At 70.7% G+C, this 110,834-nt stretch carries 102 protein-coding genes, 2 tRNA genes and 1 riboswitch (1 of these 105 cut by a window edge); of the genes, 57 read left to right on the top strand and 47 right to left on the bottom strand.

Annotated features, from left to right (window positions below; translation table 11 throughout):
• From IEY91_RS41485 to IEY91_RS01275, 3 genes are all read left to right on the top strand, one after another.
• The coding region (locus IEY91_RS41485; RefSeq protein WP_229696616.1) for an AIM24 family protein at positions 1-991 on the top strand (991 nt) is incomplete at its 5' end.
• Between the two features lie 11 nt (positions 992-1,002).
• A complete protein-coding gene (locus IEY91_RS01280; RefSeq protein ID WP_164320889.1) occupies positions 1,003-1,683 on the top strand; it encodes an AIM24 family protein in 681 nt (226 codons plus the stop codon).
• A gap of 16 nt (positions 1,684-1,699) precedes the next feature.
• Positions 1,700-2,455, top strand: coding sequence for an AIM24 family protein (locus IEY91_RS01275; RefSeq protein WP_164320887.1), 756 nt, complete (start codon positions 1,700-1,702; stop codon positions 2,453-2,455).
• Positions 2,456-2,568: 113 nt separating this feature from the next.
• On the opposite strand, the gene IEY91_RS01270 is transcribed toward IEY91_RS01275, so the two are convergent.
• Positions 2,569-3,105, bottom strand: coding sequence for an NUDIX hydrolase (locus tag IEY91_RS01270; protein ID WP_189172493.1), 537 nt, complete (start codon positions 3,103-3,105; stop codon positions 2,569-2,571).
• Positions 3,102-4,574: a zinc-dependent metalloprotease gene (locus tag IEY91_RS01265; protein WP_189172492.1), complete on the bottom strand. Its 1,473-nt coding sequence runs from the start codon at positions 4,572-4,574 to the stop codon at positions 3,102-3,104. The genes IEY91_RS01270 and IEY91_RS01265 overlap by 4 nt, the downstream gene beginning before the upstream one ends.
• A 194-nt stretch (positions 4,575-4,768) precedes the next feature.
• Between IEY91_RS01265 and IEY91_RS01260 the strand changes: the two genes are divergently transcribed.
• The 4 genes from IEY91_RS01260 (at position 4,769) to IEY91_RS01245 (ending at position 8,106) form a co-directional block, all read left to right on the top strand.
• Positions 4,769-5,971: an SDR family oxidoreductase gene (locus tag IEY91_RS01260; protein ID WP_164320881.1), complete on the top strand. Its 1,203-nt coding sequence runs from the start codon at positions 4,769-4,771 to the stop codon at positions 5,969-5,971.
• A 108-nt stretch (positions 5,972-6,079) separates the two neighbouring features.
• Positions 6,080-6,541: a molybdenum cofactor biosynthesis protein MoaE gene (locus IEY91_RS01255; RefSeq protein ID WP_189172491.1), complete on the top strand. Its 462-nt coding sequence runs from the start codon at positions 6,080-6,082 to the stop codon at positions 6,539-6,541.
• Positions 6,542-6,726: 185 nt separating this feature from the next.
• Entirely contained in the window at positions 6,727-6,909 is a 183-nt protein-coding gene (locus tag IEY91_RS01250; protein ID WP_164320879.1) for a hypothetical protein, read from the top strand.
• Between the two features lie 105 nt (positions 6,910-7,014).
• Positions 7,015-8,106, top strand: coding sequence for a YlbL family protein (locus IEY91_RS01245; protein WP_164320877.1), 1,092 nt, complete (start codon positions 7,015-7,017; stop codon positions 8,104-8,106).
• 104 nt (positions 8,107-8,210) lie between these two features.
• Here IEY91_RS01245 and IEY91_RS01240 read toward each other — a convergent pair whose 3' ends face one another.
• Positions 8,211-8,768, bottom strand: a complete 558-nt coding sequence (locus IEY91_RS01240) for a PPA1309 family protein (RefSeq protein WP_239589996.1) — start codon at positions 8,766-8,768, stop codon at positions 8,211-8,213.
• Between the two features lie 166 nt (positions 8,769-8,934).
• On the opposite strand from IEY91_RS01240, the gene IEY91_RS01235 reads away from it, so the two are divergent.
• The 4 genes from IEY91_RS01235 to IEY91_RS01220 all read left to right on the top strand — a co-directional run bounded on the left by IEY91_RS01235 (position 8,935) and on the right by IEY91_RS01220 (position 14,452).
• Positions 8,935-11,844 (top strand): UPF0182 family membrane protein, encoded by a 2,910-nt coding sequence (locus IEY91_RS01235; RefSeq protein ID WP_164328195.1) that lies wholly within the window; start codon positions 8,935-8,937, stop codon positions 11,842-11,844.
• Between the two features lie 78 nt (positions 11,845-11,922).
• Positions 11,923-11,996, top strand: a tRNA-Met gene (locus IEY91_RS01230).
• Positions 11,997-12,243: 247 nt separating this feature from the next.
• Positions 12,244-14,295 carry a tetratricopeptide repeat protein gene (locus tag IEY91_RS01225; protein WP_189172490.1) on the top strand — a complete coding sequence of 684 codons (2,052 nt, stop codon included), beginning with the start codon at positions 12,244-12,246 and terminating at the stop codon, positions 14,293-14,295.
• A gap of 83 nt (positions 14,296-14,378) precedes the next feature.
• Positions 14,379-14,452, top strand: a tRNA-Met gene (locus IEY91_RS01220).
• A gap of 158 nt (positions 14,453-14,610) precedes the next feature.
• Here IEY91_RS01220 and IEY91_RS01215 read toward each other — a convergent pair.
• On the bottom strand, positions 14,611-15,030 hold the full coding sequence (locus tag IEY91_RS01215; RefSeq protein ID WP_164320871.1) for a Fur family transcriptional regulator: 420 nt from the start codon (positions 15,028-15,030) through the stop codon (positions 14,611-14,613).
• Between the two features lie 144 nt (positions 15,031-15,174).
• Here IEY91_RS01215 and IEY91_RS01210 point away from each other — a divergent pair, with 144 nt between their 5' ends.
• Entirely contained in the window at positions 15,175-16,626 is a 1,452-nt protein-coding gene (locus IEY91_RS01210; protein WP_229696615.1) for a catalase, read from the top strand.
• An 86-nt stretch (positions 16,627-16,712) separates the two neighbouring features.
• On the opposite strand, the gene IEY91_RS01205 is transcribed toward IEY91_RS01210, so the two are convergent.
• Positions 16,713-17,111: a CBS domain-containing protein gene (locus tag IEY91_RS01205; protein ID WP_164320867.1), complete on the bottom strand. Its 399-nt coding sequence runs from the start codon at positions 17,109-17,111 to the stop codon at positions 16,713-16,715.
• 238 nt (positions 17,112-17,349) lie between these two features.
• Complete coding sequence (hisN, locus tag IEY91_RS01200; RefSeq protein ID WP_189172489.1) at positions 17,350-18,150, bottom strand: histidinol-phosphatase; 801 nt, start codon at positions 18,148-18,150, stop codon at positions 17,350-17,352.
• 147 nt (positions 18,151-18,297) lie between these two features.
• Here hisN and IEY91_RS01195 point away from each other — a divergent pair, with 147 nt between their 5' ends.
• Positions 18,298-18,903: a TetR/AcrR family transcriptional regulator gene (locus IEY91_RS01195; RefSeq protein WP_164320863.1), complete on the top strand. Its 606-nt coding sequence runs from the start codon at positions 18,298-18,300 to the stop codon at positions 18,901-18,903.
• A gap of 39 nt (positions 18,904-18,942) precedes the next feature.
• Here the strand turns inward: IEY91_RS01195 and IEY91_RS01190 are convergent, their stop codons facing one another.
• The 4 genes from IEY91_RS01190 to IEY91_RS01175 form a co-directional block, all read right to left on the bottom strand.
• On the bottom strand, positions 18,943-19,266 hold the full coding sequence (locus tag IEY91_RS01190) for a DMT family transporter (RefSeq protein ID WP_016645400.1): 324 nt from the start codon (positions 19,264-19,266) through the stop codon (positions 18,943-18,945).
• A 157-nt stretch (positions 19,267-19,423) separates the two neighbouring features.
• Positions 19,424-20,434, bottom strand: coding sequence for a ribosome small subunit-dependent GTPase A (gene rsgA, locus IEY91_RS01185; protein ID WP_164320860.1), 1,011 nt, complete (start codon positions 20,432-20,434; stop codon positions 19,424-19,426).
• A 15-nt stretch (positions 20,435-20,449) separates the two neighbouring features.
• Positions 20,450-21,793, bottom strand: a complete 1,344-nt coding sequence (gene aroA / locus IEY91_RS01180) for a 3-phosphoshikimate 1-carboxyvinyltransferase (RefSeq protein WP_189172488.1) — start codon at positions 21,791-21,793, stop codon at positions 20,450-20,452.
• 238 nt (positions 21,794-22,031) lie between these two features.
• Positions 22,032-22,754 carry a M50 family metallopeptidase gene (locus IEY91_RS01175; RefSeq protein ID WP_189172487.1) on the bottom strand — a complete coding sequence of 241 codons (723 nt, stop codon included), beginning with the start codon at positions 22,752-22,754 and terminating at the stop codon, positions 22,032-22,034.
• Between the two features lie 49 nt (positions 22,755-22,803).
• Here IEY91_RS01175 and IEY91_RS01170 point away from each other — a divergent pair, with 49 nt between their 5' ends.
• The 10 genes from IEY91_RS01170 (at position 22,804) to IEY91_RS01125 (ending at position 33,414) form a co-directional block, all read left to right on the top strand.
• A complete protein-coding gene (locus IEY91_RS01170; RefSeq protein WP_189172486.1) occupies positions 22,804-23,619 on the top strand; it encodes an SOS response-associated peptidase in 816 nt (271 codons plus the stop codon).
• A gap of 1 nt (position 23,620) precedes the next feature.
• Positions 23,621-24,271: an alpha/beta hydrolase family protein gene (locus tag IEY91_RS01165; protein ID WP_189172485.1), complete on the top strand. Its 651-nt coding sequence runs from the start codon at positions 23,621-23,623 to the stop codon at positions 24,269-24,271.
• Between the two features lie 251 nt (positions 24,272-24,522).
• Entirely contained in the window at positions 24,523-25,209 is a 687-nt protein-coding gene (locus IEY91_RS01160; RefSeq protein ID WP_189172484.1) for a sigma-70 family RNA polymerase sigma factor, read from the top strand.
• Entirely contained in the window at positions 25,206-25,532 is a 327-nt protein-coding gene (gene rsrA / locus IEY91_RS01155; RefSeq protein ID WP_164320848.1) for a mycothiol system anti-sigma-R factor, read from the top strand. Before IEY91_RS01160 ends, rsrA begins: the two co-directional genes overlap by 4 nt.
• A gap of 191 nt (positions 25,533-25,723) precedes the next feature.
• On the top strand, positions 25,724-27,118 hold the full coding sequence (locus tag IEY91_RS01150) for an HD-GYP domain-containing protein (RefSeq protein WP_373287863.1): 1,395 nt from the start codon (positions 25,724-25,726) through the stop codon (positions 27,116-27,118).
• Between the two features lie 38 nt (positions 27,119-27,156).
• Positions 27,157-28,584, top strand: coding sequence for an HD-GYP domain-containing protein (locus tag IEY91_RS01145; RefSeq protein WP_229696613.1), 1,428 nt, complete (start codon positions 27,157-27,159; stop codon positions 28,582-28,584).
• 164 nt (positions 28,585-28,748) lie between these two features.
• On the top strand, positions 28,749-29,729 hold the full coding sequence (locus IEY91_RS01140; protein WP_164320846.1) for a tetratricopeptide repeat protein: 981 nt from the start codon (positions 28,749-28,751) through the stop codon (positions 29,727-29,729).
• Between the two features lie 114 nt (positions 29,730-29,843).
• Complete coding sequence (gene def / locus IEY91_RS01135; RefSeq protein WP_164320844.1) at positions 29,844-30,494, top strand: peptide deformylase; 651 nt, start codon at positions 29,844-29,846, stop codon at positions 30,492-30,494.
• 428 nt (positions 30,495-30,922) lie between these two features.
• Entirely contained in the window at positions 30,923-32,038 is a 1,116-nt protein-coding gene (locus tag IEY91_RS01130) for a terpene synthase family protein (RefSeq protein WP_189172483.1), read from the top strand.
• Positions 32,035-33,414 (top strand): bifunctional albaflavenone monooxygenase/terpene synthase, encoded by a 1,380-nt coding sequence (locus tag IEY91_RS01125; protein ID WP_189172482.1) that lies wholly within the window; start codon positions 32,035-32,037, stop codon positions 33,412-33,414. The genes IEY91_RS01130 and IEY91_RS01125 overlap by 4 nt, the downstream gene beginning before the upstream one ends.
• Positions 33,415-33,445: 31 nt before the next feature.
• On the opposite strand, the gene IEY91_RS01120 is transcribed toward IEY91_RS01125, so the two are convergent.
• Positions 33,446-34,417 carry a helix-turn-helix domain-containing protein gene (locus tag IEY91_RS01120; protein ID WP_164320838.1) on the bottom strand — a complete coding sequence of 324 codons (972 nt, stop codon included), beginning with the start codon at positions 34,415-34,417 and terminating at the stop codon, positions 33,446-33,448.
• A 93-nt stretch (positions 34,418-34,510) separates the two neighbouring features.
• Here IEY91_RS01120 and IEY91_RS01115 point away from each other — a divergent pair, with 93 nt between their 5' ends.
• Positions 34,511-34,777 (top strand): hypothetical protein, encoded by a 267-nt coding sequence (locus tag IEY91_RS01115; protein WP_189172481.1) that lies wholly within the window; start codon positions 34,511-34,513, stop codon positions 34,775-34,777.
• On the opposite strand, the gene IEY91_RS01110 is transcribed toward IEY91_RS01115, so the two are convergent.
• From IEY91_RS01110 to IEY91_RS01080, 7 genes are all read right to left on the bottom strand, one after another.
• Complete coding sequence (locus IEY91_RS01110; protein ID WP_164320834.1) at positions 34,690-35,697, bottom strand: ribonucleotide-diphosphate reductase subunit beta; 1,008 nt, start codon at positions 35,695-35,697, stop codon at positions 34,690-34,692. The two genes, IEY91_RS01115 and IEY91_RS01110, sit on opposite strands and share 88 nt — an antisense overlap.
• A gap of 2 nt (positions 35,698-35,699) precedes the next feature.
• Positions 35,700-38,141, bottom strand: a complete 2,442-nt coding sequence (locus IEY91_RS01105; protein WP_189172480.1) for a ribonucleoside-diphosphate reductase subunit alpha — start codon at positions 38,139-38,141, stop codon at positions 35,700-35,702.
• Between the two features lie 129 nt (positions 38,142-38,270).
• Positions 38,271-38,411: riboswitch (cobalamin riboswitch) on the bottom strand.
• A gap of 170 nt (positions 38,412-38,581) precedes the next feature.
• Positions 38,582-40,210, bottom strand: coding sequence for a monocarboxylate uptake permease MctP (gene mctP / locus IEY91_RS01100; RefSeq protein ID WP_189172479.1), 1,629 nt, complete (start codon positions 40,208-40,210; stop codon positions 38,582-38,584).
• The gene (locus tag IEY91_RS01095; RefSeq protein ID WP_164320828.1) at positions 40,207-40,500 is read right to left on the bottom strand and encodes a DUF3311 domain-containing protein; all 294 of its coding nucleotides are present in this window, start codon (positions 40,498-40,500) and stop codon (positions 40,207-40,209) included. The genes mctP and IEY91_RS01095 overlap by 4 nt, the downstream gene beginning before the upstream one ends.
• 137 nt (positions 40,501-40,637) lie before the next feature.
• Positions 40,638-40,838, bottom strand: coding sequence for a CstA-like transporter-associated (seleno)protein (locus IEY91_RS01090; RefSeq protein ID WP_164320826.1), 201 nt, complete (start codon positions 40,836-40,838; stop codon positions 40,638-40,640).
• Positions 40,835-42,985: a carbon starvation CstA family protein gene (locus tag IEY91_RS01085; protein WP_189172478.1), complete on the bottom strand. Its 2,151-nt coding sequence runs from the start codon at positions 42,983-42,985 to the stop codon at positions 40,835-40,837. Before IEY91_RS01085 ends, IEY91_RS01090 begins: the two co-directional genes overlap by 4 nt.
• 143 nt (positions 42,986-43,128) lie before the next feature.
• A complete protein-coding gene (locus tag IEY91_RS01080) occupies positions 43,129-43,956 on the bottom strand; it encodes a GntR family transcriptional regulator (protein WP_164320821.1) in 828 nt (275 codons plus the stop codon).
• Between the two features lie 373 nt (positions 43,957-44,329).
• Between IEY91_RS01080 and IEY91_RS01075 the strand changes: the two genes are divergently transcribed.
• The 4 genes from IEY91_RS01075 to IEY91_RS01060 all read left to right on the top strand — a co-directional run bounded on the left by IEY91_RS01075 (position 44,330) and on the right by IEY91_RS01060 (position 49,106).
• A complete protein-coding gene (locus tag IEY91_RS01075) occupies positions 44,330-45,604 on the top strand; it encodes an extracellular solute-binding protein (protein WP_189172477.1) in 1,275 nt (424 codons plus the stop codon).
• 170 nt (positions 45,605-45,774) lie between these two features.
• Positions 45,775-46,764 carry a carbohydrate ABC transporter permease gene (locus IEY91_RS01070; protein ID WP_189172476.1) on the top strand — a complete coding sequence of 330 codons (990 nt, stop codon included), beginning with the start codon at positions 45,775-45,777 and terminating at the stop codon, positions 46,762-46,764.
• Entirely contained in the window at positions 46,761-47,591 is an 831-nt protein-coding gene (locus IEY91_RS01065) for a carbohydrate ABC transporter permease (RefSeq protein WP_164320815.1), read from the top strand. The genes IEY91_RS01070 and IEY91_RS01065 overlap by 4 nt, the downstream gene beginning before the upstream one ends.
• A 6-nt stretch (positions 47,592-47,597) precedes the next feature.
• The gene (locus IEY91_RS01060; protein WP_189172475.1) at positions 47,598-49,106 is read left to right on the top strand and encodes a glycoside hydrolase family 3 protein; all 1,509 of its coding nucleotides are present in this window, start codon (positions 47,598-47,600) and stop codon (positions 49,104-49,106) included.
• Between the two features lie 130 nt (positions 49,107-49,236).
• Here IEY91_RS01060 and nagB read toward each other — a convergent pair whose 3' ends face one another.
• The gene (gene nagB / locus IEY91_RS01055; RefSeq protein WP_189172474.1) at positions 49,237-50,022 is read right to left on the bottom strand and encodes a glucosamine-6-phosphate deaminase; all 786 of its coding nucleotides are present in this window, start codon (positions 50,020-50,022) and stop codon (positions 49,237-49,239) included.
• A 338-nt stretch (positions 50,023-50,360) separates the two neighbouring features.
• On the opposite strand from nagB, the gene IEY91_RS01050 reads away from it, so the two are divergent.
• Positions 50,361-51,431: an SIS domain-containing protein gene (locus tag IEY91_RS01050; protein ID WP_164320809.1), complete on the top strand. Its 1,071-nt coding sequence runs from the start codon at positions 50,361-50,363 to the stop codon at positions 51,429-51,431.
• A 179-nt stretch (positions 51,432-51,610) separates the two neighbouring features.
• Here IEY91_RS01050 and IEY91_RS01045 read toward each other — a convergent pair whose 3' ends face one another.
• Complete coding sequence (locus IEY91_RS01045) at positions 51,611-52,435, bottom strand: SDR family oxidoreductase (protein ID WP_164320807.1); 825 nt, start codon at positions 52,433-52,435, stop codon at positions 51,611-51,613.
• Between the two features lie 95 nt (positions 52,436-52,530).
• Here IEY91_RS01045 and IEY91_RS01040 point away from each other — a divergent pair, with 95 nt between their 5' ends.
• Entirely contained in the window at positions 52,531-53,163 is a 633-nt protein-coding gene (locus IEY91_RS01040) for a TetR/AcrR family transcriptional regulator (protein WP_189172473.1), read from the top strand.
• Positions 53,164-53,531: 368 nt separating this feature from the next.
• A complete protein-coding gene (locus tag IEY91_RS01035) occupies positions 53,532-54,998 on the top strand; it encodes a PAS domain-containing sensor histidine kinase (protein ID WP_164328193.1) in 1,467 nt (488 codons plus the stop codon).
• A 234-nt stretch (positions 54,999-55,232) separates the two neighbouring features.
• Here the strand turns inward: IEY91_RS01035 and IEY91_RS01030 are convergent, their stop codons facing one another.
• Together IEY91_RS01030 and IEY91_RS01025 are read right to left on the bottom strand one after the other, a co-directional pair.
• On the bottom strand, positions 55,233-55,490 hold the full coding sequence (locus tag IEY91_RS01030; RefSeq protein ID WP_016639615.1) for a WhiB family transcriptional regulator: 258 nt from the start codon (positions 55,488-55,490) through the stop codon (positions 55,233-55,235).
• A gap of 317 nt (positions 55,491-55,807) precedes the next feature.
• Complete coding sequence (locus tag IEY91_RS01025) at positions 55,808-56,776, bottom strand: diacylglycerol/lipid kinase family protein (protein WP_164320803.1); 969 nt, start codon at positions 56,774-56,776, stop codon at positions 55,808-55,810.
• A 148-nt stretch (positions 56,777-56,924) separates the two neighbouring features.
• Between IEY91_RS01025 and IEY91_RS01020 the strand changes: the two genes are divergently transcribed.
• The gene (locus IEY91_RS01020; RefSeq protein WP_189172472.1) at positions 56,925-57,377 is read left to right on the top strand and encodes a hypothetical protein; all 453 of its coding nucleotides are present in this window, start codon (positions 56,925-56,927) and stop codon (positions 57,375-57,377) included.
• Positions 57,378-57,488: 111 nt separating this feature from the next.
• Here the strand turns inward: IEY91_RS01020 and IEY91_RS01015 are convergent, their stop codons facing one another.
• The 3 genes from IEY91_RS01015 to IEY91_RS01005 form a co-directional block, all read right to left on the bottom strand.
• The gene (locus tag IEY91_RS01015) at positions 57,489-58,652 is read right to left on the bottom strand and encodes an RNA polymerase sigma factor SigF (RefSeq protein WP_164320799.1); all 1,164 of its coding nucleotides are present in this window, start codon (positions 58,650-58,652) and stop codon (positions 57,489-57,491) included.
• Entirely contained in the window at positions 58,649-59,062 is a 414-nt protein-coding gene (locus IEY91_RS01010; protein WP_164320797.1) for an ATP-binding protein, read from the bottom strand. Before IEY91_RS01010 ends, IEY91_RS01015 begins: the two co-directional genes overlap by 4 nt.
• Before the next feature lie 245 nt (positions 59,063-59,307).
• Positions 59,308-59,568: a UBP-type zinc finger domain-containing protein gene (locus IEY91_RS01005; protein ID WP_016639609.1), complete on the bottom strand. Its 261-nt coding sequence runs from the start codon at positions 59,566-59,568 to the stop codon at positions 59,308-59,310.
• Positions 59,569-59,613: 45 nt separating this feature from the next.
• On the opposite strand from IEY91_RS01005, the gene IEY91_RS01000 reads away from it, so the two are divergent.
• Positions 59,614-61,212, top strand: a complete 1,599-nt coding sequence (locus IEY91_RS01000; protein WP_189172471.1) for a Na+/H+ antiporter — start codon at positions 59,614-59,616, stop codon at positions 61,210-61,212.
• 28 nt (positions 61,213-61,240) lie between these two features.
• Here IEY91_RS01000 and IEY91_RS00995 read toward each other — a convergent pair whose 3' ends face one another.
• The 3 genes from IEY91_RS00995 to IEY91_RS00985 all read right to left on the bottom strand — a co-directional run bounded on the left by IEY91_RS00995 (position 61,241) and on the right by IEY91_RS00985 (position 63,183).
• Positions 61,241-62,152, bottom strand: coding sequence for a 1-aminocyclopropane-1-carboxylate deaminase/D-cysteine desulfhydrase (locus tag IEY91_RS00995; RefSeq protein WP_189172470.1), 912 nt, complete (start codon positions 62,150-62,152; stop codon positions 61,241-61,243).
• 39 nt (positions 62,153-62,191) lie between these two features.
• Positions 62,192-62,782: an N-acetylmuramoyl-L-alanine amidase gene (locus IEY91_RS00990; protein ID WP_189172469.1), complete on the bottom strand. Its 591-nt coding sequence runs from the start codon at positions 62,780-62,782 to the stop codon at positions 62,192-62,194.
• Positions 62,783-62,949: 167 nt separating this feature from the next.
• Positions 62,950-63,183 carry a hypothetical protein gene (locus IEY91_RS00985; RefSeq protein ID WP_164320789.1) on the bottom strand — a complete coding sequence of 78 codons (234 nt, stop codon included), beginning with the start codon at positions 63,181-63,183 and terminating at the stop codon, positions 62,950-62,952.
• 370 nt (positions 63,184-63,553) lie between these two features.
• Between IEY91_RS00985 and IEY91_RS00980 the strand changes: the two genes are divergently transcribed.
• The 8 genes from IEY91_RS00980 (at position 63,554) to IEY91_RS00945 (ending at position 71,298) form a co-directional block, all read left to right on the top strand.
• Positions 63,554-64,960 (top strand): family 2B encapsulin nanocompartment shell protein, encoded by a 1,407-nt coding sequence (locus IEY91_RS00980; RefSeq protein WP_164320787.1) that lies wholly within the window; start codon positions 63,554-63,556, stop codon positions 64,958-64,960.
• A gap of 130 nt (positions 64,961-65,090) precedes the next feature.
• Positions 65,091-66,200, top strand: coding sequence for a family 2 encapsulin nanocompartment cargo protein polyprenyl transferase (locus IEY91_RS00975; RefSeq protein WP_189172468.1), 1,110 nt, complete (start codon positions 65,091-65,093; stop codon positions 66,198-66,200).
• Between the two features lie 325 nt (positions 66,201-66,525).
• Entirely contained in the window at positions 66,526-67,125 is a 600-nt protein-coding gene (locus IEY91_RS00970) for a GNAT family N-acetyltransferase (RefSeq protein WP_164320782.1), read from the top strand.
• Between the two features lie 234 nt (positions 67,126-67,359).
• Positions 67,360-67,959, top strand: coding sequence for a dihydrofolate reductase family protein (locus tag IEY91_RS00965; protein ID WP_189172467.1), 600 nt, complete (start codon positions 67,360-67,362; stop codon positions 67,957-67,959).
• A 44-nt stretch (positions 67,960-68,003) separates the two neighbouring features.
• On the top strand, positions 68,004-68,405 hold the full coding sequence (locus IEY91_RS00960) for a hypothetical protein (RefSeq protein WP_189172466.1): 402 nt from the start codon (positions 68,004-68,006) through the stop codon (positions 68,403-68,405).
• 78 nt (positions 68,406-68,483) lie between these two features.
• Positions 68,484-69,440, top strand: coding sequence for a hypothetical protein (locus IEY91_RS00955; RefSeq protein WP_189172465.1), 957 nt, complete (start codon positions 68,484-68,486; stop codon positions 69,438-69,440).
• A complete protein-coding gene (locus tag IEY91_RS00950; protein ID WP_229696612.1) occupies positions 69,437-70,093 on the top strand; it encodes an HAD-IA family hydrolase in 657 nt (218 codons plus the stop codon). Before IEY91_RS00955 ends, IEY91_RS00950 begins: the two co-directional genes overlap by 4 nt.
• 260 nt (positions 70,094-70,353) lie before the next feature.
• Positions 70,354-71,298 (top strand): sigma-70 family RNA polymerase sigma factor, encoded by a 945-nt coding sequence (locus tag IEY91_RS00945; RefSeq protein WP_164320776.1) that lies wholly within the window; start codon positions 70,354-70,356, stop codon positions 71,296-71,298.
• Between the two features lie 78 nt (positions 71,299-71,376).
• Here IEY91_RS00945 and IEY91_RS00940 read toward each other — a convergent pair whose 3' ends face one another.
• Together IEY91_RS00940 and sodN are read right to left on the bottom strand one after the other, a co-directional pair.
• A complete protein-coding gene (locus IEY91_RS00940; RefSeq protein WP_189172464.1) occupies positions 71,377-73,437 on the bottom strand; it encodes an elongation factor G in 2,061 nt (686 codons plus the stop codon).
• A 222-nt stretch (positions 73,438-73,659) separates the two neighbouring features.
• The gene (sodN, locus tag IEY91_RS00935; RefSeq protein WP_164320772.1) at positions 73,660-74,055 is read right to left on the bottom strand and encodes a superoxide dismutase, Ni; all 396 of its coding nucleotides are present in this window, start codon (positions 74,053-74,055) and stop codon (positions 73,660-73,662) included.
• Between the two features lie 167 nt (positions 74,056-74,222).
• Between sodN and sodX the strand changes: the two genes are divergently transcribed.
• Positions 74,223-74,684 carry a nickel-type superoxide dismutase maturation protease gene (gene sodX, locus IEY91_RS00930; RefSeq protein WP_164320770.1) on the top strand — a complete coding sequence of 154 codons (462 nt, stop codon included), beginning with the start codon at positions 74,223-74,225 and terminating at the stop codon, positions 74,682-74,684.
• Here the strand turns inward: sodX and IEY91_RS00925 are convergent.
• Positions 74,588-75,217: a CGNR zinc finger domain-containing protein gene (locus IEY91_RS00925; protein WP_164320768.1), complete on the bottom strand. Its 630-nt coding sequence runs from the start codon at positions 75,215-75,217 to the stop codon at positions 74,588-74,590. The genes sodX and IEY91_RS00925 overlap by 97 nt on opposite strands.
• A gap of 117 nt (positions 75,218-75,334) precedes the next feature.
• On the opposite strand from IEY91_RS00925, the gene IEY91_RS00920 reads away from it, so the two are divergent.
• Positions 75,335-76,108 carry a class I SAM-dependent methyltransferase gene (locus tag IEY91_RS00920; protein ID WP_189172463.1) on the top strand — a complete coding sequence of 258 codons (774 nt, stop codon included), beginning with the start codon at positions 75,335-75,337 and terminating at the stop codon, positions 76,106-76,108.
• A gap of 144 nt (positions 76,109-76,252) precedes the next feature.
• Here IEY91_RS00920 and IEY91_RS00915 read toward each other — a convergent pair whose 3' ends face one another.
• The 3 genes from IEY91_RS00915 to IEY91_RS00905 are packed head-to-tail and all read right to left on the bottom strand — an operon-like array spanning position 76,253 to position 78,961.
• Entirely contained in the window at positions 76,253-77,014 is a 762-nt protein-coding gene (locus IEY91_RS00915) for an amino acid ABC transporter ATP-binding protein (protein WP_164320764.1), read from the bottom strand.
• Positions 77,014-77,958 carry an amino acid ABC transporter permease gene (locus tag IEY91_RS00910; RefSeq protein ID WP_189172462.1) on the bottom strand — a complete coding sequence of 315 codons (945 nt, stop codon included), beginning with the start codon at positions 77,956-77,958 and terminating at the stop codon, positions 77,014-77,016. Before IEY91_RS00910 ends, IEY91_RS00915 begins: the two co-directional genes overlap by 1 nt.
• A gap of 37 nt (positions 77,959-77,995) precedes the next feature.
• A complete protein-coding gene (locus tag IEY91_RS00905; RefSeq protein ID WP_164320760.1) occupies positions 77,996-78,961 on the bottom strand; it encodes an ABC transporter substrate-binding protein in 966 nt (321 codons plus the stop codon).
• Positions 78,962-79,525: 564 nt separating this feature from the next.
• Here IEY91_RS00905 and IEY91_RS00900 point away from each other — a divergent pair.
• The 4 genes from IEY91_RS00900 to IEY91_RS00885 all read left to right on the top strand — a co-directional run bounded on the left by IEY91_RS00900 (position 79,526) and on the right by IEY91_RS00885 (position 82,733).
• On the top strand, positions 79,526-80,764 hold the full coding sequence (locus IEY91_RS00900; protein WP_164320758.1) for an NAD(P)-dependent malic enzyme: 1,239 nt from the start codon (positions 79,526-79,528) through the stop codon (positions 80,762-80,764).
• 147 nt (positions 80,765-80,911) lie between these two features.
• The gene (locus IEY91_RS00895) at positions 80,912-81,874 is read left to right on the top strand and encodes a zinc-binding dehydrogenase (protein WP_189172461.1); all 963 of its coding nucleotides are present in this window, start codon (positions 80,912-80,914) and stop codon (positions 81,872-81,874) included.
• Positions 81,875-81,963: 89 nt separating this feature from the next.
• A complete protein-coding gene (locus IEY91_RS00890; RefSeq protein WP_164320753.1) occupies positions 81,964-82,173 on the top strand; it encodes a helix-turn-helix domain-containing protein in 210 nt (69 codons plus the stop codon).
• Entirely contained in the window at positions 82,173-82,733 is a 561-nt protein-coding gene (locus IEY91_RS00885) for a Clp protease N-terminal domain-containing protein (protein ID WP_189172460.1), read from the top strand. The genes IEY91_RS00890 and IEY91_RS00885 overlap by 1 nt, the downstream gene beginning before the upstream one ends.
• Positions 82,734-83,032: 299 nt before the next feature.
• Here the strand turns inward: IEY91_RS00885 and IEY91_RS00880 are convergent, their stop codons facing one another.
• Together IEY91_RS00880 and IEY91_RS00875 are read right to left on the bottom strand one after the other, a co-directional pair.
• The gene (locus tag IEY91_RS00880; RefSeq protein WP_189172459.1) at positions 83,033-84,163 is read right to left on the bottom strand and encodes a PadR family transcriptional regulator; all 1,131 of its coding nucleotides are present in this window, start codon (positions 84,161-84,163) and stop codon (positions 83,033-83,035) included.
• A 1-nt stretch (position 84,164) separates the two neighbouring features.
• Positions 84,165-85,148 (bottom strand): DUF4097 family beta strand repeat-containing protein, encoded by a 984-nt coding sequence (locus IEY91_RS00875; protein ID WP_189172458.1) that lies wholly within the window; start codon positions 85,146-85,148, stop codon positions 84,165-84,167.
• Positions 85,149-85,309: 161 nt separating this feature from the next.
• Here IEY91_RS00875 and IEY91_RS00870 point away from each other — a divergent pair, with 161 nt between their 5' ends.
• A complete protein-coding gene (locus IEY91_RS00870; protein WP_229696611.1) occupies positions 85,310-86,191 on the top strand; it encodes a hypothetical protein in 882 nt (293 codons plus the stop codon).
• Positions 86,192-86,312: 121 nt separating this feature from the next.
• On the opposite strand, the gene IEY91_RS00865 is transcribed toward IEY91_RS00870, so the two are convergent.
• Positions 86,313-86,942 carry a TetR/AcrR family transcriptional regulator gene (locus IEY91_RS00865; RefSeq protein WP_189172457.1) on the bottom strand — a complete coding sequence of 210 codons (630 nt, stop codon included), beginning with the start codon at positions 86,940-86,942 and terminating at the stop codon, positions 86,313-86,315.
• 140 nt (positions 86,943-87,082) lie between these two features.
• Between IEY91_RS00865 and IEY91_RS00860 the strand changes: the two genes are divergently transcribed.
• Positions 87,083-87,997 (top strand): TIGR03620 family F420-dependent LLM class oxidoreductase, encoded by a 915-nt coding sequence (locus IEY91_RS00860; protein ID WP_189172456.1) that lies wholly within the window; start codon positions 87,083-87,085, stop codon positions 87,995-87,997.
• Between the two features lie 25 nt (positions 87,998-88,022).
• On the opposite strand, the gene erm is transcribed toward IEY91_RS00860, so the two are convergent.
• The 6 genes from erm to IEY91_RS00830 all read right to left on the bottom strand — a co-directional run bounded on the left by erm (position 88,023) and on the right by IEY91_RS00830 (position 96,299).
• A complete protein-coding gene (gene erm / locus IEY91_RS00855; RefSeq protein WP_189172455.1) occupies positions 88,023-88,805 on the bottom strand; it encodes a 23S ribosomal RNA methyltransferase Erm in 783 nt (260 codons plus the stop codon).
• Positions 88,806-89,132: 327 nt separating this feature from the next.
• Complete coding sequence (locus IEY91_RS00850; protein WP_003961784.1) at positions 89,133-89,315, bottom strand: DUF6104 family protein; 183 nt, start codon at positions 89,313-89,315, stop codon at positions 89,133-89,135.
• 160 nt (positions 89,316-89,475) lie between these two features.
• Complete coding sequence (locus tag IEY91_RS00845; protein WP_189172454.1) at positions 89,476-93,261, bottom strand: multifunctional oxoglutarate decarboxylase/oxoglutarate dehydrogenase thiamine pyrophosphate-binding subunit/dihydrolipoyllysine-residue succinyltransferase subunit; 3,786 nt, start codon at positions 93,259-93,261, stop codon at positions 89,476-89,478.
• A gap of 309 nt (positions 93,262-93,570) precedes the next feature.
• Positions 93,571-94,791, bottom strand: coding sequence for a HAMP domain-containing sensor histidine kinase (locus IEY91_RS00840; protein ID WP_229696610.1), 1,221 nt, complete (start codon positions 94,789-94,791; stop codon positions 93,571-93,573).
• Positions 94,788-95,528: a response regulator transcription factor gene (locus IEY91_RS00835; protein WP_016641312.1), complete on the bottom strand. Its 741-nt coding sequence runs from the start codon at positions 95,526-95,528 to the stop codon at positions 94,788-94,790. Before IEY91_RS00835 ends, IEY91_RS00840 begins: the two co-directional genes overlap by 4 nt.
• Positions 95,529-95,594: 66 nt before the next feature.
• Positions 95,595-96,299 carry a spermidine synthase family protein gene (locus IEY91_RS00830; RefSeq protein ID WP_189172453.1) on the bottom strand — a complete coding sequence of 235 codons (705 nt, stop codon included), beginning with the start codon at positions 96,297-96,299 and terminating at the stop codon, positions 95,595-95,597.
• A gap of 342 nt (positions 96,300-96,641) precedes the next feature.
• On the opposite strand from IEY91_RS00830, the gene IEY91_RS00825 reads away from it, so the two are divergent.
• From IEY91_RS00825 to IEY91_RS00815, 3 genes are all read left to right on the top strand, one after another.
• The gene (locus IEY91_RS00825; RefSeq protein WP_306309845.1) at positions 96,642-97,577 is read left to right on the top strand and encodes a rhomboid-like protein; all 936 of its coding nucleotides are present in this window, start codon (positions 96,642-96,644) and stop codon (positions 97,575-97,577) included.
• Positions 97,578-97,751: 174 nt separating this feature from the next.
• Positions 97,752-98,156, top strand: coding sequence for a PadR family transcriptional regulator (locus IEY91_RS00820; RefSeq protein WP_229696609.1), 405 nt, complete (start codon positions 97,752-97,754; stop codon positions 98,154-98,156).
• A 35-nt stretch (positions 98,157-98,191) separates the two neighbouring features.
• On the top strand, positions 98,192-98,884 hold the full coding sequence (locus IEY91_RS00815) for a hypothetical protein (RefSeq protein ID WP_189172452.1): 693 nt from the start codon (positions 98,192-98,194) through the stop codon (positions 98,882-98,884).
• 367 nt (positions 98,885-99,251) lie between these two features.
• Here IEY91_RS00815 and IEY91_RS00810 read toward each other — a convergent pair whose 3' ends face one another.
• A complete protein-coding gene (locus tag IEY91_RS00810) occupies positions 99,252-99,965 on the bottom strand; it encodes a GNAT family N-acetyltransferase (RefSeq protein ID WP_189172451.1) in 714 nt (237 codons plus the stop codon).
• Between the two features lie 185 nt (positions 99,966-100,150).
• Between IEY91_RS00810 and lon the strand changes: the two genes are divergently transcribed.
• Positions 100,151-102,595, top strand: coding sequence for an endopeptidase La (gene lon, locus IEY91_RS00805; protein WP_189172450.1), 2,445 nt, complete (start codon positions 100,151-100,153; stop codon positions 102,593-102,595).
• 104 nt (positions 102,596-102,699) lie between these two features.
• Here the strand turns inward: lon and IEY91_RS00800 are convergent, their stop codons facing one another.
• Complete coding sequence (locus IEY91_RS00800) at positions 102,700-103,545, bottom strand: lysozyme (RefSeq protein ID WP_164320728.1); 846 nt, start codon at positions 103,543-103,545, stop codon at positions 102,700-102,702.
• A 300-nt stretch (positions 103,546-103,845) separates the two neighbouring features.
• Between IEY91_RS00800 and IEY91_RS00795 the strand changes: the two genes are divergently transcribed.
• Positions 103,846-104,340, top strand: a complete 495-nt coding sequence (locus IEY91_RS00795) for a MarR family winged helix-turn-helix transcriptional regulator (RefSeq protein ID WP_164328188.1) — start codon at positions 103,846-103,848, stop codon at positions 104,338-104,340.
• Positions 104,341-104,355: 15 nt separating this feature from the next.
• Here IEY91_RS00795 and IEY91_RS00790 read toward each other — a convergent pair whose 3' ends face one another.
• Positions 104,356-105,708, bottom strand: a complete 1,353-nt coding sequence (locus tag IEY91_RS00790) for a YncE family protein (protein WP_189172449.1) — start codon at positions 105,706-105,708, stop codon at positions 104,356-104,358.
• Between the two features lie 240 nt (positions 105,709-105,948).
• Positions 105,949-106,818 carry a hypothetical protein gene (locus tag IEY91_RS00785; RefSeq protein WP_189172448.1) on the bottom strand — a complete coding sequence of 290 codons (870 nt, stop codon included), beginning with the start codon at positions 106,816-106,818 and terminating at the stop codon, positions 105,949-105,951.
• Between the two features lie 386 nt (positions 106,819-107,204).
• Here IEY91_RS00785 and IEY91_RS00780 point away from each other — a divergent pair, with 386 nt between their 5' ends.
• The 3 genes in view from IEY91_RS00780 to IEY91_RS00770 are tightly spaced (at most 8 nt apart) and all read left to right on the top strand, a layout consistent with a single transcriptional unit that may run on beyond the window.
• Positions 107,205-110,246 carry a sensor histidine kinase gene (locus IEY91_RS00780; protein WP_189172765.1) on the top strand — a complete coding sequence of 1,014 codons (3,042 nt, stop codon included), beginning with the start codon at positions 107,205-107,207 and terminating at the stop codon, positions 110,244-110,246.
• Between the two features lie 8 nt (positions 110,247-110,254).
• Positions 110,255-110,806 (top strand): roadblock/LC7 domain-containing protein, encoded by a 552-nt coding sequence (locus tag IEY91_RS00775; RefSeq protein WP_189172447.1) that lies wholly within the window; start codon positions 110,255-110,257, stop codon positions 110,804-110,806.
• On the top strand, positions 110,806-110,834 hold the 5' end (the start) of the coding sequence (locus IEY91_RS00770; RefSeq protein WP_189172446.1) for a DUF742 domain-containing protein. Its footprint extends 424 nt past the window's final position; only the first 29 of its 453 coding nucleotides appear in the window; the start codon lies at positions 110,806-110,808; its stop codon lies off the right edge, out of view. Before IEY91_RS00775 ends, IEY91_RS00770 begins: the two co-directional genes overlap by 1 nt.

Raw genomic sequence — 110,834 nt, 5'->3', positions numbered from 1 at the left:
GCCACCCGCCCCGGCCCCCGCCGACCCCGCGGTGCACGCCGCGCAGACCATCGTCGCGCCGCTCAACCAGCCGGGCCAGCAGCCCCCGCAGCAGCCGCAGTTCGGCCAGCCGTCCGCGCCGCCCCCGCCGGGCTACGGGCAGCCGTCCGCGCCCCCGCCGCCCGGTTACGGCCAGCCTTCAGCGCCGCCTCCGCCCGGCTACGGCCAGCCCTCCGCACCGCCCCCGCCCGGCTACGGCCAGCAGTCCCAGGCCCCCGCCCCCGGGCAGATCCCGGGCCAGGCGCCCGCCCCGTTCGCCGCGGGCGGCGCCGCGCAGGCCGCCCCGCAGGGCGCCGGTGTCGCCGCTGCGCTCCAGAAGTACCGCGAGGCGGCCACGGGCCAGCGCTGGACGCAGCAGAACGAGAAGCTGGTCCGCGTCGACCTGGGTGTCGGCGGCCAGCCGGTGCTCGCCCGGCAGGGCAGCATGGTGCTCTACCAGGGCAAGGTCGAGTTCGGCTACAAGGGCGCGGGCTTCCAGGGCCGCATCGTGGGCAACGCCACCGGCCAGGAGATGCAGCTCATGCGCTGCTCCGGCCGCGGCCAGGTCTTCCTCGCGGAGGAAGGCACGCATCTGCACCCCATCGAGCTCCAGGGAGACGCGATCTGCGTCTCCGCCGAGAACGTCCTCGCCTTCGACGAGACGCTCCAGCACGAGGTGCGGCGCATCGAGGGTCACGGGATTCCCGGTGGCGCGCTGTTCGTCATGCAGTTCCAGGGGACCGGCACGGTCGTGGTGAAGACGCACGGCATGCCCGTCGTGCTGCCGGTCACGCCGACGACCTTCGCCGACTGCCACGCCGTGGTGGCGTGGTCGGCGGCCGCGCAGGCGATCGTCTCCAGCCAGGTCAGGCTGCGCGGCAACGCCTACGGCGGCTCCACCGGGGAGAGCGTGAACCTTCAGTTCCGCGGCGCGCCCGGCAATTTCATCGTCGTCCAGCCGTTCGAGGTCTGAGGGAGCCCGTCATGAACCAGCAGCTCGCGGGCTATGCCCCGGCACCCGTCGCCGCCCGCATGGAGAACCACGGCCACCACATGGTCAAGGTCGCCATGCAGACCGGCAACGACCTCCTCGCGCGCGTGGGGTCGATGGTCGCCTACGAAGGCTTCGTGCAGTACGAGCCGAACCCGCCCGCCGTCCGCCAGATCGCACGCGACTGGATCACCGGCGAGGGCGCGCCCCTGATGAAGTGCTCCGGAGACGGCCTGCTCTACCTCGCCGACTACGGAGCCGACGTCGTCATCATCAACCTGGCGGGCGACTCGCTCTCCGTGAACGGCACCAACCTGCTCGCCTTCGACGCGAGCCTCCAGTGGGGCGTCGAGCGGGTCAAGGGCCTCGCGAAGTTCGCCGGGCAGGGCCTGTGGAACATCAAGGTCTCCGGTCAGGGCTGGGTGGCACTGACCTCGCGCGGGACGCCGATCGTCGTCGACTGCGGCCGCGGCGAGGACGAGACGTACGTGGACCCGGACGCCCTGATCGCCTGGTCGCCGAACCTGAAGGTCAAGGGCAAGCGCAGCTTCAGGGCCGGTTCCCTGATCGGGCGCGGCAGCGGCGAGGCCTACCAGATGGGCTTCTCCGGCGAGGGCATCGTCGTCGTACAGCCCAGTGAGGACAGCACCGACCGCCTCCGGATCCGGAGCTGAGGGGGAACAGGACACCATGCAGAGCCCGCTTTTCGCGCACACCGAGCAACAGGCCCAGGAGCGCTACACCGTCCAGAACCCGCAGCTCCTGCGGGTCGCCCTCGAAGGCCACGACGACGTGCTCGCCCGCAAGGGCGCCATGGTCGCCTACCAGGGGCTCGTCGAGTTCGACGCCGAGTTCCAGAGCCGCGGCCAGCAGCGCGCCCGCGCGCACACCGGCGAGGGCCTCGACCTGATGCGCTGCCACGGCCAGGGCACCGTCTACTTCGCGAACCTCGCGCAGTACATCCACCTGGTGGACGTGGACCAGGACGGCCTGACGGTGGACAGTTCATACGTTCTCGCCATGGACTCGTCCCTGTCCCACCAGGTCATCGCGGTGGACAGTCAGTACGGCATCTCCGGCTCCGGCAAGTACCAGCTCAACATCACCGGGCGCGGCAAGGTCGCCCTGATGACGTCGGGCCAGCCGCTGATGCTCCAGGTCACCCCGGACCGGTACGTCAACGCCGACGCGGACGCGATCGTCGCCTGGTCCAACGGGCTGCGGGTGCAGATGCAGGCCCAGACGCACTCCTCGGGCGTGTGGCGGCGCCGCGGTAACACCGGCGAGGGCTGGGAGCTCAGCTTCATGGGACAGGGCTACGCCCTCGTCCAGCCGAGCGAGATGCTGCCGCCGCAGCACGCCAACGTAGGCCAGGGCGCGCGCGCCCAGTTCGGCATGGGCCAGCAGGGGGCCCGGGGGCAGAACCAGGGCAACGTCTGGAACTAGCACGTGCGCAGGTAAGGGGCGGCCGCTATTGCGGCCGCCCCTTACGCGTTGTCCGTTGCCGCCCGTTGTCCCCCGTCGTCCAGCGGGATTCGGCGGGATTCAGCGCCCCGCGGTCACAGCCTCGCGCGCGTCGCCTCGACGAGCCGGACGACGGACTCGTCCGCGACGCCGGCCACCTCGTCGTACGCGAACCAGCGCAGGTCCAACGATTCTTCGCTGATCGACTCGACCGCGTCGGCGGGCGCGAGCGCCGCGTACTGCACGTCGAGGTGCTGGGTGCACGGGCCCGGGATCGGGTGCCGGTCGAGCCGGATCGGGCCGCCGGGCAGCAGCGACAGGCCCGGGACGCCCGACTCCTCGGTGGCCTCGCGCAGCGCGGCGGCGGCCAGGGAGGCGTCGCCCGGCTCGCAGTGGCCGCCCATCTGGAGCCACATCCGCAGCTTCTTGTGGAGCGTGAGCAGCACGCGCCCGCGCGACGGGTCGACGACCAGGGCACTGGCGGTCACATGCCCGTCCGTGCAGGCCTTCCACATGCCGTCCTCGGAGTGCGCGGACAGGTGGTCCAGGTAGTACTGGCGCAGCTCTTCCTGGTTCTCGTGCTGATTCTCGAATGCCTTCAGTACGAGAACGGCGTCATCGTGCAGGCTCACTTACCGTCGTCGTCCTTGCCGTCGTCGGAGGCGCCGTCGGCCTTGGAGTCGCCCGCGGAGTCGCCCTTGGACAGGTCCGGCTTGCCCGCCGCACCACTGCCCGCCGCCTCGCCGAGCATCTTGTCCAGCTCGGAGAAGTCGAGCTGCTCGCGGTGCACGAAGCCGTCCGGGTCGTCCAGGTCGGACGCCGTCGGGAGCATGTCCGGGTGGGCCCAAAGCCCGTCGCGGCCGTCCACGCCGCGCGCGTCCGTGAGCGAGGCCCACAGGCGCGAGGCGTCCCGCAGCCGGCGCGGGCGCAGCTCCAGGCCGATCAGGGTCGCGAACGTCTGCTCGGCGGGGCCGCCGGTGGCGCGGCGCCTGCGCAGCGTCTCTCGCAGCGCGTCGGCGGACGACAGGCGCGGCTTGGCGGCCGCGTGCACGACCGCGTCCACCCAGCCCTCCACGAGGGCGAGAGCGGTCTCCAGGCGGGCGAGGGCGGCCTTCTGCTCGGCGGTGTCCTCGGGCTGGAACATGCCCTGCTGGAGCGCTTCCTGAAGCTGCTCCGGGTTCTGCGGGTCGAACTGGCCGACGACGTCCTCCAGCTTGGAGGTGTCGACCTTGATCCCGCGTGCGTACCCCTCGACGGCGCCGAACAGGTGCGAGCGCAGCCACGGCACGTGGGCGAAGAGCCGCTGGTGGGCGGCCTCGCGCAGCGCCAGATACAGGCGCACCTCCTCCATGGGGACGCTCAGGTCCTTGCCGAAGGCCTCTACGTTCACCGGCAGCAGCGCCGCCTTGCCGGCCGGGCCCAGCGGCAGGCCGATGTCGGTGGAACCGACGACCTCGCCCGCGAGGACGCCGACGGCCTGGCCGATCTGCTGGCCGAACATCGCGCCGCCCATGGAGCGCATCATGCCGATCAGCGGGCCCGCCATGGCCTGCATCTCCTCGGGCAGGACGTCACCCATGGCCAGGCCGACGCGCTCGGCGACCGGGTCGACCAGCTCCTTCCAGGCCGGCAGTGTCGCCTCGACCCACTCAGCGCGGCTCCAGGCGACCGCGCTGCCGGAACCGGACGGCAGCGACGTCGCGTCGTCCAGCCACAGGTCCGCCAGGCGCACGGCCTCCTCGACCGCGGTCCGCTCGGCGGGGCCGACGCTCGCGTCCTTGGTGCCGTCCGCCGTGCCCTGGGAGACGGTCTGGCGGGCGATGTCCTTGGCCATGTCCCAGTTCACCGGGCCGCCCTCGTAGGACAGCATCTGGCCGAGCTGCTGGAAGGCGGCGCCCAGGTCGTTCGGGTTCATGGAACCGAACATCGCGGCGAAGGGATTGTCGCCGCCCGGGCCGCCCGGTCCCAGGGGCCCGAAACCGAACGGGTTGGCAGGGCCACCGGAACCCTGTCCCCCTCCGGGGGTGTCCTTCTTCTTGCCCTCGTCGCCGTTCTCCGGCTCCTCCGGCGGAAGGCCGAATCCGAATGGGGTGTCACTCACGGGATTCCTCGGCTCGTTAGGCCACCGGATCTTGGGTCCGGTGGCGATTGCCCGACAACACCACCCAGCGTAGACACCGCGGCGGGTTCGGGCCTCGGTGCTTCGCCGCCTCGGGGGCTGCGGCAGGATGGATGCCACCTGGTACGTACGCGTCAGTTCGCGCATCTACTGAAGACAACCGCTGGAGACGCCCGGTGAGTTCCCCAGATCCACAGGTTCGCGCAGCGCGAAACCCCTCAGACCCGAAGCCGGCGGACCCCGCCGGAGAGCCGGACTCCGTCCGAGCGGGGGAGACGCCGCCCTCGGTGGCGCCCCTGCGGGACGCCCCGTCGTCCGCAGGCCTGCGCGGCCCCGTCGTCGCCGTCACCGGTGCCGCGGCGGGCGTGGGCGCGCAGCTCACCGAGCGCCTGGCCGCGTCGGAGGCGATCAAGCAGGTCGTCGCCATCGACGAACGCCGCGGCGACTGCGCGCAGGCGCAGTGGCACATCCTGGACGTCCGGGACCCGGCGATCGCGGAGAAGCTGCGCGGCGTGGACGTCGTGGTGCACCTCGCGCTCGACCTCGACCTGGAGACCGACGCCGCGGCCCGTACGGCGTACAACGTACGCGGCACCCAGACTGTCCTGACGGCGGCCGCCGCCGCGGGCGTGCACCGCGTCGTGCTGTGCACGTCGGCGATGGTCTACGGAGCGCTGTCCGACAACGAACTGCCCCTCTCCGAAGACGCCGAATTGCGGGCGACGGCGGAGGCGACGGGCGTCGGTGACCTCCTGGAGATCGAGCGGCTGGCCCGCCGCGCCCCACGCGCGCACCCCGGTCTGAACGTCACCGTGGTGCGGCCCGCCATCCTCGTCGGCGGCACCGACACCGCGCTGACCAGGTACTTCGAGTCTCCGCGGCTCCTTGTTGTCGCCGGGTCGAGGCCCGTGTGGCAGTTCTGCCATGTCGACGATCTGTGCAGCGCTCTTGAGTACGCGGTCGTGGAGAAGGTCGACGGGGAACTGGCCGTCGGCTGCGACGGGTGGCTGGAGCAGGAGGAGGTCGAGGAACTGAGCGGGATCCGGCGCATGGAGCTGCCGTCCACGGTCGCCCTCGGCGCTGCGGCCCGGCTCCACCGCATCGGGCTCACGCCGTCCCCTGCGGGCGACCTCGCGTACACGATGTACCCCTGGGTCGTCAGCGTCAGCCGGCTGCACGACGCGGGGTGGCGGCCGCAGTGGACCAACGAGGAGGTGCTCGCGGAGCTCCTCGAGGAGGTCGCGGGGCGGCGGACCGTCGCCGGGCGCCGGCTCGGGCGCAAGGACGCGACGGCGGCGGGTGCCGCGGGCGCGACGGTGGCTCTGCTCGGTACGGCTGCCTTGGTACGGCGGGCGCGGAAGGCCCGCCGCAGGCTGTGAGGCAGGTCCTCGCGGCCGCGGCGGCTGTAGAGAGGTCCAAGGCCGCGCCGTGTGCGCCGGGGGAAATGGCTATTCCTGGATGTCAGTGGTGTGCGGCACGATGGCCGCATGGCACGTAATCCGATGGACCACCCCGGTGAGCAGGCCGCTGCCGAGCCGATCCGGCTGCTTGCGATCCGTGACACCCCGCTCTCGCTCGACGAGGTCTTCCAGGCCGTCGGCGACGACTCCGCGGGGGGCACGGCGCTGTTCGTCGGGACGGTGCGCGACCACGACGGCGGCGCGGACGTCCACGAGCTCGGGTATTCGAGCCACCCCAGCGCCGAGGGCGAGCTGCGGCGCGTGGCGGAGAAGGTCGTCGCCGAGTTCCCGGTGCGTGCCCTCGCCGCGGTGCACCGGGTCGGTGACCTCTCCGTGGGCGACCTCGCGGTCGTCGTCGCGGTGTCCTGCCCGCACCGGGCCGAGGCCTTCGCGGCCTGCCGCAAGCTGATCGACGACCTCAAGCACGAGGTCCCGATCTGGAAGCATCAGAAGTTCTCCGACGGCCAGGAAGAGTGGGTCGGCGCGTAGCGCCGTCGTTGAGGGGCGGTGGTCGGGCGACGGGAGGGCGGGTCGGCGCGTAGCTGCGTCACAGAGGCCCGTTGCTCCACAGGGCTCCGGTTGCGTAACCCGACCCCTGCCGTGAGCGTTGACCGAGCAGCGGGTTAATCTGCTGATCAGTCAGTTGTGGTCGCTCATGGGGTCGGGAGGTCGACATGGCGTCACTCGCCTGGTTGCTGATTCCGCTTCTGGCGGCGGTCGGTGCGGGTCTGTGGGCAGGCTGGGCCAACCGGAACCGCAAGAGCGGCAGGACCGGTGACAACACCGAGCTGCATGGCTACGCCGCGTTCCGCGAGGCCATGGAGAAGTCCCACTCGGGCTCCGACACCCCCGCCTGATCCCGTACCGGGTCTCCGTACGAAGTCCACGTACGGAACCCCGTGCAAGGGCCCGTACGGACGCCCCAGGGGTGCACCCACAGGACCGTCCCGTACTGTCGTTCCATGCCACGCCGCACTGCGACGATGCTCGCCTCCACCCTGATGCTGATCGCGCTGCTCTGCGCCGGAGTGCTCATCAAAGTGCCGTATTCGGAGATGTCCCCGGGGCCGACGGTGAACACCCTGGGCGACCACGACGGCGAGCCGGTGCTGCAGATCTCGGGCCGCAAGACGTACGACACGAGCGGCCACCTGAACATGACGACGGTCAGGGTGACCAGCGCCGACTACAAGATGAACCTCGCGGAGGCCGTGTACGGCTGGATGGCGCACGACAACATCGTCGTGCCGCACGACACCCTGTACCCGAACGGCAAGACCGAGCAGCAGTCCACGCAGGAGAACGCCGAGGAGTTCAGCCAGTCCCAGGAGAGCGCGAAGGTCGCCGCCCTCAAGGAACTGAAGATCCCGGTGAAGTCCCAGGTGGTCGTCGCCACCGTCTTCAAGGACAGCCCCGCCGAGGGCAAGCTGCACGCGGGCGACGTCATCAAGAGCGTCGACGGCAAAGCCGTGAAGGAGTTCACGGACGTCGCCAAGCTGGTCACGAAGCACAAGGCGGGGGAGCCGGTCGAGTTCGGCATCGTGCCCGTCAAGGAGGCGGCGGCCGCCGAGAAGGCGGGCAAGGAAGCGACCGCGTCCGAGAACGTGAAGATGACCACGGAGAAGGCCGAGGACGACGGCCGCGCGGTCGTCGGCATCAAGGCCGGCACCGACCACACCTATCCGTTCACCATCGACATCAAGCTCGCCGACGTGGGCGGGCCCAGCGCGGGCCTGATGTTCGCCCTCGGCATCGTCGACAAGCTCACGCCCGGCGACCTCACCGGCGGCAAGTTCGTGGCCGGCACCGGCACCATCGAGGACAACGGCAAGGTCGGCGCGATCGGCGGCATCGAGATGAAGACCGTCGGCGCGCGCGACAAGGGCGCCGAGTACTTCCTGACGCCCAAGGACAACTGCGCGTCCGCCGCGAGCGACGTCCCCGACGGGCTCACGCTGGTCAAGGTCGACACCATCGCCGACGCCGTGAAGTCCCTCAAGGCCATCAGCAAGGGCGACACCGCCGACCTGCCGAAGTGCACCACCAAGGGCTGACGGAACGGCGACGGCCGGGGCAGGAACGGCGGTGGCCGGGGCGGCGGACGACGCCGGCCCCGGCCACGTAGGACACACATCAGGAAGCGGAATCTGCTCCGCGCCTACTCCGCAAAGGTCGCCGCCAGCGCCTCCGCGAGGCCCGGCACCAGGTCCGAGCCGGTGAGGACGTCCGTCGCGGCGTCCTTCTCGCGCAGCCGCAGCGCCGAGTCACGGGCGCCGTCGCGCAGCACCGCGACGGTCATGCGGACCTCCTGGCGCTCCGGGTGCTTGGCCACCCACTTCGCGAGCTGCTTCTCGCTCATGCCCTGCGGAACGGAGGCTTCAGCCGACGGCGGAAGCATCAGGCGCTCCACGCTCAGGGCGCAGCCGGCGATCGAGTCGGGCCAGGCGATGGTGCCGAGGAATTCGTCGAGCGGGCTGCCGGCGGGCAGTTCGTCCTGCTCGATGGGGGTGAGCGGCGCGGCGGACGCGTCGTCGGACAGACCGAGGCGGTCCGCCAGGGTCGGCTCCTGTGCGCGCAGTTGGGCGGTGTCGACGAGGGCGAAGAGGCGGGCCGGCTGATCCCAGCCGAGCGACCCGACATATTCGTCGATTTCGAGCACTGCGCGGGTGAGGGGGCTCGCGGCCATCGGTGGGCCGGAGGAGGAAACGTTGGGCATGCCCAATATCCTGCCTCGTTCAGACCCGGGAACGGGAACTGAGTAAAGCATCGGTAAGTTGCATGAGTGGGCTCTACGATCGCGGGGCCCGTTTCAGCCAGCAGTACGACCACAGCCAACAGCCACAGCTACAGCGAACTTCGAGGTGCGCACCTTGGCTTTCCAGATGCCGGACCGCGGCGGAGGCCCGTCGGGGCCACGGATCAGAGTGGGCCGACCGTCCCGTCGCGTCCGGACCCTGCTCATGACGCTCGGCGTCCTGGCCGTTCTGGCCATGGCGTTCGTCATGTTCGCGGGATTCTGGACGGACTGGCTCTGGTACCGCTCGGTCGGCTACTCATCGGTCTTCACCACGACCCTGTCGACGAAGATCGGCCTGTTCTTCGTCTTCGGGCTGCTCATGGCGGCCGCGGTCGGCGTGAACATCTGGCTGGCGCACAGGCTGCGCCCGCCGCTCAGCGCCATGTCGATGGAGCAGCAGAGCCTCGACCGGTACCGCATGGCGATCGCGCCCTACAAGAAGTGGCTGCTGATCGGCATCACGGCCCTCGTCGGCCTGATCGCGGGCGCGTCCGCCGCCGGTCAGTGGCGCACGTGGCTGATGTGGGTCAACGGCGTCCCCTTCAACCAGAAGGACCCCCAGTTCCATCTGGACGTGTCCTTCTACGCCTTCGACCTGCCCTGGTACCGCTTCCTCCTGGGCTTCGGCTTCGCGGCCGTGGTGCTCTCGGTGATCGCCGCCGCGCTGACGCACTACCTGTACGGCGGCCTGCGCATCACCAGCCCCGGCGGGCGGGCCACGGCCGCGGCCACCGGCCATCTCTCGGTGCTCATCGGCATCTTCGTGGCCCTCAAGGCCGTCGCGTACTGGCTCGACCGGTACGGCCTCGCGGTGAAGTCCAGTGACTTCAAGGCCACGGGCAACTGGACCGGCCTGCGCTACGTCGACGCCAACGCCTACCTCCCGGCGAAGACGATCCTGTTCTGCATCGCCGTCATCTGCGCGCTGCTGTTCTTCGCGACGCTGTGGCGGCGCACCTGGCAGCTCCCGGTGATCGGCTTCGGCCTGATGGTGCTCTCCGCCATCCTCATCGGCGGTCTCTACCCGGCCATCGTGCAGAAGTTCCAGGTCCAGCCGAACGAGCAGGCCAAGGAGTCTCCGTACGTCGAGAAGAACCTCGAGGCGACCCGCAAGGCGTACGGCATCGGCGGCACGAACGTCACGGAGTACCCCGGCGTAAGCAAGACCGCCGACAAGACGAAGCTGCGCGACGACGTGGCGGGCGCCGCGAGCCTGCGGCTGCTCGACCCGAACATCGTCTCGCCGACGTTCCAGCAGCTCCAGCAGATGAAGAACTACTACGGCTTCCCGTCGAACCTGGACGTCGACCGGTACAAGACCAAGGACGGCAAGGAGCAGGACACCGTCATCGGTCTGCGCGAGCTGAACCTGGACGGCATCCCGAAGAACAACTGGATCAACGACCACTTCCGCTACACGCACGGGTACGGAGTGGTCGCGGCCAAGGGCACCGAGGCCGACGAACAGGGCCGGCCGAAGTTCACCGAGTCCGATCTGCCGTCCAAGGGCAGCCTGGGGCAGTACCAGCAGCGGATCTACTACGGCGAGAAGACCACGCAGTACTCCATCGTCGGCGGTCCCCAGAAGGAGATCGACTACTCCGACGACAACGGCGAGAAGACGACCAGCTACAAGGGCAAGAGCGGCGTCAACCTCTCCAACCCGCTCAACAGGGCGGCGTACGCGGTGTCGTTCGGCGAGCCGCAGATGCTCTACTCCGGAGCGATCGGCGAGGGTTCGCGGATTCTGTACAACCGCACGCCGAAGGAGCGCGTCGAGGCGGTCGCCCCCTGGCTGACCATCGACGGCGACGCCTATCCCGCGGTCGTCGGCAAGAAGATCCAGTGGATCGTCGACGCGTACACGACGACGAACGGCTATCCGTACGCCTCGCGGACCACGCTCGGCGACACCACGGCCGACTCGCTGACCGCGCGGAACAACCAGCGCGCTGTGGTGGCCCAGCAGAACCAGGTCAACTACATCCGCAACTCGGTGAAGGCGACCGTCGACGCGTACACCGGCGAGGTCAAGCTCTACGAGTGGGACACCAAGGACCCCGTCCTCAAGACGTGGCGCAAGGCGTTCCCGGACACCGTCAAGGACAAGAGCGAGATCTCCGCGGCCCTGATGGACCACCTGCGCTACCCGCAGGACCTGTTCAAGGTGCAGCGCGAACTGCTCACCCGCTACCACGTGAAGGACGCCGAGACGTTCCTGAGCGGCAGCGAGGTGTGGCAGGTGCCGGACGACCCGACGAACCAGACGTCGAGCGCCGTCCCGCCGTACTACCTGAGCATGAAGATGCCCGGCCAGAAGCAGCAGGACTTCTCTCTGACGACGTCCTTCAATCCCAACGGCCGGGACAACCTCAGTGCCTTCATGTCGGTCAACGCGGAGCCGGGGACCGATGACTACGGCAAGATCAGAATCCTGAAGATGCCGTCGAGCACGACGGTCGACGGGCCCAAACAGGTCCAGAGCAAGTTCAACTCCAACGAAGCGATCGCCGAACAGATCAGACTTCTCAAGGGCGGCGACTCCGAAGTCGACTACGGAAATCTGCTGACGGTGCCGTTGGACGGAGGCCTGCTCTATGTGGAGCCCGTCTATGTGAAGGGCGGCGGGCTGAAGTACCCGCTCCTGAAGAAGGTCCTCGTCACCTACGGCAACAAGATCGCCTTCGAGGACACCTTGGACAAGGCGCTCAACGTGGTCTTCGGTACCGAGGACAAGACGCCCGTGGAGCCACCGGACGAACCGGGCGACGGCGAGAAGCCCGACAAGGAGAAGCCACCGGCGGCGAAGGACCCGACGGTGCAGAAGGCCCTCGACGACGCCCAGAAGGCGTTCGAGGAAGGCCAGCAGGCCATGAAGGACGGCGACTGGAAGGCGTACGGCGAAGCGCAGGGGCGTCTTGAGGACGCGCTGCAGCGGGCCGAGGAAGCGCAGGCCAAGGCGTCCGGGAAGAACAACGACAAGGGCGGCGGATAGCAGTCGGGCAGCACGGCCGAGGCGCGCGGACAGCGCGCGGAGGCCACCCCGCGCCGTGGTAAGGTTGCAACACAACGGCGCGGGGTGGAGCAGCTCGGTAGCTCGCTGGGCTCATAACCCAGAGGTCGCAGGTTCAAATCCTGTCCCCGCTACTGCAAGACGAAGGCCCGGATCCTCCAGAGGATCCGGGCCTTCGTCGTGTTCCGGGCCCGTGCCGCGCCGGGCTTATACCGATGGCCCATGCCAGTGGTGTGGGGTTCGTGCGAAGAGTGGTCCGGGCGGGGTGAGTTGAGCAAAGCTGTGTTTCACTTATCTCTCTGTGGGCATGTCGACAAAACGCTGAAGTGACCTCACTGGCTGCGGTATACCAGGTGTACCCAGGTTGCAGGTGGTGCGACGATGGACGTTATGGGGGACAAGGCAACTCTGTTGGAGACGGGGCGGTTTGCGCAGCCGGCCGACCGGGAGGATCCCGGGACGGCCGCTGAGGAGATGCGGCACCGGCTCGCGGCCGAGGCCGGAGACGTGGACGCGATGAGCGTCCTCGGCAGTCTGCTGCTGCGCCGCGGCGATCTCGACGGTGCCGAATCCTTGCTGCGGGGCGCGACCGCGGCGGGTGACCGCGCCGCCGCCAACAATCTCGGTGTCCTCCTGCACCAGCGTGGATATGTCGATGAAGCGGCAGGATGGTGGCGCATCGCCGCCGTCGCTGGTTCCGCCGCCGCCGCGCACGCGCTCGGGCGCTACCACCGAGAGCGCGGCGACGAGCCCGCCGCCGAGTACTGGCTCAAGCAGTCCGCCGAGCAGGGCCACACCCTGGGGGCGTACGCCCTCGCGGACCTCCTGGAGCACCGCGGCGACGTCGGCGCGGAGCTCTGGATGCGCACGGCCGCCGAGCGCGGCCACCGCGAGGCGGCGTACCGCCTGGCGAGGGTCCTGGACAAGCGTGCGGAGCGGGAGGGTCCGGGAGAGGACGGCGCACGGCCCGGTGCGGGCGTGCGCCCCGGTGGTCCCGGGCGCCCCGGCACGGGTGCGCGGTTCGACGTGGCGAAGGCAGGTCTCGTACGCCCCGGTGAAGGGGCGCGCCACAACAGCGCGCGCCCCGGAAGTGCCGTGCGCTCCGGTGCCGCGCGCTCTGACAACGGACGCGGAGACGGTGCCCGGACGGGCGGCGGCAGCAGCGGCAGTCGCAGCACCGACGCCAGGCGTGCCGACGCCAAGCGCGGCGACGGCGGGCTCTCGCTCACCGACGAGGCGGAGCAGTGGTACCGGCAGGCGGCCGCGCGCGGTCACCGCCGTGCGGCCCTGCACCTCGGCGCGATCCTGGAGCGGCGCGGCGAGCTGAAGGAGGCCGGCCGCTGGTACCTGACGTCCGCCAAGGACGGCGAGGCGCGGGCCGCGTGCGCCCTCGGCTTCCTGCTGCGCGACGCGGGCGACGAGGACAACGCCGCCGTGTGGTGGCTCAAGGCCGCCCAGGACGGCGACGGGAACGCCGCGAACGCGCTGGGCGCGCTGCACGCCGAGCGCGGCGAGACCCAGACCGCCGAGCGCTGGTACCGCGCGGCGATGGACGCGGGCGACATCAACGGGGCGTACAACCTCGGCCTGCTCTGCGCCGAGCAGAAGCGCACCGCGCAGGCCGACCAGTGGTACCGCCGAGCCGCGTACGCAGGCCACCGCGAGGCCGCCAACGCGCTCGCCGTGCTGCTGCTCCAGGGCGGCGACGCGGCCGGTGCCGAGCCGTGGTTCTCCAAGGCCGCGGAGGCCGGCAGCGTGGACGCGGCGTTCAACCTCGGGATTCTGTACGCGAGCCGGGGCGACGACGCCGCGGCCCTCAAGTGGTACGAGCGGGCCGCCGCGGCCGGGCACACCGAGGCCGCGCTCCAGGTCGGCACGGCACGCCTGCGCGACGGCGACGAGCGCGACGCCGAGCGGCATCTGCGGTGCGCGGCGGGCGGCGGCAGCCCCGAGGCGGCGTACCGGCTCGGGACCGTGCTCGACGCGCGGCGCCCGCCCGCCGGGCCGCCCGCGCTCGGCGAGCCCGCGGCGCAGAAGACGGAGTGCGAGGAGTGGTACGAGCGCGCCGCCGAGCAGGGGCACCGCCGTGCCCAGGTCCGCGTCGGCATGCTCGCGGCGGGGCGCGGGGACGTGGTCGAGGCCGCGCGCTGGTACCGGCTCGCGGCGGAGGCTGGAAGCAGGAACGGCGCGTTCAACCTGGGGCTGCTCCTCGCCAGGGAGGGCAGCGAGCCGGAGGCCGCGCTGTGGTGGACCCGGGCGGCCGACGCGGGGCACGGGCGGGCCGCGCTGCGGCTCGCGCTGCTCTACGCGCGGCGGGGGCAGCTCACGGAGGGACAGCGGTGGGCTTCCCGGGCGGTGGAGCTCGGCCCCGCGGAGGTCGCGGAGCGGGCGGCACGGCTGCGCGAGGCGCTGCGGCAGGAGCTCACCGCGTAGCGGAGTGCGCGAGGGCCCAGCCGGGCGGCTCGGAAGCGATTTGCGCTGGTCGTGGGCGTGGCGTACTGTTACGAACACAACGGCGCGGGGTGGAGCAGCTCGGTAGCTCGCTGGGCTCATAACCCAGAGGTCGCAGGTTCAAATCCTGTCCCCGCTACTAAAAGACTGAGGGCCGGATCCATGAGGATCCGGCCCTCAGTCGTGTACGCCGCCGGTCCGTGGGCGAGCGCGGAACACGGGAGCCGGAATACGGGAAGGGCCCGACACCTCACGGTGTCGGGCCCTTCCCTCACGCACGGAGCGTCAGAGCATCGGCTACGCGCTCGCGGAGCAGTTCGGGCACAGGCCTCGGTACGTGACCTCCACGTCCGAGATCGTGAAGCCGAAGCGCTCGGAGTCGGGCAGCGCCGACAGCGGGTTGCCCGTGGGGTGCACGTCGCGGATGGCGCCGCAGCGGGCGCACACCAGGTGCTGGTGGGGGCGGTGCGCGTTCGGGTCGTACCGCTTGGCCCTGCGGTCGGTGGCGACCTCAAGGACCTCGCCGAGCGTCACCATCTCGCCCAGCGTGTTGTAGACGGTCGCCCGGGAGATCTCCGGCAGCTTCGCGACGGCGCGGGCGTGCACCTCGTCGGCCGTCAGATGCACGTGTTCTCCGTCGAGGACCTCGGCCACGACGCGCCGCTGCGCGGTCATACGCCAACCGCGTCCGCGCAGTCGTTCCAACAGGTCACTCATAAATCCAGCCTAACAGGCGAGGGGCCTAGGTCCCGAACGGGTGTGACTTTGGATGCTTACTTGACTTAGACAAAGTCTATCGTAGGATCGAGTTCGGCATACGCCAAGGGACAGGACTTGCAGGAAATGACGCAGGAGGCGCACGTGACGCAGGGACCGCTCACCACGGAGGCCGGCGCGCCGGTCGCGGACAACCAGAACAGCGAGACCGCGGGCGTCGGCGGTCCGGTGCTGGTCCAGGACCAGCTGCTCCTGGAGAAGCTCGCGCACTTCAACCGCGAGCGCATCCCGGAGCGCATCGTGCACGCGCGCGGCGCGGGCGCCTACGGCACCTTCACGGTGACCGCGGACGTCACCAAGTACACGCGCGCCAAGTTCCTCTCCGAGGTCGGCAAGCAGACGGAGACCTTCCTCCGCTTCTCCACGGTGGCCGGCAACCTCGGCGCGGCCGACGCGGTCCGTGACCCGCGCGGCTTCGCGCTGAAGTTCTACACCGAGGAGGGCAACTACGACCTCGTCGGCAACAACACCCCGGTGTTCTTCATCAAGGACGCCATCAAGTTCCCGGACTTCATCCACACCCAGAAGCGCGACCCGTACACGGGCTCCCAGGAGGCCGACAACGTATGGGACTTCTGGGGCCTCAGCCCGGAGTCCACGCACCAGGTGACGTGGCTGTTCGGCGACCGCGGCATCCCCGCGTCGTACCGCCACATGAACGGCTACGGCTCGCACACCTACCAGTGGAACAGCGAGTCCGGTGAGGTCTTCTGGGTCAAGTACCACTTCAAGACCGACCAGGGCATCGAGAACCTGACCGCGCAGGACGCGGAGGTCCTCGCGGGCAAGGACCCCGACTCCCACCAGCGCGACCTGCGCGAGGCCATCGAGCGCGGCGAGTTCCCGTCCTGGACCGTGCAGGTGCAGATCATGCCGGCGGCCGAGGCGGCTCAGTACCGCTTCAACCCCTTCGACCTCACCAAGGTCTGGCCGCATGAGGACTACCCGCCGATCGAGATCGGCAAGCTGGAGCTCAACCGCAACCCGGAGAACATCTTCGCGGAGGTCGAGCAGTCCATCTTCAGCCCCGCGCACCTCGTGCCGGGCATCGGCCCGTCCCCGGACAAGATGCTCCAGGGCCGCCTCTTCGCGTACGGCGACGCCCACCGGTACCGCGTCGGCATCAACGCCGACCACCTCCCGGTGAACCGCCCGCACGCCACCGAGGCGCGCACCAACTCCCGTGACGGCCTGCTGTACGACGGCCGCCACAAGGGCGCGAAGAACTACGAGCCGAACTCCTTCGGCGGCCCCTTCCAGACGGACCGGCCGCTGTGGGCCCCGGCCGCGGTCACCGGCGGCACGGGCAACCACGCCGCCCCGAACCACGCCGAGGACAACGACTTCGTACAGGCGGGCAACCTGTACCGGCTGATGTCCGAGGACGAGAAGGCGCGTCTGATCGAGAACCTCGCGGGCAACATCGCGGGCGTCTCCCGCGACGACATAGCCGAGCGCGCCATCGACAACTTCCGTCAGGCGGACGGCGACTTCGGCAAGCGGCTGGAGGCCGCGGTCCAGGCCCTGCGCGGCTAAGACCCAACCCCTTGCCGTGGATGACGGGCCGGATCCCACGAGGGTCCGGCCCGTCGGTCATGGCGAGGGTCCAGCCACCGGCGCCCTCAGCCCACCGTCGCCGCCCGCCGCCGCACCGGTGCCCAGCAGCGGATGATGTCGCGTACGGAGACGATGCCCACGGGCTCGTCGCCGTCGAGCACGATGAGGTGCCGGAAGCCGCCGTGCGACATCGCGTCGGCGGCGTCCTCCAGGGTCCAGGTCGGCGCCGCGAAGACGACGTCCGTCGTCGTGTGCGTGCCCGCGGTCTCGTGGTCCGGGTCCTGGCCGATGCCCAGGGAGTTGAGGACGTCGCGCTCGGTCAGGATGCCGAGGCCGTAGGTGTCGGGGTCGAGGACGACGGCGGCGCCGACGTGGCGGGCCGACATCAGCCGGGCCGCCTGGCGCAGGGTGTGGGCCGGGCCGATGGTGAGGACCAAAGTGCTCATGGCGTCGCGGACGAGCATGGGCTGGAGCCACCTCCTTGGTGAATCCGTGGTCCACGCGATGCCGAAGGATTGCTTCCGCTTCATCGCGGCCGCAGGGGATCTCCGTCATCGACTTGGAGAACGGGTTCACAAGTTCACAAGTGGGGGGACTCTCAGAGTCGCAGGCACGCGGGCCGTCAACAAGGGGGCGGACGGGGGCAGTTCGCCGTGCGACGGGACCGGTTCTCCGTACGACGTGACGGATCCGGCGCGTACGTCAGTAGCGCTGGTTGAGGTAGCCGAGGAGCTCGTCGTGGAGCAGGCCGTTGGAGGCCGACGCGTTGCCGCTGTGCGGGCCCGGGGTGCCGTCGAGACCGGTGAAGCGGCCGCCCGCCTCCGTCACGACGATCGCGGTCGCCGCCATGTCCCACAGCGAAAGCTCCGGCTCGGCGCAGATGTCGACGGAGCCCTCGGCGACCATCATGTACGGCCAGAAGTCGCCGTAGGCGCGGGTGCGCCAGACCGCGCGGGTGAGGTCCATGAAGCCGTCCAGGCGCCCCTGGTCCTCCCAGCCGCTCAGCGAGGAGTACGCGAACGACGCGTCCTGGAGCCGCGAGACCTTCGAGACCCGCAGCCGCGTCGCGGACGTAAGACTGCGGCCCGTGTACGCGCCGCCGCCCTTGGCGGCCCACCAGCGGCGGCCGAGCGCGGGCGCGGAGACGACGCCGACGACGGGCTGATAGCCGCCCTCGCCCGCCTCCATGAGGGAGATCAGCGTGGCCCACACGGGCACGCCGCGCACGTAGTTCTTGGTGCCGTCGATGGGGTCGACGACCCAGCGGCGCGGGCCCGTGCCCTCGATGCCGTACTCCTCGCCGAGGATCGCGTCGCGCGGCCGTGCCCGCTGGAGCTGGCCGCGGATCAGCTCCTCTGCGGCCTTGTCGGCCTCGCTCACCGGCGTCATGTCCGGCTTGGTCTCGACCTTGAGGTCGAGGGCCTTGAACCGGTCCATGGTCGCGGCGTCGGCGGCGTCCGCGAGGACGTGGGCCAGGCGCAGATCATCGTGGTAGTCGGGCATGGATGAACAGTATCGATCTCGATTCGGACGGGCCACAGCGCGTATCGGGCGGTGCCCGCCGGAACCCTTGACAGTGCCCGCGGGCGCGTCAACTCTGACCAGCAGGACCGCCAGGGCCGACCGGGCCCGGGGCAGCGGGAGGCGACGATGCCTGCAGCGCGGGAGTCACTGCTCGACGCGGCCTACACCGCGCTGGCCCGCAGGCCGTGGGCCGGGGTGCGGATGGTCGACGTGGCGGCCGTCGCCGGGGTGTCCCGGCAGACCCTCTACAACGAGTTCGGCAGCAAGGACGGCCTCGCGCGGGCGCTGCTGCGGCGCGAGACGGACACGTATCTGCGGGGCGTCGAGCGGGCGCTCGCCCAGGCCCGCGACCCCGTCGACCGGCTCGCGGCGGTGAGCGCGTGGACGATCGGCGCCGCCCGCGACAACGTCCTGGTGCGCGCGGTGCTCACCGGCTTCTGGAACGAACGGCTGCCGGCGCCGAGCCGGGCGGCCGTGTCCAGCTCCCCGGTCCCCGCCCAGCGCCGCGCGGACGCGGGCGTGCCGACGCCCTCCGAACTCCTCACCCAGGTCAGGGACCGCGCGATGGCCGCCCTGGTGGAGCGGGGCCGGCCGTCCGAGACGGAGGACCTGGCGCGGGCGTGCGAGAGCGCGGTGCGCGTCGCGCTGTCGTACGTGGTGGCCCCGGCGGGGCGGGAGGAGGACCCGGCGCGGCTTGTGCGGCGGGTGATCGCGGGGGCGGTGGGGCGGTAGAGGTCCCGGTCCCGGTCCCGGTCCCGGTGGAGCCCCGACTCAGTGCGCCGACCCCGAGAGCTGGAGGCCGATCACGCCGACGATCACCAGCGAGATGGACACGATCTTCAACGTGGACACCAGGTCACCGAGGAAGATCATCCCGTAGATCGCCGTGCCCGCGGCCCCGATGCCCGTCCAGACCGCGTACGCGGGCCCCACGTCCAGCTTCTTCAGCGCCAGCGTCAGCAGACCGAAGCTGCCGAGCGCGAAGGACGCGAAGGCGATGGTCGGCCAGAGCCGGGTGAAGCCGTGCGACAGCTTCAGGCAGACCGCGAAGCCCGTCTCGAGGATCCCGGCGACAATGACCAGCAGCCACGCCATGGTTGTGCCTCCCACGTCGGTACGTTCCGTGACCGCTTCACCAAAGCTTGAATCAATCTTGGTGCGATTATGCACTTACCGGCGCGGCGGGGACGTAAACAACGCGGAGTTCAGGGCGCATCCGGGCGGATCAGTGCCAGGGCCGGGCCAGCCCGGCTCAGTCGCCCTCGTGCCGCTCCCGCGTCGCGAGCAGCCGCCGCAGCGAATACAGCCGCGCCGGATCCGCGTGCCCCTCGGCCACCCACGCGTCGAGCGCGCAGTCCGGCTCGTCGTGGCTGCACGCGCGCGGGCAGTTCTCCGTGCCGGGCTCCAGGTCGGGGAAGGCGTGGATGACGCGCGACGGGTCGACGTGGTGCAGGCCGAAGGAGCGCACGCCCGGGGTGTCGACGACCCAGCCCTCGTCGTCGGGCAGCGGCAGTGCGAGCGCGGAGGTGGTGGTGTGCCGGCCACGGCCGGTCACGGCGTTCACATGGCCCACGGTGCGCCGCCGCTCCGGCGGGACGAGCGCGTTCACCAGGGTCGTCTTGCCGACGCCGGAGTGGCCGACGAACGCCGTGACCTTCCCGGCGAGTTCGGCGCGTACGCGGTCGGCCGCGCCGCCGCTGGCCAGCTCCTCGCGGTTGGTGACGACGTAGGGGATGTCCAAGTCGCCGTACAGCTCGAGGAGTTTGTCGGGCGGGGCGAGGTCGGACTTGGTGAGGACGAGCAGCGGGGTGAGCCCGCCGTCGAACGCCGCGACCAGACAGCGGTCGATCATGCGGGGGCGCGGCTCGGGGTCGGCGAGGGCGGTGACGATGGCGAGCTGGTCGGCGTTGGCGACGACGACGCGCTCGTACGGATCGTCGTCGTCGGCGGTGCGGCGGAGCACCGAGGTGCGTCCCTCGATGCGCACGATGCGCGCGAGGGTGTCCTTCATGCCGGACAGATCGCCGACGATGGCGACGCGGTCGCCGACGACGGCGGCCTTGCGGCCCAGCTCACGGGCCTTCATCGCGACGATGACGCGGTCCTCGACGAGGCAGGTGAGGCGGCCGCGGTCGACGGTGAGGACCATGCCCTCGGCGGCGTCCTCGTGCTTGGGGCGGATGTGCGTGCGCGGGCGGTTGCCCTTGCGGTTGGGGCGGACGCGGATGTCGTCCTCGTCCGGGTTCTTGCCGTAGCGGCGCATGGTCGTGATCGCCCGTCAGTTCCCGAGCATCCCGGCCCACAGTTCGGGGAAGTCGGGCAGCGTCTTGGCCGTCGTCTCGACGTTCTCGATCTGTACGCCGGGGACGGCGAGGCCGATGATCGCGCCGGCGGTGGCCATGCGGTGGTCGTCGTACGTGTGGAAGACGCCGCCGTGCAGCGGGCGCGGGCGGATGTGCAGGCCGTCGGCGGTCTCGGTGACGTCGCCGCCCAACTCGTTGATCTCCTTGGTGAGCGCGGCCAGGCGGTCCGTCTCGTGCAGCCGCAGGTGGGCGACGCCGCGCAGGGTGGAGGGCGAGTCGGCGAGGGCCGCGACGGCGGCGATGCCCGGGGTGAGCTCGCCGACCTCGCTGAGGTCGACGTCGATGCCGTGCACCGAGCCGGAGCCGGTGAAGGTCAGCCCCTGCTCGGTCAGCTCGCAGGAACCGCCCATCTCGGTGAAGATCCGGCGCAGCGCGTCGCCGGGCTGCGTGGTGCGCGCGGGCCAGTCGGGGACGGTGACGCGGCCGCCGGTGATCAGGGCCGCGGCCAGGAACGGCTGGGCGTTGGAGAGGTCCGGCTCGACCGTCAGGTCGCGGCCGAGCAGGGCGCCGGGCGTGACCCGCCAGACGTTCGGCTCGCCGCCCGCCTCGGGGGTGTCGACCTGGGCGCCGACCGCGCGCAGCATGGCGACGGTCATGCGGATGTGCGGCATGGAGGGCAGTGCGCTGCCCACGTGACGTACCTCCACGCCCTGGTTGAAGCGCGGGCCCGAGAGCAGCAGCGCGCTCACGAACTGGGACGACGAGGAGGCGTCGATCTCGACCCGGCCGCCCTCCAGGGCGCCGCCGCCGTGCACCGTCAGGGGGAGCGCGCCGGGGCTGCCGAGCGAGCTGTCGTCGATGCGGGCGCCGAGGGCGCGCAGCGCGTCGATCACGCCGTGCAGCGGGCGCTCGTACGAACGGGGGTCGCCGTCGAAGCGGATGGGGCCGTCGGCGAGCGCGGCGACCGGCGGCAGGAAGCGCATGACCGTGCCCGCGTTGCCGACGTCGACCGTGGCGGGGCCCCGCAGGCCGGAGGGGATCACGCGCCAGGCCTCGCCGGAGCCGTCCTGGCCGGCGGCGGAGCTGGACGACACGGTCTCCTCGATGCCGACGCCCATGGCGCGCAGCGCGGCGGCCATCAGGAGGGTGTCGCGCGAGCGCAGCGGGCGGCGCAGCCAGCCCGGCTCGTGGGCGAGCGCGGCGAGCACGAGGGCGCGGTTGGTGACCGACTTCGAGCCCGGGACGTGGACCGTCGCGGCGACGGCTCCGCTCGCGTGCGGGGCTGGCCAGAGGGCGGTGTGTGTCGGGTTCACGGTCATGCCCACACTTTAGTGGCTGGCGCCGACCGCAGATCTTGATCAAATGTGGCGAAACTCAGGCGAAACAGAGAACTGGTACGGATCGGGGGGCTGCCGTGGGGTGGCCGCCGGGTGACGACCCGGCATCGCCCGCCGTCAGGCCGCGCCCACCCTGCCGTCAGGCCGCGCCCACCCCGGCGCCAGGCCGCGCCCTCGCCGTCAGGCCCTGCCCGGCCCCGTCACGCCCTGCCCGGCCCCGTCACGCCGTGACCAGCCAGCGCCCTCCGCCTATCAGCGAGCACAGCGACACGGCGTGGAACAGGAACAGCCACATCCCCGCCGGAACGTGCGTCAGCCGCGACAGCTGGTCCGCGTCGGAGTCCCCGGCCCCGCCGTGCCTGCGCTTGGCCTGCAGCTCGAAGGCGGGACGTACGCCGCCCAGCAGCAGGAACCACACCACGGTGTACGCGAAGGCGGCCTGCACGTCGGTGTCCGCGAGCCAGGAGACGCCCAGGAACACCCCGCCGGAGACGATCACGGTCAGTGCGCCGTACGCGTTGCGGATCATCACGAGCATCGCGACGAGCAGGGCGGTGGCGAGCCACAGCAGCATGGTGATGCGGCCCTCGCCCAGCAGCGCGGCGCCGCCGAGGCCGAGCAGCGGGGGCGCGGTGTAGCCCGCGGCGGCGGTGAGGATCATGCCGAGGCCGGTGGGCTTGCCGCGGCTGACGGTCAGGCCGCTGGTGTCGGAGTGCAGCCGGATGCCGTCCAGGCGGCGCCCTGTGAGCAGGGCCACCAGGCCGTGGCCGCCCTCGTGGGCGATGGTGACGGCGTTGCGGGAGACGCGCCAGACGCCGTGCGGGACGACGGCGGCGAGCGCGACGACCCCGGTGACGATCACCAGCCACTCCTCGGGCGCGGACTGCGTACCCGTCAGGCGGTCCCAGAGGTCGCTCAGGCTGGCGGAAGCGGAGGTGTGCATTGCTCGGTTGGCTCCCTGTCGTCGGCCGCGGCATGGCAGTGTGGCACGTATGTGCGGACGGTATGCATCGAGTCGTAGACCAGAGGATCTCGCGGGAATCTTTGAGATCGAGAAGTGGGAGCCGGAAGAGGCCCTGGAGCCCGACTACAACGTCGCTCCCACGAAAGAGGTCTACGCCGTCCTCGACCGTCCTCTGAGAGACGCTGAGGACCGTCGTCCGGTTCGCCAGCTCCGCAAGCTGAAGTGGGGACTCGTGCCGTCCTGGGCGAAGACGCCGGAGGGCGGCGCCCGGATGATCAACGCGCGCGCGGAGACGGTGCACGAGAAGCCGTCGTACCGCAGGGCGTTCGCGGCCCGCCGGTGCGTGCTGCCCGCGGACGGCTATTACGAGTGGGTGACCGGGCAGGCCGAGCGGGACCTGGAGGTCGAGGGCAAGAAGAAGCGGCCGCGCAAGCAGCCGTACTTCGTGACGCCGGCCGACGGGTCGGTGTTCGCCATGGCGGGTCTTTACGAGTTCTGGCGCGACAAGACGCTCCCCGACGAGCACCCCCTCGCCTGGTGGGTGACGTGCTCGGTGATCACCACGGAGGCGGAGACCACGCCGCTCGGCGTCGCCCCCAAGGAAGGCCCGCAGGCGCTCGCGGACATCCACCCGCGCATGCCGCTGATGCTGACGCCCGACCGCTGGGACGCCTGGCTCGACCCCGCCCGCACGGACGTGGACGACCTGCGCACCCTCCTCGAACCGCCCCCGCACGGGCTGATGCGGGCCTATCCCGTGTCCACGGCGGTGAGCAGTGTGAAGAACAACGGCCCGGAGCTGCTGACGGAGCTGGAGGCTCCGGAAGAGGGCACACTCTTCTGACGTGACCAAGAGCAAGTCTGTTGAAACGGTGGAGACCGGCGCCCCGGGTGCGGCGCGGATCACCTGGTACGTCGCCGAGGGCGCGCGGTTCGTCCTCGCCGCCGGCCACGGTGCCGGCGGAGGCATCGAGGCCAAGGACCTCCAGGCCCTCGCCGCCGAGCTGCCCGCGCACGGCGTGACAGTGGCCCTCGTCGAGCAGCCCTGGCGGGTGGCCGGCAAGAAGGTGGCGCCCGCGCCCAAGACCCTCGACGTCGGCTGGCGCGGCCTGTGGCCCGCGCTCACGAAGCCCGGCCTCCCGGTGATCGCGGGCGGCCGCAGCGCCGGGGCCCGGGTCGCCTGCCGCACCGCAGGCGAGCTGGGCGCGGCGGCCGTGCTCGCGCTCAGCTTCCCGCTGCACCCGCCGGGCAAGCCCGAGAAGTCCCGCGCGGACGAGCTGCTCGGCGCGGGCGTGCCCACGCTCGTCGTCCAAGGCGGCAACGATCCCTTCGGCAAGCCCGCGGAATTCCCCAAGGGAAACACGTACGACCTCGTGGAGATCCCTTTCGCGGATCACGGCTTCTCCGTACCGAAGAAAGCCGCCCTCTCGCAGGACGAAGCCGTGAAGCGCATCACGGACGCCGTCGTCAAGTGGACGGGAATGCTGAGCCCGTGACGGCTGTTGTCGCGAACAGACCACACACACTCGTTGTGCGGTACGGATCACACACGCTGTTCGTACGAGAGGGAGTCCGCCGCATGGGTTCGACCATCTGCCCGAACCGCTCCAGCGCCTCTGACCTGGAGTGGAGCGTGCTGAGCGCGCCCAAGGCCGCGCCTATTCGGGCGGCGCGCGGTGCGGGTCGTCGTCTATCCTCCGATTCGAGTGGGGTCGGCATCGATTCCACCACGTCGTTGTCGGAGGAGGTGGGTCCGGTCGCTGGGACCGACGCAGGGACCGAGCACGGCCAGTCCGAGCAGTCCGGGCAGCCGGAGGGATCCGAGGAGACCGCCGCACAGCGCACGGCCCGCTTCGAGCGGGACGCGCTGACGTTCCTCGACCAGATGTACTCGGCGGCGCTGCGCATGACGCGCAATCCGGCCGACGCGGAGGACCTGGTGCAGGAGACCTACGCGAAGGCGTACGCGTCGTTCCACCAGTTCCGCGAGGGCACCAACCTCAAGGCGTGGCTCTACCGCATCCTCACGAACACGTTCATCAACTCGTACCGCAAGAAGCAGCGCGAGCCCCAGCGCAGCGCCGCCGAGGAGATCGAGGACTGGCAGCTCGCGCGCGCCGAGTCGCACATGTCGACGGGTCTGCGCTCCGCCGAGTCGCAGGCGCTCGACCACCTGCCCGACTCGGACGTGAAGAACGCGCTCCAGGCGATCCCCGAGGAATTCCGCATCGCCGTCTATCTCGCGGACGTCGAGGGCTTTGCGTACAAGGAGATCGCGGACATCATGGGTACACCCATCGGTACGGTGATGTCCCGTCTTCACCGCGGCCGCCGCCAACTCCGCGGCATGCTCGAGGACTACGCGCGCGACCGCGGCCTGGTCCCGGCCGGTGCCGGAGAGTCGACGAACGAAGCGAAAGGCTCGGGCTCATGAGTTGCGGAGAGCCGCACGAGACTGATTGCAGTGAAGTCCTGGACCATCTCTATGAGTTCCTGGACAACGAGATGCCGGACAGTGACTGCACCAAGTTCCAGACACATTTCGAGGAGTGCTCTCCCTGCCTGGAGAAGTACGGCCTCGAGCAGGCGGTCAAGAAGCTGGTCAAGCGCTGCTGCGGCCAGGACGACGTGCCCGGTGACCTGCGCGCCAAGGTCATGGGCCGGATCGACCTGATCCGCTCAGGTCAGGCTGTGCCCGACCACGACCTGACGGCGGCGCCGGTGGACGGCACGGCCGCGCGGGCCACGGAGGCCTGACCGGGCCCCTGGGCCTGCTGAGCCGGTGGACCCGGCCGACCGGGGCCTGACCCGTCCGGCCGGATTCGTTCGGCAGTCGTTCGTTTCTCTTCTTTCTTTCGCCGTTTCTCACTCGAAGGTGCTAATTCGCGGCTGCGAGCCGTGGCATGCCCGACCCCCGTTCTAGTCTCCGGACCTGAATCGGGGAGGTGGTGGCGATTTCTTCTTGGCGCTCGGTGCCCGCGCGGGCCCGGGGGTACGTCCTGTGCGTCGCCCTCGGCGGCGCCGCCTGCGTCGCACCCGCGCTCCGCACCGACACCCGCTGGTCCGTCCTCGCGCTGCTCGCCGCCCTGTACGCCGGTGGCGAGCATGCCGTGCGCCGCGATGTCGCCGCCCGCACCTTCTTCCCCGTGCTGCTCGCCGGGATCTTCCTGCTGCCGCCCGCCGCGGCCGCGCTCGTCGCCGTCCCCGGGGCGCTGTGCGCCCGCGTGGAGCGGCAGCCGCGCGGGCTGCGCCGCATCTGGCGCGCGGCACAGCTCGCCCTTGCCGCCTGGGCCTCCGGGCACGCGTACGCCGCGCTCGGCGGGCCCGTCGCGGCCTCGGCGCCCGATTTTCCGTACGTCCTGCTGCCCGCCGCGGCCGCCGTGCTCGCGTTCGCCGGGGTGCTGAGCGTGCTCGACGGCGGGATCCTCGTGACGGCGGAGCGGGTGCCCGCGCGGATGGCCTGGCGCGGGCTGCTGCCCCGGTCGCTCGCGCCCGTCGCCGTGCACGGGCTCGCCGGGCTGATGATGGCGGTGCTCTGGTCCAGCCCCTACGGGCCGCCCGCCGCGCTCCTCGTGCTGCTCCCGATGGGCGTCTCCTGCTGGGTGTTCGAGCAGTACCACCGCGAGCGGTCCGCCCATCAGGCCACCATCCGCGCGCTCGTGCAGGCCGTCGACCTCAAGGACCGCTACACCCGCGGGCACAGCGAGCGGGTCGGCCGCGCCTCCGTGCTGATCGCGCGCGAACTCGGCATGGACGACGAGCGCGTGGAAGTGCTGCGCTTCGCCGGGATCCTGCACGACGTCGGCAAACTCGGCGTCCCCACGCGGCTGTTGCGCAAGGACGGCCCGCTGACCGCCCAGGAGCGCCGGGTGATCGAGCTGCACCCCGAGTACGGACACGAGATGGTCCGCGGCATCGGCTTCCTCGGCGAGGCGCGCGCGGCGATCCTGCATCATCACGAACGCATCGACGGCAGCGGATACCCCTACGGTCTGACGGGCACTCACATCCCGGAATCCGCACGGGTGGTGGCCGTCGCCGACGCCTTCGACGCGATGACGTCCACCCGCTCCTACCGCCGCGCCCGCCCCGTCCCGGCCGCCCTGGCCGAACTGGAACGGTGCGCCGGGGCGCAGTTCGACGCGGCGATGGTGGGGGCGCTGGTGCGGGCGCTCGACCGTTACGGGTGGGACTCGGAGGTCACGGCTGGGGACGGCGGGGCGGAGGTGGCGCCTGAGGGCTTGCCCGCGGCCGTGGGCCACGAGGTTCCCGGGGCCGTGCCGGACCACGCCCCCCAAGCCCTGGCCGATCTCCCCCCGACGTACCGCCCCGCCCGGCGGTGAGCCCGCGCTCCGGTAAGCCCTCGTCCGCCTCTGCCGCCGTGCCGGTCCTCGTCCGTGTCGCCGCCGCCCTTCTCGCCGCCGGGGCGCTCGGGGCGACCCTGTGGCGTGGGGCCGAGGAGCCCGGGATCGCGTTGGCCTTCGGGGTGCTCATAGCCGTGGGGGAGCTGGCGCGGTGGGGGAGCGGGGGGCAGCGGGAGCCCGCGCCGCTCGGCTCCGCGGGCGCCCTCGCGTACGCCCTGCTCGGCGAGTGCGGCGAGCAGCCCACGCACCACGGCGTCCTCCAGGTCGTCGCCGTCGTCGTCGCGGCGGGCCTGGTCGGGGCCGTGCCGCACGTGGCGGTGGGCCGCGGCCCCTCCCCCGACCACCTGGCCCGCCGGGTGCTCGCCGTCGGCTTCGCCGCGCTGTGCTTCCAACCCCTGTACAACTCCGGCCAGTTGGCGGCCCTGGCCGGGCACGGGCCCGGGTACGCCGTCGTCATCGTGACGCTCCTCGCGCTCACCGCGCTGTGCGACGCCGTGCTCGCCGCCGCCATGGCGCACGCCCGGTTGGGGTGGCCGTTCGGGCCGTTGCTGCGGGAGGAGCTGCGGGGCATGTCCGGCATCGGGTCGGCCGTGTGCGCGACGGGGGCGGTGATGGCGCTCGGCGTCGCCGTGGCCGGGCTGTGGGCGCTGCCCGTCTTCAGCCTCCCGCTGCTCCTCACCCAACTGGCCTTCCGCCGGTACGCGGCCGTACGCACCACCTACCGCCAGACCATCGCCTCCCTCGCCCGCGCCACCGAGATCGCCGGCTACACCCCCGCGGGCCACGCCCGCCGCGTCGCCGACCTCAGCCGCGCCGTCGGCCGCGACCTCGGCCTCTCCGGGCCCGACCTGGGCGTCCTGGAGTGCGCCGCCCTGATGCACGACATCGGCCAGCTCTCCCTCGTCGACCCCGTCCCCGCGGGCGCCACCGCCGCCCTGCCGGAGGCCGAGCAGCGCCGCATCGCCCTGCTCGGCGGCGCCGTCGTACGCCAGACAGGCGTCGCCGCGGACGTCGCGGTGGTCGTGGAGCGCCAGGCCGATCCGTACCGCGACCAGCCGCTCACCGCACGCATCGTGCGCGTCGCCAACGCGTACGACGAGATGGCGAGGGAACAAGGACCACAAGGGCCCCTCACCGCCCTGGAGCGGCTGCGCCTGGCCACCGGCCGCGACTACCAGCCGGAGGTCGTGGAGGCACTCGCGCGGGTGCTCGCGCGGGGCAGGGGGAGGCCCGGGGAACGGCGGGGTGCCGGGGGTCCCTCCGGGGGCCCGGCCACCGGTCCCGCCGAGGGCCCGTACGGGAGCCCGTCCGAGGGTCCGGTCGAGGGCCTGTACGAGGGGCCGGTCGAGGGCTCGTACAAAAGCCCGTACAAGGGTCCTTCCGAGGGCCCCGCCACGGGCTCCTCCGAGGCCGTTCGCAAGGGTCCCGCGGGGGAGCGCGGGTGATGGCTGCGGGGCGTGCGCACAAGGCCGTCTGACCCTGCCCTCACCTGGGTAACCCATGGGTAATGAGCGGCCGTCCGACGGTCCGTGGTTGGATGCGAAGGAAGCGCGAAAGCGCGGCAGCAGGGCAGCGGGGAAACCCCGACAAGAGCTGGCAGGCGGGAATCGTGAGGATCTTCGGCAAGGGACGGCACCGGCCCTCCGCCTCCTGGCGGCAGGCCACCGACCGGGCGTTCACGCTCATCGGCGACGGCCGCTACGAGGACGCGGGCGCGCTCCTGACACGCGCCGCCGATCTCGAACCCTGGCTGTCCGAGTCCTGGTTCAACCTCGCCCTCCTGCACAAGTTCCGGCACGACTGGGAGCAGGCGCGGGCCGCGGGCCTCAGGGCCGTCGCGCTGCTCGACCGCTCCGCGGGCGCGCCGGACTGGTGGAACGTCGGCATCGCGGCGACCGCCCTCCAGGACTGGCCGCTGGCCCGCCGCGCCTGGCAGGCGTACGGCCTGAAGGTGCCCGGCGGCGTCGCCGCCACCGGTGAGCCGATGGGCATGGAGCTGGGCAGCGCGGCCGTGCGGCTCTCGCCGGAGGGCGAGGCGGAGGTCGTGTGGGGGCGTCGGCTCGATCCGGCGCGGATAGAGGTCCTCTCCATCCCGCTGCCGTCCTCCGGGCGGCGCTGGGGCGAGGTCGTCCTGCACGACGGGGTGCCGCACGGCGAGCGGACCACGGCCGCCGGGCACGCGTACCCCGTCTTCGACGAGATCGAGCTGTGGGCGCCCTCGCCGGTGCCCACCTGGGTGGTGCTCCTGGAGGCCGCCACCGAGGAGGACCGGGACGCCCTGGAGCGGCTCGCCGCCGACGCCGGGTTCGCCGCCGAGGACTGGTCGTCGTCCGTGCGGCTGCTGTGCCGGATGTGCTCGGAGTCGCGGATGCCGAGCGACGAGGGGGACGGGGAGCATCTGGACCCCCACGACCACAGTGAGCCGGGTCATCCCGGGCCGCTGGGGCACCGGAGCCCGGGGGCGCTGTGGGTGCCCGAGCGCGAGTGCGGGATCGCCGCGCCTGCGGGGCTTGTACGGGGGCTCCTCGACGGATGGGTCGCCGACAGCCCGGACTCCCGCGATTGGCGGGACCTCGAGGAAGTCTGCTGAGGCCCTTGAGCCGGCGGTCGGCGGGGTGAGGGACGCCCGTCCGGCGAGTGTGGACGCCGTACCCTGTACGGGCACCACAGGCAGCGGTTCCCAGGAAGAAGGCATACGGCGGACATGGCGCAGGACACTGAGCAGAGTTACACGGGTGGAGTGCTCCCGGTCGACGACGAGGGCTTCGTCATCGACACGGAGGACGCCGAGGAGCGCGAGACGGCCTACCGCGAGCGCGGCACGTCCCGGCCGATCACGGTCGTCGGCAACCCGGTCCTGCACAAGGAGTGCAAGGACGTCACCGCCTTCGACGACGAGCTGGCGAAGCTCGTCGACGACATGTTCGCCACCCAGCGCGTCGCGCAGGGCGTGGGCGTGGCCGCCAACCAGGTCGGCGTCGACCTGAAGGTCTTCGTCTACGACTGCATGGACGACGAGGGCGTCCGGCACGTGGGCGTGGTGTGCAACCCCGTGCTCCAGGAGCTGCCCGCCGACCGGCGCAGCCTCGACGACTCGGGCGAGGGCTGCCTTTCCGTGCCCACCGCCTACGCCCCGCTGGCCCGCCCCGACTACGCGGTCGTCACCGGCCAGGACGAGCAGGGCAACCCCATCAAGGTGCGCGGCAACGGCTACTTCGCCCGCTGCCTCCAGCACGAGACGGACCACCTGTACGGGTACCTGTACATCGACCGCCTCTCCAAGCGGGAGCGCAAGGACGCGCTGCGGCAGATGGAAGAAGGCACACCGCGCTACCCCGTGGTGCCGAATGACTGATCTGCGCCACGAATGAGGCGCGCGGGAAGCGCGTGACAGCAGCGGCCCCTGGTCGGGGAACACCCCACTGACCAGGGGCCGTTGGCGTACCCGCTCAGAACCAGACAGGACTAGCCCACGATCGGCCGCCGGTGATCCATATTCGGTCACGTAAGGGGATGTTCTCGGCATGCTGGGGTAGTGAATGGCGCAAATCTGTTCCCTGAACGGTCAGTTGTGGTGCTGAATGGAAAGCGCGGGGATACGCAACGGCGCGCGCCCGGCACGGCGGGAGGGGCGTGGGTCCTCAAGCGGTCGAGAGGGGTTTGTTCGTGCCTGCTTCCTCACACAGCACTTCGCAGTCGGACCGGACGGCAGCGGTACCGACAGGGCTACCGGCATATGCGGCGGAACGCGTCCCGCGGCAACGCCGGAAGCCCGCAGGGCCGATGCGTCCGGCCGTTCGAACACGAGTGGTATCCGTACCGCCCGCACTGGCCCTTCCGGTGGTGGAGTCGGAGTTTCCCCGGCATCTGCATCCGTATTGGCCAAAGCTTCAGGAGAACTCGCGGGCATGGCTCCTGGAAAAGCGGCTCATGCCCCCCGACAAGGTCGCGGCATATGCCGACAGCCTTTGCTACACCGACCTGGTCGCCGGGTACTACATCGGCGCCCCCGACGAACTGCTCGACGCCATCGCCGACTTGAGCTCCTGGTTCTTCGGCTGGGACGACCGGCACGACCGCGACGCGGTGCACGGCAGGACGGCACAGTGGCGGCGGCTGTGCCAGGGCCTGCACGCGACCCTGAAGCACCCGCGACAGCACCTGGGCCACCCGGACCCACTGGTCGCGGGCTTCGCGGACTGTGTCGTCAGGCTCTCTTCGCACCTCGGGCCGCGCTGGAACGCGCGCTTCGCCCGGCACTTCCACCCGGTGATCGACGCGTACGACCACGAGTTCGGCAACCGGCGCACCGGGACCGTCCCTGGCGTCGAGGCGTACGTGGAACTGCGCCGGCTCACCTTCGCGCACTGGGTCTGGATCGATCTGCTCGAACCCACCGCGCGCTGCGAATTGCCGGACGCCGTGCGGAAACACCCGGCCTATCGCGCCGCGGCGCTCGCGACGCAGGATTTCTCCGCCTGGTACAACGACCTCTGCTCGCTTCCGAAGGAGCTCGCGGGGGACGAGGTGCACAACCTCGGGATATCCCTCATCCAGCACGAGGGACTTTCGCTGGAACAGGCGGTCGCGGAAGTCCACCGGCGGGTCGGTGACTGCGTCGGCGACTTTCTCGCAGTGGAGCCGGAAGTCCTCCGGCTTGCCGACGGATTGGACGACGGAAGCGCGGAGGGAAGGAAAGTGAGCGCCGCGCTGCAATCGTGCGTCTTCAATATGCGGAACTGGTTCAGTTCCGTGTACTGGTTCCATCACGAATCCGGCAGGTATCGCGTCGACAGTTGGATCGACCGGACCCTCCCGCCGTACGTCTCCGACGCGGCGGCCCCCGAATTCTCCGAAATCGAACTGGCAGAAAACAATCCCTCTGGTGGTGAAGAATGACCGTTGAATCCGCCGCGTCCGCGATACCCGCGACCGCCGCTCCCGAACGGCTCCGCATTCCGCCCGTCGTCCAGGGCGGAGCACCACTTCTCGGCCACGCGTGGAACCTCGTGCGTGATCCTCTAGGATTCCTGGCCGCCCTGCGTGACCACGGCGATCTCGTCAGGATCAGGCTCGGACCCAAGACCGCGTACGCGGTGTGCGATCCGAAACTGGTCGGCGAGATGCTGAAGAGCACCGACTACATCGTCGGCGGGCCGCTCTGGGACACCCTGGGTGTCCTGCTCGGCAAGGGCGTCGCGACCAGCAACGGCCCGCTGCACCGGCGCCAGCGCCGCATGATGCAGCCCGCCTTCAGGCCCGAGCGCATCGCCGACTACGCCAGAGTGATGGAGGAGGAGGCACAGGCGACGGCGGCCCGCTGGGACCACGGCAGCACGGTGGACGTCAGCGCGGAGATGTTCCGCACCGCGGTGCGGATCGTGTCCCGCTCGCTCCTGGAAGTCGAGTCGATCGGTGAGAAGGCGGACCGCATCAGCGATTCGCTGCACACCGTCTTCGAAGGCCTCTACCGCCGTATGGTCCTCTCCGTCGGCCCGCTCTACCGGGTGCCGACGCCCGCCAACCGGCGCTTCGCACGCGCGCTTGCCGATCTGCACGCGCTCGTCGACGAGATCATCGCCGAACGCCGCGCCCTCGGTAACGGCTCGGAACAGGACCTCCTTGCCGTATTGCTCGGCGCCCGCGACGAATCGGGGCAGCCGCTGACGGATCAGGAGATCCACGACCACGTCGTCTCGCTGGTGGTGGCGGGAGCGGAGAATGTCGCGTCCACGCTGGCTTGGACGTTCCATCTGCTCACCGAACACCCCGACCAGGAAAGGCGGTTGGTTGAAGAGGTAATGTCCGTGACGGGGGGACGCCCGGTCGCCTTCGCCGATCTCGGGCGGCTGCCGCACACACGCAATGTCGTCACGGAGGCGATGCGTATACGGCCGGCCGCGTGGATTTTCACGCGCCGCTCGGTGGCCGAGACCGGTCTGGGCGGCTATCGCATTCCGGCCGACGCGGACATCGTCTACAGCGTGTACGCGATGCAACGCGATCCGCGTTCGTTCGAGCGGCATCTGGAGTTCGACCCGGACCGGTGGAATCCGGAACGCGCCGCGAGCGTACCGGAGTTCGCGATGATGCCGTTCAGCGTCGGCAACCGTAAGTGCCCCGGCGATCACTTCAGTCTGGCCGAGCTCACCCTCATCCTGGCCACCGTCCTGCCGAAGTGGCGCCTTTCCCGGTCCGAGCGGACCGACACGGGCACCAAGGTCGGCATCACGCTGCACCCCAAGAAGCTGGTGCTGCGGGCCGAGCGGCGCTGACCGCGCGCCCGGTGCCGGCTCCCGCCCCCGTTCAGGCGGCCGAGTCGGCCCCGGGCCCACGGAACGTACGCCGATACGCGTTCGGCGTGGTCCCGAGCGCGCGGACGAACTGATGGCGCAGCGCGGCCGCGTTGCCGAAACCGGCGAGGCCCGCGACCGCGTCCACCGTCTCGTCCGTCGTCTCGAGCAACTCCTGCGCGCGCAGCAGGCGTTGGCGCAGCAGCCAGCGGTAGGGCGTGGTGCCCGTCTCCTGCTGGAAGCGGCGGGCGAAGGTGCGGGGCGACATGTGGGCGCGGGCGGCGAGCCGGTCGACGGCCTGCTCCTGGTCGAGATGGCGCTCCATCCACGCGAGGACCTCGCCCACGGTGTCGCACCGGGTGCGCGGCAGCGGCCGCTCGATGTACTGGGCCTGGCCGCCGTCGCGGTGCGGCGGGACGATCATCCGGCGCGCGATGGCGTTGGCGACCTCCATGCCGTTCTCCCTGCGGACCAGGTGCAGGGCGGCGTCGATGCCCGCGGCGGTGCCCGCGGAGGTGATGACCGGGTCCTCGTCGACGTACAGCACATCCGGCTCGACGATCGCGCGCGGATAGCGTCGCATCAGCTCCTCGGCGTGCCGCCAGTGCACGGCGCACCGCCGCCCGTCGAGCAGCCCGGCCGCGGCGAGCACGAAGGCGCCGGTGCAGACGCTGAGCACCCGGGTGCCGCGGTCGGTGGCGCGGCGCAGGGCGTCGAGCAGGTCGGGCGGGAAGTCCCGGGTGACGTAGGAGTCGCCCGCAGGGACGGTGATGAGGTCGGCCTCTTCGAGCCGGTCGAGGCCGTGCGCGGTGGTGATCGTGTACCCGGCGTGGGTGGAGAGCACCGGACCCTCGGCGGAGGCGACGGCGAAGTCGTACACCGGCAGCCCCTCGTCGCTGCGGTCGAGGCCGAACACCTCGGAGACGACGCCGAGTTCGAAGGGATGCACGCCGTCGAGCACGACGGCGGCCACGTTGGTCAGCATGGAGCCAGTGTGCCGCGTCCCTGGCAGGAAATCGAGGGTGTGCGACAGTTCTGCCACTCACGGCGAAGGACGGCCGGCGCGAGAGTGGATGTCATGAACGCACACGACGCACTCAACACGCTGGCCGTCCTCGGAGTCTTCCTGCTCATGGCCCTGCCGTCACTGATCGGCCACGCGCACGACCGGCGGATCGACCGCCAGCTGCGCGACGCCGAGCGCGGGCCGGGCCCCGAGCCGGGGTCCGGCCCGGAGCCGGGCCGGACCCTCGCGGCTCAGAACTCGTCGTCGAAGGAGACCGAGCCCTCCACGGCGACCTGGTACGCCGACGGGCGCCGCTCGAAGAAGTTGGTCAGCTCCTGAACGCCCTGCAGCTCCATGAACGAGAAGGGGTTCTCGGAGCCGTACAGCGCGGGGAAGCCCAGGCGCACGAGCCGCTGGTCGGCGACGCACTCCAGGTACTGGCGCATCGACTCGGTGTTCATGCCCGGCAGACCGTCGCCGCACAGGTCGCGTCCGAACTGCAGCTCCGCGTCGACGGCCTCCCTCAGCATGTCCGTGACCTGCTGCTGAAGCTCGTCGTCGAAGAGGTCCGGCTCCTCCTTGCGGACGGTGTCCACGACCTCGAACGCGAAGTTCATGTGCATGGTCTCGTCGCGGAACACCCAGTTGGTGCCGGTGGCCAGGCCGTGCAGCAGGCCGCGGCTGCGGAACCAGTAGACGTACGCGAAGGCGCCGTAGAAGAACAGCCCCTCGATGCACGCCGCGAAGCAGATCAGGTTGAGCAGGAAACGACGGCGGTCGGCCTTCGTCTCCAGCCGGTCGAGCTTCTCGACCTCGTTGATCCACTTGAAGCAGAACTGCGCCTTCTCGCGGATGGAGGGGATCTCCTCGACCGCGTCGAACGCGGCCGCGCGGTCGTCCGGGTCGGGGAGGTAGGTGTCGAGCAGCGTCAAGTAGAACTGGACGTGCACGGCCTCCTCGAAGAGCTGACGGCTCAAGTAGAGCCGCGCCTCGGGGGAGTTGATGTGCTTGTAGAGCGTAAGCACCAGGTTGTTGGAGACGATCGAGTCGCCGGTCGCGAAGAACGCGACCAGGCGGCCGATCATGTGCTGCTCACCGGGCGTGAGCTTGGCGAGGTCGGCGACGTCCGAGTGGAGGTCGACCTCTTCCACGGTCCAGGTGTTCTTGATCGCGTCGCGGTAGCGCTCGTAGAAGTCCGGGTAGCGCATGGGCCGCAGGGTCAGTTCGAAGCCCGGGTCGAGCAGGTTCTTGTCACTCATGATTACTGGCATGCCTCGCAGGACTCGGGGTTTTCCAGGGAGCAGGCGATCGCGTCCGGGTCGCTCACCTGCTGGGGGACGGGGGCCGGGGCAGCGGCGGCGGCCGAACCACCCGCCGCGCGGGCGATGCGCGTCGCCGGGCGCGAACGCAGGTAGTACGTGGTCTTCAGGCCGCGCTGCCAGGCGTAGGCGTACATCGAGGAGAGCTTGCCGATGGTCGGCGTCTCCAGGAACAGGTTCAGGGACTGCGCCTGGTCCAGGAACGGCGTGCGGTCGGCGGCCATGTCGATGAGCCCGCGCTGCGGGATCTCCCAGGCCGTGCGGTACAGCTCGCGCACGTCCGCGGGCACCCAGGTGAAGCCCTGCACCGAGCCGTTGGACTCACGCAGCGCCTCACGGGTCTGCGCGTCCCACACGCCGAGCCGCTTCAGCTCGTCCACCAGGTAGGAGTTGACCTGGAGGAACTCGCCGGACAGCGTCTCGCGCTTGAAGAGGTTGGAGACCTGCGGCTCGATGCACTCGTACACGCCCGCGATGGACGCGATGGTGGCGGTCGGCGCGATGGCGAGGAGCAGCGAGTTGCGCATGCCGGTGACGGCGATACGTTCCCGCAGCGCCGCCCACCGCTCGGGCCAGGTCAGCTCGACGCCGTAGTGGTCGGGGTGCAGGACGCCGCGCGCGGTGCGGGTCTTCTCCCAGGCGGGGAGCGGGCCGTTGCGCTCGGCGAGGTCGGCGGACGCCTCGTACGCGGCGAGCATGACGCGCTCGGCGATGCGCGTGGAAAGCGCGCGCGCCTCGGGCGAGTCGAAGGGCAGCTTCAGTTGGAAGAAGACGTCCTGCAGGCCCATCGCGCCCAGGCCCACGGGCCGCCACTTGGCGTTGGAGCACCCGGCCTGCTCGGTCGGGTAGAAGTTGATGTCCACCACGCGGTCGAGGAAGGTGACGGCCGTGCGCACGGTGGCGTCGAGCCGCTCCCAGTCGATGTCGCCCGCCGCGGTGTCCACGAACGCGCCGAGGTTCACCGAACCCAGGTTGCAGACGGCCGTCTCGCCGTCGTCCGTGACCTCCAGGATCTCCGTGCAGAGGTTGGAGGAGTGGACGGTGTGGCCGGGCTCGGCCGTCTGGTTGGCCGTGCGGTTGGCGGTGTCCTTGAAGGTCATCCAGCCGTTGCCGGTCTGCGCGAGGGTGCGCATCATGCGGCCGTACAGGTCACGGGCGGGGATGGTCTTCTGCGCGAGACCGGCCGCCTCCGCCTTCTTGTACGCGGCGTCGAACTGCTCGCCCCACAGGTCGACGAGCTCGGGCACGTCGGCCGGGGAGAACAGCGACCACGGCTGGTCGGCGGCGACGCGGCGCATGAACTCGTCCGGGATCCAGTGCGCCAGGTTCAGGTTGTGGGTACGCCGGGCGTCCTCGCCGGTGTTGTCCCGCAGCTCCAGGAACTCCTCGATGTCGGAGTGCCACGTCTCCAGGTAGACCGCGGCGGCGCCCTTGCGGCGGCCGCCCTGGTTCACGGCGGCGACGGAGGCGTCGAGCGTCTTCAGGAACGGCACGATGCCGTTGGAGTGCCCGTTGGTGCCGCGGATCAGCGAGCCGCGCGAGCGGATGCGGGAGTACGAGAGCCCGATGCCGCCGGCGTGCTTGGAGAGCCGGGCGACCTGGTGGTACCGGTCGTAGATGGAGTCCAGCTCGTCGAGCGGCGAGTCCAGGAGGTAGCAGGACGACATCTGCGGGTGCCGGGTACCGGAGTTGAAGAGCGTCGGCGAGGACGGCAGGTAGTCCAGACGGCTCATCAGACGGTAGAGCGCGGCGACCTCGTCGAGCGCCCGCACCGAGTCGTCCTCGGCGAGACCGGCGGCCACGCGCAGCATGAAGTGCTGCGGCGTCTCGACGACCTTGCGGGTGATCGGGTGGCGCAGCAGGTAGCGGCTGTGCAGCGTACGAAGGCCGAAGTAGCCGAAGCGGCGGTCGGCGCCGTCGGCGAGCGCGTCCTCCACGAGAGAGTCGAGGCGCTCCGCGTGCAGGGTGGTGAACTCGGCGGTGCGGTCCGCGATCAGGCCCTCGCGGTGGCCCACGGCGACCGAGTCGGAGAACGACGTGACGCCCTGTGAGGCGGCTTCCTCACGAATGCCGATGGTCAGGAGCCGGGCGGCGAGCCGGGAGTAGGCAGGGTCCTCGGAGATGAGTCCGGCGGCCGCCTCCGTCGCGAGCTCCCGCAGCTCAGCCTCGTCGGCCTTCGCCGAGCGGCCGCGCAGCGCGGCGGCGGCGACCCGGCCGGGGTCGGCGTCGGGGAGGTCGACGGTGAGGTCGGTCAGGGTGCGCAGCAGCGCGGTGCCTGGACCGTCGGTGGTCGGCGCGGCCTGCTGGGGCTCAGTCTGCTGGCCGGCCTGCGCCGGCTTCTGCTGGGCCTGCGCTGACGCGGGTTCGGCGGGCGCGATGGTCACGTGGTGCTCTCCCTCGCTCGGCTCTGGGCCTTGGGAGAGCGGCACGGCGCGGCTGCGCCCGCGCAGGGGCGACTCCGCGTCCACCAACCCATTCCTCGAGGCCCGGACGTCTCGGCACCCGGACCGGACGATCCGGGTACGCCGTCGGCAGGTCGTCGGACTCACCGGCACATCGTGTGGCGCGAACGCCCAAATCCGTACCAGTACACCGTTGCGGGACAGTTCCGGACTTGCACCGGATTCCCCTGCGGCGACAGCGAGCACGAGCATACATCTTGTGTTCGGTGACGCGAGGCAGGCCCACATGTTGTGTCGGGTGTGTTGCGCGCCACCCTGAGGCACGGCCCGGGGCGCGCACGACGAACGGGCCGCCGATCGCGTCGGCGGCCCGTGTCACGTACGGGGATCCCCTGAAGTGGGTGTGGGAAAAGAGTACTGGCTCAGTGGCCCGAGCCCGCGCCCACCTTCGGCAGTTCGGCCGCCACGCCCTTGTCTCCGGCGTCGGCGGTGTAGTCCTCCGGGGAGGTCTCGTCGATGCCCTCGGGGGCGTTGAAGGCCTTCAGGGCGAAGGTGAGGACGACGGTCACGACGACGTTCAGGACGAAGGCCGTCAGGCCGATGTAGCCGATCTCACCGATGCCCGGGATCTCCTCGGACGAGCCGCCGAAGTGCTTCTGCGACGGCGAGGCGACTCCGTACGCGGCGACCGTGCCGTAGACCATGCCGACCGCCCAGCCCGCGAGCAGCGCCCAGCGGTGGAACCAGCGCGTGAACAGGCCGCCGACAAGCGCGGGCATGGTCTGCAGGATCCAGATGCCGCCCAGGAGCTGGAAGTTGATGGCGACCGTTTTGTCCATGGTGAGCACGAAGGCGAGCGCGCCGACCTTCACAAGGAGCGAGACCAGCTTGGAGACCTTGGTCTCCTGTGCCGGGGTCGCGTCCGGTTTGATGAAGTCCTTGTAGATGTTGCGGGTGAAGAGATTCGCGGCCGCGATGGACATGATGGCCGCAGGCACGAGCGCGCCGATGCCGATCGCCGCGAACGCGACACCCGTGAACCAGTCCGGGAACATGTCCTCGAAGAGCTGCGGGATCGCCAACTGCCCGTTCTCGACCTTGACCCCGGCCGCGATCGCCATGAAGCCGAGCAGCGCGAGCAGGCCGAGCATCAGCGAGTACAGCGGCAGGATGGTGGTGTTGCGGCGGATCACGTCGCGGCTGCGCGAGGACAGCGTCGCGGTGATCGAGTGCGGATACATGAACAGCGCGAGCGCGGAGCCGAGCGCCAGGGTCGCGTACGTCCAGGTCCCCGCGTCGCCGGGCACGAGCGCGCCGACCGGTTTCCCGGTGGCCTCGTTCGTCGCGGAGAACTTCTCGTTGGCCGCCCGGAAGATCTCGTCGAAGCCGCCGAGCTTGATCGGGATGTAGATGATGGCCACCGCGATCACGATGTAGATCAGGGTGTCCTTCACGAATGCGATCAGCGCGGGGGCCCGCAGTCCGGACGAGTACGTGTACGCGGCGAGCACACCGAAGGCGATGAGCAGCGGCAGGTCCTTGATGAACCAGTTGGTGTCCTCGCCGCCGCCGACGCCCATCACGTCCAGGACGGCCTGGATGCCGACCAGTTGGAGCGCGATGTACGGCATGGTCGCGAGGATGCCGGTGACGGCCACCGCGAGCGACAGGCCCTTGGAGCCGAAGCGGCCCCGGACGAAGTCCGAGGTGGTGACGTACCCGTGCTTGTGCGAGACGGACCACAGGCGGGGCAGGAACGTGAAGATCAGCGGGTAGACGAGGATCGTGTACGGCACCGCGAAGAAGCCGGCCGCGCCCGCCGCGTAGATCGCCGCCGGGACGGCCACGAAGGTGTAGGCGGTGTAGAGGTCGCCGCCGAGCAGGAACCAGGTCACCCAGGTGCCGAACGACCGGCCGCCCAGGCCCCATTCGTCGAGGCTCTGCTCGTTCTCGGCCCTGCGCCAGCGGGACGCCAGGAAGCCCATGACGGTGACCGCGAGGAAGAAGAAGATGAAGACGGCGAGCGCGACGCCGTTGACGCCGTCGTTCACCGGGACGCCCCTTCCTTGAGGAGGTCCGCGCGGGCCTTGCGGCCGCGCTGGTCACGCTGCCACAGCTTGTACGCGATCATCGTGAGCACGGTCGATATGAGCACCCAGAGCATCTGGTACCAGTAGAAGAACGGGATGCCGATGAAGGCCGGGTCGACCTTGGCGTAGGAGCTCACCCAGAGCATCGCCACGAAGGGCGCCACGAGACAGAGGGCGATGACCACGCGGACCGGCGTGACCACCGGTGGACTCACTTCAGGCGCATCAGGCACTTCAGGCGCATCCGGCATGGCGCGGCTCCCGTTCGCTCACTTGTCCCGTTCTTAACGTTCGGGAAATCTAAGCGACCGGTCTCGCGGTACGGAACCCCTGTCCGTATAACGGACGGGTACCGGAAGTGTGCGTGTGCCTGCGCAGTTGTGCCTGCTCAGCAGCAACGGAAGCCCTGCCGTGGGTCCGACTCCTGCCGGTCCGTCCGCATCCGCTCGAAGGCTCTGCGGCTCGGCACGGTGGCGGCCGGGTGGTCTTTGCGTACGTGTGCCACGTACCGCTCGTACGCGGACTCGTCGGTCAACTCCCTTACGTACCAACGCATCCAGCGTGCAGCGCGCCGCAGCGCCGCGGTCATGACGAGTCCCCGGGAGCCGCGGGCGCGGTCGACGCCGCGGCCAGCTCCGTCTTCTCCTCCTTGGTCGCGAAGAGACCGGCGGGCGCCACCGTCTTCGACTCCACGAACGGCGCCTCGCTCAGCTTCGACGACAGCGGATCGCGGACGTGCCGGACGCAGATGCGGATCGCGTCGGCGATGACGATCACGATGAGGAGCGCGAGGGCGGCCGAAAGGATGCCGTCCACCGTGGAGTTGGTGACGACGGTGTGCATGTCGTCCATCGACTTGGCGGGCGGCAGGACCTTGCCGTCGTCGATGGCGTCCTGGTAGATCGAGCGCTGCTTGAAGAAGCCGACGCGCGGGTCGCTGGAGAACACCTTCTGCCAGCTCGCGGTGAGCGTCACCGTGGCGTCCCAGGCGAGCGGGATCCCGGTGATCCAGGCCCACTTGAGGCGTCCGGACTTCACCAGGAGGGTGGTGCAGACGGCGAGCGCGACGGCAGCGAGGAGCTGGTTGGCGATGCCGAAGATCGGGAAGAGCTGGTTGATGCCGCCGAGCGGCTCGTGCACGCCGACCCAGAGGAAGTAGCCCCAAAGCCCGGTCACGACGGCGCTGGTGATGACGAGGCCCGGCTTCCAGCTGATGTTCTTGAAGGGCTTGTAGACGTTGCCCAGCATGTCCTGGAGCATGAAGCGGCCCACGCGGGTGCCCGCGTCGAGCGCGGTGAGGATGAACAGCGCCTCGAACATGATCGCGAAGTGATACCAGAAGGCCTTCAGCGAGCCGCCGGTGACCTTGGAGAAGATCTCCGAGACGCCGATCGCGAGGGTGGGCGCGCCGCCCGTGCGGGAGAGCAGCGAACTCTCCTCCACGTTCTTGGCGGCCTGTGCCAAGTCCTCGGGGGAGATGGTGTATCCGAAGCCCGCGACGGCCTTCGACGCCTCCTGGACGGTGTCGCCGACGACGCCCGCGGGCGCGTTCATCGCGAAGTAGAGCCCCGGGTCGATGATGGACGCGGCCACCAGGGCCATGATCGCCACGGCCGACTCCATCAGCATGGAGCCGTACCCGATCATCCGGACCTGCGTCTCCTTCTGGATCATCTTCGGCGTCGTACCGGAGGAGATCAGCGCGTGGAAGCCGGAGAGCGCGCCGCACGCGATGGTGATGAAGACGAAGGGGAAGAGCGAGCCTGCGAAGACGGGACCGTCGCCGCGCGAGGCGAAGTCGGTGACCGGGTCCATCTTCAGCGTCGGCAGGGTGATGATCACGCCGAGCGCGAGCAGCACGATGGTGCCGATCTTCATGAAGGTCGACAGGTAGTCGCGCGGCGCGAGCAGCATCCACACCGGCAGGATCGAGGCGATGAAGCCGTACGCCACCAGCCAGATCACCAGCGTCGACGGCGCGAGCGTGAACGCCTCCGCCCATGACGACTCCGCCACCCAGCGGCCCGCGATCAGCGCGAACAGCAGCAGCGAGACACCGATGAGCGAGACCTCGCTGACCCGGCCCGGCCGCAGGATCCGCAAGTAGAAGCCCATGAACAGTGCGATCGGGATCGTCATCGCGATGGAGAAGGTGCCCCACGGCGACTCGGCGAGCGCGTTCACGATCACCAGGGCGAGCACCCCGAGCAGGATGATCATGATGGCGAAGGCGGCGAACAGCGCCGCGGCGCCGCCGAACGGGCCGATCTCGTCCCGCGCCATCTGCCCGAGCGAGCGGCCGTCCCGGCGGGTGGAGAAGAACAGGACCACCATGTCCTGCACGGCCCCCGCGAAGATCACTCCCGCGATGATCCAGATCGTGCCCGGCAAATAGCCCATCTGGGCGGCGAGCACAGGACCGACCAGCGGCCCGGCGCCCGCGATGGCCGCGAAGTGGTGGCCGAGCAGCACGCGCCGGTCGGTCGGGTGGTAGTCGATGCCGTTGTCGAGCCGCTCGGCGGGGGTGGCCCGGCGCTTGTCGACCTTCAGGACCTTGTACGCGATGAACTTCGAGTAGAAGCGGTAGGCGATGGCGTACGAGCCGAGCGCGGCGGCCACCATCCAGGCGGCGGACACCTCCTCGTCCCGGGAGAGCGCGAGTACGGTCCAGCCCGCGGCGCCCACCAGGGCCACGACTGACCACAGGGCGATGCTCTTGGGGTTCGCTGTGCGCACGGGGCCGTCCTCCCGTTCACGTATCTGCGGTGACGGGAGGACGGTAGGACAGGAAAGTGATCTGCGCTACGGGGCGGACGGGACTGGGCCCGTACGAGGGGGTGGCGAACGCTTTGCCGGCTCAGTCCTGAGGGCTTGTCGGCTCAGTCCTGGGGGCGTTTGAGTCGTGCCACGAACTTGTACCGGTCGCCCCGGTACACCGACCGCACCCACTCCACCGGCTGGCCCGTGCCGTCCAGGGAGTGCCGCGACAGCATCAGCATGGGCAGGCCGACGTCGGTGCCGAGCAGCCCGGCCTCGCGCGGGGTGGCCAGCGAGGTCTCGATGGTCTCCTCGGCCTCCGCGAGGTGGACGTCGTACACCTCCGCGAGCGCGGTGTAGAGCGAGGTGTACTTCACGAGGGAGCGCCTGAGGGCCGGGAAGCGCTTGGCCGACAGGTGCGTGGTCTCGATGGCCATCGGCTCGCCGCTGGCAAGGCGCAGGCGCTCGATGCGCAGGACGCGGCCGCCGGTGGCGATGTCGAGGAGGCCGGCGAGGGTGTCGTCGGCGGTGATGTAGCCGATGTCCAGGAGCTGGGAGGTCGGCTCCAGGCCCTGGGCCTTCATGTCCTCGGTGTACGAGGTGAGTTGGAGGGCCTGGGAGACCTTCGGCTTGGCCACGAAGGTGCCCTTGCCCTGGATCCGCTCCAGGCGGCCCTCGACGACCAGCTCCTGCAGGGCCTGGCGCACCGTCGTGCGGGAGGTGTCGAACTCGGCGGCGAGGGTGCGCTCGGGCGGGACCGGGGTGCCCGGGGGCAGGGTTTCGGTCATGTCGAGCAAGTGCCGCTTCAGGCGGTAGTACTTGGGGACGCGCGCGGGGCGGACCGACTTGCCGGGGCCCGAGCCGTCCGCCGTCGCGGAGGCCGCCGTGCTCGGGGACCCCGTCACGGACGTGCCCGCCCCGGCTTGGGTACTGCCCGCCTCTGTGCCCATGCTCCGCCTTCCCGGCTCCTGTGCTGCTGTTGTCACCGGCTCCTGTGCTGTGGTCACCGGGTCCTCCGTCTGTCGCGGCTCACATCGTGGCACGGTCCGGGAGCGAGGGCTCCCCCTGCTCGCGCGAAGGTCGCACGAGGCCGCGGTCCCGGGGTGATTCCGGGGTGCGACACGGGCCCGAAGCCCCTCAGGTGTCGGTCCGATAACGGACGTGACTGCCCTTCTTATACACCCTTGACACCTATAAAGGTCTAGGCCAAGCTCCCCGTACTGGTCTACACCATTAAAGACCAGGTCCAGTCCCACGGGCAGTCTTTCGGTCCTCTTGGTCGCTGCGGGTGGGGGGTTGGCTGGCATCCAAAGGAGGATGACTGTGAAGCGCAAGCTCATAGCGGCTATCGGTGTCGCGGGCATGTTGGTCTCGGTCGCGGCCTGTGGCGGCGACGACAAGGACGACAAGAAGTCCGGGGCGGACGGCTTCAAGGGCGAGACGCTGACGCTCTGGGCCATGGACGGCTCGACGCCGGACCAGTGGCAGAAGGACGTCACGGCCGCCTTCGAGAAGAAGACCGGCGCGAAGCTGAAGTTCGAGGTCCAGCAGTGGAACGGCATTCAGCAGAAGCTGACGACCGCCCTCTCCGAGGAGAACCCGCCGGACGTCTTCGAGATCGGCAACACCCAGACCGCCGCGTACGCCAAGACCGGCGGCCTCGCCGAGCTCGGTGACCTCAAGGAGTCCATCGGGTCCGACTGGACCGAGTCGATGAACAAGGCCTCGGTCATCGACGGCAAGCAGTACGCCGCGCCGTGGTTCGTCCTCAACCGCGTCGTGGTCTACAACAAGAAGGTCTGGGCCGACGCCGGCATCAAGACGCTGCCGAAGACCCGCGCCGAGTTCCTCAAGAACCTCAAGCAGATCGGCCAGAAGACCGACGCCGAGCCGATCTACCTGCCCGGCCAGAACTGGTACCACTTCGTCGGCCTGACCATCGGTGAGGGCGCCGAACTGGTCAAGAAGGACGGCGACAAGTACGTCTCCAACCTCGACGACCCCAAGGTCACCGCGGCCATGAAGACGTACAAGCAGTTCGCGGACCTCTCCAAGGCGCCGAAGAACAAGGACGAGGCCACCCCGCAGCAGGCCGAGATCTTCGCCAAGGGCAAGACCGGCGCCTTCATCGGCATGAGCTGGGAGGCCGCGACCGCGATCAAGGCCAACAAGAAGATCGAGAAGGACATCGGCTTCTTCACGATTCCCGGCGCCACCGCCGACAAGCCCGAGGGCGTCTTCCTCGGCGGCTCCAACCTCGCCGTCGCCGCGACCAGCGACAAGCAGGAGCTCGCCAAGGAGTTCCTCAAGATCGCGCTGTCCGACAAGTTCGAGGGTCAGTTCGCCAAGGAAGGCGGCACGATCCCGAACAAGAAGGCCCTGGAGTCCAACCTCAAGGGCAACGCGGCCGCCGAGGCCGCCGCTCCCGCCACGGCCGGCGGCGGCACCACCCCGCTGATCCCGGAGTGGGGCGCGGTCGAGAACCCGCCGAACCCGATCAAGAACTACATGACCGCGGTGCTCAACGGTAAGTCGCCCGCCGACGCCGCCGAGCAGGTCGAGGGCGAGCTCAACAAGCGCCTGGCGCAGAAGCAGTAGGAACTCCAAGAACACAGACCCCGCCGGGGGCGGCGGGTGAACCGACCCCGCTGCCCCCGGCGTACCCATGTTCTCCGCGTCGCCCCGGCGCGACCACGCGTTCCTCGCGCCCCCCGGCGCCCCCGCGCTGCCCCCAGCGTTTCGCGTTGCCCACGAAAGAGATGGCGAGCATGACCGTGCAGAAGACCGAACGGCCGCCCTCCGGCCCGACGGAGGTGCAGACACTGGACGGCGGGCCACGGCCAAAGGGCCCGCGCAGGTCCCCAGGACGTCTCGCCGGCCTCACGCCCTATCTGCTACTTGCCCCCGCGATCATCGTCACCGTGCTGCTGCTCGGCTGGCCGCTGGTCAACAACGGGATCCTGTCGTTCCAGAACCTCAACATGCGGCAGTTCATTCTGCACTTGACCGAGTGGAACGGAATCGACAACTACAAGGAGGTCCTCACCAGCGAGGACTTCTGGCGGGTCACCGGCCGCTCGGTCGCCTTCACCGCCCTCAACGTCGTGCTGATCATGATTCTCGGCACGCTGGTCGGACTGCTCCTGGCCCGCCTCGGCCGGAAGATGCGTACGTTCCTCCTGGTCGGCCTCGTACTCGCCTGGGCGATGCCCGTCGTCGCGGCGAGCACGGTCTACCAGTGGCTGTTCGCGCAGCGCTTCGGCGTCGTCAACTGGGTGCTCGCCAAGGTCGGCTTCGACTCGATGGCCGACCACGACTGGCTGGCCACGCAGTACTCGACCTTCTTCGTGGTCCTGCTGCTCATCGTCTGGATGTCCATCCCCTTCGTGGCGATCAACCTGTACGCCGCCACGACCACCATTCCCAAGGAGCTGTACGAGGCCGCGTCCCTCGACGGCGCCGGGGCCTGGAAGCAGTTCACCCAGGTGACGCTGCCGTACCTGCGGCCCTTCCTCTACGCCACGACGTTCCTGGAGATCATCTGGGTCTTCAAGGCGTTCGTGCAGGTCTTCACGATCAACGAGGGCGGCCCCGACCGGCTCACCGAGATCCTTCCCGTCTACGCCTACATCGAGGGCATGGGCAACCAGCACTTCGGCATGGGTGCGGCGATCGCGCTGCTCACCATCGTCATCCTGCTGGCCATCACCTCGTTCTACCTGCGGATCGTGCTCAAGCAAGAGGAGGACGAGCTGTGAAGCGCTCGCTGATGGGCCGTCTGTGGCCCAACCTGGTCGCCGTCGTTCTCTTCATCTTCTGCGTCTTCCCCGTGTACTGGATGTTCGCGACGGCCTTCAAGCCGACCGGCGACATCATCGCCGAGGACCCGGTCTGGTTCCCGACCGACGCCACGCTCGAACACTTCAAGACGGCGATGGAGGTCGACCACTTCTGGACCATGGTCGGCAACTCCCTCACCGTCACGATCCTCGCGGTCGTCTTCTCCCTCATCATCGGCGTGACCTCGGCGTTCGCCCTCGCCCGGATGCGCTTCAAGGGACGGCGCGGCTTCATCATCGGCTTCATGCTGGCGCAGATGGCGCCGTGGGAAGTCATGGTCATCGCGATCTACATCATCGTGCGCGACGCGGACATGCTGAACAGCCTGATCCCGCTGACGCTCTTCTACATGGTGATGATCCTGCCCTTCACCCTCCTCACGCTGCGCGGCTTCGTCGCCGCGGTGCCCAGGGAGCTGGAGGAGTCCGCCATGGTCGACGGCTGCACGCGCATGCAGGCCTTCCGCCGGGTGATCCTGCCGCTGCTCGCGCCGGGCCTGATGTCGACCTCGCTCTTCGGCTTCATCACCGCCTGGAACGAGTTCCCGCTGGTTCTCGTGCTCAACAAGGAAGCGGAGGCCAAGACCCTGCCGGTGTGGCTCTCCAGCTTCCAGACCGCGTTCGGCGACGACTGGGGCGCCACGATGGCCGCGGCCTCGCTGTTCGCCGTCCCGATCCTGATCCTCTTCGTCTTCCTCCAGCGCAGGGCCGTGGCAGGCCTGACCGACGGCGCCGTGAAGGGCTAACGCACCATGAACTCCTTTTCCAGCCCCGGTGGTTCCGCCGGTGCCACGGACAGCCTGACGCGGGACGCCCTGACCGTCCTGCAGCCCGGCTTCGGCGGCACCACCGCGCCCGACTGGCTGCTGCGCCGCATCGGCGAGGGCCTCGCCTCCGTGGGCCTGTTCGGCCGCAACATCCGGACGCCCGAGCAGGTCGCCGCGCTCACCGCCCAACTGCGGGCCGAGCGCGAGGACATCGTCGTCGCCATCGACGAGGAGAGCGGTGACGTCACCCGCCTAGAGGTGCGCACCGGCTCGTCCTTCCCCGGCAACCACGCGCTCGGCGCCGTCGACGACGTCTCGCTCACCCGGGGCGTCGCCGCGGAGCTCGGCCGCCGCCTCGCCGACTGCGGGGTGACCTTCAACTGGGCGCCGTCCGCCGACGTCAACTCCGATCCGGGCAACCCGGTCATCGGCGTACGCTCCTTCGGCGCCGACCCGGACCTGGTGGCCCGGCACACCGGCGCCTACATCGAGGGCATGCAGTCCTCCGGCGTCGCCGCCTGCGCCAAGCACTTTCCCGGCCACGGCGACACCGCGGTCGACTCGCACCACGCCGTGCCGCACATCGCCGCCGACGCGGACGTGCTCGCCGCCCGCGAACTCGCCCCGTTCCGCGCCGCGATCGCGGCCGGAACGCGCGCCGTGATGAGCGCCCACATCAGCGTCCCGGCCCTCGACCCGGACCTCCCCGGCACCCTGTCCCGCCGCATCCTCACCGACCTGCTCCGCGGCGAACTCGGCTTCGACGGCCTCATCGTCACCGACGGCATCGAGATGCGGGCGATCTCCGGTACGTACGGCATCGAGCGCGGCACCGTCCTCGCCGTCGCCGCGGGCTGCGACGCGATCTGCGTCGGCGGCGGCCTGCACGACGAGCTGACGGTGCTGCGGCTGCGGGACGCGCTCGTCGCGGCCGTCCGCGCGGGCGAACTCCCGGAGGAGCGGCTCGCCGACGCCGCCGCCCGGGTGCGCGCCCTCGCCGACTGGGCCTCGGCCTCGCGCGCGGCCGGTGCCGGGGGAGCGGCGGACCCGGAGATCGGGTTGCGCGCGGCCCGCCGCGCCCTGACCGTCACCCACACCGAGACCTGCACGGGCCCGCTCACCGACGCCCCGTACGTCGCCGCCTTCGCCCCCCTGGCCAACATCGCCGTCGGCGACGAGACCCCGTGGGGCGTCGCCGCCGAACTGACCCGCCGGCTGCCCGGCACGGAGACCGGCTCCTTCAGCGGCGACGACGCGGGCGCGAAGGCCCTCGCGGCGGCGGGCTCCCGACGCGTGGTCGCCGTCGTCCGCGACGCCCACCGCCACCCGTGGATGACCGCCGCCGTCGACCACCTCGTCACCGCCCGCCCCGACACCGTCGTCATCGAGATGGGCGTCCCCCAGGCCAAGCCGTCCGGCGCCCTCCACATCGCCACACATGGCGCGGCCCGGGTGTGCGGGGAGGCGGCGGCGGAGGTGCTCACCGCGGGGTGACCCCGGGGGTTCGGACGCGGGGCGCCGGGGTTGGACCCCGGTGCCGGGCGGCCGGCCCGGAGCAGTACGCGTACGAAGGAGGGGCGCCCCAGGCTCTGGGGCGCCCCTCCTTCATCTGTCGCCGTATCGCCTACAGGCCCTGCCACGCAGGCTTGTTGGCGTACGTGTGCCGGAAGTACTCCGCAAGCTTCAGCTTGGACGCAGCCGCCTCGTCGACCACCACCGTCGCGTGCGGGTGCAACTGCAGCGCGGACGCGGGCACCACGGAGGCCACCGGGCCCTCGACCGTCGCCGCCACGGCGTCCGCCTTGCCCTCACCCGTCGCGAGCAGCACCAGGTGGCGCGCCTCCAGGATCGTGCCGATGCCCTGCGTGATGACGTGGTGCGGGACCTGCTCGATGTCGCCGTCGAAGAACCGCGCGTTGTCCACCCGCGTCTGCTCCGTCAGCGTCTTGATGCGCGTCCGCGAGGCCAGCGACGAACAGGGCTCGTTGAACCCGATGTGCCCGTCCGTGCCGATCCCCAGCAACTGCAGGTCGACACCGCCCGCCGCCGCCAACGCCCTGTCGTACGCCTCGCACGCGCCCTGCACGTCCTCCGCGCTGCCGTCCGGCCCCATGAACGCCGACTCGCTCAGCCCGAGCGGCTCCACGACCTCGCGCAACACCACCGAGCGATACGACTCCGGGTGCCCGGCGGGCAGCCCCACATACTCGTCGAGCTGGCAGATCCGCGCCCGCGCCGCGTCGACCTCACCCGCGCGGACCTTCGCCGCCAGCGCCTCGTAGATGGGCAGCGGGGTCGATCCGGTGGCGACACCGAGCAGGGCGTCGGGCTTACGGCGCACCAGGGCGGCCATGGCCTCCGCGATGAGTGCGCCGCCTGCCTTGGCGTCCGGGACGATGACAACTTCCACGCTGGGCCTGCCGATCTGGAGTAGGGCTGCAGTGGGGGAGGAATGGGCGCGAAGCGGAAGACCGCCCGACTACAAGTGTGGTATAGACCAATCTAGCAGAGCGACACCGCCCAGCGCAGGGGTCGGCACCCCCCACCCACCGGGCTGGACGCCGATATCGACACCGCAGCCCCCGCTCGCCGAAGCCACCCCTCCCCAACCTCCAAGCCCACCCCCGCGGAGCCCCGAGCCCCAACCCCCGAGCCCCACCGCCCGCCCACCCAGGCAACACCCACCCCGCCCAAGGCCCCCCGGCCCGAAACAAGCGATCCCGGTCAGTAGCCAGCAAAGTAGGAGCCATGACTGTGACGTCGTCCTCCCCGTACAGCGAGCAGCCCGGCCGCATCATGTCCCGTGAGATGTCCGAGCAGCCCGAGGTCCTGCGGCGGCTCCTCGACACCGGTGCCCCGAAGATCCGTGAGACCGCCGGCCAGGTCGCCGCCAAGCGCCCCCGCTTCGTCCTGCTCACCGCGCGCGGCACCTCCGACAACGCCGCCCTCTATGCCAAATACCTCCTCGAAGTCCGCCTCGGCCTGCCCTGCGGCCTGACCTCCATGTCCACGACCACGGCCTACGGAGCCAGGCCCGACCTCCGGGACGTCCTGGTCATCACCGTCAGCCAGTCCGGCGGCTCACCGGACCTCGTCGCGTCCACCCAGGCCGCCCGCGAGGCCGGTGCCATCACCCTCGCCGTCACCAACAACCCCGACTCCCCGCTGGCCGCCGTCTCCGAACACCACATCGACATCCTCGCGGGCCCGGAGAAGGCGCTGCCGGCCACGAAGACCTACACGGCGTCCCTGCTCGCCCTCTATCTCTTCATCGAGGGGCTCCGCGACGGCGACGGCGCCGCAGCCCACCCCCTGCCCGACCTCGCCGCCGACCTCCTGGCCCGGCAGCAGGAGGTCCGCACGCTCGCCGCCCGCTACCGCTTCGCCGAACGCATGGTGATCACCTCCCGCGGCTACGGCTACCCCACCGCCAAGGAAGCCGCCCTGAAGCTGATGGAGACCAGCTACATCCCCGCCCTCGCCTACTCCGGCGCCGACCTGCTGCACGGCCCCCTCGCCATGGTCGACAACATCTCCCCGGTCATCGCCGTCGTCCCGGAAGGCAGGGGAGGGGACGCGCTCCAGCCCGTCCTCGACCGGCTGCGCGGCCGCGGCGCCGACCTGGTGGTCATCGGCCCCAAGGCCCAGGTCGAGCAGGCGTCCGCCGGGTTCGTCCTGCCGACGGAGGGCGTCCCCGAGGAGGTCCAGCCCATCCTGGAGATCATCCCCCTCCAACTCCTCGCCCACGAGGTCACCATCGCCCGAGGCCAGGACCCGGACGCCCCGAGGGCGCTCGCCAAGGTGACGGAAACAAGGTGAGGGAGATGACGGTACGGAGATGAGGGGACGGAACGCGTGGTGACGGGAGCGACGTGAGCCGCCCCGCGTGGCCCCACGCGGCCCCGGGCCCGGCCGGGCCCACTCGCAGCCCCGGCCGGGCCCGCGCACCGGCCCCCGGGCCCAGGCCGGCCCACTCGCCGACCCGGGGCGGCGCCCCCTCAGCTCAGCGAACCCCCCGTCGCGTCGAGCCAGTGCCCCGTCACCCATCGCCCGTCCTCCGAGGCGAGGAACGCCACCGCGTCGGCTATGTCCTGTGGCGTCCCGACCCTGCCGAGGGCCGATATCGCCGCCGCGCCCGCCCACGCTTCCTTGTTCTCCTCGCCGCGCAGCCAGGCGGCGTTGACGTCCGTGTCCACGATGCCCGGTGCCACCGAGTTGACCGTGATGCCGCGAGGGCCGAGCACCTTCGACAGGTTCTGGGTGAAGACGTCCAGGGCGCCCTTGGTCATGGCATACGTCAGGATCTCCGGCATGACGGCGGCGCGGGCGAGGCCCGACGAGATGTTGATGATGCGCCCGCCGTCCCGCATCCGCTCCGCGCCGAGGCGGGCGATGAAGAACGGCGCCTTGGTGTTCACCGCGAACAGCCGGTCGAACTCCGACTCTTCCGCGTCCGCGAACGGGCGCGACGTACCGATCCCGGCGTTGTTCACCAGGATGTCCAGGCCGTCCGCGTGCGCGTCGAACGCCTCCCACAGCGCCGCCGCGTCACCCGGCACGCCCAACTCGGCGCCGATCGCGAACGCGGAGCCGCCCGCCCGCTCGATCGCCGCCACCGTCTCCTTCGCGGCCGCCTCATTGCTGCCGTAATGCACGCCGACCCGCGCGCCGTCCCGTCCCAGCCGCTCGGCGATACCCCGTCCGATGCCCCGGCTGCCGCCCGTGACCAGCGCGGTCCTGCCGTCCAGCCGCCCTCCCGACGCCCCGGCCCGCAAGGCCGCGTCCGTCGTCTGCTCGGCCGTCTTCTCCGTCAGCGCACCCATGATCAGGCGCCCCCCAACTTTCTCTAGCGGTCGCTACACAAAAAACCGTACCCCATCGCGCCCCGCTTTTCTAGCGCCCGCTATAGAATTTCCCCATGGCGACGAAACAGCGAGGCCGCCCGCGCTCCTTCGACCGCGAGACGGCCCTGGAAAAGGCCCTGCGCCAGTTCTGGGAGCACGGGTACGAGGCGACGACCGTCTCCGACCTCACCCGCGAGATGGGCATCGGCGCCCCGAGCCTTTACGCGGCCTTCGGCGACAAGCGGACGCTGTTCGAGGAGGTCCTGGTGCGCTACGCGGGCTCGTACGGAGCCTTCGGCGGCCAGGCACTCGTCGAAGAGCCGACGGCGCGGGCCGCGATGGAGCGCATCCTGCGGGAGGCGGCCGCCGTCTTCACCGAGCCGGGCCACCCGCACGGCTGCATGGTCATCCACGCGGCGACCAACTGCACCACCCCGGAGATCGAACAGACCCTGCGCAAGCAGCGCAATGCGAACATCGCGACCTTCGCGTCCCGGATCCAGCAGGGCATCGACGCGGGGGAGGTGCTCGACGGCACGGACGCCACGGACCTCGCCCGCTATGTCGGCGCCGTCTTCCAGGGCATGTCCCAGCAGTCCCGCGACGGCGCCACCAGAGAGGACCTGGAAGCCGTCGTCGGCCTCGCGATGCGGGCCTGGCCGGAGGCGGCAGCGGGCGCGGGCCGCGCCGCTCGGGTCTCCGGATGAGCCGTCCCGGCCCCCGCGTCGGCGGAAGAGGGCGGCCGTCCAGGGGGCGGGCCGGCACTGGAGGAAGATCCGACAACAAACCGCGCTCCGCGCATAGACATAGGAGAATGGTCTAGTCCACAATGCGGGAGTAAAGCCCCGCTCTTCCCGCACAGGAGAGCGGACCGAGGAGCCGGCGCTCTCTGCCCTGACCGCGTCGGACCTTCCCGGAGTCGGCGGCCGGTACCGCACATTCTGGCTGCCGACGCACCTGAAGGGCTGCGGTGTTGGGGCCGGGTTGAGGGTCCCGCCCCGGCGCCGCGGCCCGTCGGGACGAGCGCCGCCGCCCGTCGGAAAGAGCGCCAGGTACGCTCGCACACGTGCCCTCCATGAACGACCTCGTACGCCAGCACACCGCCCTCGGCGACTCCGACCTCGAGTGGCTGCATCTGCTGGTCTCGGAGTGGCAGCTCCTCTCCGACCTCTCCTTCGCCGACCTCGTGCTGTGGGTGCCCACGCGCGACGGCACGCGCTACGTCTCCGTCGCGCAGATGCGGCCCAACACAGGGCCGACCTCCTACCAGGACGACATGGTCGGACACCTCGTCCCGCGCGGCCGCCGTCCGCTGCTCGACGCCGCCCTCGACGAGGGACGCATCGTGCGCGAGGGCGACCCGGAGTGGCGCGAGGAGGTCCCGGTACGCGTCGAGTCCATCCCCGTACGCAGGGAGGGCCGCGTCCTCGGAGTCATCGCCCGCAACACCAATCTCCTGACGGTGCGCACCCCTTCGCGCCTCGAACTCACCTATCTGCAGTCGGCGTCCGACCTGGCGCAGATGATCGCCGCGGGCTCGTTCCCCTTCGAGGGACAGCAGGTGGACATGGACGCGTCCCCGCGCGTGGGCGACGGCCTGCTGCGTCTGGACGCGGACGGCGTCGTCCAGTACGCGTCGCCGAACGCCCTGTCCGCGTACCACCGCCTCGGACTCGCCGCCGACCTCGTGGGGCACCACCTGGGCAAGGCCACCGCCGAACTGGCCCCGTCCCGTGGGCCGGTGGACGAGGCGTTGACCAAGCTCGCGAGCGGCTGGGCACCCCGCGAGTTCGAGATCGAGGGCGGAGACGGCGTGATCCAGTTGCGCGCCATCCCGCTCAAACCCAAGGGCCCGCGCATCGGTTCGCTCGTCCTGTTGCGCGACGTCACGGAACTGCGCCGCCGTGAGCGGGAGTTGATCACCAAGGACGCCACCATCCGGGAGATCCACCACCGGGTGAAGAACAACCTCCAGACGGTCGCGGCGCTGCTGCGGCTCCAGGCGCGCCGCATCGACTCCGTCTCCGGCCGCGAGGCACTGGAGGAGGCGGTGCGCCGCGTGGGCTCCATCGCCATCGTCCACGAGACGCTCTCCCAGAACCTGGACGAGCGCGTGGAGTTCGACGAGATCGCCGACCGCGTCCTCGCCATGGTCGCGGAGATCTCGCCCGGTACGGTGGCGGGCCGGCGCACTGGCCGCTTCGGCATTCTCGATGCGGAGGTCGCGACGCCGCTGTCGATGGTCCTCACGGAGATCCTTCAGAACGCCCTGGAGCACGGCTTCGCGCAGGGCGACACGGGCAACGTCGAGGTCTCCGCCGCGCGCACCGGCACCGCCAAGGACTCCCGGCTCCTGATCACCGTCCAGGACGACGGCGTCGGTCTGCCCGCCGACTTCGACCCGCATCGCTCGGGCAACCTGGGCCTGCAGATCGTACGCACCCTCGTCGAGGGCGAGCTGGGCGGCACGTTCGACATGGTCAGGGCGCCGGAGCGGGGGACGCGCGTCGTCCTCGACATCCCGGTGCGCGGCGACAAGTAGCGATCCCGGGCACGGCGGGATCATCCAAGCGCAGCGCACAACAGGATCACCTCAAGCGCAGCAAGAAGCCCCGGACCATGTCGGTCCGGGGCTTCCTGCTCACGTTGCGTTGCGCATCGGGGGGTACTGCGCGGCTGCGGCTCGGGGGCGGGGGTGTTGCGTACGCGCTGTCTACGGAGTAATGCCGTCAGGCACACGCGCCGCCGGGCTCGGGCTCGTAAAGGGGCGTGGGCGTCAGGCGCTGGCCTGGCGCGCCCGGTTGCGGGCGGCGCGGCGCTTCATCGCGCGGCGCTCGTCCTCGCTGAGGCCACCCCAGACGCCGGAGTCCTGGCCGGACTCGAGCGCCCACTGCAGGCACTGCTCCATGACGGGGCAGCGACGGCAGACGGCCTTGGCTTCCTCGATCTGCAGCAGCGCAGGACCGGTGTTGCCGATGGGGAAGAAGAGCTCGGGGTCTTCCTCGCGGCAAACGGCGTTGTGACGCCAGTCCATGGCTGCTACCTCTCCTTGGTCTTACATGAAGATTGCTTGTGAATGTGAACGCTTTCACGAATCCCCCCGCGCGGGAAGGGCCGACTCCCAGTTGCCTGGTGTGGACCTTGTGATGAGGAGGGGTTCTGGCTACCTGTAGAGGCCGATGTTGCGGGCCGTCCCGATCGCCATGTAGAGATTCGCAAACCTCGGCGGCGGATACAACCCCTTCCGGAAAGTTTTTTTTGATTCCTCGGTGTCGACTGAGTCACAGCCGTACTTCCATGGGGTGGACCCTGGGCTAAACGTTCGAGTGAAAGGACTTTAGGCCCTTCCACTCACACAATCACACGCAGTGCACGGCGTACGCCTGTGAACGTCACGCTCGTCCGCAGCCCCAGGTGGTCACCATCCATCTGGAGGGGCAGGGGCACCTTGGAATGCAAGGTGAAGTCCGTCAGGTCGTGCAGCGAGACGGCGTTCTTTCCGTGGGGTCCGCGCTCGGGCGTCGACCGCAGCAATTGGGTGCCGTAACGGGCCACCGAAGCGGTCGACAGACGCTTGAGCCCGAGCACGTCGAGACCCGTCTCGAAGGACGCCTTCGGAGACGCGTACAGAGGACGATTGCCCAGGTAGGACCAGGGGGAGGTGTTGCACACTATGGACATCACGAGGTCCGTCACCGGGTCTTCGCCGTCCCGCTCCAGCGTGATCGAGCCGTGCCGGCGGTCGCCCTCGCCGAGGAACTGGCGTACCACCTGGCGCACATAAAGAGCGTGCGTCGAGCGCTTGCCGCGCTCCCTGTGCTGTTCGACCCTGCCGACCACACCCGCGTCGAAACCGAGCCCGGCGGCGAAGGTGAACCAGCGCGCGGGCACCGCCTCGTCCTCGGTCCCCGGTGTGCCCGAGACCTGGCCGAGGCTCACTGTGCGTCCGCTTCCCTCACGCAACGCGTCCAGAAGGGCGCCGGTCGCCTCCACGGCGTCATTCGGCAGCCCCAGGGCGCGCGCGAAGACATTCGTCGATCCCCCGGGGACGACGGCGAGGCGGGGCAGGTTCTCCGGAGAGGGCCCGTTGTGCAGCAGACCGTTGACGACTTCGTTGACGGTGCCGTCGCCGCCGAGGGCCACGACCAGCTCGATGTCGTCGCTCTCCGCGGCCTGCCGGCCGAGGTCGCGCGCGTGACCGCGGTACTCCGTGGTGACCGCTTCCAGCTTCATCTCGCTCGCGAGAGCGTGGATCAGTACGTCACGTGTGCGCGCACTGGTGGTAGTAGCCGCCGGATTGACCACGAGAAGTGCACGCATGCGCAGCAGACTACCTAGCGGTCTTTACCTCGCCCAGACCGAGGTCACGACCTGTACCCGTCCGAGGTCACGACCCGTACCCGTCGGAGGTCGCGCCCGGACCGCACCGACCTGCCGGGCTCCGGACGCCCGGGGCTACCCTCGATGCGTGAGCACTGAGCCGAAGACCACCCCAGAAGCCCCCGCGTCGGGACCCCGCCCCGGGCGCCTCACGGCCGCCGCGGCGCTCGCCGGGCTCGAGGGCCTGGCACTCGTCGTCGGCGGTGCCTACATGCTCGTGATGGGACTCGCGGGCGACCCCGACAACCCGCGGCAGGCGACGACCGGCGGCGTCACGCTGATCGTCCTCGCGCTGCTGCCGCTGCTCGCCGCGCGCGGTCTGCTCCAGCTGCGCCGCTGGGCCCGCGGCCCCGCGATCATCACGCAGATCATGGCGCTTCCCGTGGCCTGGCAGCTCCTCCAGGCGGACAGCGCGATGATCCCCGGAGGCATCGCGCTCGCCGCGGTCGCGGTCGCGACGCTGGTCCTCCTGCTCCACCCCGCCACCACCGAGGCGCTCGGCATCGGCGGCGCGGGCAACGTACAAGAAGGCGGCAAGTAGCAGCACGAGCGGCAAGCAGCGGCACGAAGGGCAAGCGGCAGCACGAAGGGCGGCGAGCGCTGGGCTCGCCGCCCCCTGGTGCGGTCAGGTACCTCCCGTCCGGGAGGCCGCTCACTCCTCCACGAGGAGCTTCTCGCGCAGCTGCGCCAGCGTGCGGGCGAGCAGCCGGGAGACGTGCATCTGGGAGATGCCGACCTCCTGGGCGATCTGCGACTGCGTCATGTTCCCGAAGAACCGCAGCAGCAGGATGCGCTTCTCGCGCGGCGGCAGGTCCTCCAGGAGCGGCTTGAGGGATTCGCGGTACTCCACGCCCTCCAGGGCCTCGTCCTCGGCGCCGAGGGTGTCGGCCACGGCCGGTGACTCGTCGTCGGTGTCCGGGACGTCGAGCGACAGCGTGGAGTAGGCGTTCGCCGACTCCAGGCCCTCCAGGACCTCCTCTTCGGAGATCGCCAGTTTCTGCGCCAGCTCGTGCACGGTCGGGGAGCGGCCGTGCAGCTGCGAGAGCTCCGCCGTCGCCGTCGTCAGGGCGAGCCGCAGCTCCTGCAGGCGCCGCGGCACGCGCACCGCCCAGCCCTTGTCGCGGAAGTGCCGCTTGATCTCGCCGACGACCGTCGGGGTCGCGTACGTGGAGAACTCCACGCCGCGGTCCGGGTCGAAGCGGTCCACCGACTTGATCAGGCCGATCGTGGCGACCTGGGTCAGGTCGTCCAGCGGCTCGCCGCGGTTGCGGAAACGGCGGGCCAGATGCTCCACGAGCGGCAGGTGCATGCGGACGAGCTGATTGCGCAGCTCCGCGTACTCGGGGCTGCCGTCCTTCAGCGAGCGCAGCTCGATGAACTTCGCTCGCGCGCCGCTGCGGTCCTGTGGATCGTGCCGGCTGTGCTGCTCGTGCTCGCTCATCGTCCCGCCCGTCACCAGCCGCCGCCCTTCCGGGGACCTGTCCCCAGTGCTGGACGCCCGGGGGGACCCCCTGCGTGCGGCGCCTACTTGGTCCTGTCGCCCGCCCGGGCCGGACGGCTCGTCGATCCCGTCCCCGGCGGTCGGCTCTGCCTGCTCCGGCACTTCCGTGTCGGCCACCGCTGGCGCACCCGGCTGTTCCGGATCCTGCGGGTGCGGCCTGGCCTGCTGTTCGGGGATGCCTCCGGGGGCAGACCCCGGCTCCACCGGACCGCGCCCCGTGGCCGGACGCGTGCCGCCCCTGCCGCGGGCGGGCAGACCGTGTGTGCCACGTGTTCCGCGCTCTTCGTCCCGCACGGGCCCGTCCCCGTTCCTCACGCCGGCCCGGGTCCCGCGCCGCGCTGTTTGTAGAGGCTGATCGAAACGGTTTTGTCGTCTGCGACCGTCGAGTCGACCTTGCCCGCGAGGGCCGAGAGGACAGTCCAGGCGAAGGTGTCACGTTCCGGCGCGCGGCCGTCGGTGGTCGGTGCCGAGACGGTCACCTCCAAGGAGTCGTCGACGAGCCGGAAGACGCAGCTGAGCACGGAGCCGGGCACGGCCTGCTGGAGCAGAATCGCGCAGGCCTCGTCGACAGCGATGCGGAGGTCCTCGATCTCGTCCAGGGTGAAGTCCAAGCGCGCCGCGAGGCCGGCCGTGGCCGTACGCAGCACCGACAGGTAGGCACCCGCAGCCGGAAGGCGGACCTCCACGAAGTCCTGATTCCCGGGCTCGCCTGCGATCTGGGACACCCTCACCTCCAAGGTGGTACAAGCACTTTCGGGGCTCCGGCCGTCGCGCCGCGGCGGTCCGGACTGCGTCACACGGGTGACGCACCACGTTTTCCAGCGGTGACGCTACCGCGCTGCTCAGTTCCGTGTCCCGGGGACCCCATCCCGTTGCTGTCACTCATAGTAAGCCTACGGGTACGGACAGTGGCTAGGGGTTTCGCGGGCCCAATTGGAAAGAACGAGCGTCGGGTTGACGTACCCAGGCCTCAGACGATCGAACCGTCGACAAAGCACCAACGCCACTTCTCGCCGGGCTCGAAGGTCCGCATCACCGGATGCCCGGTCTCCTTGAAGTGTGCCGTCGCGTGCTGGAACGGCGACGAGTCGCAGCAGCCCACGTGCCCGCAGACCAGGCACAGCCGAAGCTGCACCGGGTGGCTGCCGGCGGCGAGGCATTCCAGACAGGTGTCGCTCAGGGGTGCGGGCTCCGGGTGGGGCAGCGCGCTGACGTGCGAGCACTCGTTCATGATGGCCAGGTTACGACGCGAGAGCGGACGGCGGAGGGCCTGGAGATGGACGTACTGCCCCTGGTGGCGCTGATCGCCGCGAGTGCCGCGATCGCCGGCGCCGCGCGCCGCACCCCGGTGCCCGCGCCGCTGCTCCTCGTCGGCGTGGGCCTGATCGCCGCGTACGTTCCCGGGGTGCCGGAGTACGACCTCGATCCGCACGTGGTGCTCCCGCTGATCCTGCCGCCGCTGCTGCACACGGCCGCCCTGGAGAGCTCGTATCTGGACCTGCGGGCCAATGTCAGGCCCGTCGCGCTCCTGTCGGTCGGTTACGTTCTGTTCGCAACGCTCGTCGTCGGCTGGCTCGCGTATCTGCTGATCCCCGACCTCCCGCTGACCGCGGCCCTCGTCCTCGGGGCGGTGATCGCGCCGCCGGACGCCGTCGCGGCCACCGCCATCGCGCGCCGCGTGGGACTGCCCTCGCGCCTCACCACGATCCTCCAGGGCGAGTCCCTGGTGAACGACGCGACCGCGATCACCGCCTACAAGGTGGCACTCGCGGCAGCCGTCGGCGAGGGCGCGAGCTGGGCGGGCGGCATCCAGGAGTTCCTGGTGGCGGCGGTCGGCGGCGTCGGCGTGGGGCTGCTCCTGATGGTGCCGATCCACTGGCTGCGCACCCACCTGAAGGAGTCGCTGCTCCAGAACACACTGTCGCTGCTCATCCCCTTCGTCGCGTACGCCGCCGCGGAGCAGGTGCATGCCTCCGGAGTGCTCGCCGTGGTCGTGGTGGCCCTCTACTTGGGGCACCGTTCCTGGCAGGTCGACTTCGAGACGCGGCTCCAGGAGGCCGCGGTGTGGAAGGTCGTCGGCTTCCTCCTGGAGTCGGCGGTGTTCGCCCTCATCGGTCTGCAGTTGCCGGTCGTCCTGGGGGAGCTCGGCGAGTACAGCGTGGGTCAGGCGGTCTGGTACGCCGTCGCGGTCTTCGTGTGCGTCGTGGCGGTGCGGTTCGTGTGGTCGTATCCCGCGACGTATCTGCCGCGCGTGCTCTCGGCGCGGATCCGGGAGCGCGAGGGCCACATGGACTGGCGGCGGCCGCTGATCGTGAGCTGGGCCGGGATGAGGGGTGTGGTGTCGCTGGCGATCGCGTTCTCCATCCCGCTGGTGACGGACGACGACGAGCCGTTCCCTGCCCGCAACCTCGTGCTCTTCCTGACCTTCACGACGGTCATCGGGACGCTGGTGCTGCAGGGGCTCTCGCTCCCGTGGCTGATCCGGGTCCTGAAGCTCCCCGGGCGCGACCCGCAGGAGCAGACGCTCGCCGAGGCGCAGGCGCAGAACGCCGCCTCACAGGCCGCGGAGGCCCGACTGCGGGAACTGATGGAAGACGAGCGCAACAGCCTGCCAGGGCCGCTCCAGGACCGTCTGCGCACGGTTCTCGAACGGCGCCGCAACTCCGTGTGGGAGCGGCTCGGTCAGTCCAACCCCGTCACGGGCGAATCCGCGGACGACACCTACCGCAGGCTCGCGCGCGAGGCGATCGCCGCCGAGCGCGAGGTGTTCGTGCGGATGCGGGACGAGCGGCGCATCGACGACGAAATGCTGCGGACGCTGCTGCGGAAGCTGGACCTGGAGGAGGCCGCGGCCCATAGGGAGGTCGAGGAGTGAGGCACGGGGTCGGCCCGGGGTCCGCGGGCTACTGGGTCGGCGTGCCGGTGATGACGGCTGCGACCGTCGTCCCCGGGGCGAACGCGCCCTCTTCGGAGAGTGCGGTCAGCGCGAACAGGAGCTTGGCCACGTAGACGCGCTCCACGGGGAGGCCGTGCCGGTCCTCGAAGTCGTCGGCGAAGGCGGTGAGTTCGCCGGTGGTGCGGGCGTAGCCGCCGCAGTGGAAGCGCTCGTCGAGGGTCCAGTTGTCTCCGGGGGCGCCGAAGGCGGCGCGCTGGAGGCCTTGTATCTCGGAGCCGAGGAAGCCGCCCTTGAGGACGGGTATGCCGAGCGCGCGCTGGCCGGGGGAGAGGCCGGCGGCCAGGCCCGCGAGGGTGCCCCCGGTGCCGCAGGCGACGGCCGCGACGTCCGTGCGCCCGCGCAGTTCCTCGCCGAGGGCCGTGCAGCCGTGGACGGCGAGGGCGTTGCTGCCGCCTTCGGGGATGACGTACGCGTCCTGGGTGGCCGTCGCGCGCCGCAGTTCCGCGAGGACTATGGGGTCCCGCTTCTGCCGGTACGTCGATCTGTCGACGAAGTGCAGCCGCATGCCGTCGGCCGCGCACTGGGCGAGCGACGGGTTCAGGGGGCGGCCGGCCAGTTCGTCGCCGCGTACGACGCCGACGGTCCCGAAGCCCAGCAGACGGCCTGCCGCCGCCGTGGCCCGCAGGTGGTTGGAGTAGGCGCCGCCGAACGTCAGCAGGGTGGCGTGGCCCGCGGCCCGCGCCTCGTCCAGGTTGAGGACCAGCTTGCGGTACTTGTTGCCGGGCAGGTCCGGGTGTATCCGGTCGTCGCGCTTGAGGAGCAGCCGGACGCCGCGGACCTCGAAACGGGGGTCCGCGACCGGCTGCAGCGGTGTGGGGAGCCGCGGGTGGAGGCCGGAGGCGGGCGGGGTGGCGGGCACCCCACCATTGTCCCTCGTGTGTCCCTCGTGGCGGGCGGGCTACTTCAGGCGTTCGTGGATGCGGTCGCGCATCCACGCCATCGTGAACCCCTTGGGGTCGATCTTGCCGGGCTGCCACTCCAGGTGGCCGATGACCGAGCGCTCCGTCCAGTCGTGGTGGCGGCAGATGGCGGCCGAGACCTTCTCGATGGCCTCCAGCTGGGCGTCGGGCCAGGGGTCCTCGCCGTCGCCGAGGTTCTCGCACTCGAAGCCGTAGAAGTGGCGGTTGCCGTCGGTGTTGGCCTCGTTGTCCGGGGGGAGGGTCTTCTCGGCGATGACGGCGCGCAGGACGTCGTCGTCGCCGAGCCCCGCGTGGTTGGAGCGGCCGTAGCCGACGAGGTGGACACGGCCGTCCTTGGTGATGACGCCGTGACAGAGCGGGCCGGGCAGGCCCTCGTACCCGTCGCGGCAGATGCGGACGGTCTTCTCGGTGCCGGAGGTGACCGTGTGATGGATCATCACGCCGTGCACCTGTCCCCAGGGGCCCACATGATTGCGGTTGTGCTCGCGCCAATTGCCGACTTCGACGATCGTGACGCCTTCGTCCCGGAGAATGTCCAGGAATCTGTTCGCGGACATGGGTGGGGCCATGACCGCCTCCTTTGCGGGCGCGACGGTCGCCGGTCGCGGACCGCCTCGTACGCTGCTTGTACCGGAACTGCCGGTGCCCGAACCATTTGTTCGGGCACCGTGCGATTCGATCCGGTCAGCCGAGAGGTCGGCCGATGGAGTGACGCGGGCCGCGCGGCACGTGGGTGTCAGGCGCGGAGGAAGCCGTCGCCGTGCGTCGCGATGTGTGCCTCGAGGGCCGACAGGGCCTGCTGGGTGGCGTCCGGAGTGCCGCTGCCGCGCCGCTCCGCGTAGTACGCCGCGCCGAGCTGCTTGAGCAGGTCGTTGCCCGCTCGCTGTGCCTGCACGTCGTCGATCTTCTGCTTGCCCTGGTTGAGACCCTGCTGCACCTGTTCTCTGGCGCGGTCGAGGAAGCCTGCCATGTCGCTTCTCCTGACGAATGTGGTGCGGATGGTGCGTGCGCTGCGCTCGTCTTCTGAACGAGTGCACGGATCTTGGAGTTCCCCCTCGGGCCCGCCGTCGTATCCGGCCCGCGCCCGCGTCAGCCGGTCGGCCGCACCTCACTGGTTGGCCGAAACCATTCGCCCCGGCGGCCGGTATTACATGTTCCGCTCCGCGCGGCCCGCCGTCCGCGGCGTCCCTGGACGAACGTACGAAGGATCCGGCCTGGTAAACGGCAGCGTGCCCTGTCCGTCGAGATCCAATCCCGCTCATATGTGTAATGGCGTCCGTACTCACCGTGCTGGAAGGGTTGCGAGTCGCAGGTCAGCGCACCATCAGGAGGCAATTTCAATGTCGGTAGGCGAAGAGATCCGTTCGGATCAGGACAGGCCGCAGCAGAGTCTCGGCACATCCGCCGCACGGAATCTGGCCACCACCACCAAGTCCGCGCCGCAGATGCAGGAGATCAGCTCCCGCTGGCTGCTGCGGATGCTGCCCTGGGTGCAGGTGCAGGGCGGTACGTATCGCGTGAACCGCAGGACGAGCTACTCGGTCGGCGACGGCCGTGTCACGTTCGTCAAGACCGGGGACCGCGTCGAGGTGATCCCCGCGGAGCTGGGCGAACTGCCGGTCCTGCGGGACTTCGAGGACCAGGAGGTGCTCACCGAGCTGGCCCGTCGCTGCCAGCAGCGGGAGTTCGAGGCCGGCGGGGTCCTCACGTCGTTCGGCAACCAGGCGGACGAGGTGTTCCTGCTCGCCCACGGCAGGGCGGAGAAGCTCGGCACGGGTCCGTACGGCGACGACACGGTCCTGGGGACCCTCGCCGACGGCGCGTACTTCGGTGAGCAGGCCCTCATCGACCCGGAGACCATCTGGGAGTACACGGTGCGCGCGGTGACGGCCTGCACGGTCCTCACGCTCCCCCGTCAGGACCTGGAGCAGGTCGCGGAGCGCTCCGAGTCCCTGCGCGCCCACCTCGAGGCGCTGCGGGCCCTGCCCGCCCAGCGCACCAACAACTACGGAGAGGCGCCCATCGACCTCTCCGCGGGCCACGTGGGGGAAGCCGTCCTTCCCGCCACGTACGTGGACTACGAATCGCGGCCGCGCGAGTACGAACTGAGCGTCGCCCAGACCGTGCTGCGCATCCACACGCGCGTGGCCGATCTCTACAACCAGCCGATGAACCAGACGGAGCAGCAACTGCGGCTCACCGTGGAGGCGTTGAAGGAGCGCCAGGAGCACGAGCTCATCAACAACCGTGAGTTCGGACTGCTCAACAACTGCGAGTACGACCAGCGCCTGCAGCCGCACGACGGCGCGCCGAGCCCCGACGACATGGACGAACTGCTGTGCCGCCGGCGCGGGTCGAAGCTGTTCCTCGCCCACCCGCGCGCGATCTCCGCGTTCGGCCGCGAGTGCAACAAGCGCGGGCTCGTCCCGGAGTCCATCGACGTGGCCGGGAACCGCATCCCCACCTGGCGCGGCGTGCCGATCTTCCCGTGCAACAAGATCCCGGTGACCGAGGAGCGCACCACCTCGATCATCTGCATGCGTACGGGCGAGGACGAGCAGGGCGTCATCGGACTGCACCAGGCGGGCATCCCGGACGAGATCGAGCCGAGCCTGTCCGTGCGCTTCATGGGCATCAGCGAGCAGGCGATCATCTCCTACCTGGTGTCGACGTACTACTCCGCGGCCGTCCTGGTGCCGGACGCGCTCGGCATCCTGGAGAACGTCGAGATCGGCCGGTGGAGGTGAGGCGACGGCCCCTTCCGTCGGGCGGCGGGCAGTTGTCCGTGCCGGTGGGAGCGACGGCGGGTAGACCCCCGGCGTACGCGCCCGCAGGCCCTGGAACCGCCACCGTCCGACTCCCCGCCGGAGTGAGTCCATGACGGACACCACGGACATGACGGAGCGCGCGCCGCGACCCATGGGACACCGTCCCCGGGCGGTCCAGCCCGGGGAGGGGTACGAGGCCGCGGAGATCCTGACGTCGGCGCGGAGCTGCGTCGACCCGGAGCTGCGCGCGGCGGTCGAGTCGCTGCCCGGTTCGATGCGCCGTGTCGCGCTCTACCACTTCGGATGGGAACACGCCGACGGGACGCCCGCGGCCGGGAACGCGGGCAAGGCCATCAGGCCCGCCCTCGTCCTGGCCGCGGTGCGGGCCCTCGGCGGGGACCCGCTGAGCGCGGTCAGGGCGGCGGCGGCCGTGGAGCTGACACACAACTTCACGCTGCTGCACGACGACGTCATGGACCGCGACGCGACCCGCAGGCACCGGCCCACCGCCTGGACCGTGTTCGGCGACGCCGACGCGATCCTCGCCGGTGACACGCTGCAGGCACTGGCGCAGCGGCTGCTCGCCGAGGACCCCCACCCGGGGGCCCCGGCGGCGGCCGCCCGCCTGGCCGCCTGCGTCGTCGAGCTCTGCGCGGGGCAGCACGCGGACTGCGCCCTGGAGAGCCGGGCGCCGGGCGAGGTCTCCCTGGGGGAGTGCCTCGCCATGGCCGAGGCCAAGACGGGCGCGCTGCTCGGGTGCGCCTGCGCGATCGGGGCGGTGTACGCGGGGGCGGGGGCCGACACGGCGGAGGCGCTCGACGGGTTCGGCCGGCAGGCCGGCCTCGCCTTCCAGCTCATCGACGACGTGATCGGCATCTGGGGGGATCCCGCGCGTACGGGCAAGCCCGCGCGCGCGGACCTCGCCGCGCGCAAGAAGTCCCTGCCGGTGGTCGCCGCGCTGGCCTCCGGCACGCCCGAGGGGGAGGAACTCGCCGGGCTGTACGGGCGGGAGACAGCCGGGGGAGCCGACGGGCCCGAGGGGGAGCTGGAGCGGATGGCCCGGGCCGTGGAGCGCGCCGGGGGCCGGGACTGGGCACAACTGCACGCGGCCGACCGGATGTCGCGGGCGCTCGGGGAGCTCGCCCGCGCGGTGCCCGATCCGGAGCGGGCGGGGGGCCTGCTGGCACTCGCGGAGTTCGTCACGCGAAGGTCGCATTGACCGGCCAGCGATCGCCATGACCGGACGTAAGCCGCGTTGACCGGGGGAGGGCGGCGGCGGGCGGAGGTTCGGTCGGCGGGGTGAGAGGGACTGGGGCTGAAGGTCCATCAGCCGGGGGGCTGGGCGGGGTGGGGAACCCGTGGACCTTCAGGCCGGGGGCGGGCCGGGGCGCACCGATGGGGTGGCGGCGTCCCGACTCACGGGCCTCGCACCGCCGGGAAATCGGCGGCGCGAGGCCCGTCGTCGCGCGCGAAAGGCTCGCTTAGGCTGCAAACGGCAGGGCCCGGGCGGGAGTTGAGGGCCGACGAGGCGGAGGGGAGAAGCCGTGGGTGTGGCGATCCGGAGGGCCGGTGCGAGCGACCGCGCGGATGCGGTCGGGCTGCTCGACGAGGCGTTCATGGCGGACCCGGTGAGCAGTTGGCTGTTCCCGGGCGAGGAGCGGCGCCGCAGCAGGCACGGCGCGCTGATGGCCGCCTTCGTGGACCTCGCCTTCGCGGAGGGGCACGTGGACATCGCCGAGGACGGCTCGGCCGTCGCCCTGTGGTGGTCCGTGCCCGCGGGGGAGGCGCACGAGGATGCCGCCGAGGGGGCGGCGCAGCTGCGGCAGGCCGTCGACCCGGACAACGAACGGGTCGAGGTGATCGCCCGGTTGACGTCCGAGGTCCACCCGACCGACCGGCCGCACCAGTACCTCCACATGATCGCCGTGAAGCCGGAGCAGCAGGGGGAGGGTCTCGGCACGGCCCTCGTCGCCCCGGTGCTCGCGCGGTGCGACCGCGACGGACGGCACGCCTACCTGGAGGCGAGCAACGCGCGCAGCCGGGAGCTGTATCTGCGGCTCGGCTTCGCCGACCTGGGCACCGCCTTCGACCTGCCGGACGGGCCGCGGATGTGGCCGATGTGGCGGGAGCCGCAGAGCGTGTGACACCGGGTGGGTGTGGTGCTTCAGATTGGCCTCGGACCGGATGACCCGGCCTCCGGGGCCAATTTTTGCGCTCGCTGCCCGCTCGTTCTTCGCCCGGTTCGAAAAAAGTCCTGGGAAGGGGTTGAAACCACTGCGGATGAAGCACTATAAATGCAGTTGTTCGTGACCGGGTGGCCAGAATGACGGCTGCTCGGCCCACCACCTCCCTCTGTCTTCTGCGGAAAGAGATCCAGCTTGCGAAAGCTCACGTACTTCGTCGCCGTCTCGATCGACGGGTTCATCGGTGACCCGAGCGGTGACGCCAACTCCTTCATGCGGTTCGTGGACGAGGAGTTCCTCGAGTTCCTCAAGACCGAGTACCCGGAGACCGTCTCCGCCGCCGGACGCCGCTTCCTCGGCTTCGGCGACGACGTACCGAATCAGAAGTTCGACACCGTCATCCAGGGCATGGGCAGTTACCAGCTCGGCCTGGACGAGGGCGTGCCGAGTCCGTACGGGCACATGCGGGAGTACGTCGCCTCGCGCAGCCTCGGCGAGTCCCCCGACCCGAACGTCGAGATCATCGAGGACGACCTGCTCGGCAAGGTCCGTGCGCTCAAGGCCGAGGAGGGCGAGCTCGGCATCTGGCTGTGCGGCGGCGCGCAGATCGCCGGACAGCTCGCCGACGAGGTCGACGAGCTGGTCCTCAAGACCTACCCGGTGCTGCTCGGCTCGGGCATGCCCATGTTCGCGGGCGTGGAGTCCGCGGTCAGCGACTTCGAGCTGACCTCGTCGCGGGTCTTCGGCAACGGCGTCGTCGTCCGCAAGTACGCGCGTCTGCGCGAGAAGGAGTGACCGCTGGGCTGTCCGACCTCGGGGAATCGCCATATCCTGAGGCCATGGGCAGCGACGGACGCCGGTCCGGCCCCCGTCCGCAGAGCGAGCCGACGTGCGAGCACTGCGGACGGCCAGTCGGTACGGCCATCAAGCGACGCAAGGTGCTCGGCGCGTACGTCCCGGTGTGGGGCCCCGCGCCTTGCCGCAACCCGGAGTGCGACGCGTGCGTCGCCGACGAGCCGGACCAGAAGTCGCGGCCGGGCCGCGGCCACAAGAGCAAGTACAAGCGCGGGCATCTGTCCAGGCGTGACCCCGGCCCCGGGCCGAAGGTCGCTCCCGACGATCCCAAGGTCGACCCCGAGGATCTCAAGGGTGCCCCCGAGACCGGCCCCACGATCGACCTGCCGTCCGGGGCCGAGGTGGACCCGAAGGCCGCGTCCAAGCCCCGGGACACCGGTGCGTGAGCCGCGCCGACGCCGCGTGACCGCCTGACGGCGGGCGCGGACCGCCCACTGTCAGTGGGCGCGGCTAGGCTCGTGTGCATGGAGCTGAAGTGGGGGACGCGCAGGGCGCGTTGGGCTGCCGTCGTGGTGGTGGCCGTGGTGGCGCTCGTGGGCTGTGGGTCCGAGCAGGGCGAGAGCGGGCGCGAGGGGGGCGTGCCGCGCGGTTCCGGCGTGCCCGAGGTGGACGACGAGAAGGACCTGCCCGAACTGCCTTTGGACCGCTATGAGTTCAGCACGCGTGACAGTGAGCGCGAGCAGCAGGCGGCCGACCGCTTCACCCAGCGGTGCATGAAGTCCCACGGCTTCCTCGACTTCCCCCGGCAGTGGCGCGAGCACGACATCACCATGTCCAACCGCCTGATAGCGGTGGCCATCTCGACGACTCTGTACGGCTCGCTCGATCTCGACGGAGCCCGTCGCCGCGGCTACGGCGTCGAACGGGACGCGTTGGAGAAGTACGAGAAGGAGCACGCGGGCAAGGGACGCCTGGTCACCCCGGACGAGTACGAGGTGCTGCGCGGCGAGGGCGCCGGGCGCAAGGTGCCCGAGGGCGGCTGCGCCCAGGCCGGGGCCCGGCGGGTGCGGGCGGACGTCAAGGACGAGACCCTGCTGATGCGGTACGTCGCAGGTCGCCGCACGGCACTCGACAAGGCCGTCGCCAAGGACCCGCGGATGCGGCGTGCCCTGGACGAGTGGGCGGACTGCGTCGCCGACAAGGGCTTCAAGCGGTACGCGAGCCCGGAGGCCGCCTTCCGCGACAAGGCCTGGGGGCGGGGCCAGGAGGGCGACACCAAGCGCACGCGGCGCGAGCGGGACACGGCCGTCGCCGACATCGAGTGCAAGCGCGAGCACAACACCGCGGGGGTGTGGTGGGCCGTCGCGGCCGAGGGCCAGCGGCGCGACATATCCCGCCACCGGTCCGCGTACGAGGCGGTGCGCGCGGACCAGGAGCGGGTGCGGGCGACGGTGCGGGGCGTGCTCGGAGGCGGCGCGTGAGCCCGGCCGGCGACGCGCCCCGGACCCGGCTGCCGTTCGACGCCGTCCTCACCGACCTCGACGGCGTCATCCGCTTCTACGACATGTCGTACGTCGAGGAGCTGGAGCGCGCCGCCGGGCTGCCCGATGGCGCCACCGCAGGCATCGCCTTCGCGCCCGAGACCGACCTGCCGCTCATGCTCGGGCGCATCGGCAAGACCGAGTGGGTCGAGTCCATTGGCGCCGGACTCGCGCGCGGGCACGGGCTCGACGCCGCGCGGGGGCGCGAACTGGGCCTGGCGCTGGCCGAGTCCAAGTTCTGGGCCGACCAGACGGTCGTCGGCCTGCTTCAGCGGGCCCGCGCGTACATACCGGTGTCGATCGTCACCAACGCCACGCCCTGGCTGGACGAGGATTTGGCGCTGCTCGGCCTCGCCGGGCTCGTGGACGACGTCGTCTCCAGCGCCGTACTCGGCGTGGCCAAGCCGGACCGCCGCGTCTACGAGACCGCGGCCGCGCGCGTGGGCGCCGCCGTCACCCGCTGCCTGTTCGTGGACGACCGCGAGGAGAACGTGAGCGCGGCGGTGGCCCTCGGTATGACGGGGGTGCTGTACCGGGGGCCTGAGGACCTGCGGTCGGCGCTGGCGCCGTTGTGGGGGCCGACGCCGGACTGAGGGACCGACGCCGGACTGAGGGGCCGTCGGCGCCGCGCGGGGGCGGCACAGCCCTCCAGGCCTGATGCGCAGGCCTCCAGGTCGGATGCGCCGTCCCTCCAGGTCGGATGCCCTCCAGGTCGGACGGAAGTCACACCGATATCCGAGGCGCCGCCGCGGTGCTTCATGATCTGCTGGTCCGCATCAGCCGTGTCGGCCTGCGGCACATCGTCGTCGCGGGTGCGTCACTGCCATGACGGATCGCGACGAAGGAATGTGACGTGGACGGAAGAGAACTTCTGGCGGAGCGGTTCGAGGAGCACAGGCCCCGTCTGAAGGCCGTCGCCTACCGCATGCTCGGCTCCCTCAGCGAGGCCGAGGACGCCGTCCAGGAGACCTGGCTGAAGCTCAGCCGCTCCGACAGCGAGGGCGTGGAGAACCTCGGCGGCTGGCTCACCACGGTCGTGGGCCGCGTCTGCCTGGACCTGCTGCGGTCGCGCAAGCAGCGCGGCGAACAGCCCCTGGACTTCCAGGGATCCGACCCGAACGCGCCCGGAACCTACGTGCCCGACCCGCAGGTCAGCGCGCTCCCGGGCGGCCGGGAAGCCGCCGACCCCGAGCAGGAGGCCCTGCTCACGGACTCGGTGGGCCTCGCGCTCCTCGTCGTCCTGGACACACTGAGCCCCGCCGAACGGCTCGCGTTCGTACTGCACGACATGTTCGCCGTGCCGTTCGAGGACATCGCGCCCATCGTCGAGCGGGCCCCGGCCGCGACCCGGCAGCTCGCGAGCCGCGCCCGCCGCCGGGTGCGCGACGCGGCTCCCGAGCCGGAGCCCGACCGCAGGCGCCACCGCGAGGTCGTCAAGGCGTTCCTCGCGGCGGCCCGCGGCGGCGACTTCGACGCGCTGCTCGCACTGCTCGACCCGGACGTGGTCCTGCGCGCCGACGGCGGCGAGGTCGCCGGGCTCTCCCGCCTGGTGCGAGGCGCGACGGCCGTGGTCGCCGGAGCGCGCTCGTTCTCCACGCTGGCCGGCTCCACGCACCTGGCGATCGTCAACGGCCGGGTGGGCCAGATCGCCCTGCACAACGGAAAGGCGTTCTCCGTCGGGGAGTTCACGGTCAGGGACGGCCGGATCGTCGAGATCAACATCCTGGCCGACCGGGAGCGCCTCGCCACGCTCCTGGACGAGCGGACACTCGCCGAGCTGGCCGCCGAGACCGACTGACCCGGCTGGGTTGAACCACAGCCCACCGGACCGCCGAGGCCGGGCTGAACCAAGCCCACCCGACCGCCGCCGGCCCCCTCACCCCACCCGCGTCCGCCGCGTGACCCGCTGCACGTACTCCTTCCGGTCGAGCGGATTGTGGTCCGTGCGCGGGCGCGCCGGCGGCGTCCCGGTCACCGGCGCGTAGTGGTCGAAGGCGGACTCCAACTCGCCCTCGCCGCGCGTGAGTCCCGGCAGCGCCTGCTCCAGGTCGTGCACGCGCGCGGCGGGGATCACGCCGTCGACGACGTACGCGGACCCGTGCGCCGCCGGTGTGTGCGGCACCGCGCGCAGCTGCCTGAGCGCGGGCAGCAGCGTGCCGAACACATCGGCGGGCACGGTGAGCCGGAACCGGTGCATGGGCTCGTGCACCCGCGTCCCCGCCCGCCGCAGCGCGTCCATCAGGACGAGCGGGGTGAGCTGCCGGAAGTCACCGGCCGTGCTCGACATGCTCTTGTCGAAGACGGCGTGCGCGTGGCTCTGCCGCGGCCAGTACCCGGAGCGCGTCATCGTGACGACGCAGTCGGGCACCTCCCACCCGTGAAGACCTTGCCCCAGCGTCTCCTTGACCGTCTCCTCGACGGCCTTGAAGAACGCGTACGGCATCGAACCGAGCTCCACGCCGAGCCGGAACTCCACGCCCGCCCCGACCGGCGCGGGCTCCACGCGCAGCCCCACCGTGGCGAGGAACGGGTTGGGGTCGGTGTCGATGATCTCGAAGTGCTCCCCGGCCCCGGCGACCCGCTCCACGCAGATCGTCGTGGTCTCGCGGAACTCGACGCCCACGCCGAACTCGTCCGCGAGCGTGGCCTTGATGACCTCCTTCTGGACCTCGCCGTACAGGGACACGGAGATCTCCTGCCGGAGCGTGTCCTGGCGCAGGTCGATCAGCGGGTCCTGCTCCGCGAGCTGGGTCAGCGCGGCGTGCAGGGCGGCCCGGTCGGCGGCGCGCCGGGGCACGACGACGGTTTCGAGGGTCGGCGGCGCGAAGTGGTGCGCCACCGCGTGCCGTTCGGGTACGGCGCGCGCGTCGCCGAGCACGTCCCCGATGCGTACGCCGGTGAGCCCCCACAGCTTCGCGATCTGCCCGGCCGCGACCGCGTCGCGCCGCACGGCCGCGCCCTGCTCGAAGACGCTGACGGCGGTCACCTTGCCGTCCTCCGCGTGCCCGGCGAGCGGCACCCGGTCGCGTACCCGCACCGTGCCGGAGAACATCCGCGCGTACGCCACCTTCTCGCCCGCGGGCCCGCGCTCGACCTTGAAGACGGTGCCCGCGACGGGCCCGTCCGCGCCACCGGCCGCAGCAGGCAGCAGCTCCTTCACCGCGCCGGTCAGCGCGTCCAGACCGGTGCCCGTCATCGCCGAGCCGAAGAACACCGGGTGGAACCGGGCCTTCCGGGTCTGCTTGGTGAGTACGTCGCGCAGTCCGCCGAAGCTGAGCGCGGCGGCGTCCCCGTCGACGTACGCGGACAGCAGCGCGTCGTCGTGCTCGGCGAGGAGTTCGGCCAGGCGGGCGGTGAAGCGGGGATCGTCGGCGGCGTACGGGACGTAGCGCGCCGCACGCGTGCCCGGGTCGCGCACCGTGCCCATGGGGGCGACGGCGGGCGTCAGCCTCGTGGCCAGCTCGGCGAGCACGCGCTCGGGGTCCGCGCCCCGGCGGTCCACCTTGTTGACGAACACGAGCGTGGGGATGGCGAGCCTGCGCAGCGTACGCATCAGGACGCGCGTCTGCGCCTGGACGCCCTCGACGGCGGACACGACGAGCACGGCGCCGTCGAGCACGCTCAGGACCCGCTCCACCTCGGCGATGAAGTCCGGGTGGCCGGGGGTGTCGATGAGGTTGACGGTGACGTCGTCGATCGCGAAGGACACGACCGCGGACTTGATGGTGATGCCGCGCTGCCGTTCGAGCGCGAGGGAGTCGGTCTGGGTGCTGCCGTCGTCGACGCTGCCGACCTCGTCGATGACACCGGCGGAGTGCAGCAGCCGCTCGGTCAGGCTGGTCTTCCCGGCGTCGATGTGGGCCAGGATGCCCAGGTTAAGGGCGTGTTGGTGCTTCTCTTGCCGCTGGGCGGCGTGCTGATGCGTGTGCGATTGCACTAGGCGTCATGTCCTCGTGTCGGGGGGTGATTCCTTCCTGGTGGGACATGGACGTCTGCCGCATCTGGGGGCTCCTGGTTCCGTCGTCCGGTGGTCTGGTGACACGTCAACTGCATCAGGAGGGCCGGGGCGGAGGCAACCGATTTAGCTTCGAGTGACAAAACACCGCACCCGGCCCAATGGGCCGGGTGCGGTCGGGTGGGCGCGAGGCCCGGGCCTGGATCAGGCCTTCTTGGTCTCCCAGAAGATGCGGTCGATCTCGGCGATCAGCTCGAGCGCCTTCTGACCGGTCTTCGGGTCCGTCGAACCCTTCGCGGCCGAGAGGGCCTTGAGGGTGTCGTTGACCAGGGTGTGCAGCTCCGGGTACTTCTCGAAGTGCGGGGGCTTGAAGTAGTCGCTCCAGAGCACCGAGACATGGTGCTTGGCGAGCTCGGCGCGCTGCTCCTTGATGACGGTGGCGCGGGCCTGGTAGTGCGCGTCGTCGTTGGCGGCCATCTTCTCCTGGACGGCCTTGACCGACTCCGCCTCGATGCGGGCCTGGGCCGGGTCGTACACGCCGCAGGGCAGGTCGCAGTGTGCGCTGGCCTTCACCTTGGGGGCAAACAGGCGGGAGAGCATTGAGCTGTCCTTCCTCGTGATCGTCTTCTCAGGTGGGACATTACTCCGTGAGAGACGCGTTTTCGCGAGTGCCCCCATGGGCTTAGGACAAAAGTCCAGGGTCACACTGAAGACGGTGGAGGATGGAACCGGGAGGCCGGTGGAGCATTGGTCCGGGAGGTTGTCTGATGCCGGAGACGACGGCAGACGGGCGGGAGGCACGCGTGCCGTTCCAGCTGATCGAGGTCGACGGGCCGTCCATGGTGCCCACACTGAGTCCGGGGGACTGGATGCTGGTGCGGCACGGCGCCCGGGTGCGCCCCGGCGATGTGGTGATCCTGCGTCACCCGCTGCAACAGGACCTGCTGGTGGTCAAGCGCGCCGTCGAGCGGCGCGAGGGCGGCTGGTGGGTGCTCGGGGACAACCCGTACAGCGCGGGGGGCGACAGCACGGTGTACGGGGTCGTCCCCGGAGAGCTGGTCCTGGCGCGGGTGTGCGCGCGGTTCCGGCCGCTCGGCCGGTTCCGCCAGGAGCGCGAGGCGCAGGGGCGGCGTCAGCTCTCGCTCGCCGCGCTGGTCTCCTGGACCTTCTTGGCCGTGCGCCCGGTGCTCGCCGACCGCTCGCTCTCCAGGCGCTTGCGCGCGCGGTAGGCCGCGACGTTGGCGCGGGTCGCGCAGCGGTCCGAGCAGTAGCGCCGGGAGCGGTTCGTCGAGGTGTCCAGGTAGGCGTTGCGGCACGGCGCCGCCTCGCACAGGCCGAGCCGGTCCACGCCGTACTCGGTGAGGTGGAAGGCGAGGCCCATCGAGGCGATGGCCGCGTACCCCGCGGTGGCGTTCGACGGGTGGTCGGCCAGGTGCATGTGCCACAGGGGGCGGCCGTCGTCGTCCCGGTAGTCGTGGCCGGAGATCTGCGGGCTCACCGGGAACTCCAGGAGCAGGGAGTTCAGCAGGTCCACCGCCAGGGTCTCGTCGCCGCCGTCGGCCGCCTCGAAGACCGCCCGCAGCCGCCCCCGCACCGAGCGGAAGCGCGTCACGTCCGAATCCGTGGCGCGCCGGGCGGCCTGCTGGTTCGCGCCGAACAGCTCGCGGACCGCGTCGACGGAGGTCAGCGAGTCCTTGTTGCGAGCCGGCTCCTCGGTGTTGACCAGGCGTACGGCGTAGTCCGAGTAATAGGCCAGTTCCACTTGTAGTCCTTACGAGGGCGGGCTATCTTCGTCTGCGTGCGAGGTAACAGTCGCTTTTCCTTCGCGGGTGTTACTCGGCGAGATGAGTCGAGCGTAGTACGGGACGGAGGTCTTCCGGTGACGGAAACGGCTAGCGGTACGGGGTTCGGAACCGACTGGCGTGCCTGGCAGGAGAGTTGGGACCGGCAACAGGAGGGGTATCTGCCGGACCGCGAGGAGCGGTTCCGCGTCATGCTGGACATGGTCGAGGCGCTCGTCGGCCCCGAGCCGCGTGTCCTGGACCTCGCGTGCGGTACGGGAAGTATTACGGACAGACTCCTCAAAAGGTTCCCGAAGGCCACCAGCACGGGCGTCGACCTCGACCCGGCACTGCTCGCCATCGCCGAGGGCACCTTCGCCGGGGACGACCGCGTCACCTTCGTGACCGCGGACCTGAAGGACCCCGACTGGACCTCCCAGCTGCCTCATGACTCGTACGACGCCGTCCTCACTGCGACCGCCCTGCACTGGCTGTTCAGCGAGCCCCTGGCCGCGCTCTACGACCAGCTCGCCGGGATCGTCGCCGACGGCGGCGTCTTCATGAACGCCGACCACATGCCGGATCCGGCCACGCCGCGCATCAACGCCGCCGACCGCGAGCTCCGGCACGCACGCCAGGACGCCGCCATCAGGTCCGGCGCGCTGGACTGGGCCGACTGGTGGGCGCTCGCCGCCAAGGACCCGGTGCTCGCCGAGCCCACCGCCAAGCGCTTCGAGATCTACGGAGAGCACGCCGACGGCGACACCCCGCCCCCGGAGTGGCACGTCCGCACCCTGCGCGAGGTGGGCTTCGCCGAGGCCCGCACGGTGTGGGCCTCGCCGTCGGACGCGCTGGTCCTAGGCCTGAAGTAGGGACTTCGACCGCCGGCAGGGCTCCCACAACTCGCCTACGTAGAGGGGCGGTACGGATCAGCGATCCGTACCGCCCCTCTACGTAGGCACCGATTTACGGGCCCCATGACCCAACGGGCCCCTTCGGCCTACAGCCCCTTCGACCTACAGGACCTTCGACAGGAACGACTTCGTCCGGTCGTGCTGCGGGTTCGTCAGGACGTCCCGCGGGTTGCCGGACTCGACCACCACACCGCCGTCCATGAACACCAGGCTGTCGCCGACCTCGCGCGCGAAGCCCATCTCGTGCGTCACGACGATCATCGTCATGCCGGACTCGGCGAGGTCGCGCATGACGTCGAGCACGTCGCCGACCAGCTCCGGGTCGAGCGCGGACGTCGGCTCGTCGAACAGCATCAGCTTCGGGTCCATCGCGAGCGCGCGGGCGATCGCCACGCGCTGCTGCTGGCCGCCGGAGAGCTGCGAGGGGTAGCTCTTCGCCTTGTCGGCGAGCCCGACCCGCTCCAGGAGCTGGCCCGCCCGCTCCCGCGCCTCCGCCTTGGCCTGGCCCTTGACCTGGACCGGGGCCTCCATGACGTTCTCCAGGGCCGTCATGTGCGGGAAGAGGTTGAAGCGCTGGAAGACCATGCCGATGTCCCGGCGCTTCAACGCGACTTCGCTGTCCTTCAGCTCGTACAGCTTGTCGCCCTTCTGCCGGTAGCCGACCAGCTCCCCGTCGACGTACAACCGCCCGGCGTTGACCTTCTCCAGGTGGTTGATGCAGCGCAGGAACGTCGACTTGCCGGAGCCGGACGGGCCGATGAGGCAGAACACCTCACCCGACTCGACCTGCAGGTCGATGCCCTTCAGGACCTCGATGTGGCCGAACGACTTGTGGACGCCCTCGGCTTTCACCATGGCGGTCATTAGCGCACCCCCGAACGGTTGCCCAGCGACAACATATTGGCCTTGATCTTCATCCAGGGTGTGTCCGGCAGGGCCCGCGAGGAGCCGCGCGCGTAGTACCGCTCCAGGTAGAACTGACCGACGCTGAGGATCGACGTCATGATCAGGTACCAGGTGGCGGCCAGGAGCAGCGTCTCCACCGTCGCGCCGGACGAGGTGCCGATGTCCTGGGCGTACTTCAGGAGCTCGTAGTACTGCACCGCCGCGACCAGCGATGTCGTCTTGAGCATGTTGATGACTTCGTTGCCCGTCGGCGGCACGATCACGCGCATCGCCTGCGGGATGACGACACGGCGCAGCGTCTTGCTGTGGCTCATGCCGAGCGCCTGCGAGGCCTCCGTCTGGCCCTCGTCGACCGAGAGCAGGCCCGCGCGGCAGATCTCCGCCATGTACGCGGCCTCGTTCAGGCCGAGACCGAGCAGCGCCGTCAGGAACGGCGTCATGAAGTCCGACCACTCGTCCTTGTAGACCGGACCGAGGTTGATGTACTCGAAGACGAAGCCGAGGTTGAACCAGATGAAGAGCTGGACCAGGACCGGCGTACCGCGGAAGAACCAGATGTAGAACCACGCGATCGACGAGGTCACCGGGTTCTTCGACAGGCGCATCACCGACAGGACGATGCCGCCGACCACGCCGATGAGCATCGAGAGGACCGTGAGGATCAGGGTCTCGCGGACGCCCTTGAGGATGCGGTCGTCGAAGAAGTTGTCCGGGATCGCGTTCCAGTTGATGTCACCGTTGGCGAACGCGAGGATGAGCGCGACGAGCACGCCGATGGCGAGTACGCCCGCGACGTACCTGCCGTAGTGGCGAACCGGAATCGCCCGGATCGCTTCGGGGGCGGAGCGCGGTGGCTCATCCTTGGGCGCGGAGTCGCCCGACTTGCTGATGTCCGTTGTCACGGGTGTGGCCTTTCAGCGACGAGATGACGAGACGCGGTCACTTGCCGCCGTTGATCTTGGCTTCCTTGACTGCGCCGGCGTCGACGCCCCACTTCTTGATGATCTTCTCGTACTGCTTCGTCGCGATGATCGCGTCAAGCGCGGACTTGATCGCGTCGCGCAGCTTGGGGTTGTTCTTGGAGACCGCGATGCCGTACGGAGCGGCCTCGACCTGCTCGCCCACCAGCTGGAAGTCCTTGCCGCCGCCGGAGGTCTTCACCGCGTACGCCGCGACCGGGAAGTCCGAGGAGCCCGCGTCCGCGCCGCCGGAGCGCAGCCGGGTCTGGGCCTGCTGGTCGTTGTCGTACGACTCGATGGAGATCTTCTTGCCGCCCCCGCACTTCTTCGACTCGGCCTTGGCCAGGTCGTGCGAGACGGTGCCGCGCTGGACCACGATCTTCTTGCCGCAGAGGTCCGCCCAGGTCTTGATGCCCTGGTCGTCGCCCTTCTTGGTGTAGATCGAGACACCGGCGGTGAAGTAGTCGACGAAGTCGACACCCGTGCCGACCTTCTTGCCGGTCTCCTCGTCGATGCCCTCCTGACGGTTCTTGGTGTCCGTCATGGCCGACATGGCGATGTCGTAACGCTTGGAGCGCAGACCGCCGAGGAGCGTGTCGAAGGTGCCGTTGTCGAACTCGAATCGGACGCCGAGCTGCTTGCCGAGCGCGTCGGCGATGTCCGGGTCGATACCGACCGTCTTGCCGCCCTTGTCCTTGAATTCGACCGGCGGGTAGGCGATGTCGGAGCCGACCTTGATGACGCCCTTGTTGCGGATGTTCGCGGGCAGCTGGTCGGCGAGCGGGGCGTCGACGACCTTGTCGCCGCCGCCCTCCTTCTTGTTGTCCGTCTGGTCGCCGCAGCCGGTGAGCAGCAGCGAGCCGGCGACCGCGATCGCGCCGACAGCGACGATCCGGGACTTCGCGGACTTCGCGGCGGTCGTGCGACAAGTGGTGCCTGCGGTCATAGTGGTCCTCCGGCGGATGGGGGAGTAGCCATGCGGTCGTGCACACACCTTCGGGTGTCGCGACCTCGTGTGATGAGGCATCTTGCCATTCGGACTGCCCGATACTGGGGGCTGGAGATGTCAAAATCGGATAACGGGCGATCCGCAAACCCCAACAGGCCGGTGCGGGCCGGTCATTGGCGCACCGGGGCGAACAGCCGCCAACCGCTCGAAAACCACCCAATCTCGCTATGCGGACTGCCGGGTCGGTCTTTTCCTAATAATACGGACATTTTGCCCCTGGGGCCTGCTAGATACTTGCTGTTCACATCGGTCTGACACAGATATGGCTCGTCGGCGGTCGGAAGCATCCGGTAGAAAAGACGGTTACACCCCTCATCCGGGGCCCAGGGCACGTGTGCGGCGTGCCCGCGCGTTCGTACGTACCTCCCGTACCGCTCCGCCGACAGGCGGGGAGCCGACGGCCGACAGGCCCGAGGCCGCAACACGGACGCGGTTCCCGCCCCACTTCTGCACCAGGAAGTGGACCACCCTCAACCATGAAGAATTAAGGGGTCAGACAAAGTGGCAGCGGAGATCGTCAATCCTCGCAGCGACAGCAGCGGCAGCCGTGGTGCGAGCGGCACAACCGGTCACGAAGGCACGGATGAGCCCTTCGATCCGGCGTTCGCGCTCCACCGCGGCGGCAAGATGGCCGTCCAGGCGACCGTCCCGGTGCGCGACAAGGACGACCTGTCCCTGGCGTACACGCCGGGCGTCGCGAAGGTGTGCAGCGCCATCGCCGAGCAGCCCGAGCTCGTCCACGACTACACGTGGAAGTCGAACGTCGTCGCCGTCGTCACTGACGGCACCGCCGTGCTCGGCCTCGGCGACATCGGCCCGGAGGCCTCGCTCCCCGTCATGGAGGGCAAGGCCATTCTCTTCAAGCAGTTCGGCGGGGTCGACGCGGTGCCCATCGCGCTCGCCACGACCGATGTCGACGAGATCATCGACACCGTGGTGCGGCTCGCGCCGTCCTTTGGCGGCGTGAACCTCGAGGACATCTCCGCGCCGCGCTGCTTCGAGATCGAGCGGCGGCTCCAGGAGCGGCTCGACATTCCCGTCTTCCACGACGACCAGCACGGCACGGCCGTCGTGACCCTTGCCGCGCTGCGCAACGCCGCGCGGCTGACCGGGCGCACTCTCGGCGACCTGCGGGCCGTCATCTCCGGCGCGGGCGCGGCGGGCGTGGCCATCGCGAAGTTCCTGCTCGAAGCGGGGCTCGGCGATGTCGCGGTCGCGGACCGCAAGGGTGTCGTGTCCCGGGACCGGGACGACCTCACGCCGGTCAAGCGGGAGCTCGCCGAGCTCACCAACAAGGCCGGGCTCAGCGGCTCGCTCGAATCCGCCCTGGCCGGCGCGGACGTCTTCATCGGCGTCTCCGGCGGTACGGTGCCCGAGCCGGCGGTCGCCTCGATGGCGCCGAACTCGTTCGTGTTCGCCATGGCCAACCCGAACCCCGAGGTGCACCCCGACATCGCCCACAAGTACGCCGCCGTGGTGGCGACCGGGCGCTCGGACTACCCGAACCAGATCAACAACGTGCTCGCGTTCCCCGGGATCTTCGCCGGGGCGCTGCAGGTGCGGGCCTCTCGGATCACCGAGGGCATGAAGATCGCTGCGGCTGACGCGCTCGCGGATGTCGTGGGGGAGGCGTTGTCCGCCGACTACGTGATTCCCTCGCCGTTCGACGAGCGGGTTGCTCCGGCCGTCACGGCGGCTGTTGCGGCGGCCGCGAGGGCTGAAGGGGTTGCTCGGCGCTAGGCCTTGGCGGGGCCCCGTCGCCGGGTGGGTTCGGTGGCGGGGCTTTGTCTTTCCTGCTGGTCGGTGGCGGGCGCGGGTCTGGGCGCGGTGTGGGTCACACCGGTGTGGCGTTCCGGAGGCCCAGGGGCCAGGCATATCGTCGGCGCCATGTTCGCTGCCTACGCCGCCCGAATCGACCCCGACCAGCCCCTCGCCGGCCTGGAACTGGGTGACCGCCCCGCCCCCGAATCCCGCCCCGGCTGGTCGACCGTGAACGTCAAGGCCGCCTCCCTCAACCACCACGACCTCTGGTCCCTGCGCGGGGTCGGCCTCGACGAGGACAAGCTCCCGATGATCCTCGGCTGCGACGCGGCCGGCGTCGACGAGGACGGCAACGAGGTCGTCCTGCACTCCGTCATCGGTCAGTCCGGCCACGGCGTCGGCCCCCGCGAGCGCCGCTCCATCCTCACCGAGAAGTACCAGGGCACCTTCGCCGAACAGGTCGCCGTCCCCACCTGGAACATCCTCCCCAAGCCCCGCGAACTCTCCTTCGCCGAGGCCGCCTGCCTCCCCACGGCCTGGCTCACCGCGTACCGCATGCTCTTCACCAACGCCGGCGTACGTCCCGGAGACTCCGTCCTCGTCCAGGGCGCGGGCGGCGGCGTCGCCACCGCCGCGATCGTGCTCGGCAAGGCCGCAGGACTGAAGGTCTTCGCCACCAGCCGCGACGAGGCCAAGCGCAAGCGGGCCCTCGAACTGGGCGCGGTCGAGGCCCTGCCGTCCGGAGCCCGGCTGCCCCAGCGCGTCGACGCCGTCATCGAGACCGTCGGCGCCGCCACCTGGTCCCACTCGATCAAGTCGCTCCGCCCCGGCGGCACCCTCGTCATCTCCGGCGCCACCAGCGGCGACCGCCCTTCCCACGCCGAGCTGACCCGCGTCTACTTCCTGGAGCTGAAGATCGTCGGCTCCACCATGGGCTCCAAGGACGAACTGGAGGACCTGCTGTCGTTCTGCGCCACCACCGGCGTACGCCCCGTCATCGACGAGGTGCTCCCCCTGGAGCGCGCCCGAGAGGGCTTCGAGCGCCTGGAGGCGGGCGACCAGTTCGGCAAGATCGTGCTGACGGTCTGACCGTCTGCCTTCCGCGGCGAGGTGCCGTTCGCTCCACCCCTGTCAACTAAGGTTGACAGGGGTGGAGGTGTCAACGTACGTTGACATGCATGACCGAAGCAACGGATCTCGCCGAGCGTGCGGGTGACCGCGATCCACGAGTGGGACTGCGAGCCGTCACCGCGCTGCGGCGCCTGGCGGAGCAGCTCGAGGCCGTGCAGGTGCGCAGCGCGCGCCAGCAGGGCTGGTCGTGGCAGGAGATCGCCGCGGAACTCGGCGTGAGCAGGCAGGCCGTGCACAAGAAGTACGGGAGGCAGTGATGTTCGAACGCTTCACCAAGGGCGCCCGGGACGTGGTCACGGGCGCCGTCGAGCAGTCCGAACGGGCCGGCGCCGACTCCATCGACGACGGGCACCTCCTGCTCGCCCTCCTCGACCGCGAGGGCACTCGCGCCTCCTTCGCCCTCGCCGCCCTCGGTGCCGACCGCCGCCGCGAGGACATCGTCCTGGCGCTGGCCGAGGCGCGGCGCCGGGGCGGGCTCACCCAGGCGGAAACCGAGGCCCTCGCCGGGCTCGGCATCGACGTCGAGGAAATCGTCTCCCGCGTCGAACAAACCCATGGCGCCGGGGCGTTGGCGGGCGTCGGCGCCCGGCGCGAACGCAAGGGCATCGGCGCCTGGATCGGTCACCGCGGCTTCACCCCGGGCGCCAAGGACATCCTGGAGCGCGCCCTCCGCATCGCCACGGCCCGCCGCGACCGCAGCATCGGCGACGAACACATCCTCCTCGCCCTGACGACCCGCCCCGGCGTGACAGCGGAGGTCCTGGCAGACCACGGCGTGACCCGGCTGACGGTCGAACGCGTCCTGTACCAGGGCTAGTTCTGGGACGCGACTGCTCGTCGGCGCGGGGGCGGCGAGCTGCCTTCCGGTGCGGGAGCGACCTGTTCTCCAGCGCGGGGAGTTACCCGTTTTCCGGCCCCGTGAGGCAACTCCGCCCACTGGTCCGGCAGAGATGTCACCTTCCAGCCGGGCGACGAGCCCACCTTCCAGCCAAGTTGGGCTCACATGCCAGCCCCGGGGCCGTCCACCAGCGGTGCATCCCGCCCCGCCCCACCCCCGAGCCCGGTCGCCCGAACGGCCCAGGCCCACGGCAACCGAGGCGGGGGTGGCGGCGACCGTCAGGACTTGGGGGACTCGGGTGACTTGGGGGCGTCGGGGGACCGCAGCGTCGCGCTGATGTGGGCCGCGGCCTCCGAGAGGTGGCGGCGGGCGTCGCGCAGCTGGTCCTCCGTCACCCCGTGGTCGCGGGCCGCGTCGCGGATGTCGTCGCGGAAGCGGTCCAGGAGGCGGTCCAGGTCGCGCGCGGGCTCGCCGGTGGACTCCTCGTGCGCCCAGTCCGGGACGTACTCCACGGGCACCTCGTCGCGCTCGGCCGTGAACACAGGGCCCGGACCGAACGCGTCGTCCTTGGACTCCTCGTCCCTCGACGTCTTCGACGCCTTGTCCGACGTGCCGAAGCCGAAGTCCACCCCGAAGTCCTTGCCGAACTCCTTCCCGAAGTCGCCGAATTCCTTCGCCAGCTCGGACAGGCCCTCACGGACGCCCGTCGGCCAGTCGCCCCGCGCGAAGTGGTCCTGCACCTGGTCCTGCACCCGCTTGGCCATGCGCTGCAACTCCTCCTGAGCCTGTGCCCGCACCTGCTCCTGCGCGTCCTTCGCCTGCCTGCGTGCCCGCTGCGCCTCCTCGCGGGCCCGGCGGCTCTCGTCCTTCGCCCGCCGCGCCTGCTCCTTCCACTCCTGCCGGGCGCGCCGGAACTCCTCCTTCGCCTGACGCCATCCGTCGCTGTCGGCCCAGGAGCTGTCGAAGAAGTCGGACGGGTTCGGGAAGCCGGAGCCGGAGCCCGAGCCGGACTTGCTCCCGGCGCGTGCTTCCTGCGCCGCCGCCCGCATCTCCCGGCGCAGCTCACCCGCCGCACCCTGCACGCCGTCCCGGATCTCGGCGGCGAGCCCCGCCACCGACTCGCGGATCTCCAGCTCCAGGTCGGCCAACTCGCCGCTGCGGTCGGCCAGTTCGGCGCGGCCCGCGTCGGTGATCGCGTACACCTTCCGGCCGCCCTCGGTGGTGTGCGTGACCAGGCCTTCCGCCTCCAGCTTGGCCAGGCGCGGATACACGGTGCCCGCCGAGGGGGCGTACAGACCCTGGAAGCGCTCCTCGAGGAGGCGGATCACCTCATAGCCGTGGCGCGGGGCCTCGTCCAGGAGCTTGAGCAGATACAGGCGCAGGCGGCCGTGGGCGAACACGGGAGGCATCTCAGAGCACCTTCTTGTCGGTCGGGCCGTCGGCGGCGTCCGCCTTCGGGGCGTCGGTGGGGGCGTCCTCGTCCGGGGCGCCGGTCGTGGCGGCGCCCGGAGGGATCGGGGGCGAGGGCGGGGAGTCCGCGGGCGGTGCGTCCTGCGGGGGCTCGTCCGCCCTGTACAGATCTTCCTCCACCGAGGGCTTGCGCAGGAGGGCGATCGAGCCGGAGATTGTCTTCGCCCGGAGCCGGCCGCCGCCCGAACCGAGCCTGCCGGTGATGTTCTTCGAGCCCCACTGGCCGGTGACCCGGAGGTCGTCGAAGTCGCTGGCGACCGTGCCGCTCGCGGTGTCCGCCGACACCTCCGCGTGCACCGGGTGGGGGAGGCGGACCGCGATCTCGCCCGAGATGCTTGTGAGTCCGACGTCGGCCGGGCGGGCGGACGGATCAAGGTCCACGATCATCGAGCCGCTCACGGATTCGGCCCGAACGGAGGACCCGGAGCCCTCGAAGACGGTCAGGTCGCCGGAGATCGAGTCGAACCGCAGGTCACCCGTGACGCCCTGGGCCTCGACATTGCCGGAGAAGGTCTCGGCCCGGACCGGGCCCGAGAGGCCGACGAGCGTCGTGTCGCCCGTGATGCCCCGCACCTCGGCGCCGCCCTCGATCCCGGAGACCACGGCGCTCGCCCCGATGACGCCCACCTCGACGCGGGTCCCGGTCGGCACGGTCAGCGAGACCACCGCGTTGCGGCGGGTGCCCGTGGGGTCGAGCCACTCCAGGAGGCCCTTCCACGGCAGGTCGTCATACGCGACGGACAAGGTGCCGTCGTGCTGCGTCACGATGAGAGGAGGGCCCGAAATCTCGGAGACCTCCAGTCTTGCCGAGTCCTCTTCTGTGCCTACGACATTGACCGTGCCGTTCACCACGCGGACGCGCAGTGTCCTCACGGGCTCGTCGAACGTCAGCTTCCTGGGCTCGGCGACGGACCACTCTGGCATGGTGGCAGACCTCCTTGAGCGGGTCGGACGCGACGCGCCATATCGCGTCTGTGTCATACACGATATATCGCGGATACGGAAAGTCAAGACCTATCTCTTCTCCGGGATCGGGCGGAGTCGATTTATGGGCCAAAAAACATGAATTGTCCTAGCGTGGAGCCATGCCGTCCGAGCCGTGGCCTTCCTCGCGAGCCCAGCGACCCTCTGATCCATCTGAACCTGCCAAGCCGGCCAAGCCTGCCGAGCCCGCAGAACCGGCCGGCGGTCCCGTCGGCGCGCTGCTGCTCTGCCGGGCCGGGGCGGACTCGGTCGAGGCGGTCGCCCAGCTCCTGCGTGAGCGCATGCTGCTCGGGCCCGCGGGCGACGAGTGGAGCGTGCTCGTACCCGAGGGGAAGCCCTGGCTGCACGGCGGCGAGCCCGTCGACCGGGTGCTGACCGGCTGGGCCACCGCCCTCGCCGTCGGCTCGACGTGGCCGGTGCTCGCGCTGTGGTGGGACGCCGACCGTTCCGGCTACACGCTTGCGGCGGGCTTCCGGCGGACGGTCGGGTACGTGTGGCTGGCGAACGGGACCCCGGTCGGCGAGGACGAGGCGATGCGGACGTTCGCCGCGCGCCTGGGCCTGGACCCGGTGCTCGACATGCAGGCCCTGGACGCCCTGACCCGGCCCGACTCGGGAGCCGACGCGCGGGCCCGCATGCGGGGGCTCCTCGCGGTCCTCACCCGGGCGGGCGTCGACCTGCCTCCGGGCCTGAGGCCCGGCGAACCGGCCGACCGGCTGAGCGAGGCGGCCCAGGTGTGGGACGGCGTCCGCCAGGTCGAGTGGCCGGGCTGGCGGGACGCGGTCCGTGCGGAGCTGGACGCCGTGGAGCACGGCCCCTTCGCTCGCGCCCTGTCCGGTGCTCAGCTCGCGGCCGGGATCCCGCTCCTGCTCTGGTCCCTGCGCCGCCGCGGCCGCGGCTGGGCGGTGGCGGGAGCCGTGCTGGTCGTGCACGGGGCGCTGGGGCTGACGCGTGAGCGAGGAAGGGTGCGGGGCGAGGCGTGAGGCGGGACGTGCGCCCGGACTGCGAGGCCCCGACTGCGAGGCCCGGCTGTGAGTGCCCGGCTGTGAGTCCGGTCGCGCCTCCGACCGCGCAGGGAGGCCGCCCCGCTCGCGGGTGAACGGCTCAGCGGGCCTTCGTCGCGTCCAGGACCAGTCCGAGCAGCCGCTCCGCCTGCTCCGGGTCGTCCGATGATGCCTTTGACGCCTGCTTGTGCGGCGTGGACAGCGCGACCCCGACGACCAGTTGGAGCAGGTCGGCGGGGGCGAGGTCGCGGCGGGCGGCGCCGTGGTCCTGGGCCCGGGTGAGCAGTGCGCTCACCGCGTCGAGGATGCGCTGGTGGCAGTCGGTGCCGAGGGCGCCCGTCGTCTCCAGCTCCTGCAGCATCAGCGCGCCGCCGAGCCCCTGGTTCACGCGCGCGTGGTCGAGGAAGGCGTGCAGCCATTCCGCCAGGCCGTCACTCGCCGAGTCCGCCGACAGCAGGTCCCGCGCGCGGGTGCAGAGCGTGTCGATGCGGTCGTTGAGGACGGCCGCGAGCAGTTCGGGGCGGCCGGAGAAGTTCCGGTAGAGGGTGCCGGGGCCCACTCCCGCGCGGCGGGCGATCTCGTTCAACGATGCCTCGGGGCCCGCCTCCGCGAAGGTCTCTCGCGCGGCGGCGACGATGCGTTCGCGGTTGCGGACGGCGTCGGCCCGCGCGGGGCGGCCGACGGCCGGAGGTCGGCCATGGGGCTGCGGCTCGGCTGGAGGCTGGTTCATCTCTGCGTTCCCGGAGTCTTGGGTTCCCGAAGGAGCGAGGTCGGGTTCGGGGAGGGGGCTGGCTGTGCGGAGAAGTTCTCCGTATCGTACTCCGCAGGTATCCGGAGAACCTCTCCGGTAATCGGTGAGAGGCGTGGAGCATGAGTGACCTCCAGCGAGCCGGTGGGCTCGGGCGTGCGGGGATCTGGACCTTCGCCTTCGAGGGGCAGTCCGCGGGCCGGGTTGGCGAGGCCGCCGCGGAGATCGAGGAGTTGGGGTACGGGGCGCTCTGGTATGGCGAGGCGTTCGGGCGGGACTCGTTCGGCCAGGCATGGCTGCTGCTGTCCGCCACGCGGCGGCTCGTCGTCGCGTCCGGCATAGCCAACATCGCCTACCGCGAACCGCTCGCCACGGCCAACGCCGAGCGGACCCTGGGAGAGGCGTTCCCCGGGCGCTACGTCCTGGGGCTCGGCGGGCACCGGGTCGACGACACCGTCACGGAGGTGGACGGCTACCCGGTGCCCGTGCGCGGGAAGGCCGTCGCGACCATGCGGGGCTATCTGGACGCCATGGACTCGGCGCCCGCGCACGGCCCCGTGCCGGACCCCGCACCGCGCCGGGTCCTGGCCGCCCTCGGGCCGAAGATGCTGGAGCTCGCGGCCGAGCGCACCTGGGGCGCGCATCCGTACTTCGTCCCCGTGGAGCACACCGCGCGGGCACGGGACCTTCTGGGGCCCGACGCGTTCCTCGGAGTCGAGCAGGCCGTCGTACTCGACAGAGGCCGCGCGCGGGCCCGCGAGGTGGCCGTGGAGCACGTCGCCGGATACCTGCGGGCACCGCACCAGATCGCGAGCCTGCGCCGGCTCGGCTTCGGGGAGGAGGACACGACCGGCGCGCCCAGCAGCCGCCTCGTGGACGCGATCGTCGCCTACGGAGACATCGACGTGCTCCACGCGCGCGTGGCGGAGCATCTCGCGGCCGGAGCGGACCACGTGTGCGTACAGGTGCTGACGGCCGACCCGGGAGAGCTCCCGATGCGGCAGTGGCGGGAGCTGGCACCGGCCCTCACCGCCTGACCGGCACCCCCCCGCGCCCAGCCCTCTACCCCTGCCCTCCTCCCACCCGCATCCCGAACAGCTCCGCCCACTCCCCGGCGCCGAGGTCCTTGGGCAAGCGCGCAGCCCCGCCCCCGCTCCGCCGCACCCACTCCTGGATCCGGCGCCGGGGCAGGTCGGGGGCCGCCGAGGCGACGATCTGGGGGAGTCCCCGGCCCCGGCCGGTGAACACGCGGCGGACGAACTCCTGGTACTCCTCCCGCCGCGCGCCCGCCACCAACGGTCGCCGCCGGCGCGTGATCGTCAGCAGGCCGCCGTCGACGTTCGGGCGCGGCCGGAACGCCGTCGCGGGGACGCGGCCTTCGAGGCCGAACTCGTACCAGGGCCACCACTGGGCCGTCATCAGCGTCGCCCCGCCTACCCCGGCACGGCGGCGCGCGACCTCCCACTGCACGAGCAGGACGGCGTCGGTCCAGGCCGATGAGCGCAGGATGCGGCGCAGCATGGGCGTCGTCTCGTGGAAGGGCAGGTTGCCCACCAGGACGTGCGGCGCGGCCGGGGAGCGGAAGCGCAGGAAGTCTGCGGTGACGATGGACGTCGAGGGGCTCGTGCGCCGCCGTAGCCGCTCGGCCCTGCGGTGGTCGATCTCGATGCCCGTCAGGCGTCGGCCGAGCCTCTCCAGGGGGAGGGTCAGCGCACCGTCTCCGGTGCCGATCTCGACGATCGGGCCGTGGGTGCGGCCCACGAGGTCGACGAAGGTGCTGATGGTGCTGCGGTCGGTGAGGAAGTTCTGGCCGAACTCATGACGGCCATGGTGCTGCGTGCGCACTGGGTCTCCGCGGCTTCGAGGTGAGCCGGGCAGCACGAAGTGCCGCTCGGCGCTTACGCGTTGAAGCGGCGGGGCGTTCCTGCGTGAAGTGAGGTGGGCCCGCCGCTAGGCGCGGCGGATCCTCGTGATGGCGGCGGCTGCGAAGGCACACATGCGAGGCAGCGTAGACGGATGCAGGGCCTCCCCGGCAAGTGATTTTCCGGGGCGGGGTGTCCAGCGGTCTCCACCGTGGTCCTGAAACCGGAGTTCCCCCTACCGGCATCCTTCGGAGAGGCCGATTACCGGAAGAGGGCGACTACTGGAGAGGCCGGCCACCTGGGAAGCCGACTACTCGTCCTCGTCCTCGTCGTCCAGCCGTGCCAGCCACGTGGCGAGGCGCTCGACCGGGACCTCGAAGTCCGGGTTGAGGTCCACGAAGGTGCGGAGCTGCTCGGCGAGCCACTCGAAGGTGACTTCCTCCTCGCCGCGCCGCTTCTCCAGCTCCTCGATGCCACGGTCGGTGAAGTACAACTCTTGCTCCTGGTGCGGACGGGACCCGGGCCGGCGGCCGGGGCGGGTTTGCGACCGTTTCATCGTACGGCCGTACGCCGGTGGGCCCGGCCCCCAAGTCCCGTACCAGGACTCGGGGCCGGGCCCACCCGACGTACCGAACTGTGCGAACAGCCGCGGACTAGGCCGTGAAGACCTCGTTCAGGAGCTGCTCCTGCTCCTGCTCGTGGCGCTTCTTGGAGCCGACCGCCGGGGACGAGCCGTGCGGGCGCGAGATGCGCCGCAGCCGCTCGTCGTGCGGGATGTCGGCGCCGACGGCCAGGTCCAGGTGGTCGATCAGGTTGAGGGCGATGAAGGGCCACGCGCCCTGGTTCGCCGGCTCCTCCTGGGCCCACAGGTACTTCTCGGCGTTCGGGAACTTGGCGATCTCCGCCTGGAGCTCGGCACCCGGCAGCGGGTACAGCCGCTCGATGCGGATGATCGCCGTGTCCGTGACACCGCGCTTCTGCCGCTCGGCCTCGAGCTCGTAGTAGAGCTTGCCCGCGCAGAAGACGACCTTGCGGACGGCGTTGACGTCCACCGAGTCGTCGCCGATGACGGGGCGGAAGCCGCCCGTCGTGAACTCCTCCGTCTTGGAGGCCGCGGCCTTGAGGCGCAGCATCCACTTCGGGGTGAAGACCACCAGCGGCTTGTGGTGCGGGTTGTGCACCTGCCACCGCAGGAGGTGGAAGTAGTTCGACGGGAGGGTCGGCATCGCGACCGTCATGTTGTTCTGCGCGCAGAGCTGCAGGAAGCGCTCCGGGCGGGCCGACGAGTGGTCGGGGCCCTGGCCTTCGTAGCCGTGTGGCAGCAGCAGGGTGACGCCGGACGTCTGGCCCCACTTCTGCTCGGCCGACGAGATGAACTCGTCCACGACCGTCTGCGCGCCGTTGACGAAGTCGCCGAACTGCGCCTCCCACATCACGAGGGACTCGGGACGCGCCAGGGAGTAGCCGTACTCGAAGCCCATGGCCGCGTACTCGGAGAGCAGCGAGTCGTAGGCGTTGAAGCGGGCCTGGTCCTCGGAGAGGTACAGCAGCGGCGTGTAGTCGTCGCCCGTGTTGCGGTCGATGAGGACCGCGTGGCGCTGGCCGAACGTGCCGCGGCGCGAGTCCTGGCCCGCCAGGCGGACCGGGGTGCCCTCCAGGAGGAGGGAGCCGATGGCGAGGGTCTCGCCCATGCCCCAGTCGATCGTGCCGTCCTCGACCATGGCCGCGCGGCGCTGCAGCTGCGGCAGCAGACGCGGGTGCACGGTGACGTGGTCGGGGATGTTGACCTGGGACTCGGCGATGCGCTTGACGACTTCCTGGGTGATCGCCGTGTTGACGGTCACCGGGAACTCGGCCTGCGGCTCGGGGATCTCCGCCGGGGCGGGCTGCGAGGTGGCCTCACGGACCTCCGTGAAGACCTTCTCCAGCTGGCCCTGGTAGTCCTGGAGGGCCTGCTCGGCCTCTTCCAGGGTGATGTCGCCGCGGCCGATCAGGGACTCGGTGTAGAGCTTGCGGACCGAGCGCTTCTTGTCGATCAGGTCGTACATCAGCGGCTGCGTGAACGCCGGGTTGTCGGACTCGTTGTGTCCGCGGCGGCGGTAGCAGATCAGGTCGATGACGACGTCCTTGTTGAACGCCTGGCGGAACTCGAAGGCGAGCCGCGCGACACGGACGACGGCCTCGGGGTCGTCGCCGTTCACGTGGAAGATCGGCGCCTCGATCATCCGGGCCACGTCCGTGGAGTACATCGACGAACGCGAGGACTCCGGAGCGGCCGTGAAGCCGACCTGGTTGTTGATGACGACGTGGACCGTGCCGCCGGTGCGGTAGCCCCGCAGCTGCGACATGTTCAGGGTCTCCGCGACGACGCCCTGGCCCGCGAAGGCCGCGTCTCCGTGGAGGGCGACCGGCAGGACCGTGAAGTCCGTGCCGCCCTTGTTGATGATGTCCTGCTTGGCGCGGGCGATGCCCTCGAGGACCGGGTCGACCGCCTCCAGGTGGGAGGGGTTGGCGGCCAGGGAGACCTTGATCTGCTCGCCGTCCAGGCCCGTGAAGGTGCCCTCGGCGCCCAGGTGGTACTTGACGTCTCCGGAGCCGTGCATCGACTTCGGGTCGAGGTTGCCCTCGAACTCACGGAAGATCTGCGCGTACGACTTGCCGACGATGTTCGCGAGGACGTTCAGGCGGCCGCGGTGGGCCATGCCGATGACGACCTCGTCCAGGCGGGACTCGGCCGCGCTGTCGATGACCGCGTCCAGGAGCGGGATGACGGACTCGCCGCCCTCCAGGGAGAAGCGCTTCTGGCCGACGTACTTCGTCTGCAGGAAGGTCTCGAAGGCCTCCGCGGCGTTCAGCCGGCGCAGGATGCGCAGCTGCTCCTCGCGCTCCGGCTTGGAGGCGTGCTGGCGCTCGATGCGGTCCTGGAGCCACTTGCGCTGCTTCGGGTCCTGGATGTGCATGAACTCGACGCCGGTGGTGCGGCAGTACGAGTCGCGCAGGACGCCGAGGACGTCGCGGAGCTTCATCATCGACTTGCCGGCGAAGCCGCCGACGGCGAACTCGCGCTCCAGGTCCCAGAGCGTGAGGCCGTGCTCGGTGATGTCCAGGTCCGGGTGCTTGCGCTGCTTGTACTCCAGCGGGTCCGTGTCGGCCATGACGTGGCCGCGGACGCGGTAGGAGTGGATCAGCTCGAAGACCCGGGCGGCCTTGGTGACGTCGTCGTCGTGGCTGGCGTCGATGTCCTTGAGCCAGCGGACCGGCTCGTAGGGGATGCGCAGCGCTTCGAAGATCTCGTCGAAGAAGCCGCTCTCCCCGAGGAGGAGGTTCGCGACGATGCGCAGGAACTCGCCGGACGCCGCACCCTGGATCACGCGGTGGTCGTACGTCGAGGTCAGCGTCATGACCTTGGAGATGCCCAGCTTGTTCAGGGTGTCCTGGGAGGTGCCCTGGAACTCCGCCGGGTAGTCCATCGAGCCGACGCCCATGATGACCGACTGGCCGGGCATCAGGCGCGGCACGGAGTGGACCGTGCCGAGGCCGCCGGGGTTGGTCAGGGAGACCGTGACGCCGGTGAAGTCGTCCATGCCGAGCTTGCCGTCGCGGGCGCGCCGGACGATGTCCTCGTAGGCCTGCCAGAACTCGAAGAAGTTCAGGGTCTCGGCCTTCTTGATGCCCGCCACGACCAGCTGGCGGTCGCCGTTGGGCTTCACCAGGTCGATGGCCAGGCCGAAGTTGATGTGCTCCGGCTTGACCAGCGTCGGCTTGCCGTCCTTCTCCGCGAAGGAGTAGTTCATCGACGGCATGGCCTTGATGGCCTGCACCATCGCGTACCCGATGAGGTGCGTGAAGGAGATCTTCCCGCCGCGGGCGCGCTTGAGGTGGTTGTTGATGACGATGCGGTTGTCGAACAGCAGCTTCACCGGGACGGCGCGCACGGACGTGGCCGTGGGCACCTCCAGGGAGGCGTTCATGTTCTTCGCCACGGCCGCGGAGGGGCCGCGCAGCGGGACGTACTCGGGCCCCGTCGACTCCTTGGCGGGCTCCGCCTTCGCGGGCGCGGCCGTGGCGGCTGCGGGCTTCGCGGTGGCGGGCTTGGCGGCGGGGGCCGGAGCCTTCGCGACGGGCGCGGCCGTGGCGGCCGCTGGCGGCGCCGTGGCGGGCTTCGCGGCGGCCGGGGCGGGGGACGTGGTGGACGCGGCCCCCGCGGCCGCGTCACCCGCCGGCTTGGCCGGGGCGGAGGCAACGCCTGCGCCTACTCCCGGCTTGTAGTCGGCGAAGAAGTCCCACCAGGCACGGTCGACCGAATTCGGGTCCTGGAGGTACTGCTGATAGATCTCGTCGACGAGCCACTCATTGGGACCGAACGCGGCAGCAGGGTTCTTGCCCTGCGCTTCTTGGTCGGTCGTGGTGCTCGAGTTACTGGGGGACTGTGGCGACACGGCGGCAACCGCCCTCTTCCGCTTCACAAGGTGATGGACAGCGGAAATAAAGGCTACGCCTCCATCGACGCACAGTGCAGACCGGGCCGGTCATCCGTCGCGTAAGTCACACTGGAAAGCTGGTTTCGGGGCTGTAAATGGCGGGAAACAAGCGAAGTTTGCCTATGACAGTGCACCGCGTGGAGCCCTGGTGGGGACGTCTGTGCACGTCCTGGACACGCCTCGGGTGCGTCGACACGCGGTCGCGGCCCGTCCGGCGCGCGGTGCGCGCGCCCGGAGAGCGCTTCCGCTTCGAACCTTACGTCAACTTCAGTCTTCGGGCAGGCCCGGAAGGGTGACCTGAATTCGGCAGCCCCGGGCCGATTCGGCCACACCGATGTGCCCGCCGTGCAGATCCACCGCCCAGCGCGCGATCGCGAGGCCGAGCCCCGTGCCGCCGTCGCTCCCCGGCGGGACGCCGGCGTGCGCGCCGCGGTTGAAGCGCTCGAAGACGCGGTGCCACTCCGACTCCGGAATGCCGGGGCCCTCGTCGAGGACCTCCAGGTCCAGGGACTCGGGATACAGGCCCCTCCGGGCACGCACCGTCACGCGGCCGTGGGGCGGGCTGTGTTTGACCGCGTTGTCGATGAGGTTGGCGACGACCTGGTGCAGGCGCTCGGCGTCCGCGTGGGCCGTCAGCTCCGGCGGGGAGACGTCCAGGTGCAGATGGACGTCCGTACGCGTGTGACTGCCGGAACCGGACGTCATCCCCTTGCGCGCGGAGGCCACCATGTTGGCCTCCTTCAGGACGCCCGACAGATAGGGCCACACTTCGAAGCGGCGTGCCCTGAGGGGTACGACTCCGTTGTCGAGGCGGGACAGGTCGAGCAGGGTCTCCACCAGTCGGCCCAGGCGCTCGGTCTGCTTCAGGGCCGTACGCATCGTCTCCGGGTCGGCCGCCGAGACGCCGTCGACGACGTTCTCCAGGACGGCGCGCAGCGCGGCGATGGGGGTGCGCAGCTCGTGCGAGACGTTGGCGACCAGCTCCTTGCGCTGCTGGTCCTGCGCCTCCAGGTCGTCGGCCATGCGATTGATCGTCATGGCCACGTCGCCCAGTTCGTCGCGGCGGTCGGCCCCGCGCACGCGGCGCGTGTAGTCGCCGTGCGAGACCGCGCGGGCCACCGAGTTCATCTCGTCCAGCGGCGCCGTGAGGCTGTGGGCCACGAACTGCGTGATCAGCAGGGTGGCGATCACGGAGAAGACGGTGATGAAGCGGAGCTCGGTCTCGGTCTCCATGGCCACCATCAGCAGCCCCGTGGTGATGAAGACCGAGACGACGACCAGGGTGCCGAGCTTCGTCTTGATGGAGAACGGCCTGACGCCCTCGAAGGGCCCGTTCAGGCCGATGCTGCCGCCCCGGTCGCAGCGCCACTTCCGGGCCCGCTCCGCGGCGCTCTCCGCCGCGGCGCCCGGCGTGCCGTGGGCACTGCCCGGTGTGCCGCTCAGGGCGCCGCGAGCCGTGCCGTCGGCGGCGCCGGGGTCCGCCGTCATGGCGTCGGGGTCTCCAGGGCGTACCCGACCCCGTGGACCGTACGGATGCGCTCAGCTCCGATCTTGCGGCGCAGCGCCTTGATGTGACTGTCGACCGTGCGGGTGCCGGACGCGTCGGCCCAGTCCCACACCTCGGCTAGCAGCTGCTCGCGCGAGAGCACCGCGCGCGGGGTGTTCGCCAGGCACACCAGGAGGTCGAATTCCGTGGGTGTCAGGTGTACGTCCTCGCTGCGCACCCGCACACGCCGCTGCGCGTGGTCGATCTCCAGCTCGCCAAGGCGCAGGATGCCGCTGCGCGGTGTCGTGGCCGCGAGCGCGGCCCGCTCGACCCGGCGCAGCAGCACGTGCACGCGCGCGGCGAGTTCCCGCATCGAGAACGGCTTGGTCATGTAGTCGTCGGCGCCGACGCCAAGCCCGACCAGCATGTCCGTCTCGTCGTCCCGCGCGGTGAGCATCAGCACCGGCACCGGCCGCTGGGCCTGCACGCGACGGCAGACCTCCAGGCCGTCGAAACCCGGCAGCATGATGTCGAGGATCAACAGATCCGGCTGCCATGCCTGCGCGGTGTCCACTGCCGCCGGGCCGTCCGCCGCCGTTTGCACGACGAAACCCTCGGCGCGCAGCCGGGCGGCGATGGCGTCGACGATCGTCGGGTCGTCCTCGACCACCAGAACCCGGCGCTGGGCGCCCGGCATCGCTGCCGTGGCGCTGTTGTGGGAGGTGTGTGTCTGCTCCATCGCCCCGCCCCTGACGTGATCGCTTGGTGTCCGGTCAGCAGAGTACGGGGCGTGAAGGCCCCTCGGCTACGCAGCCCTTGCCGCGAGATGAACCACGTCCGGTACGCCCCGGGCAACGGGGATCTCTTCCGTACGTACCTGCTGGAACCCGGCATTCCGTAGAGCGGAGTCGAAAGCGGATGACGGCTGCGCCGACCACACGGCGAGCACGCCGCCGGGGTTCAGGCGGGCCTGGCAGGCGGCGAGGCCAGTGGGGGAATAGAGGCTTTCGTTGTCCTGTGTGACGGTCCAGTCGGGGCCGTTGTCGATGTCGAGGCACAGGGCGTCGTACGTGACGGGCGCGCCGTTGGCGCCTGCGAATGAGCCGTTGACATATGCGACCAGGTCGGCGTGCAGGATCTCCGTGCGCGGGTCGGCGAGGGCTGTCCGGGAGAGCTCCGAGAGTGGTCCTTCGAGGTGCCAGTCGATGATGGCCTGCTCGCGCTCGACCACGGTGATGCGGCTCCAACGGGGGTCGGCGGCCGCGTGGGCGAGGGAGAAACCGACCCCCAGGCCGCCGATGAGGACGCTCGGCCGCGGCCGCCCGTTGAGGGCGTCGTACGCGGCATCCACAAGGAGACGCTCCGAGCGGCCGTCGGAGGTGTCCATCAGGAATGTGCCGTTGGCAATGATCTGCAGCAGGTCTCCGTGGCGTCGCAGCACGACTTCGCCGTGAGGGCCTTCGCGCCGGTCGAGAACCACGGGGGGATCGGATCGGTACGGGGTGTGCATCTGCCCATCTTCCTGTCGTCCGGAATGGGTGTGGAGACTACGGAGCGTGTGGTTTTGCGGGACGCCGAGGAATGGTGTGGGGTTGCTGTGGGTTCCTGTGAATCGCGTCTCACGTGGCGTCGGTCATAGACAGCGCGGGAACGATCGGTGAAGCGTGATCCGTGATCTATCCGTAATGGAAGGTCCGTGAAGCCGTGATGGAGGGAGCGCCTCAGCGTGAACCGGTCTGTGCGGGTTTCTGGCGGGGGCGCCGTCGCGGGGGCGGAGGGTTCGTCCCGGGGTGCGGTGACCAGTGGGATCGAGGCTGGAGTGCGTGATGCTCTGGGCGGTGAGACTGCTCCTGTGACGGGTGATGTCGTGGCCGTCGGGGCGGGGGCCGCGGTGCTCGACGCCGTGGCCGCCGGGTCGGGGGTCGCGACGCTCGACGGGGTGCCCAGTCAGGCGGGCAGGCGCGCGTCGGGGGCGCCCGAGGTGGAGGCTCGGCGCGGGATCGCCATGTTGGAGCCGGTCGCCGTGGAGTCGCTGGTCGATGGCTCGTTCGCTGAGGGGTCCTTCGCGGGCGGCGTCGGTGGCGGCGCGGCCGGGGCGGGTGCGGCCGGGGCGGGTGCGGCCGGTGTCCGCGACGTGCGGGTTCGGGTGTGGGCCGGGTTGCGGGGGCTGCGGCCCTGGCGGCTGCTGCCCTCGCCGACCGGGACGCCCTTCACCTTCGGCTACGCCCTCATCCTCCTCGCGACCTCGCTCCTCGCCGAGCACGCGGACCCCTCCCTCGTCTCCTCGCTGCACCAGGGTTCGAGCACGGACGTGGCGCACCTCGCGGACCGTCCGGTCTTCGTCCTCGTCGCCAGCGCGCTGTGGATCGCGGGCGGCATCGCGTCGCCGTACGCCATCGGGTTCGTCCTTGTCCTCACCGCGCTGGAACGCCGCATCGGCGGAGTGCGTACGGCGGGTGTCTTCCTGCTCGGGCACATGGTCGCCACGCTGGCCACCGAGGTGCCGGTCGGGCTCTCGGTCCTCGCCGGCCACCTCCCCGGCAGCTCCCTGCACCGTCTCGACTACGGCATAAGTTTCGGCGTCGCCGCGAGCGTCGGCGCGCTGGCCGGGTTGCTCAAGCCCTGGCTGGGCTGGGCCGTCCTCGCGGGGTTCGGCTGGATGCTCGTCACGGATCTCGTCGCCTTCACCGACCCGATGACCAACTGGGGGCACCTGCTCGCGCTCGCTGTGGGCGTGGCGACGTGGCCGCTGCTGCGGGGCCGAGGGGTGGGCGGCGCGGCTGCGTAGGCCTTGAGCAGGTCTGAGCAGGTCTGAGCAGGCCCGTGTTGGTCCGCGCAGGCCGTGCGCCGGGGGCTTCCCGCCCCGCCCTTCCTCACCCTGTCCTGCCGCGAAGTGGGCGGAATCTGAGCCTCCGCATAAAACCCTTGCGGCGCAAGGTACTTCCTGACTATCTTGTACCGCATGACAAAGCAACTGGCCGCGGCGCATGACCAGCGGCGCAGCCAGCTGCTGCGCGGGGTGCTCGACCTGTGCCTGCTCGCGCTCATCGGCGAACGGCCTCGGTATGGCTATGAGTTCGTGGAGGCCCTCACCGAGAGCGGCCTCGACCTGGTGAGCGAGGGCAGCATCTACCCCCTGCTCGCCCGCATGGAGCGAGCCGGGCTGGTCGATTCCTACCGCGCGCCGTCCGCGGCGGGAGGCGCGCCGCGCAAGTACTACCGCCTGACCGACGCGGGCGCGGCCGAGCTGGCCGCGGGCCGTGCCACCTGGAGCACCTTCACGACGGCGGTCTCCAAGACCTTGCGCGAGGAGCAGGGGGAGCAGGTCGGGCGGGATGAGCGGGACGGGCGGGACGAGGACGAGTAGGACGCACGAGACGGCGACACGGGGGGACAGGCGACATGAGGCACCAGATGGTCGGCGACGGCAAGATCAGCGAGATCGCAGCGGCCCGCGACGGCGGGGTCGACGCCCAGGAGGCCGACGGTACGGCAGTCGACGGTAAGGCGGCTGACGGCAGTGCGGCTGACACGGCGGAACGCGCCCGCGTTCTGGCGGTCTGCCGGAGCAACTGGGAGTACAGAGGCATCGACGACGCCTCCATGCGCGAGATGCTGGCCGAGCTCTCCGCGCACCTGGACGAGGCCGCCGCCGCGGGCCGCTCGGCGCGGGACGTGGTCGGCGCGGACGTGAAGGCGTTCGCCGCGTCTTGGGCCCGGGCCCGCGCGCCCCTGCACCAGCGGGTGCTTCGGATGGCGGCGCTGGTCCCGTTCGTCCTCGGCTCGGTGCTGCTCATCATGCATCTGCTGGACCGGACGCTGGCCCTGTCCGTTGAGCCGTCGCGCCTGGCGTCCTACGCGGTGATAGTGGCGGGCACAGTCATCCTGGAGATACGGCGTGGAGCCCTCGGCTTCAGAGGGTGGCTGCTCATGGGCCTGGTAGGCGCGGCCATTGCCCTGCTCACCGCGTGGCTCGCGGGCGACGACACGCTCTTCCGGCTACCGCTGTGGGGAACCCTGCTCCTGATGGTGCCCGGACTGCCGTACGCCTACGCGGACACCCGCGCGAGAAAGATACGGGCGGCGGCCGCGTAGGTCGGGAGCGATCGGTAAGGCGGTCGCCAAGTCGGCGGTGAACGCCCGGCCGACCGTCGGTGCCCACGCCCGGCCGACCGTCGGCGCTCACGTCCAGCGGCCGTCGATACCCACGTCCGGAAGGCCACCGGCGCCACGCCCAGCTGGCTGAGCGTGCCCACCGGGCCGTAGGTGCCGAACGAGCGGCAAGTGCCGAGCGGGCCGCAAGTGCTGAGCAGGCCGCAAGTGTCGAGCGAGTCGCAACTGCCGACGGGACGCAGACACTGGGCTGTCACAGGCGTAGAGCGGTCGCAGGGTGTCGAGCGCTCGCAGACGCCGAGCGCTCGCAGGCACCCAGCGGGCCGCCCGCTCAGGTCCTCGCTTCTCCCTACGCCCCTACTTCGCCTTCCTCTGCTTCCTCCTCCACCGACTTCCGTCGCGCGCTCGTCAGTTCCGCGATCACCTGCCACCCCAGTGACTCGTACAGGGCTCGTCCGTCCGGTGTCCCCGCCAGGACGCCGGTCTCCACGCCCTGTTCGACGGCCGCGACGGTGAGGGCGCGCATGACGAGGCTGCCCAGGCCCTTGCGGCGGTGCTGCGGTGAGGTCTCGATCTGGTCGGCGACCGCGGTGCGGCCGGTCGGTGCGATCTGGCCGCGGGCGGCCCAGGAGCCGTCGGCGGTGGTGACCATCGTGCGGATCACGCCGCCGCGCGCCCAGGTGCGGAGCCGGTAGCCGTCAGGGGCGGTCAGTCGGTGTGGGGCGACGGGGGTGAGGGGGACGGTCATCAGGTAGCCGGGTTCAGGGTCCAGCCACCATTCGGGGCCGAGCCAGGGGGTGACGCGGTCCGGGTGGTCGAAGACCTTCAGCCACACGTTCGCACCGGTCACCGACGTGGCGACCTTGCGTACGTCCGCCTCCTGGACGCCCGTGCCGGTGGCGCCGAGGACGTGCCTCGTCGGGTGGTTGGCCTGGCCGACGTCGACGGTGAAGCCCCACGGCTCCACCGCCGGCGGGGCGGCGCCGCGTGAGACGACCCAGCCGTCGACCCAGGCACGTACGACGTCGCTGCCCGCTGTCGGGGATCCCTCTGTGCCGTGCATGGAGCAACCCTTCAGCTTCGGGTGATGACCAGTAGGTAATGAGTGCTGGCGGCAAGTGAACCTTACGGAGAGGGGATTTCGCGATGGGGGGCGTGATCGCTGACAGCGAACAGGTCCGGGGGAACATTCGGGGGCTCACAAGCATTGAGTCGGTATAGCTCAACTTGAATGCCGAAGGGGAGATCATGGCTGCTGAGTCCACGGCTAACACACTGCTCGCTCTGCCCGTGCTGCCGCTCGATGACGAGGTCGTGCTGCCCGGCATGGTGGTGCCGTTCGACCTGTCCGATGCCGAGGTGCGGGCCGCGGTGGAGGCCGCCCAGGCCGCCGCGCGGTCCAGTGGTAGCGGTAGCAAGCCCAAGGTGCTGCTTGTTCCGCGGATCGACGGGACGTATGCGGGGATGGGAGTGCTGGGCACCGTCGAGCAGGTCGGCCGGCTGGCGGACGGAGACCCGGGCGCGTTGATCCGTGCTCGTGGGCGGGTGCGCATCGGTGCGGGTACGACCGGGCCCGGCGCGGCGTTGTGGGTGGAGGGCGCGCAGGTCGAGGAGACCGTGCCGGAGCCCCTGCCCGGGGCGACCGCCGAGCTGGTCAAGGAGTACAAGGCGCTGGCCACGAGCTGGCTGAAGAAGCGTGGCGCGTGGCAGGTCGTCGACCGCGTGCAGCAGATCGACGACGTCTCCGCGCTCGCGGACAACTCCGGGTACTCGCCGTTCCTCACCAGCGAGCAGAAGATCCAGCTCCTGGAGACCGAGGACCCGACGGCACGCCTGAAGCTGGCCACCGAGCAGTTGCGGGAGCACCTGGCCGAGCAGGACGTGGCCGAGTCCATCGCCAAGGACGTGCAGGAGGGTGTGGACAAGCAGCAGCGCGAGTTCCTGCTGCGGCGGCAGTTGGAGGCGGTGCGCAAGGAGCTGCGTGAGCTCAACGGTCAGGAGGGCGAGGAGGAGTCCGACGACTACCGCGCCCGGGTGGAGGCCGCGGACCTGCCGGAGAACGTGCGGGAAGCGGCACTGAAGGAAGTCGAGAAGCTGGAGCGCGCGAGCGACCAGTCGCCCGAGGGTTCCTGGATCCGCACCTGGCTCGACACGGTGCTCGAACTGCCGTGGACCGAGCGAACCGATGACAGTGCTTCCGCGTACGACATCAAGGGCGCCCAGGAGATCCTCGACGCCGAGCACGCGGGCCTGCAGGACGTGAAGGAGCGCATCACCGAGTACCTGGCGGTGCGCAAGCGGCGCTCGGACCGGGGGATGGGTGTCGTGGGCGGACGGCGCGGTGGCGCGGTGCTCGCCCTGGTCGGCCCGCCCGGTGTGGGCAAGACGTCGCTGGGGGAGTCCGTGGCGCATGCCATGGGGCGCAAGTTCGTGCGGGTCGCGCTCGGTGGTGTGCGGGACGAGGCGGAGATCCGGGGGCACCGGCGTACGTACGTGGGTGCGTTGCCGGGGCGCATCGTGCGGGCGATCAAGGAGGCGGGTTCCATGAACCCCGTCGTCCTGCTCGACGAGATCGACAAGGTGGGTTCGGACTTCCGGGGCGATCCGGCGGCCGCGCTGCTCGAGGTGCTCGACCCGGCGCAGAACCACACCTTCCGCGACCACTACCTGGAAGTCGAACTCGACCTGAGCGACGTGGTGTTCCTGGCGACGGCCAATGTGCTCGAAGCCATTCCGGAGGCGCTGCTCGACCGCATGGAGCTGGTCAGGCTGGACGGGTACACGGAGGACGAGAAGGTCGTCATCGCCCGTGACCACCTGCTGCCGCGCCAGTTGGAGCGGGCTGGGCTCGGCGACGGCGAGGTGACGATCGGCGAGGGCGCGCTGCGCAAGCTGGCGGGGGAGTACACCCGCGAGGCAGGCGTGCGCAACCTGGAGCGGTCCGTCGCGCGGTTGCTGCGCAAGGTCGCGGCGCAGCACGAACTGGGCGAGCGCGAGCTGCCGTTCACGGTCGGCGCGGACGATCTGCGCGGGCTGATCGGGCGGCCGCACCACGTCCCCGAGTCCGCGCAGGACCCGGCCGAGCGGCGCACCGCGGTGCCCGGTGTGGCCACGGGGCTCGCGGTGACCGGAGCGGGCGGCGACGTGTTGTACGTCGAGGCCTCGCTGGCCGACCCGGAGACGGGTGCGTCGGGTCTCACGCTCACCGGGCAGCTCGGTGACGTCATGAAGGAGTCCGCGCAGATCGCGCTCTCGTTCCTGCGCTCGCACGGCGCCGAACTGGAGCTGCCGGTCGGCGACTTGAAGGACCGGGGCGCACACATCCACTTCCCGGCGGGTGCGGTGCCCAAGGACGGTCCGAGTGCGGGTGTCACGATGACGACGGCGCTCGCGTCGCTGCTCAGCGGGCGACTGGTGCGTACGGACGTGGCGATGACCGGTGAGGTGTCGCTGACCGGGCGGGTGCTGCCCATCGGCGGCGTCAAGCAGAAGCTGCTCGCCGCGCACCGCGCCGGGATCACCACGGTGGTGATCCCCAAGCGGAACGAGCCGGATCTGGACGACGTCCCGGCCGAGGTCCTGGAGAAGCTGGACGTGCACGCGGTGACGGACGTCCGGCAGGTCCTGGAGCTGGCGCTCGCACCGGCGTCGGCTTCGGCCTCGACGGAGGTCAAGGTTCCGGCTGCGGCGTGACGAAGGTTCCCGCCGCGGCGTGACGGGCGTGGTGGGGAGATGAAGGCCCGGGATCCGCAGGGATCCCGGGCCTTGCCGTACTCAAGGGGCCGTCGGCCCGGGGATCAGCCGTTGGCCAGGGCCTGCACCCGGTCGTAGGCGCCGTTGAACTTGTTGTGGTCCCCGACGATCGGGCCGGTCGAGGTGTACTGCCACATGGTGTGGAAGCCCCAGCCGGCCGGGAGTTCGCCGGGGCTGGTGTTGTAGCGCGCGATCCACAGGGGGTTGGTGGAGCCGAAGCCGCCGTAGTTGCCCGTGCACTGCTTCCACCAGCTGGTGGCCGTGTAGATCACCGCGTCGCGCCCGGTGCGCGCCCGGTAGGTGTTCAGGAAGTCCTGGATCCAGGCGACCATCGCGCTCTGGGACTTGCCGAAGCAGGCGGCGCCGTAGGGGTTCCATTCGATGTCGAGGGCGCCGGGCAGGGTCTTGCCGTCGCGGGACCAGCCGCCGCCGTTGCTCGCGAAGTAGTTGGCCTGGGCGGCGCCGCTGGAGGTGTCGGGGGTGGCGAAGTGGTAGGCGCCGCGGATCATGCCGACGTTGTACGAGCCGTTGTACTGCTGGGCGAAGTAGGGGTTCTTGTACGAGGTGGACTCCGTGGCCTTGACGTAGGCCCACCGCACGCCGCTGTTCCACAGGGCCTGCCAGTTGACGTTGCCCTGGTGGCTGCTGACGTCGACGCCCTCGGTCTGGGCGGCGTCGCCGCCGCTGGGCCGGCCGCCCTGGCCGTCGTGCTCGACGACGCCGATGCCCATGCGGGCGGAGCCGCGCTGCGGTACATCGTCACGGCCACCGTCGGCCGCCTGAGCGGCGCCGGGCAGGGTGATCAGGAGAGCGAGGGCGGAGAGGACGGCGAGGAGAATGCCGGCCGCGGGGTTTCCGCGACGGGCCGTACCGGGTCTGTGCACGGGCATGGCGCGCCTCCGAAAGGCCTCGTTGGAGTTCGTGCGCCGGTGCGCCGTGCCGTACGTGTGGCTCACGGTTCCCACGTCGTAGGGCGGGCGCGCGGGGCGTACGGGACTCGGTGGGGGGACCTGTCGACATGCTGCTGGTGTGAACATGTCATCAAGAACGCTACGCACGTAGACCGCGAAAGGGGAAGAGGTGCTCGTGCCCGCCGTTGGTCTACGCCTGCGAAATACTGGTCGAGCTGCGGCGATGGCCGTGGTTGGCGGAAACTTTCAGGATCGGGAAAATGTGGCATGGGTGCTGACATGCGCGAGGACGCGGGCCGCGGCGAGGATGCCGGGGCGGGCGAGGCAGGGTCCGGCGGTGGTGTGGACCACGAATTCCTCGCCCTGGAGCGGGAGTTGACGCTGCTCCTGCGCAGGGCGCGGGCCTCCTCCGGTGAGATGGCACGGCAGGTGCATCCGGAGCTGGAGCCGGCCGCGTACGGGCTGCTCGCGTTTCTCGACGAGTCGGGGCCTCGGCGGGCCACCGACCTCGCCGCGTTCATCGGGGTCGGGAAGGCCACGATGAGCAGGCAGCTGCGGGCGCTGGAGGAGCTGGGCCTGGTCGCGCGTGAGCCAGACCCCGCCGATGGCAGGGCCTGGCTCGTGCGGCTCACGGAGGAAGGGCGTGAGCGGTTCCGCACGGTGCGGGTCGCTCGCCGGGGGCGGTATGTGCGGCAGCTTTCCGGGTGGGACCGGGGGGAGGTCGCCGAGCTTGCCCGGCTCCTTGGGAAGCTCAACGCCGGGGCGGAGTCCTAGCCCGCGTCCCGGCGACTACTTCTCGCCGTACACCACCGCCAGCGGCTGCGGCGTCTTGTACACCGTCGACGGTTCCGTCACGTGGTCCGCGCCCAGGTAGAGGCGGCTGCCGGAGTACAGGGCGCGGCGGTCCGACTCGAAGCGGGCTTCCATCTCGTAGCCGGCGGACGGGTTCTGGAGGACCTTCGTCTGCTTGAGGGTGGCGGGGTCGACCTCGTGGATCGCGCCACCCGTCTCACGGGCGATGTTCGCCTCCTCGTACGCGATGACCTTGCCGGAGTCGTCCAGGCCGATCGGCACCAGACGGCCCGAGTCCGAACCGGGGGCGCGGCGCAGCTGCTTGCCGGTCTTCAGGTCGAAGGACACCAGGTCGTTCCTGGCCTCCGAGGAGCTGCTCGCGGGGTCCGACGTGCCCAGGTACAGCGCGTTCTTGTCCTTGCTGACCGCGAGCTGCGCGCAGCCCGTGACCTCGGTGGACGGGCATTCGGCCTCGTACTTGCCGTGCTTGCCGCCGCCCACGGGGATCGTGCTGAGCTCCTTGCCCTGCGTGGCGCTGTCGTCGACCGTGATGAACTTCGAGATCCCGGAGCCGCCCTGCGACTTGCCGTCGTCGGCGGCGAGGACCAGCGGGTCGACGGCGGCGACATGGACGTACTCCGTGCCCTGCGGCATTTTGTACGTCGACTTCGCCGCGCGCGTCTTCGGGTCGACCGTCTCGACCTGGAGCTTGGGGTTGTCGGTGTCACCGCAGTCGCGGACCGCGACCAGCTTGGTGTCGTCGCCCGCGTAGCCGACGGTGTCGCAGGTCTCGTCGGACGGCTTCCACAGGGGCGTGCCGTCGAGCTTCCAGCCCGCGCTGGCGCTGGTGCCCGCGGCGGCGACCGTGCCGCCGCCGACGGTGATCTCGTCGAACATCTCGGCGCTGCCGTATTCGTTCGTGGCCTGCTTGTGCCAGAGCAGCTTTCCCTTGTCGATGTCGACGACACCGATCTCGGTGCAGACCGACGGGTCCTTCTTGTCGTTCTGGAAGACGACCGCGACCTTTCCGTCCTTGGTGGGCGTCTGGGACGACCAGCAGACCTCGCCGGTCAGCGGGACCTCCCACTCGGCCTTTCCGCCGGCCAGCGGATAGCCGGATATCTTCTTGAGCCCGGCCTTGACGAAATTCTTGTCCGTCGTCCACATGCCCATGGCCCCGGCCATCTCGCCGACCTTCGGCTGTGCCACCTTCGCGAGCACCTTCGCCTCGGCCGCGGCCGACCCCGAACCGCCCTCTTCGCTCCCGCTGTCGTCGTCCGAACCACAGCCGCTGAGCACCAGCGCGGCCGCGAGTACCGAACCCGCGATGACCGCCATGCGCCGGGACATTCAATTCTCCTTCGTGCGTGGGCACATGACCGGATGTGGTCATGCGTTCCCCATGCCCGCTGATCCTTCCCTGTTGCCGAACGGAATTTCAACAGACAATTCCTGATCTCTGCTTCAGTTGAAATGTTCCGGAGATCAGTTCGCTACGATTGCGGGAGTTGATTGAATTGAATTGTTTTTCTTCTGTCCCGGGCGGCGGGCGCCGAAACGCGTGCGGCGCGACAACTGCCTGCGCGCGAGCTACAACTCCGCGTACACCACCGCCGCGTCGTCATGCCGCTTGCCGCGCGGGAACGACGTGCCGTCCGGGTCCGCCCGCTCCAACTCCCGTACGCGGTCCACCAGTCCCTGGGGGCCGCCCTTGCGCAGCAGTGCGAAGCAGTCCGCCCAGTCGCCCTCGCGGAAAGTCTCGACCCAGCGCCCGGCGCCGTCCGTCAGGGCCGCGAGCGCGGTGACGGCGGAGCGGGGGTGGGCGCCGGTGACCGCGCGGGCCGCCGCCGAGGGGTCCGCCGCGGCCGTGAAGAAGCCGCCCTCGGCGTTCCGCAGCGCCTCGACCGCCGCCGCGTACCGGCGGCCCTCCGCCTGCCGTTCCGCCGAGCCGCGCGGCAGCGCCCGTACGGCGTCGCGCAGCTCGCCGACGGCGGGCGGGAGCTCGTCCAGGCGCCGGTCGAGGATCGCCTCGACGCCGCCGTCGGGGGCGACGCCGACGCCCACGCCCGGACCGGCCACGAGCAGCGCCGAGTCCGACAGGACCAGATGCTCGACGCGCTCCGCGTCCCACCGCGCGAGCACCACGGTTGCCTGCGGCGTACGTGGGTGAGAAAGGTCACAGGTGTCACGGTGGGTGTCCGCGGTGCGCCCGATGGCCGCCGCGAGGATCTCAGGCAGCGTCATATCCCGCCGTGAAACGGACAGTTCACCCAGCGCGCCGCCGAGCCTGGCGGTGAACCAGGGGACGGAATGCAGACACCCGGCGTCGCCGGACGGGGGCGTGACGCCGTCCAGGAGCACCAGTGATCCGCCCTGCCCGGACGCGGGGAGCGCCACCGACGCGTAGTCCTCGTTGGGGCGGTCCGGGTCGCCGGGTTCGGTGGTCAGTTCGATGCGCATCCGGTCAGTCTGCACGAGGCCTTCATGGGTTCCCCCGAAGGCCCGGCAGCGCCGGGGTGCGGGGGAGCGGGCGCGGGCCGGGCGTCGGATTTCGGCCGGAATGATCAACTCCGGCGGGGTGTGGCGGCGCATCCTGCCAAAGCAGCCCACAGACGTCCAACCGGCCCACCCCGTGCGGCGCTCACGACACGCAGGGTGACTTGCTCACCAACTCCCTGCCGATGTTCACTCCTTCAGGTGGCCAGGCAGGCGATGCGCGACTGCCGCGTACCGGCACTGGAATCGTCTGCGAAGGTCGGGATCCGGGCCGGGAGCGCTCGCGTTGACGGATCGTCACCCGGTCCCCAGGGCAGACGAAAACAGGAATGCGAGCACCGGTGCAAGAGATGCGGCCTCGGCGCGAAGGCAGGCAGCAGGCCCCGGAAGGGGACCCGCCGGGCGCGACCTCTCCCGCCGAGCAGGCGTCCGCAGTCACGGAGGGCACGCCCGAGTCCGGCACGGACGGGCCGACGGCCGCGCCGACGGACCCCTCGACCCCGACGAACGCCCCGACCCCGACAGACCTCGCGGCCAGCGCCGGCACCTCCACCCCGCCCCCCGCACCCGCCACCCCCGCACCCCCCAAAGCCCGAGTCCGCAACCGCCTCATACTCGCCGTCGCGGTGGTCGCCGCCACCGTCGCCGGGGCGGGCGCGCCCGTCGTCATCGGCGCCTCGGGCCAACTCAACGACTCGCAGAGCCTGGTGACGCTCTCCGAGCTCACCCAGCAGGCCATCACGCTCAGTCACTCGCTGGCGGACGAGCGCGACGAGGTCACCGCGTACGTCGCCGCGGGCCGCCCCGACGGCAAGGGCCTCTCGGAGGGCCGCAGCGCCCGCGTGGACCGGCGCATCGAGGAGCTGCGCGAGGCCGCCGCCGACGCCAGCACCAACACCTCCGTCACCGCCGAGCTGCGCCGCGACCTCGCCCGCCTGCCCGCCGTGCGCAGAGCCGCCCTCACCGGCAAGACCGGCGCGCTCGACGCCCACAAGGCGTACGCGAAGGCCATCACCGAACTGCACCGCCTGACCCGCGAGCTGGCCGAGAGACTCCCGCCGCGCGCGGGCTCCGGGGCCCACGCCCTGGCCGACCTCGACCACGCCGTCGACCAGGCCGGCGCCGCGCGCGGCCTGCTCCTCGCCGCGCTCGCCGTGCCCCGCCCCGCGCCGACCGGCACCACCGTCGACCCCGTCACCGGCCTGCCCACCGCCCCGGGCTCCACCGGAACGGGCACCGGCTCCGGCACCGGCGACAGCGAAGAGGACGGCCGCCGCGACGGCCTCAGCGCCGCCGCCCAGCAGGCCCACGTGCGCGAGCTCGCCGCGCTCGCCGACTTCCTGGACAGCGCGCCCGCCAAGGCCCGCGTCACGTACGAATCCACCGTCACCGGCAACGGCGTGACGACCGCCGAGCAGTACCTGGACCGCCTCACCGACGAGCCCAAGCTCTCCGCCGCCGACCGGCGCCTGGACGAGAAGAAGCTCGACACCGCGCTCTCCGCCCGCGTCGAGGCCATGCGCGGCGCCGAGAACGCGCTCGCCGCCGACCGCACCAAGAGCCTCGGCGAGCTGCGCGACGACGACGTCACGGCGCTGGAGATCCGCATCGCGCTGGTCGGCGTGCTGCTGCTCGTCGCGGTCGGCGTGTGCATGGGCACGGCGCGCTCCCTGACCCGGCCGCTCGCCACGCTGCGCCTGGGCGCGGCGCGGGTCGCGGCCGCGCCCGGCACCGAGGAGCCGGTGCGCTTCACGGGCCGCGACGACGAGTTCGCGGCGGTCGTACGTTCCGTCAACGCGCTGCACGGCCACGCCGTCGCCCTCCAGGAGCGGCTCACCACGCTGGAGGCCGACCGCAAGCACCTGATCGGCAAGCGGCAGACGATGGCCGACGCGCGCCAGGCCATGGCCGACGAGCGCGACGCGCTGCGCGCCGAGCTCGCCGAGGCGTCCGTTCACCTGGAGCGGGTGCGCAGCAGCATCCACGGCACGTTCGTGAACCTCGCGCTGCGCACGCTCGGCCTCGTCGAGCGCCAGCTCGCCGTCATCGAGGGCCTGGAGGAGCGCGAGCAGGACCCCGACCGGCTCGCCACCCTCTTCAAGCTCGACCACCTCGCCACCGTCACCCGCCGCCACAGCGAGAACCTCCTGGTCCTCGCGGGCGCCGAGCACGGCCACCAGCACGCGGGCGCCGTGCCGCTCGTCGACGTCGTGCGCGCCGCGGTCAGCGAGATCGAGCGGTACGAGCGGGTCGACATCGCCACGCTGCCGCCGCACACGCACCTCGCGGGGTTCGCGGCCGACGACATCAGCCACCTGGTCGCCGAACTCCTGGAGAACGCGACCTCGTTCTCGCCGCCCGACGCCGCCGTCGAGGTGTCCGGCTGGCTCCTGGAGAACGGCGAGGTGATGCTCTCGGTGCAGGACGAGGGCATCGGCGTGGGCGCGGAGCGCCTGGAGGAACTCAACGCGCGGCTCGCGGAGTTCACCCCCGACGACGTGTACGACCAGGAGGGCGGCGACGGACTCGGGCTCGGCCTGTACGTGGTGGCCCGACTCGCCGCCCGGCACGGGGCGCGGGTGCGGCTGCGCGAGCAGAAGCAGGGCGGTGTCGCGGCGGTCGTGGTGCTGCCCGACGGCATCCTCGCGGACCCGCCCGCGCCGGGGACGCCCGGGGCGGTGCCCGCCGCGCGCGCCGAGGTGCCGCTGGTGCACCTGCCGGGCTCGGAGGCCGAGGCCAACTCCAACGTCCTGCCGCCGCGTACGGAGAGCAACTCCCACGTCCTGCCCCCGCGCACGGAGACCAACTCCCCTGCCCTGCCGTCCCGTTCGGCCGAGCGGGACCCGCTGATCGCCGCCGCGGAGACCACACTCGAACTCCTGGCACCGCCCGTCCCGGCCGACCACCCGGACGACGCGGAGCCGCACGCGCGGCCGGACGACGAGGTCCGGCCGGAGCAGGAGGCGCGCCCGAAGCCGGACGCGCAGTCGCCGTCGGAGCCCGACGCGGCGCTCGCGGGGGAGGAGCTGCCGGAGGGCGAGTACCCGCTGCCCCTGCCGGGTGCCGAGGCCCCGGATGCCCCCGTGTTCACCGCCAAGGGGCTCCCCAAGCGGACCCCGAGGATCACCGCGCCCGCCGGGAGCACCGCGCCGAAGCCGCGGGCCGCCGTGGACGCCGAGGAGCTGCGCCGCAGGCTGGGCGGGTTCCAGCAGGGGGCCAACAGCGGCCGCCGCGACGTGGCGGCGGAACTGGCCCGTACGGAGGAGACCCGTATGGAGACCCGTACAGAAACCCGAGCACAAACCCGTACGGAAACCCGTACAGAAGAGAGTGCCGAAGGCCACCGTGCCGCAGATGTTCCGGGGGACCCAGTCGAGGAGGCAAGCAGTTGACTGCGCCCATGCGCACACCCGGTTCTTCCGCCGAGCCAGTGAAGCCCGACCCGGATACCGACCCCGCGCCGGAGTCCGACGAGGACGAAACCGTCGCGTACGGACTCAGCAGCGAGGCCAAGAACCTCCACTGGCTCCTTACGAACCTGGTCGACGAGGTCCCCGGCATCCGCTCGGTCGCCGTCGTCTCGTCCGACGGACTCCTGCTGCTCTCCTCCGACCCGGCGCGCAACGCCGAGCGCCGCCCCGCCACGAGCCCCACCGGGCCCCGGGGATCGAGCGCGGACCTGGCCACGATCGTGTCCGGGCTCGGCAGCCTCACCGTCGGCGCGGCCCGGCTGATGGACGGCGGACCGGTCAAGCAGACCGTCGTCGCGATGGCCGAGGGCAGCCTCTTCGTGATGGCGATCAGCGACGGCTCGCTGCTCGGCGTGCACGGGACGTCCGACTGCGACATGACGGTCGTCGCGTACCACATGGCCCTCTTCGTCGGCCGCGCCGGCCACCTCCTCACGCCCGAACTCCGCAGCGAGCTGCGCCAGTCGATGGAGCTCGCGTGATGAGCGGCGCGCCCGACCGCAGACCGCC

It is taken from the genome of Streptomyces lasiicapitis, from assembly GCF_014646335.1.
GTDB classification, from domain to species: Bacteria; Actinomycetota; Actinomycetes; order Streptomycetales; family Streptomycetaceae; genus Streptomyces; species Streptomyces lasiicapitis.
This window is presented reverse-complemented; position numbering and strand designations above follow the sequence as displayed.

What these genes read in the sequence shown, in the direction of transcription:
- IEY91_RS01280 (WP_164320889.1), top strand. Translation starts at nt 1,003, where the DNA reads ATGAACCAGCAGCTCGCGGGCTATGCCCCGGCACCCGTCGCCGCCCGC.
- IEY91_RS01275 (WP_164320887.1), top strand. Translation starts at nt 1,700, where the DNA reads ATGCAGAGCCCGCTTTTCGCGCACACCGAGCAACAGGCCCAGGAGCGC.
- IEY91_RS01255 (WP_189172491.1), top strand. Translation starts at nt 6,080, where the DNA reads ATGGCACGTAATCCGATGGACCACCCCGGTGAGCAGGCCGCTGCCGAG.
- IEY91_RS01250 (WP_164320879.1), top strand. Translation starts at nt 6,727, where the DNA reads ATGGCGTCACTCGCCTGGTTGCTGATTCCGCTTCTGGCGGCGGTCGGT.
- IEY91_RS01245 (WP_164320877.1), top strand. Translation starts at nt 7,015, where the DNA reads ATGCCACGCCGCACTGCGACGATGCTCGCCTCCACCCTGATGCTGATC.
- IEY91_RS01240 (WP_239589996.1), bottom strand. Translation starts at nt 8,768, where the DNA reads ATGCCCAACGTTTCCTCCTCCGGCCCACCGATGGCCGCGAGCCCCCTC.
- IEY91_RS01235 (WP_164328195.1), top strand. Translation starts at nt 8,935, where the DNA reads ATGCCGGACCGCGGCGGAGGCCCGTCGGGGCCACGGATCAGAGTGGGC.
- IEY91_RS01225 (WP_189172490.1), top strand. Translation starts at nt 12,244, where the DNA reads ATGGACGTTATGGGGGACAAGGCAACTCTGTTGGAGACGGGGCGGTTT.
- IEY91_RS01215 (WP_164320871.1), bottom strand. Translation starts at nt 15,030, where the DNA reads ATGAGTGACCTGTTGGAACGACTGCGCGGACGCGGTTGGCGTATGACC.
- IEY91_RS01205 (WP_164320867.1), bottom strand. Translation starts at nt 17,111, where the DNA reads ATGCTCGTCCGCGACGCCATGAGCACTTTGGTCCTCACCATCGGCCCG.
- hisN (WP_189172489.1), bottom strand. Translation starts at nt 18,150, where the DNA reads ATGCCCGACTACCACGATGATCTGCGCCTGGCCCACGTCCTCGCGGAC.
- IEY91_RS01195 (WP_164320863.1), top strand. Translation starts at nt 18,298, where the DNA reads ATGCCTGCAGCGCGGGAGTCACTGCTCGACGCGGCCTACACCGCGCTG.
- IEY91_RS01190 (WP_016645400.1), bottom strand. Translation starts at nt 19,266, where the DNA reads ATGGCGTGGCTGCTGGTCATTGTCGCCGGGATCCTCGAGACGGGCTTC.
- rsgA (WP_164320860.1), bottom strand. Translation starts at nt 20,434, where the DNA reads ATGCGCCGCTACGGCAAGAACCCGGACGAGGACGACATCCGCGTCCGC.
- aroA (WP_189172488.1), bottom strand. Translation starts at nt 21,793, where the DNA reads ATGACCGTGAACCCGACACACACCGCCCTCTGGCCAGCCCCGCACGCG.
- IEY91_RS01175 (WP_189172487.1), bottom strand. Translation starts at nt 22,754, where the DNA reads ATGCACACCTCCGCTTCCGCCAGCCTGAGCGACCTCTGGGACCGCCTG.
- IEY91_RS01170 (WP_189172486.1), top strand. Translation starts at nt 22,804, where the DNA reads ATGTGCGGACGGTATGCATCGAGTCGTAGACCAGAGGATCTCGCGGGA.
- rsrA (WP_164320848.1), top strand. Translation starts at nt 25,206, where the DNA reads ATGAGTTGCGGAGAGCCGCACGAGACTGATTGCAGTGAAGTCCTGGAC.
- def (WP_164320844.1), top strand. Translation starts at nt 29,844, where the DNA reads ATGGCGCAGGACACTGAGCAGAGTTACACGGGTGGAGTGCTCCCGGTC.
- IEY91_RS01130 (WP_189172483.1), top strand. Translation starts at nt 30,923, where the DNA reads ATGCGTCCGGCCGTTCGAACACGAGTGGTATCCGTACCGCCCGCACTG.
- IEY91_RS01125 (WP_189172482.1), top strand. Translation starts at nt 32,035, where the DNA reads ATGACCGTTGAATCCGCCGCGTCCGCGATACCCGCGACCGCCGCTCCC.
- IEY91_RS01120 (WP_164320838.1), bottom strand. Translation starts at nt 34,417, where the DNA reads ATGCTGACCAACGTGGCCGCCGTCGTGCTCGACGGCGTGCATCCCTTC.
- IEY91_RS01115 (WP_189172481.1), top strand. Translation starts at nt 34,511, where the DNA reads ATGAACGCACACGACGCACTCAACACGCTGGCCGTCCTCGGAGTCTTC.
- IEY91_RS01110 (WP_164320834.1), bottom strand. Translation starts at nt 35,697, where the DNA reads ATGAGTGACAAGAACCTGCTCGACCCGGGCTTCGAACTGACCCTGCGG.
- IEY91_RS01095 (WP_164320828.1), bottom strand. Translation starts at nt 40,500, where the DNA reads ATGCCGGATGCGCCTGAAGTGCCTGATGCGCCTGAAGTGAGTCCACCG.
- IEY91_RS01090 (WP_164320826.1), bottom strand. Translation starts at nt 40,838, where the DNA reads ATGACCGCGGCGCTGCGGCGCGCTGCACGCTGGATGCGTTGGTACGTA.
- IEY91_RS01080 (WP_164320821.1), bottom strand. Translation starts at nt 43,956, where the DNA reads ATGGGCACAGAGGCGGGCAGTACCCAAGCCGGGGCGGGCACGTCCGTG.
- IEY91_RS01070 (WP_189172476.1), top strand. Translation starts at nt 45,775, where the DNA reads ATGACCGTGCAGAAGACCGAACGGCCGCCCTCCGGCCCGACGGAGGTG.
- IEY91_RS01060 (WP_189172475.1), top strand. Translation starts at nt 47,598, where the DNA reads ATGAACTCCTTTTCCAGCCCCGGTGGTTCCGCCGGTGCCACGGACAGC.
- IEY91_RS01050 (WP_164320809.1), top strand. Translation starts at nt 50,361, where the DNA reads ATGACTGTGACGTCGTCCTCCCCGTACAGCGAGCAGCCCGGCCGCATC.
- IEY91_RS01045 (WP_164320807.1), bottom strand. Translation starts at nt 52,435, where the DNA reads ATGGGTGCGCTGACGGAGAAGACGGCCGAGCAGACGACGGACGCGGCC.
- IEY91_RS01040 (WP_189172473.1), top strand. Translation starts at nt 52,531, where the DNA reads ATGGCGACGAAACAGCGAGGCCGCCCGCGCTCCTTCGACCGCGAGACG.
- IEY91_RS01035 (WP_164328193.1), top strand. Translation starts at nt 53,532, where the DNA reads ATGAACGACCTCGTACGCCAGCACACCGCCCTCGGCGACTCCGACCTC.
- IEY91_RS01030 (WP_016639615.1), bottom strand. Translation starts at nt 55,490, where the DNA reads ATGGACTGGCGTCACAACGCCGTTTGCCGCGAGGAAGACCCCGAGCTC.
- IEY91_RS01025 (WP_164320803.1), bottom strand. Translation starts at nt 56,776, where the DNA reads ATGCGTGCACTTCTCGTGGTCAATCCGGCGGCTACTACCACCAGTGCG.
- IEY91_RS01005 (WP_016639609.1), bottom strand. Translation starts at nt 59,568, where the DNA reads ATGAACGAGTGCTCGCACGTCAGCGCGCTGCCCCACCCGGAGCCCGCA.
- IEY91_RS01000 (WP_189172471.1), top strand. Translation starts at nt 59,614, where the DNA reads ATGGACGTACTGCCCCTGGTGGCGCTGATCGCCGCGAGTGCCGCGATC.
- IEY91_RS00990 (WP_189172469.1), bottom strand. Translation starts at nt 62,782, where the DNA reads ATGGCCCCACCCATGTCCGCGAACAGATTCCTGGACATTCTCCGGGAC.
- IEY91_RS00985 (WP_164320789.1), bottom strand. Translation starts at nt 63,183, where the DNA reads ATGGCAGGCTTCCTCGACCGCGCCAGAGAACAGGTGCAGCAGGGTCTC.
- IEY91_RS00980 (WP_164320787.1), top strand. Translation starts at nt 63,554, where the DNA reads ATGTCGGTAGGCGAAGAGATCCGTTCGGATCAGGACAGGCCGCAGCAG.
- IEY91_RS00975 (WP_189172468.1), top strand. Translation starts at nt 65,091, where the DNA reads ATGACGGACACCACGGACATGACGGAGCGCGCGCCGCGACCCATGGGA.
- IEY91_RS00960 (WP_189172466.1), top strand. Translation starts at nt 68,004, where the DNA reads ATGGGCAGCGACGGACGCCGGTCCGGCCCCCGTCCGCAGAGCGAGCCG.
- IEY91_RS00955 (WP_189172465.1), top strand. Translation starts at nt 68,484, where the DNA reads ATGGAGCTGAAGTGGGGGACGCGCAGGGCGCGTTGGGCTGCCGTCGTG.
- sodN (WP_164320772.1), bottom strand. Translation starts at nt 74,055, where the DNA reads ATGCTCTCCCGCCTGTTTGCCCCCAAGGTGAAGGCCAGCGCACACTGC.
- sodX (WP_164320770.1), top strand. Translation starts at nt 74,223, where the DNA reads ATGCCGGAGACGACGGCAGACGGGCGGGAGGCACGCGTGCCGTTCCAG.
- IEY91_RS00915 (WP_164320764.1), bottom strand. Translation starts at nt 77,014, where the DNA reads ATGACCGCCATGGTGAAAGCCGAGGGCGTCCACAAGTCGTTCGGCCAC.
- IEY91_RS00905 (WP_164320760.1), bottom strand. Translation starts at nt 78,961, where the DNA reads ATGACCGCAGGCACCACTTGTCGCACGACCGCCGCGAAGTCCGCGAAG.
- IEY91_RS00895 (WP_189172461.1), top strand. Translation starts at nt 80,912, where the DNA reads ATGTTCGCTGCCTACGCCGCCCGAATCGACCCCGACCAGCCCCTCGCC.
- IEY91_RS00890 (WP_164320753.1), top strand. Translation starts at nt 81,964, where the DNA reads ATGACCGAAGCAACGGATCTCGCCGAGCGTGCGGGTGACCGCGATCCA.
- IEY91_RS00885 (WP_189172460.1), top strand. Translation starts at nt 82,173, where the DNA reads ATGTTCGAACGCTTCACCAAGGGCGCCCGGGACGTGGTCACGGGCGCC.
- IEY91_RS00880 (WP_189172459.1), bottom strand. Translation starts at nt 84,163, where the DNA reads ATGCCTCCCGTGTTCGCCCACGGCCGCCTGCGCCTGTATCTGCTCAAG.
- IEY91_RS00875 (WP_189172458.1), bottom strand. Translation starts at nt 85,148, where the DNA reads ATGCCAGAGTGGTCCGTCGCCGAGCCCAGGAAGCTGACGTTCGACGAG.
- IEY91_RS00870 (WP_229696611.1), top strand. Translation starts at nt 85,310, where the DNA reads ATGCCGTCCGAGCCGTGGCCTTCCTCGCGAGCCCAGCGACCCTCTGAT.
- IEY91_RS00865 (WP_189172457.1), bottom strand. Translation starts at nt 86,942, where the DNA reads ATGAACCAGCCTCCAGCCGAGCCGCAGCCCCATGGCCGACCTCCGGCC.
- IEY91_RS00860 (WP_189172456.1), top strand. Translation starts at nt 87,083, where the DNA reads ATGAGTGACCTCCAGCGAGCCGGTGGGCTCGGGCGTGCGGGGATCTGG.
- IEY91_RS00840 (WP_229696610.1), bottom strand. Translation starts at nt 94,791, where the DNA reads ATGACGGCGGACCCCGGCGCCGCCGACGGCACGGCTCGCGGCGCCCTG.
- IEY91_RS00835 (WP_016641312.1), bottom strand. Translation starts at nt 95,528, where the DNA reads ATGGAGCAGACACACACCTCCCACAACAGCGCCACGGCAGCGATGCCG.
- IEY91_RS00830 (WP_189172453.1), bottom strand. Translation starts at nt 96,299, where the DNA reads ATGCACACCCCGTACCGATCCGATCCCCCCGTGGTTCTCGACCGGCGC.
- IEY91_RS00820 (WP_229696609.1), top strand. Translation starts at nt 97,752, where the DNA reads ATGACAAAGCAACTGGCCGCGGCGCATGACCAGCGGCGCAGCCAGCTG.
- IEY91_RS00815 (WP_189172452.1), top strand. Translation starts at nt 98,192, where the DNA reads ATGAGGCACCAGATGGTCGGCGACGGCAAGATCAGCGAGATCGCAGCG.
- IEY91_RS00810 (WP_189172451.1), bottom strand. Translation starts at nt 99,965, where the DNA reads ATGCACGGCACAGAGGGATCCCCGACAGCGGGCAGCGACGTCGTACGT.
- lon (WP_189172450.1), top strand. Translation starts at nt 100,151, where the DNA reads ATGGCTGCTGAGTCCACGGCTAACACACTGCTCGCTCTGCCCGTGCTG.
- IEY91_RS00800 (WP_164320728.1), bottom strand. Translation starts at nt 103,545, where the DNA reads ATGCCCGTGCACAGACCCGGTACGGCCCGTCGCGGAAACCCCGCGGCC.
- IEY91_RS00795 (WP_164328188.1), top strand. Translation starts at nt 103,846, where the DNA reads ATGCGCGAGGACGCGGGCCGCGGCGAGGATGCCGGGGCGGGCGAGGCA.
- IEY91_RS00790 (WP_189172449.1), bottom strand. Translation starts at nt 105,708, where the DNA reads ATGTCCCGGCGCATGGCGGTCATCGCGGGTTCGGTACTCGCGGCCGCG.
- IEY91_RS00785 (WP_189172448.1), bottom strand. Translation starts at nt 106,818, where the DNA reads ATGCGCATCGAACTGACCACCGAACCCGGCGACCCGGACCGCCCCAAC.
- IEY91_RS00780 (WP_189172765.1), top strand. Translation starts at nt 107,205, where the DNA reads ATGCGGCCTCGGCGCGAAGGCAGGCAGCAGGCCCCGGAAGGGGACCCG.
- IEY91_RS00775 (WP_189172447.1), top strand. Translation starts at nt 110,255, where the DNA reads ATGCGCACACCCGGTTCTTCCGCCGAGCCAGTGAAGCCCGACCCGGAT.